The organism is Actinomadura sp. NPDC000600, from assembly GCF_040492135.1.
Taxonomy (GTDB): domain Bacteria; phylum Actinomycetota; class Actinomycetes; order Streptosporangiales; family Streptosporangiaceae; genus Spirillospora.
The window spans coordinates 164,573-278,093 of sequence record NZ_JBEUPD010000003.1 but is presented as its reverse complement, the minus strand read 5'-3'; the positions used below and the strand labels follow the sequence as shown (position 1 = coordinate 278,093).

The following is a 113,521-nucleotide window of genomic DNA, read 5'->3' as shown; positions in this document are numbered from 1 at the left end:
GCCGCACAAGTCCCTGACCGTACGTTGTGTCCCCGGCAGATCAAGACGTAGAGCCGGTGTTTGTGGGCTTTGTCACCTCACCTTTTGCTCTGCGAAGCTGATCAACTTCGCAGAGTGACCGCATTTCAAGATCGTCTTTACTCCACGTATACCGCTTATCTCGGACGGATAACAAAAGGTCCGGCACAACGGAACGGGGCGGTCCGGAGGGAGATAGTCCCCCTCCGGACCGCCCCGTGACCTGGGACGACGTGCCCCGCGATCAGCCCCGCCCGGACACCAGCGGAATGCCCGGCGCCTTCGTCAGCGACCCCACCTTCGGCAGGCCGAGCGCGGACGCGTCCGGCATGGACAGCGGACCGTCCGCCGTCCCGCCGGACCGCTCCCGCGCTTTCAGGACGTCCACCACGCTGCCTTCGGTCCGGCCGAGACCCCCGGCCTTGGCCACGGTGCCCTCGACCTGGCCGAGCAGGTCGCCGGAAGGCGTCCCGGTCGCGTGCCGGGCGTTCGGCGCGAGCACCTGGCGGGCCGGCAGGCCGCCGGGGCTCACGGAGCCGAGCAGGGACGGCAGGCTCAGCAGCCCCGGCAGCGTTCCCGGACCGGCCATGCTGATGGGCGCCTCGGCGGCCCGGGCGTTCGGCAGGACCGGTCCCGCGCCGTCGGCCGGCTTGCCGGTGCGCAGGAGCTTTCCGCCGGTCAGGCCCTTGCCGAGACCGCCGATGGGCAGGCCCTTGCCGAGGTCGCCGAGCAGCGTCCCCGTAAGGTCGCCCGTCCCCCCGGACGGGACGGGCAGCTCCGTCCCCGCGTGGCGGTCGCGAGCGGTGCGCAGCCCCTGGCCCGCCGGGGCGGCCCGGAGCACTCCGTCGGCGGCGCCGGTGCCGACCTCGGCGGCTCGGCCGGCCGCCCCGGCGACCGGGGCGGGGAGCGTCCGCATGACGCCGTTGCCCGCCGCGGCGGCCTCGTAGAGGAGCCGCGTGGACGGGCCGATCGCCGCGCTCGGCGCCGCCTTCGCGGGTACGGCGTCCGTGGGCGCGGCCGCCACCGCGAGCGCGGCGACGAACGAGCCGAGGACGGTTGCTCCGAGCAGGCTTCTGGCTGAGCGGTTCATTCTTTTCCCCCGGGGTTTTCGGATTGACCCTGCACATGCGGTGTGCGGCCGAGAAGGCGATGAATCCCGGCGCACCGTCGAGCGGGGAGGCTAGTACACCCCGGTGGCGCGCACGGCCGATTCGAAAATGACTTGGGGAAAACCGAAGGATCTCCATGGAGTGATCATCGACATCGCACGAATCAGCAAATGCCGATAATTCTCGACAAAACAGAACGGGGGCGCCCCGAAGGGCACCCCCGCCTGGCGGGCTCGCGGGCTACTCGACCGCGCCGAGGGAGATGGCCTCGTCGACCTCGTCCTTGCGGGCGGCGAGTTCCGCCGCGTAGCGCTCCTCGTCGACCTTCTCGGCGATCTCCTCGTCCTGCCTCATGAGGGCCTCCAGGTCGGCCTTGGCGTTGTCGAGGACGCCCATGTCCGCATAGGCGGCCTGCACCTTGTCGCCCCAGAGCCCCACGTCCCGGACGCACGGGACGATGCGGCTGAAGAGCAGGGACTGGTAAAGCGTGAACATGTCGGAGTTGTCGACGTACTCCATGCACCGTTCCACCGGCATGTCGAGCTGCTCGAAGACCTCGCGCCCCTTGAAGCGGTCGCGCATCAGGTAGCAGCCCTCGACGACGAACTCCTGCCGCTCGGCCCGCTCCTTGTCGGTGAGCTCGGCGTAGTAGTCCTTGAGCGCGAGCCGCCCGAAGGCGACGTGGCGTGCCTCGTCCTGCATGACGTACGCGAGGAGCTGCTTGACCAGCGGGTTGGTCGACATGTCGCGGTACAGCCCGAACGCGGCGAGGGCGAGGCCCTCGATGAGGACCTGCATGCCGAGGTAGGGCAGGTCCCAGCGGCTGTCCTCCAGCGACTCGGCGAGCAGCTTCGCCAGGTCCTGGTTGATCGGGTAGTACATGCCGATCTTCTCGTGCACGAACTTCCCGTACAGCTCGACGTGCCGCGCCTCGTCCATGGTCTGGGTGGCGGCGTAGAACTTCGAGTCCAGGTCCGGGACGGACTGGACGATGCGCGCCGACACGTTCAGCGCGCCCTGCTCGCCGTGCAGGAACTGGCTGAACAGCCAGGAGCCCTGGTGGCGGCCGAACTCGTCCCGCTCCTTCTGGGACATCTTCTCCCAGATGTCGGACCCGAACAGCGGGTTGAAGTTCTCCGGCAGGCCGGCGACGTTGATCGGATCGACCTCAAGGTCCCAGTCGATGCGCTTCTGCGCGTCCCACTGCTTGTCCTTGCCCTTCTGGTACAGGTTCAGCAGCCGGTCGCGGCCTTCGTCGTACTCCCAGGTGAAGCGGGTGTCGCCCGCCATCGGGACGTTCCACGTGTCCGTGGGGACAGGCGTGGCGTAGAGGTCGTAGGAACTCACGGGGGGATCCTCCTCCAGGGGTGACGCCGCACGATCGCGACGCGGGTGTGCACCGCCCATGGCTTTACATGACTTCGTAACATGTAAAGCGCGCGGAGGCCAGGGAGTCGCCGGAATCCGTCACGGAAGCGCCACCGAACACAGCCGCCCGCGACCCCCGTGGAGAGGGTGCGGGCGGAAGTGTCCCGGGTCAGCGGGACTGGAGGGCGTCCAGGCCGACGGCCTGGGCGATGACGAGCCGGCGGTCGATGCGCGGATCGTTGATCTCGATGACGTAGCGGTCGCGGAAGCCGAACTTCTTGTCGACGCTGAAGACCACCTGGTCGCCGGCGTAGAAGTCGAAGTGGTACGGCCAGGCGAACGGCAGGTTCTCCACGTACGGGATGAAGTTCCAGACCCGCCGCAGCACGGCCACGAACTTGTTGCGCTCGCTGCCGGTCGTCACGCCGAGGCCCGGCTGCTCGAGGTGCCAGGTGGAGGCGATCAGCGACTTCTTGAAGTCCTTGCGGAAGACCCCGATCGGCTGCCCGTGCGCGTCCGTGATGTCGTACGCCGACGCCAGGTCGATGCGCTTGCGCGCCTTGAACCCGAGGATCGGGCGCGTCTTGGAGTCGTCCGAGTACAGGGTGACCTGCTCCTTGAACGCCAGCCGCTTCTGCTGCGCGAAGGCGAGCAGCTCGCCCTCCTCGCCGCCGGGCCCCTCCGCGTGCACCTCGTACTGGTTCACCATCAGGCGCACCCGCTGCCGGATCAGCAGCCTGCGCTGCGCCTGGAGTCTTTCCTCGTCCAGCGAACTCACCCGTTCCGTGTCGGTTTGCGGAGGGGAGTCTGCCATAGCGAGTCCCTTTCAACCGACGTTTCCCGGATGCCTTCGCTGCCCGGTTCAGGACTCCTGGATGTGGGCGGCGAGGTAGCCGTGGATCAGCCGCTCGGCCTCGGCGACGATCTCCGGGTCGCCGTCCGGGCTGCGGCGGAACGCCATCTTCAGCACGGCGTCGCCCGCCTCGACCGAGATGGCGAGCGCGGTGGCGAGGCCGGGGGTGTCCTGGACGCCGAAGGTGTCCACGATCATCCTGCGGAGCCGGTCGGCGACCACCGCGTTGTTGTCGGCGTCGGAGTCGAGCAGGTTGACGTCGGCGACGTCGCCGAAGCGCAGCACCCGGAAGCCGGGCACGGTCCGGTGCATCTCCACGAAGATCTCGATGATCGCGCCGACCGTGTCGGACCAGTCGGCGAACCGCCCTCCGGCGAGCCGCGCGGAGATGCGGTCGCCGAACTCCTCCAGGTTGCGCAGCGCGAGCGCCTGCGCGACGGCGCGCTTGTCGGGGAAGAACTGGTACACCGAGCCGATCGCCACCTCGGCGCGCTGGGCGATGCGCGTGGTGGTCAGGCCGTCGTAGCCGTCCTCGTCCAGGATCTCGGCGCAGGCGTCCAGCATCCGCTGGACGCGTTCGGCGCTGCGGCGCTGGGCCGGGCGGCGGCGGAGCGGCGTTCGGATCTCGGTCACCTCGCCATTGTCCCCCGAACGGACCGGTGCAGAGCATGCGCAGCCTGCCGTACCTCCGGGGCCACAGGAGTCTTCCGTCCGCACCACCCCGCCACTAATATCCGAATACTATTCGCATTTCGGACAGACCGTCGGGGAGGGGAACGCGGATGGGTCTTCCAGAGGGCTTCCGCTGGGGCGTCGCCACCGCCGCCTACCAGATCGAAGGGGCGGTCGACGAGGACGGGCGGGGCCCGTCCACCTGGGACACGTTCTCCCACACGCCGGGGCGGACCCGCGACGGCCACACCGGCGACGTCGCCTGCGACCACTACCACCGGTGGCCCCAGGACGTCGCGCTGATGGCGGGCCTCGGCGTCGACAGCTACCGGTTCTCCATCGCGTGGCCGCGCGTGCAGCCCTCCGGGAGCGGCGCCGTCAACGCGAAGGGCCTCGACTTCTACGACCGGCTCGTGGACGGCCTGCTCGCCGCCGGCATCGCCCCCGCCGCCACCCTCTACCACTGGGACCTCCCGCAGCCGCTCGAGGACGCCGGCGGCTGGATGGTGCGCGACACCGCCTACCGGTTCGCCGAATTCTCCTACCTGGCGGCCGAGCGCCTCGCCGACCGCGTCGACATGTGGATAACCCTGAACGAGCCCGTGGTCGTCACCGCCTACGGCTACGCGTTCGGCGTCTACGCCCCCGGCCGGGCGCTCCTGCTCGACGCGCTGCCCACGGCGCACCACCAGCTCCTCGGCCACGGCCTCGCCGTCAACGCCCTGCGCAGCCGGGGCGCCCGCTCGGTCGGGCTGACCAACCACTACTCCCCGGCCTGGGCCGCCTCCCCCGCCGACCAGCCCGCGGCCGACGCCTTCGACGCCTTCATGAACCGGCTGTTCACCGACCCCGTCCTGCTCGGCGCCTACCCGGACCTGATGGGGGACGCGCCGTTCATCCGCTCCGAGGACATGTCGGTCATCGCCTCGCCCCTCGACTTCCTGGGCGTGAACTACTACCAACCGACGCGGCTCGCGACCCCGGCCGAGGGCCCGCTGCCGTTCGACATCGTGGACATCACCGAGTACCCGACGACGGGGATGGGCTGGCCGATCGTGCCGGACGCCTTCCTGTCGCTGCTGCGCACCCTCGACTCCCGCTACGACCTGCCGCCGCTCTACATCACCGAGAACGGATGCTCGTTCGCCGACGAGCCCGGCCCGGACGGCACCGTGGACGACGCGTCCCGCATCGAGTTCCTGGACGCCCACATCGCGGCCGTGCGGGCCGCCGTCGAGGAGGGTGTCGACATCCGCGGCTACTTCACCTGGTCGCTCCTGGACAACTTCGAATGGGCGGAGGGCTACCACCCGCGCTTCGGGCTCGTCCACGTCGACTACGAGACGCAGAAGCGCACGCCGAAGGCGTCCTACGGCTGGTACCGCGACCTCATCGCCTCGTCCAAGCGTCGCTGACGGGCCCGGCGGGCGACCGCTTCTACCCTTGAAGCATGCCCGTCGAAGTGCAGGAACTCGGAAGAGCGGTCAGGCAGGCCCACCACCGGCAGCACCGCGCGCTCGACGGCCGCCTCGCCGCGGCCGGCACGACGCCCGCCCAGTGGGACGCGCTGCGCGCGATCAGCCGTGCCCCGGGGGCGTCCGCGCGCGCCCTCGCGGCGGAGACGTTCCAGAGCGAGCAGGCGTTCGGGACGCTCGCCGGGCGCCTGGCCGCCCAGGGGCTGATCGACCGGCGCCCGGGCCGCCACCGCAGCGTGGAGCACCACCTCACCCCCGCCGGTGAGAAGCTCCTCGGCACCGGCCGGCGGATCGTCGACGAGGCCCTGGCCGAACTCTTCGCGCCTCTGCCGGAGGACGACCGCGCCACGCTCCTGGCCCTGCTGCTGCGCCTCTCCCCGTGACCGCTTTGCGGCATGCTGATGCGCATGGAGTCTCCTGAGAACCTCGCGGACGTGCGTGCGCGGATCGACGCCATCGACGGGCGCCTCGTCCGGCTGCTCGCCGAACGCGAGGAACTGGTGCGAGCGGCCGCCGCCTTCAAGCGCGACGAGCAGGCCGTCCGCGCGCCCGACCGGGTCGAGCAGGTCGTCCGGCTGGCGCGGGAACGGGCCGCGGACGCCGGGCTCTCGCCCGAGGTCGCGGAGGCGGTGTGGCGGGCGATGATCGGCGCCTTCGTCGACCTGGAGCTGACCGAGCACGCGAGCGGCCGCGGATAGGCTGCTCTCTCCGCTTCGTCGTGGAGGTTCTGAATGCCGGAGACCCGTCCGCTGCGCGCCACCGACCCCCGTGAGATCGGCGGGTTCCGGCTGACGGCCCGGGTCGGCGAGGGCGCCCAGGGCGTCGTCTTCCTGGGCGAGTCGGAGACCGGCGAGCGAGTCGCCGTGAAGCTCCTGCACGCGGACATCGGACGGGACGAGCGGGCCCGCACGCTCTTCGACCGGGAGCTGGCGGCGGCCCGCAGCGTCGCCCCCTTCTGCACCGCCCGCGTCCTCGCGGCGGAGGCCGACGGAGACACCCCCTACATCGTCAGCGAGTACATCGACGGGCCCTCGCTGCGCGACCGGGTCCTCGCGGAGGGCGTGGCGTCCCCGGAGGAGCTGGTCAGGCTCGCGGTCGGCACCGCCACCGCGCTCGCGGCCATCCACGAGGCCGGCGTCGTCCACCGCGACTTCAAGCCGGCCAACGTGCTGCTCGGCCCGGACGGCCCGAAGGTCATCGACTTCGGCGTCGCGCGCCCGCTGGAGGCGACCTCCGCCACCCTGACCGGTGCCGTCGGCACCCCCGCCTACATGGCGCCGGAGCAGGTCGCGGGGTCCGCGGGCGGCGCGCCGCTGGACATGTTCGCGTGGGGCTGCACGATGGCGTTCGCCGCGAACGGCGTCCCGCCGTTCGGCGGCGATTCGGTGCCGGTCATCATGCAGCGGATCCTGTACGGGCAGCCTGACCTGGGCGCGCTGACCGGCGACCTGCGGACGCTCGTCGCGTCCTGCCTGGAGAAGGAACCGGCGGCCCGCCCGACCGCGCTCCAGGTGCTCCAGCGGCTGCTCGGCCTCGGCCCGAACGCCGACCTCCTCGCGGAGGGCACCTCGGCCGCCGCCCGACCGGAAGCATCACCGCAGGCCGCGAACTGGACGCCACCGGCCGCCGCGCACCAGGCCCCGACGCACCCGCCCGCCCCGCAGCCGTCCTCGGTGCCGCCGGGCGCCGGAGGCTGGCCGCCGGCGGCCCCCGTGCCCCCGTTCCCGCCGCCGGGGAGCTACCCGCACCCGGGGAACCCGCGGCCGGCCGGACGGGGCGGCCGGGTGCTGCTCATCACCGGAGCGGCCGCCGCGGCCGTGATGCTGGCCGGCGGGCTCGTCGCCGCGACCCTCCTCGACGGCGACGACAAGGCCAAGGACAGCGGGAGCGGCGGCAGGACGCCGGTCGCCCAGTCGGCGCCGTCCAGTTCCTGCGAATACCGGACCGTGACCGGCACGAACAACAGGGACGTCGGGAAGCCGCCGGCCCGGCTCCCGGCAGCGGTCCTGTCGCGCGCCGCCATCCAGACCAACCTCGGCACGCTCCAGCTCTCACTGGACGCCGGGACGGCGCCTTGCACGGTGAACTCCCTCGCCCACCTCGCCGCCCAGAAGTTCTACGACGGCACCTCGTGCCACCGGCTGACGACGGACCCGACCCTCCAGGTCCTCCAGTGCGGCGACCCGACCGGGACGGGGCAGGGCGGTCCCGCCTACCAGTTCGACGACGAGAGCCTGAGCTCCGCGCGTTACACGCGCGGCACCGTGGCCATGGCCAACGCGGGCCCGAACACCAACGGCAGCCAGTTCTTCATCCTGTACGGCGACACCGCGAACCTCCCCGCGTCCTACACGGTCTTCGGCCGGGTCACCTCCGGCTTGGACATCGTGGACAAGGTCGCCAAGAAGGGCGTCGCGGGCGGCGGCACGGACGGCTCCCCGCTGCAGAAGGTCACGATCAAGGCGCTCCGCACGTCCTGACCGGGCGGTCATGGCACCCGGATTAGAACCGGCCCCGCAGCGCGTTGGAGATGGTGAAACAGGCCCCCGACCTAGGAGGACGCTCACCATGGCCCTCAAGCGACCGTCCTTCCTGCCGTCCCTGGACGAGCTCGAACAGCAGGCCGAGAGCAGGTCCTCCCAGCGCGGGCGCCCCGGCTCCCAGTTCGACCACCCCACGGCCAAGGCCCTGTTCGTGGCCGCCCTGGCGGTCACCGTCGTCGCCCACGTCGTCGCCGGCATCGTCTTCCTCGTCCTGGGCTTCTGACCCGCAGCTCAGGCCAGGAAGTCCGCGACGGTCCGCGTGAAGCGAGCGGGATCGTCCAGCCACGGGTAGTGCCCGGCTCCCGGCTGGACCACCGATTCCGCGTACGGGAACAGCTCCGCGGCCCGGGCGGCGACGCGAGGTGGCGGGGCGCCGTCGAGCTCGGCCGCGAGCACGAGGGCCGGGGCCGCCAGCCCGGCGATCGCGGCGCGCGCCGCGGCGGGATCGAAGGCCTCGGGCGACGCGTAGAGATCCGCCGCCTCGTCGTTGGTCTCTTCGGCCTCGGAAGCCGCGTGGCGCCGGGCGACCGCATCCCAGCGCCCGTGGAAGAAGGGCGCGGCGGCGTCCCAATCGGCGTCCGACGCCGTCCCCGCCAGAACGGCCTCGAAAGCGTCGCGGCCGGCGGCGAACCAGGGCTCCGCCCGGCGCTTCGCCGCCGCCTCGCGCCGGTGCTCGGCGGTGAAACCGATGCCCAGCGCACGAAAACGGGCCGTGACGAGGACCAGCCTCCGGACGCGCCGCGCGTACCGGGCGGCATGGAGCACGGCGATGTCCCCGCCCGCCGAATGCGCGAGGACGTCGACGCGCTCCAAGCCGAGATGCTCGCGCAGCGCCTCGACGTCGCCGACCTGCCGGTCGCACCGGTACGTCGCCCTGTCCCGGGGAACGGCCGAGGCGCCCGTCCCCCGCAGGTCCAGCAGGACGAGCCGGCGATGGCGCGCCAGGCCACCGAGGTCGCCCAGGTAGGAGGAGGCGCGCATCGGTCCGCCGGGCACGCACACCAGCGGCTCACCTGCTCCCACGAGGCGGTAGGCGAGTTCGGTTCCGTCGGGGGCCGCGAACGTCGGCATGCCCGCCGTCCTCGTGACCGAACGCCTTCCCCGCAATGACAAAAACAGGTGCCGGGAGGCGGCCGGAGGGGCCATGGTGAGGGGATGCTGGTCGATCATTTCCCGCCGCTCGGGCTGCGGCTGACGACGCCGCGGCTGGAGCTGCGCCTGCCTTCGCCCGAGGAACTCGCCGCGCTGGCCGACGTCGCCGCCGAGGGCATCCACGACCCGGAGACGATGCCGTTCCTCGTGCCGTGGACCGACCGTCCGCCCGCCGAGGTCGCACGCGGCGTCGTCCAGCACCACTGGAGGAACCTCGCGGAGTGGACACCCGAGAAATGGCAGCTCGACCTCACCGTGCTCCATGAGGGCGAAGTCGTCGGGCAGCAGTCCCTGTGGGCGCAGGACCTCGTCGTCCTCCGGCAGGTCGCGACCGGTTCGTGGCTCGGCCGCCGCCACCAGGGGCAGGGGATCGGCACCGAGATGAGGGCGGCCGTCCTGCACCTGGCCTTCGCGGGCCTGGACGCCGAGGAGGCCGTCTCCAGCGCCTTCGAGGGCAGCCACGCCTCGAACGCGGTGTCGCGCAAGCTCGGCTACCGCCCCAACGGCGTGGACCGCCATGTCGTCCGCGGGTCCATGACGATCGACCAGCGGTACCGGCTCACCCGGGAGGACTGGGAGCGGCACCGCGGCGTCCCGGTCACGATCGAGGGCCTCGCTCCCTGCCGGACGATGCTGGGGCTTCCGAAGTGACGGAGCGGACGTTCGAGGACCTGGTCGCCGAGGCCGGGACGGTCTCCGTGGCGGGCTGGGACTTCTCCTGGCTGGACGGCCGCGCGACGGAGCAGCGCCCGTCCTGGGGGTACCAGCGCCTGATGAGCGAGCGGCTGGGCCGCGCGCGGGCGGCGCTCGACATCGAGACCGGCGGCGGCGAGGTGCTCGCGGGAGCCGAGCGGTTCCCGCCGACGATGGCGGCGACCGAGTCGTGGCCGCCGAACATCGCCAAGGCCACCCGCCTCCTGCACCCCCGGGGCGCCGTCGTGGTCGCCGACTCCGGCGAGCCGCCGCTCCCGTTCGCCGACGAGGCGTTCGACCTGGTCGTCAGCCGCCATCCGGCCACGGTCCGGTGGGCCGAGATCGCGCGGGTCCTCGCCCCGGGCGGGACCTACTTCGCCCAGCACGTCGGCCCGGCGAGCGTCTTCGAGCTGACCGAGTTCTTCCTCGGACCCCAGCCCGAGGCACGCCGCGCGCGGGACCCGGAGGTCGAGAGCGCCGACGCCCGGGCGGCAGGGCTCGACATCGCGGACCTGCGTTCCGAGCGGCTCCGCATGGAGTTCTTCGACATCGGCGCGGTCGTCTACTTCCTGCGCAAGGTGATCTGGATCGTCCCCGGCTTCACCGTCGACGGCCACCGCGACCGCCTGCGCGAACTGGACGCGCGGATCCGGCGCGACGCCGTTTTCACCGCCCACTCGTCCCGCACCCTCATCGAGGCCCGCAAGCCGTCGTGAGGCGGGCGCGCTACGCCGCGGCGGTCAGCCGGTAGGCGGTGCCGCTGCTGCCCTGCACCCAGGCGTCGGGCAGGGCGGCGGCCAGGGCGTGCTGGGCACGCCAGCCCGTGCAGTGGCCCGGGACGACGAGTCCGGGGGCGAGGCCGGTGAGGGCGGCGACGGTGGGCGGGATGACCGGTTCGAAGGCCGGGCCGCCGAGGTGCAGCCCGCCGACGAGCGCGTACAGCCCGTCGACCCCCGTCAGGCGCTGCGCGTGCCGGACGATGTTGATCGCGCCCGCGTGGCCGCAGCCGGTCAGCACGACCAGCCCGCGGCCCCGGACGTGGACGACGAGCGCCTGGTCGTCGAGGACGAGCGGGTCGTGCACCCAGTCGGCGCCCGTCCAGGCCTGGTGCGGGGGCGGCATGCCGTGCTCGAACTCGGTGGTCCGGTCCACCTCGCCGGTGATCAGGACGCTGCCGTCCAGCAGCAGCGAGGGCTCGCGGCGCTCGATGACCTCGAAGCCCTCCCCGTTCAGCGCCCGCTTGCTCAGCGTCGGCAGTTCCTCGACCTCCCGGCCGGGGACGGCGAGGCGGCGCCTCGTCCACACCAGCGGATGCAGGACCATCGGCAGCGAGCGCACGCCGAGCAGGCCCGCCATCCCCGCCAGCCCGCCCGTGTGGTCGAAGTGGCCGTGGCTGAGCACGACGCCCTGGACGTCGCCGAGGTCGACGCCGAGCCTGTCGGCGTTGGTGACCATCGCGTCGGGCGTCCGGCCGGTGTCGAACAGCAGCGTGGTCGAGCGGCCGGCCCGGCGCACCGTGACCAGCGCGGCGAACCCGTGCTCGGCGATCATCCCCGCGGTGGTGCGGCCGCCCTCGAACTGCGGCGCGGCCACGACGCCCGCGCCGGCCCGTGCCCGGCGGGTGCGCTCGTCATCGCCCAGCAGAGCGTCGTAGACGTTGTCGACCAGGGTGAGGATCTCGACCTCGTCCACCGGCTCCAGCGCGATGGGATCGACCGCCGCCCCGCGCACCTCGCGCGGCATCGACGCCGCGGCCTCCCCCGTCCCGCCGGTGGTCTCGCACATACCGGCAGCCTAACCGCCGGTCCGCAGGCCGCTCCCGCGCGACACGGGCGGCGTAGACTGAATGATCATGATTTGGACCGCTTAGGGAAGGTCGTGGCGGCGGGATGGCGGATTCCGGAGAAGCCTCGTCCGTGCCCGGTGTCGACACCGGCACACCGAGCGTGGCCCGCATGTACGACTACTTCCTGGGCGGCAAGGACAACTACGCCTCGGACCGCGCGGCGGCGGAGGCGGTCGCGCAGGCGCTCCCCACGGTCGAGGGGGTCGCCCGCGCGAACCGCGCGTTCCTCCAGCGCGCCGTCCGCCACGTGGCCGGGCTCGGCATCGACCAGTTCCTGGACATCGGCACCGGCCTGCCCACGCAAGGCAACGTGCACGAGATCGCCCGGAAGGAGCGGCCCGGCGCGCGGGTCGTGTACGTCGACAACGATCCGATGGTGACCGTCCACGCGCGGGCTCTGGTCGCGACGGACGAGCTGACCGCGATCGTCCAGGCCGACATGCGCGAGCCGGACACGGTGCTGGACGATCCGCAGGTGCACACGCTGATCGATTTCCGGCGTCCGGTCTGTGTGCTGTTCGTCGCCGTCCTGCACTTCCTCCATGACGAGGAGAACCCGGCCGCGCTCGTACGGCGCTTCACCGACGCCCTGCCCGCGGGCAGCCACGTCATCCTGTCGCACGCGGCGCTGGAGGAGCAGCGCAACGTCCAGGTCGGGGAGACCTACCGGGCGCAGTCTGCGAGCGCGAGCCTGGTGGCCAGGACCCGCGACCAGGTGACGGCGCTCCTCGACGGCCTCACCATCCTGGACCCGGGCGTCGTCCGCCTGCACGAGTGGCGCCCCTACGGCGGCGAGTACATCACCGACGCCGGCTGGACGGCCGTGGCCCGCAAGGACCGCTGACATCACGCGGGCGACGACCGGCGCGTGATGCACGGGGATGCGCGACGAACGGCGGATGACCAGCGGGGGAGGCGGAGGCGAAGATCGTCGCATGGACCCCGAACTGGAAGCATTCGTCTCGATGGTGCCCCGGGTCGATCTGACCGACCCGGACGCCGCGCGGAAGAACTACGCCATGGCGGCCGCGGCGAGGCCGGCGCCGGACACCGCGACCATGGACGTCGAGGACCGCACGGTCCCCGCTGATCCGGAAGTGGCGGTGCGGATCTATCGCCCGCGCCCTGCCCAGGGGGCCGTCGTCTGGCTGCATGGCGGCGGATTCGTCATGGGCGACCTGGACACCGAGCATCTCTGGGCCACCCGGATCGCCGAGGGCTCAGGCGCTGTGGTGATCTCGGTGGACTACCGGCGCTCCCCCGAGAACCCGTTCCCGGCCGCCCTCGACGACATCTACGCCGTGCTCGCCTGGGCGGCCGGGAACGCGGCCGGACTCGGCATCGACCCGGAGCGGATCGCCGTCGGAGGCCACAGCGCCGGTGCGGGGCTGGCGGCCCAGGTGGCGTTGCGGGCGCGGGACCGGCACGGTCCGCCGGTTCGCTTCCAGCTGCTCAACGAGCCCGAGCTCGATGATCGGCAGCAGACCTGGTCGCAGCGGAACTTCACCGACACGCCCTGGATCGACCGCGACGTCGTCGCCGCGTCGTGGCGGCACTACTTGGGCTCCGCGCCCGGCACACCCGAAGCAGCCCCGGCCCGGGCGGCGGACCTGTCAGGACTCCCACCGGCCTATATCGCCACCGCGGAGTTCGACCCGAACCGCGATGAGGCCATCGAATACGGACTGCGCCTGCTCCAGGCAGGGGTGTCGGTCGAGTTGCACCAGTGGCCCGGTACCTTCCACGGGTCCCAGGCGATCCAGTCCGCCGAGGTGTCCCAACGGCAGGTGGCCGCTCTCGGCGCCGTCCTGCGGCGGGCCCTGGCCAGGTGAGTTCGCCGCCGCGAACGTAGGCGCGGAGCGCACTGGTCGCTCCACCCCCGGTCGGGACCACGGCGGCGCGCTACATCCCGGCGGTCCGGGCGTCAGCCGCGCAGGGCGGAGGCGAAGATCCTCGGCAGCGCGCGCCAGCGCGGTCGTGCCGTGAAACCGGTCAGCAGCCGTCCGGTGGCGGCGGCGGTGCGGTTGGTGACGAACCACGGGGGCTTCGGGGAGATGGACCGCTCCCCGTGCAGGATGGACCGTGGCGAAGGCCGGAACGGCCCGGTCAGGACGGTGCGCTCGGTGTGATCGAGGAGCAGGGCGTTGTGGACGACGCCGATGCCGCTCTGCACGTCCTCCAGGGTGTGTCCCGGGTAGGCCCCCCAGGTCGCCCGTGGGGTGAGGAAGCCGAGGCCGGTCCAGGCGTTCACCCCGATCGTGCCGTAGCGCAGGTCGGCGACGGCCGTGCGGAGACGGCCGCCGAGCGCCCTGATCGTCGCGGGATGGACGATGATGTTGGCGCCCAGGGTGCCGCGCAGCCGGTCGTTGGCGGCGGCCACCGCGGCGTCGAGGAACTCCGCGCCTGTCCCGGGCAGCTCGGCGACGCCGAGCACAGGGCCGAAGTACTCGGTGGAGAAGGCCGACTCCCCCGCGTCGGTGAGGTCCAGGCCGGTGAGCAGCGTGCGTTCCGGTGTCCCGCCGACGGCCTCGGCCGCCGGGTGGAGACGGCGGGCGGACCGGACGCGCGCGTCGCATCCCGGGTACCACGCCGGGCGGGCCGGTGCGGCCCTCAGCGCCCGGCGGAGGGCGGCGAGGAAGTCGTCCTTCTGCGCCCAGTCGGAGCTGAGGATCACGATCTGACCGGCGACGCAGTTGCACCCGCTGTTGTGCAGGCGCTGGGTGGCCACGTGCTCGGCCTGGAACCGCAGGTCCGCCGCGGACCACTCGCCCGGCACGACGATGACGGGGCAGACCCCGCCGAGCTCGCTGGTCATCGGCTTGTCCAGCCGCGGAGCGCCCGCCGCCTTCCCGGCCGCCGCCTCGTCGCCCACGCCCCACACGACGGCGTCGTGGGTCGCCTCGCTCCCGGTCATGTGGACCGCCGTGATCCCCGGGTGGTTCGCCAGGGTCGAGCCGACTTCGGCTCCCCCGCTGACGATCTCGACGAGGCCGCGGTCGATCAGCGGCAGGAAGATGGTGCGGAAGACCCCGAGGAGCGGGTCGGTGATGGGGTTCAGCTTGAGCACGACGGTTCGGTTGTCGGCGTACAGCTGGTAGAGCACGTCGAGCGGAGGGATGGAGAAGATGTTGCCCGCGCCCAGCACCAGTGCCACGCCGCCGGTCCGCTCCGGTGTCCGCTGCCCGAGTCCCGCACCGTCATGCAGCTGCTCCTCGGTGACGCCCGGCTTCGTCCAGACCTCGGCCTGGAAGCCGTTGAGCAGGAGCCTGTCGAAGACGTGGTGCGGCAGGATCCGGACGGCGAGCCGACCGCCCGGCGCCTCGCCGACGCCGTATCCCGCGAGCACCCGGCCGCCGCGGCCCAGGCGGTCCAGGGTCTCCTGCAGCGCCTGCGCGTAGCCGATCAGGGCGTACGGGCCACTGGTCCACTCCTCGCCGACGGACGGCGAGGCCGTGGGGAGTCGCTTGATGCGCGCCGCGATGCGGACCCACTCGGCCGCGTTCGCGTGGGCGGCCCGCATCACCTCCAGGAGCAGGTCGCGGCGCTCGGCCAGGGGGGTCGCGGCCCACGCCTTCTCGCCGGCGGCGAGGCGCTGGACGAGCGCGTCGGGGTCGAGGTGGGCGCCGGCCGGTTCTGTCAGCCTCATGATCTGTTCCTCGGGTGTGCGGAGGAGGGGTGTCGAGGAGCGAGGGCGCGAGAGGGGGCGGCGGGGTCACCGCCACCCCTCGGGCTCAGGAGTACTCGGCGAGGATCTCTCCGGCGGCGCGGCGGCCGGACCGGACCGCGCCGTCCATGTAGCCGTTCCAGACGTCGGAGGTCTCCGCGCCGGCCCAGTGGATGCGGCCGACCGGCGCGGTGAGGGCCCTGCCGTACTGGGTCCAGGCGCCGGCGCCGAGTCGTCCGCCGTAGCAGCCGCGGGTGAACTCCTCGGCGGTCCAGTCCTGCTCCACCACGTCGAACGGGCGTGCGGCCTTCTCCCCGAAGTACTTCACCAGGGCGGCGACGACCAGTTCACGGCGCTCCTCGGCGGTCGCCCGGCCGGCGGTGCGGGCGTGGGCGCCTTCGAGGAAGCCGACCAGGACGCCGCAGGAGCCGTCGGGCGGGGAGTTGTCCAGGACGACGTTGAACGAGTCGTCGAGGCTGAGCACGAAGCCGTTGAGCCCCTCCTCCCGCCAGAACGGCGTGTCATAGCCGACCTGGAACTTGATCACCGAGCCGGCCGGCATCTGCTGGGTCAGGCCGTCGCGCAGCGCGGGCAGGGCGGGGGTGTAGCGGATGCGGCCCGCGAGCGTCTGCGGGACCGCGACGATCACGTGCCCGGCGGTGACCTGGCCACCCTCGTAGGCGACGACGACCCCGGTGTCGTCCTGGACGATGGAGCGGACCACCGCGCCGAGCCGCACCCGGTCGCCGAGTTCCTCCGCCATCCGCTCGGAGATCCGGTGGGTGCCGCCGACCACGCGGGTCTCCTGGGCCCCACCGGTGGTCGCGACCAGGGTCTCGAGGCTGGTGCCGGACTTGACGTAGAAGAGGAAGTGCAGCAGCGAGAGCTCCGGAGACTCCGCCGAGAAGAGAGCGGGCACCAGCAGGCGGAAGAAGCGCAGGGCGATGGTGTCCTCGGTGCTGGCGACCAGCCACTGGTCGAGGGTGCGGCGGTCGAGGTCCTCGGCGCCTTCGGTCTCCCACGGCGCCCCGGTGGTGACGGTCGAGGCGAGCTCCTCGATCTCCTCCCAGAGCCGGCCGACCTCCATCGCGGAGTCCAGAGGGAGGCCGAAGGTCTCGTCGGCGTACCGCACCGCCTTACCGTCGTAGACGGTGAGGGACTCGCCGTCGTCGAAGGTCGAGAAGGTCTCCAGGCCGAGCTCCTCGATGAGGTCGAGGACGGCGTCCTGGGTCGGGCCGACCCACTGGCCGCCCATCTCCACCGGCACCCCGTTGCTGAGGACGCCGCCGAGCGTGCGACCCGCGACCCGGTCCCGGGCCTCCAGGACGGCCACGGTCCTTCCGGCGGCCACCAGCTCCCGGGCCGCACTGAGGCCGGCGAGACCGGCACCCACCACGACGACATCGACGTCAGGCATGGGACCTCCAAGTAGTACAGTCGTATGACTTACTTCATGGACCGTAGACGCCGACGTCAGTCGAGGCAAGACCTCAGACGGACAGATTCATGCAGCCGACCGGATCACGTGGCCATGCCCCGCGCTCAGGCGCCACCGGCGGTGCGGACCCGCCCGGCCGGCCGCACCCTGGCCAGCCCGATGAGCATCTCGATCACGGCGTCGAGGTCCTCGCGCGACCGGCCCGGACTGGGGTCGCACACGTGCTGCAGGATCAGCCCGTCGACACTGGCCACCACCACCCTCGCCAACTGGGCGAACGGGATCGCGCAGACCTCACCGGCCTTGCCGGCGGCCTCCTGGCACCACTGGGCCACGATGCCGGCATAGCGTTCGTACTGCCAGCGCGCCAGGTGCTCTTGCCCCGGGGTCCGCAGAGCGTAGGTGGTCAGTTCGTACTGCATGAGCTGCAGGTCGGACTGCTCGGCCACCAGTTGGGACCAGAACCTGGTGAGCCCCTGGCGGATCGCGTGCTCGAGGCCGTCCTCCACCTGCACCGACTCCTTGAGCACCCCGGCGATCTCGTCGACCACGTCCTCGATGACGGCCCGGAGCAGGAGTTCCTTGGAGGGGAAGACGTACTGCAGCGTCCCGAGCGAGACCCCGCCCTCCGCGGCGACGGCGCGCAACGAGGTGCGGGCGACGCCCTCCCTTGCCAGCACGCTGCGGGCGGCCGCCACGAGCTGCTTGCGACGGACCGAGGCCTCCATGTACGCCATTCACTCTCTCCCAGATGTGGTCGACTGACCGAATTATTGTCCCATCCATCTTGTCAACCGGCGTGGCACCTGCTTATCGTCACCTCCCAGTCGGTCAACTGACTGAATTCAGTGGCACGACCATCCCTCCTCCAGCGTCGCGGCAGGCGGCGGAAGGGGAGGCGCTCGCACGGCGCGCGTGGTCGTCTGAGAGGAAGGGAGACCGTCGGTGTCAACGGTGGACTCCACTCGCCCCCGCGAGGGGCGGTTCGACGGCGGTGCCATGGGGACCGCCGACATCGTGTTCTTCGTGCTCGCGGGCGTGGCCCCGATGGGCGTCGTGGTCGCCCTGCTGACCCTGTCGATCGCCCTGGGCGACGGCGCCGGCGCTCCGGGCACCTACCTCATCGCGGGCGTCGTGCTCGCGCTGTTCAGCACCGGGTACGTGAGGATGAGCCGGCGGATCACCAGCGTCGGGGGTTTCTACACCTTCGCCCGGCATGGACTGGGCCGGCACGCGGGCGGCGCCACCGCCTACGTCGCGCTGCTCGCCTACAACGTCGCCACCATCGGGATTTTCGGTGCTCTGGCGTACTTCGGCGGTGAGGTCATCAGCGAGATCGCCGGTGCGCGGGTGTCCTGGCAGGTCTGCGCCCTGGCCTTCTTCCTGCTCGTCTCGTTGCTGGCCTATTTCAAGGTCACCATGAGCGCGAAGGTGCTCGGCCTCGCGCTCGCCGCCGAGGTGCTGCTCCTGCTCGGCTTCGACGCGGCGGTCCTCATCGAGAAGGGCTTCCACGGCTTCTCCCTTGAGGTGTTCCAGCCCGCGGTGGTGTTCGGCGGCGGCTTCGGCGTCAGCCTCATGCTCGCCTTCGGCTCCTTCGTCGGTTTCGAGGCCACGGCCCTCTACGGTGAGGAGGCCCGTGCACCGCACCGCACGGTCCCACGCGCGACGTACGTCTCCCTGGCCGTCATCGCCGGCTTCTACCTGGTCACCACGTGGGCCGCGATTTCGGCGTACGGCGTCGACCATGCCCAGGCCGCGGCCAAGGACGACCCCGAGAACTTCATCTTCAACGCCAGCACCGACTACCTCGGGCAGTCCTTCACCGACATCATGGGCATCCTGGTGATGACCAGCCTGTTCGCCGCCTTCCTGGCGTTCCACTGCAACACCGCCCGCTACCAGGTGGCGCTCGCCCGCGACGGCCTGCTCCCGCGGGCGATGGCCCGGATCCATTCCCGACACGGCTCCCCCGTCGTGGCGAGCGGCTGGCAACTCGGGCTCGTCGCGGCGGCCACCTTCGGCTTCACCCTCGCCGGACAGGATCCCTACCTCGGCATGGGCATCAGTCTCTACGGCCTCGGAGTGCTCGGCATCGTCGCGCTCCAGGCCACCGCCGGCATCTCGATCGTCGGGTTCTTCCTCCGCCACCGCCGGGGCGAGTCGGTCTGGGGCGCCATCGTCGCGCCGGCCCTCGGCGGCCTCGGACTGGTCGTCGGGCTCATCCTGATGCTCGTCAACTACTCGACCCTGACCGGCAGCGACCTCGCCTGGGTGAACTCGCTTCCGTGGCTCCTGCCCGCGGCCGCGGTCGCCGGGGTCGTCGCGGCCGGCCGCCAGAAGGGCGTCGAGCCCTCCGACCGGGCGTACGCGACGATCCAGTCCGAGCTCGCCGCGGCCGAGAACGCCCGCCGACAGGGAGAGTGAGCCCGCCGTGCCCACCGCGATCTCTCCTGACTCCTCGATCGCCGACCTCAGCGCGGCCCTCGCCGCCGGGCTGGTCACGAGCGTCGAACTCGTGGCGATGTTCCTCCACCGCATCGCCGCCTACGACCGCGCGAACATCACCCTGAACAGCGTGCCCGTGCTGAACCCCGAATCGTTCGCCGAGGGGCGCCCTCGCGCGGCCCGATCTCCGTCCGGGGCAACTGGCCGCTGCTCCCCGTGCGGGAGGTCTCGCGACCGGTGAACAGCTGGGCGCCTTCGCCGAGTTCGACGAACCCGATCTGGTGTACGAACCCGCGGGGGGCTGCGGTGAGCACCGCAGGCCCCGCCAGGCTGCCGCCCCGCTTGGAGAATGCCCTCTCGAGGAACGGCCGGCGGCGCTAGCCGTTGCGTACCGTGAGGGAGGCCTCGATCCCGTAGTGGTCGGACAGGACGGTCGAGCGACCGCCGGGGAGCCTGGCCTTCTCCTTGAAGACCAGGCGCGTCTTCGCCTCCATCCCCGGCCTGACCAGGAGCTGGTCGATGGCGCCGATCTCCGCGTAGTCGGGGCGGAAGGTCGGTTCCGTGTCGCCGCCGAATGCGTCCCGCAGCCCGGTGGCCGAGACGAAGTCCGCGAAGTAGGGGGAGTCGCGGGGGACGTTGAAGTCGCCCATCGCCACCAGCGGCTCCGTCTTCGGGATCCGGTCGACGGCGGCCGCCAGCCGGCGCAGCTCCGCCTGCTCGACCCGCGTGTAGGCGTTGGACGGAGACCAGTCCATGTCGAGGTTCGCCGACAGGTGGGTGTTCACGACGGTCAGGTGGCCGCCGGGGAGCCGGATCCGGGTGAACAGGGCGCCCTTGCCCAGCAGCCATTCGGGACGGGCCGGACGGGCAGGAACATAGTGCACGAAGTGGCGGCGGGTCACCGGATGGCGGGAGAGCGTAACCAGCCCGCCGCGCACGAGCGGGAACAACGGCGCGTAAGCGACGTGGGGATACGAGGGCGCGGCACGGCGCAGCAGGCCCAGGACCCGCCACGAGATGACCTCCTGCAAGCAGACGACGTCGTAGTCCGACCGCTCGATCATCTCGGCCAGCACGCCCATCCGTGCCCGGGCCTCGCCCTTGAACAGGGTGTTGAACGTGAGGACACGCGCCAGCATGGCGGCCACTCTATGTCACCGCGTTGCCCGGCGAGGTGACGCCTTCGGATACTGGGCGCGACGACCGGACCGGTGACACCGGACACGCTGGACGGGAAAGGTTCTGCATGGGATTCCAACTCGGTTTGTTCTCCCCCAACACCGAATCGGGCCTCGCCATCACGACCGCACCAGAGCGATGGCATGCGACCTGGGGCGAGAACCTGCGGCTCGCGCGGATCGCGGACGAGGTGGGCATCGACTTCCTCCTCCCGGTCGCGCGCTGGACCGACTGGGGGCCGGACACCGACTTCCACCGCAGCGCCCTCGACCCGCTGGTGTGGGCGTCCGGGCTCCTCGCCCAGACGAGCCGGCTCCGCGTGTTCACCACCGTCCACACCGCGTTCCACCATCCCGTCGTCGCGGCCTAGCAGCTCGCGACCGCCGACCACCTCAGCAAGGGGCGGGTCGGGCTGAACATCGTGGCCGGTTGGCACGCTCCCGAGTACGAGATGTTCGGCCTCACGCTGCCCGGCGACCACGACACGCGGTACGCCCTAGCGCAGGAGTGGTGGGACGTCGTCAGGCGCATCTGGTCGAGCGACGAGCCGTTCGACCACGAAGGGCGGTTCTTCCAGCTCAAGCATGTGGTGGGCAGGCCCAAGCCGTACAACGGGCACAGCCTCCCGGTCATCAACGCCGGGTCGTCCGCGCAGGGGCGGTCGTTCGCCGCGCGCAACGCCGACCGGGCGTTCACGGTCGTCGGCGGCCCGGAGGACGGGGCCGGGATCGTGAAGGCCATCCGCGCCGAGGCCGCCTCCCACGGCCGGGAGGTGGGCGTCTTCACGCTCGGCCATGTCGTGTGCCGCCCGACGAGGGCGGAGGCCGAGGACTTCCTGCGCTACTACGCCGACGAGCACGCCGACTGGCCCGCCGTCGACGAGGTGATGCGGCTGCAGGGGCTGCACGCGCAGTCGTTCACACCGGAGATGCTCCAGGTGTACCGGGACAGGTTCGCGGCCGGGCACGGCAGTTGCCCGCTGGTCGGCGACCCCGACGACGTCGCGGACGGCCTCGCGGAGTTCGCTCGTGCGGGATTCGACGGTATCGCTCTGTCGTTCCTCAATTACGCTGACGAACTGGGCTACTTCGCCGCCGAGGTCATGCCGCGGCTGCGGGCCCGAGGTGTTCTGCCCGTCGCCCATCAGGAAACGGCTCCCCCACCAGGACGATGACATCAACCGCGACAAAGCCGCCCCTGTCCGCCCATCGGCGCGTCGTCAGCAAGGACATCGGAGTCCTGCACGACACGGTCGAACCGTTCGCCGTCGGCCACGACCTCCAGGCGCTCGAACCCGACGTGCCGATGGACGGCCTGGTCAACGCCCTCGGCGTGGGATCGGTGAACCTCGTCTGGGTGCGGTACGGGGGCGGCGGCGTCATCGTCGACACGCCGCCCACGGAAGGCCATTTCGCCATGTGCGCGCCGATCGCGCCCATGGGCGTCGAGTACCGGGCCTCCAGGCGCCGCGAGACCGCCGGGGGCAGCCTCGTCCTCTCGCACGACGAGGCGATGCGGATGACGCCGCATCCGACGGAGGGCTGCCTGGTGATCGCGACGAGCACCGGGCGGCTCGCCGACCATCTGGGCGCCCATCTCGGGCGCGACCACACCGCGCCGCTGCGCTTCCACGACGCCGGCGAGCAGGGCCTCGTGCCGTCCTCGATCGTCGAACGCACCTGGCGGTACGTGTGCGACGTCCTGGACGACGCGGCGGCGCAGGGCGGGCTCCATCCGCTGGCCGAGCGCAGCCTGGAGGAGTCGCTGCTCACGGCGATCCTCCTCGGCCTGCCGCACACGGGCACGCCGAGCCTCGCGGAGCCCGCCGGCCGGGTCCCCCACCATCTGGCCGGGATCATCCGGGAATGGGTCGAGGCGCACCACCACCGCCCGGTCGGGGTCACGGACATCGCGGCGGCCGTGGGGCTCGGCGTCCGGCAGCTCCAGGCCGTCTGCCAGACCGAGTGGGGCCTGACGCCGACGCAGCTCCTGCGCGGCGTGCGGCTCGACCGCGCCCGCGCCGCGCTCACCGTCGCCCCGCCCGGGCCCCGCACCATCACCGACGTCGCCGGGGCCGCCGGATACTTCCACATGAGCCGTTTCGCCGCCCACTACCGGCAGCGCTTCGGGGAGACGCCCTCGCAGACCCTGATGCGGACCTGAGTCAGTCCCGCTCGATGCCCGCCAGGATGCGGTCCCCGGCGCGGCGCCCGATGCGGGCCAGGGCCCTGTTCGCGGTGGGCGACACGCGGGAGAGCGCGCGGCCGAAGCGCGCCTCGGCGGTCACGTGCACCACCGGCCTGTCCTGCCGGACGGCCCGCAGGATGGCCCGCGCGACCTTCTCCGGCGCGAATCCCCGGCGCTCGGACGCCCGCCCCAGCCGCTCACGCAGCTCGGTCTCCGCGCCGCGCGGCAACCCGACGAAACGGGTCCTGCCGACGATGGGCGTATCGATCACCCCGGGGCAGATGGCCGAGACGCCGATCCCGTAGCGGTCGAGGTCGAGGCGGAGGCCCTCGGTCATCTGCAGGACGGCGGCCTTGGTGGCGCCGTAGGCGGGCATCTCCGGGCTGGGCAGGTAGGCGGCCATCGACGAGAGGTTGACGATGTGGCCCCACTCGCCGCGTTCCACCATCTGGCGGCCGAACAGGCGGGAGCCCCGGTACATGCCGTCCAGGTTGATGGAGCGGATGCGGTTCCACTCCTCCTCGGACGTGTCGAGCAAGGAGCCCGCGATGGCGATGCCCGCGTTGTTCACCACGATGTCGGGCACGCCGAACACGTCCCGGACGTAGTCGGCGAACCGCTCCATCGCCTCGGCGTCGGCCACGTCGACCCCGTAGACGTGCGCTTCGCCGCCGGCCGCCTGGATCTCATCGACCGTTCGCTTGGCGGCGCCTTCGTCGATGTCCGCCGCGACCACGCGGGCGCCTTCTGCGGCGAAGGCGTGGGCGGTGGCGCGTCCGATGCCGCTGCCCGCCCCCGTGACGACGACGAGATCGCCGCCGAAGTCCTTGCCGGGACGTCCTGCCGCGCGCGCGTGGGCGAGGCCAGGGGTCTCCGGCCCGCCCTCGATGTGCTCCACGAACTCGCCGATCCAGCGGGCGACGAGATCGGGATGGCTGCGCGCCACCCAGTGCCCGGCCGGTGCGCGCCGTACGTACAGGCGCTCCACGGGCCCGCGCGCGGACAGCAGGAGCGACTGCGAGCCGTAGCGGTCCTTGACGGGGACGATGAGCTGGACGGGGACGTCCGTCCGCCCGTCCCCGGACGCGCCCTCGCCCCGGCCCGCGCCGGCGCGGCCCATGTTGGCGCGGCCCATGTTGGCGCGGTATAGGCCGAGCCCGTTGCGGGCGTCCGCGGCCAGCGTGCCGGCCGGATGCCCGGGGCGCGGTTCGGTGCCCTCGCGCAGCCGCATCGTCCGGCCGAACCCGGCGGCGAGCACCCGGGCCGCGGCCTCGCCCGCCCGGGGCGCCATCAGGACCGGCATGTAGACGCTGCGCCGCGCCTGCCCGAGCACCTCCGCGACGCCCCGCGGCCCGGACCGGACGGCCTCCCGCGCCCAGCGGGCCATGTGCCGCCGGTCCGGCCCGGAGATCGAGGTGAAGGAGGCGATGCGGCCGCGCAGCCGGTCCCCGATGACGGCCTCCCAGCCCTGCACCGAACCCCAGTCGTGCCCCACCAGGTGGACGGGCTCGTCGGCGCCGACGCCGTCCAGGACGGCCTCCAGATCGCCCATGAGCGCGTCCAGCCGGTAGTCCAGCGGGTCGGCGGGAGCGCCGGACGCGCCGGCCCCTCGCACGTCGTAGGCGACGACGCGGAACCGCCCGGCGAGCCGCTCGGCGACCTCGTCCCACATCGCGCCGGTGTCCGGGTAGCCGTGGACGAGCACGACCGTCGGCCGGTTCTCCACGCCCCGCACCCGCACGGCCAGCTCGATCTCGCCCGACCTCACCCGCTGGTCACGCATCAGCCCGCCCGCCTGTCCCTAGGAGCCCGTTTCCCGTGAAACTACGCCCCTCAAGCGGCCTGTCCAGAGAGTTCCCTCAGGAAGGGCGCGCGCTAAGGCCGGTGCACGAACGCAGGCCGTTCCACCGCTGGACCTCCGCCTTGGCGGCGGCGCCCTTCATCGGGATGGGGATGCCGCCGGAGATGAGGGCGGGGCTCCACTTGTCCTTGGCGACCTTGCCGTTCACGACCTTGAGGAACAGCACGCCCGACTTCGCCGTCTGGCCCTGCGCCGAAGAGAACACGAAGTTGCCCATGCCGTAGTGGACGTAGGCGCCGTTCATGTAGCCGCCGCCCAGCGGGATGTGCGCGTGTCCACCGACCACCACGTCGGCGCCCGCCTCGACGAGCGCCTTGGCGAGTTCCTGCTGCCGGGGCAGCGGGCACCCCTTCAGCTCGGCGCCCCAGTGCAGGTGCACGATGACGACGTCCGATCCTTGGCGCGCCTCCTTCACCGCTTGCACCATGCGCGGGACGTCCTTGGCGGACGCGAGACCGCCCTTGGCGTCGGTGGCCGTCCAGGCCTGGATCAGGTTGTCGTCCAGCACCTGCGTGGCGCCGACGATGGCGATCCTGTTGCCCTTCACGGTGACGCGGTACGGGCGGTAGGCGGCATCCGCGTTCTTGCCGATGCCGACCACAGGGAACCGGCTGCGCTTGATGGCGGCCAGGGAGTCGCGCAGGCCGCCCTCCATGTAGTCCATGCCGTGGTTGTTGGCCATGGAGGCCACGTCCACGCCCGCCGCCTTCAGGGCCGTGAACGCGGTGGCGGGCGCTCGGAAGGTGAACTGCTTGCCGGGCGCGGGCGTACCACCCGTCGTGATCGCCGTTTCCAGGTTCACCATGGCGAGGTCCGCGGCGCGCAGCTGCTTGGCGACCGGCCCGAGCGCGGTGGACGGGTTGGCCAGCCGCCCCCGCAGCGACCCCTCGAAGTGCGTGTCGCCGCCGAAGGCGATCAGGATCGGCTGCTTGGCGGCCTTGGGCTGCTGCGACCCGTCCCCGCCCTGCCCCTGGCCTTTCGGCGACGCCGGGGGCGTGGCGCCCTCCGCCTTGGACTTGTCGGATCCGCCGCAAGCCGCCGCGGCCAGCGCCACCCCGGCCACGACCACGGCGGTCGTCCCCCGCAAGCCCGTCTTCCCCCGCATGGCCATCGCCTCGCCTCCGTCCGGCCCCCCATGGACCTCCGCGTCGGGTCGGCCCAGCATGCCACGAGCACGCTGCGCCCCGGCAAAGACGCACGAGTCTTTGTCTTGAGCCGTTCTTGTTTACGGGGATAGGTTGACCCGCATGACCGCATCCGAGACGCCGAGGCCCCGCACCCGATGACCGTGGCGAGCCCGGCCCGTCCGGAGGGCCGCGTGGGCGACACCCGGCGCCTGGTGTGCCGGAGCTGCGGAGCGGCCGAGGACGCCGACCGCGCCGCGGCGCACGCCCCCTGCCTGGAGCCGCCGGCCGGCACCGGCTTCCGGATCGAGGCGGCCGAGGTCACCTTCCGGGGCCTGTGCCCCGCGTGCCGTCCCGCCGCCGAGGGCGACTGACCACCACCGGAGGGGACGCCCGGCCTCGGGGCGCCCTCACCAGGGGGAGCGGCCGGACCACCTCCCACCGACCGCTCCCCCTCCGCCCTTTTTCGTCGGTAACGTGCACGCCCATGACCCTCCGCTTCGACGAGACCGGGTGGGAGCCGCTCCAGCCCGGCGCCTACCGCAACGCGGACGGCGACGTCGCCGCCCTCTACGGGTACGACATCCCGCCCGACCTGCCGGCCCCGCTGGAGCAACTCGACCTGCTGCGCCGCCGCATCGCCGAAAAGGCGGCCGAGGCCGGCGGCGGGCTGATCGAACTGGACGTGATCACGCTGGACGGGCTCCCGGCCGTCCGGCAGATCATCAAGCTGCCGCTCCCCGACCGTCCGGCCGGCGTGGCCTACGTCGCCTCCTTCACCGTGCCGCGCGCGGACCGCAGCCTCGTCCTGAAGATCCAGTGCCTGGAGCAGGGCGTCACCGGGATGCGTGACAGCACCGCGCTCAACCACTACCTGACCGAGTACGGGCAGGGCCGCGACCTCCAGGACATGATGCGCTGGTGGGCGCAGCACGCCTACGCCCCGGAGATCCAGGGCGGCCTGCCCCGCAACCTCTCCGAAGACCCCGGCTGGGACCCGCACTTCCCCCAGCACCCGCTGTCCCGGGCCCGCCGCACCCTGACCGCCCTGGCCCCCACGATCGAACTCCACCCCGACTTCAAATCCGCCCCGCCCTTCGCCCCCTGACCCCGCCAACGGCCCGCGCATCCAGGCTCTGGCCTGGCACTCGGCCGAGCAGAGGAGCCTGACGCATGCCCCTTCCGGTATGGGCGGCGAACCCCTCCTGCCTCCTGATCACCATCGAGGAGTACGAAGCGCTGCCAGTGGAGGCACGCCTAGGCATCGAGATCGTGGACGGCGGCGTCATCGGCTGCAAAGGGGCCAGCCCGCAGGAGCGCGACGTGTCGCGCAACCTGACGACGGCCCTGCGGGCCGCGCGCCCCGCACAGGCCGATCTCGAAGTTCTGGCAGGCGCTGATGTGCACTTCCGGGAGAGTGGCCGGGCTCCCCACAGGGGCGAGAAGCACTTCACCATGCGGCGGCCCGACATCAGTGTCGCGCGCCGGAAGGAGCCCGGGGCGAAGCTCTGCTCGGACGACGTCATGGCCGCCATCGAAATCACATCATCCGTCGACATCACCCACTTCTATGACAAGCGGGCCGAGTATGCGGGCCAGCGCATTCCCGTGTATCTCATCGTCCTCATGCATGGCCGGCGGATAGTGGACGTCCAAGAGCACCGACTTGACTGGAGCGGATGCGATTACGGGCTGGCAGCCGTGCATCGCGGTTCGCTCAGCACCGAACTGCCTGAGGGGATGAAGGTGAACGTGGCGTTCTCGGAGTTGGAAGGCGTCTGACGCCACGGGCGGCCTGCGGCTCCAGAGGATCACCGGACGCGGTGTGAGCGGCCCGGCGGTCCCGGGGCGGGCGAACCGGGGGCCCGCGGTTGGCAAATGGGGCTTTGTGGCAAAGTAACTCCGTTGTGCCTTTATGGGCCATGCCCGGCCATGGCGTCCGCGCGGACGGGCGGGTCATGATGGGGAGACGGTCCCGTTCACAAGGAGTGTCCCGATGGGCGACCGCACGGCCTTCCGCACCTGCCCCCTCTGCGAAGCCCTGTGCGGGCTCGAACTGACCCTCGACGAGGCGGGGACGGTCAAGCGCGTCCGCGGGGACGAGAAGGACCCGTTCAGCAAGGGCTTCATCTGCCCCAAGGGGGCCACGCTCGGGAGCCTCGACGGGGACCCCGACCGGCTGGCCGAGCCGCTCGTGGCGGGCGAGACCGCCGGGTGGGACGAGGCGTTCGAGGCCGTCAGGCGGGGGCTGTCGGAGGTCGTCGCGCGGCACGGACGCGACGCCGTCGCCGTCTACATCGGCAACCCGACCGCCCACTCGATCGCCGGGCCGCTGTACGGGAGCGCGGTCGTGAAGGCGCTCGGCACCCGCAACCTCTACACGGCGAGCACCGCCGACCAGATGCCGAAGCACGTGGCGTGCGGGCACATGTTCGGCGACCCCCTGGCGATCCCCGTGCCCGACCTCGACCGCACCGGGCACCTGCTCATGCTGGGCGCGAACCCGCTGGAGTCGAACGGCAGCCTCGCGTCCGCTCCCGACTTCCCGGGCCGGCTCAAGGCGATCCGGGCGCGCGGCGGCAAGATCACCGTGGTCGACCCGCGCCGGACGCGGACGGCCGCCCTCGCCGACGAGCACGTGTTCATCCGCCCGGGGACGGACGCGTTCTTCCTGATGGCGCTCGTCCACACCCTGTTCGCCGAGGACCTCGTCAAGACCGCCGAGCACCTGGCCGGGCGCGTCAACGGCCTGGACGACCTGCGCGCCCTCGCCGTCGACTTCGCCCCCGAGGACGTCGCGGACGCCACCGGCGTCCCGGCCGCGGTGATCCGCAGGACGGCGCGCGAGCTGGCCGCCGCCGAACGCGCCGCCGTCTACGGCCGCATCGGGACTTGCACGCAGGCGTACGGGACGCTGAACAGCTGGCTCGTGGACGTCCTGAACGTCCTCACCGGGAACCTCGACCGGCCGGGCGGCGCGATGTTCCCGCGGCCCGCCCACGCGCCGGTGTACCGGCGCAAGAAGCCGTTCACGACCGCGCGGTGGCGCAGCCGCGTGCGCGGGCTGCCCGAGGTCAACGGCGAGCTGCCCGTGGCGACGCTCGCGGACGAGATCGAGACGCCCGGCGAGGGGCAGGTCAGGGCGCTGATCACGATCGGCGGCAACCCGGCCCTGTCGGCGCCGAACGCGGCCCGGCTCGACCGCGCGCTCGCCGGCCTGGAGTTCATGGTCAGCGTCGACCCCTACCTGAACGAGACGACGCGGCACGCCCACGTGGTGCTGCCGCCGCCGCGCCCCGCGCAGACCCCGCACTACGACATCGCGCTGACCGGGCTCGCCGTCCGCGACTACGCGCGCTACTCGCCGCCGGTCGTCCCGCTGCCGGACGGGCGGCCCAGCGAGGCCGAACTCCTCGCGCGGCTCGCCGTGGCCGCCTCCGGGACGGACGGCGACCCCGCCCTGCTCGACGAGATGATCATCAAGTCGACGCTGGCGAAGGCCGTCGCGATCCCCGGTTCCCCGGTGCACGGCCGCGAGCCCGACGAGCTGCGCAAGATGCTCGACACCGGCACCCTCACCGAGCAGCGGCTCGACATGATGCTCCGCCTCGGCCCCTACGGCGACGGGTTCGGCGCCGAGCCCGCCGGCCTCACGCTCACGCGGCTGCGCACCGAGCACCCGCACGGCCTCGACCTCGGCGCGCTCAAGCCGCGCCTGGACGAGGTCCTGTGCACGACGTCCGGCCGGATCGAGCTGTGCCCGTCCACGTGCGCCGCCGACGTCGACCGCCTGCGCTCCGCCCTGCGCGATCCGGGGACGTCCGGCGGGACGGTCCTGATCGGGCGCCGCCACCTGCGGTCCAACAACAGCTGGCTGCACAACGTCCCCGAGCTGGTGCGCGGCTCCAACACCTGCACCCTCCAGCTCAACCCCGCCGACGCCGAGCGGATCGGCGTCGCAGCGGGCGACACCGTCCGCGTCACGTCCCGGGCGGGCGCGGTGGAGGCCGTCGCCGAGCCCACCGACACGATCATGGCCGGGGTGGTCAGCCTGCCGCACGGATGGGGCCACGACCGCCCCGGGACGAGGACGCGGGTGGCGAGCCGGCACGCGGGAGTGAACGTCAACGCGGTCACCGACGAGCAGGAGATCGACCCGCTCTCGGGCAACGCGGTCCTCAACGGAGTCCCCGTCACCCTGGAGGCGGCGCGCTGAGCCGTTGTTTAGCCCCTCCCGGCACCAGGTAGGTATGACTGGCCGCGGAGGAACGCGGGAGACTAGGGTCGCAACAGGCGTCCCATCAGGACCGCGGAGGAGGGGCATGAACCGACGGGTCAACATCTTCCGGCGCGGGACGAGCCCCCAGGCGACCGCGCGGCTGGCCGACGCGACCGAGGGGCTGGAGCACGCCCGCGCCCTGGACCGCCCCATCCGGACGATCTCCGGGGCCGTACGGCGCGTCCTGCGTCCAGGGCCGCTCAAGGACGCCCTCCACGGCGTCCCGGTCGGCCACCCCGCCCATCCGCCGCTCACCGACCTGCCCATCGGGCTGTGGATGTCGGCCGCCGTGCTGGACCTCATGCCCGGTACGCGGCGCGCCTCGCAGGTGCTGGTCGCCGCCGGGCTCGCCGGCGCGGTCCCGACCGTCCTCACCGGCATCGCCGACTGGTCCGCCCTGCACCGCGAGCAGCAGCGCGTCGGGCTCGTCCACGCCGCCGGGACGGCCACCGCGAGCATGCTGTACTCGGCATCGTTCGTGGCCCGCTACCAGGGCCGGGACGCCGCCGGGCGCGCGTTCGGCTTCGCGGGCCTCGGCGCCCTCGTCGCGGGCGCCTACCTCGGCGGGCACCTGGCGTTCCGGCAGGCCGCCGGCGCCAGCCACGCCGACCAGCTCGCCCACCTGGTCCCCCTCGGATGGCACGACCTGTGCGCCGTCGAGGACCTTCCCGACGGGTGGCCCGTCTCCCGGCGGCTCGGCTACATCGACCTGTTCGTGCTGCGTCGGGGCGAGGAGGTGCACGTCCTCGCCGACCGCTGCAGCCACCTCGCCGGACCGCTCCACCAGGGCCGCATCCTCACCGACGACGAGGCCGACGCCTGCGTCGTGTGCCCGTGGCACGGCAGCACGTTCCGCGTGGCGGACGGCTCCGTCGTCCACGGCCCGGCCACGGCCCGCCAGCCGTCCTTCGAGACCCGCGTGACCGAGGAGGGCACCCTCCAGGTCCGCCCGACCTGACCTCTCCCGCCCAAGGCGCTCGCGCAGGTGCGCGGGCGCCTTCGCGCATGCCCGCACGCGAGCCTCACACGGCCCCGCCGCCTTCCGGGCTTGCGGCTGCATGTCCGAACGCTGGGGAGATCATCCGGTTTTCCCATATTGACCCCTTAAGAGGGAGAATAGTTGTCCACTATGTGGCTTTCGCCAGCGGTATGAAGATTGCAATTGGCGGTTCTGCGACAAAGCCTTCACGGTGGGCACTGATCACTAAACCCAATGTTTGCGACCTGGACGACATGCGTGGAATTCCCCTCGGGAAGCGTGATCAAGGAAACCATGCCGGACACCTCCGGCATCGAAGATCATTTCGTGGGGGGAAGTATGAGGACGAGCACGCGAACCGGCATGGCACTCGCCGTGGCCGGTGCGGCGAGCGGACTGACGCTGCTGTCCGGCGGCGCGGTCGCCGGCGCGGCCACCGCGCACACCGCCGAGGCGGCGACCACCGTGAACCAGGCGGCCGCCCCGCTCCCGGCCTGCCGGTACGTGGTCACCGCCAAGCACGGCCTGGCGGTCCGCATGGGCCCGGGCGTGAAGTTCCACCAGGTCGGCACCCTGAAGTACGGCGCCCACATCACCGCCGACTGCAAGAACAGCGGCTGGACCCAGCTGCGCGGCGGCGTCCCGCAGGCCTGGATCGGCAAGTGGGTCTCCCGGACCTATCTCAAGCCGCTCGGCTGCGGGTACACCGCCGTCGCCAAGCACGGCCTGGCGGTCCGCACCGGCCCGGGCGTGAAGTACCCGCAGGTCGGCACCCTGAAGTACGGCACCCGCGTCAACGCCGACTGCAAGAGCAAGAACGGCTGGGTCCGGCTGTACGGCGGCGTCCCGCAGGCCTGGATCGGCAAGTGGGTCTCCAGCAAGTACCTCCGGTCGGGCCACCCGGTGGGCCGTGTCGACGCCGGTGGCGGCGGCACCTCGATGGCGGGCTTCCCGATGCTGGCCGGCGCCGGCGCCGGGGTCCTCGCCCTGGGCGGCGGCATCGCCGTCGTGACCCGTCGCCGCCAGGTGAAGGGCGTTTCCTGAGCCCATGGACAGGAGAAGGCGCGACGGCCGGCCGAGCCGAACCTCGTATCGGCTGGCCGCCGCGCTCATCGCGACGGGGACCGCGATGTTCGTCGTCGGACTGGTGCGCGACCACGCCGGTCCGCCGCCGCAACCGCCGTCCTCGGATCTCGTACTGCCCGGCCCCAGAAACGCGGAGCCGGCACCCGCCATCGCCTTTCCGCGGTCGATTCCGAAACGGATCAAAATACCGTCCATCAAGGTCGACGCGCCGATCCGTCCCGTCGCCACGGAACGGGACGGGACGCTCGGCGTGCCGCCGCTCAGCCGCGTCCGGGAGGTGGGCTGGTGGAAGGAGGGCCCGACGCCGGGCGAGGACGGCAACAGCGTGCTCGTCGGCCACGTCGACTCCAAGACCGGCCCCGGTGCCTTCTACAGCCTTGGAGCGCTCCGTCCGGGGCGCAGGATCGAGGTCGTCCGCGGGGACGGGACGTCGCCCGCCTTCCGCATCGACCGGATCCAGCGCGTCGACAAGGACGAGTTCCCTTCCGACAGCGTCTACGGACAGCAGGCCGGGCCCGAACTGCGCCTGATCACCTGCGGCGGGAAGTTCGACCGCAAGCGGGGCCACTACCTGGACAACATCATCGTCTACGCGACCCTGATCCCCGGCCCGCGGAACGCCGCTCCGGAGACCCGGCGCAACTCCTGACCGGGGTGCCGGCGGCGCCGGGACCGGGCAGTGCCCGGCGGCCGCCCGCCCGCGGTCAGCCGGGGGGCTCGGCGCCGTCGGTGGCCACGGGGTGCTCCACCAGGGCCAGCACCCGGCTCGCCATGAAGCGGGCCGTGCGGACGGGCGTGCCCGTCCGGGTGACCTCGCTGACCTCCACGACGCCGCGCCGCGTCGCGACCTCCACGCGGCGCCCCGCCCGGCTCGCCGCGACCTCGTACGTCCGCGTCCCCTCGCCCCCGGCGTCGATCACGATCTCGACCCTGTCGCCCTTCATCCGCGCGAACCTCCGGTAGTCGAACGTATATTCGACTTATACCCGGAACATCGGATCGGCAACCGTCACAAACGGGGCGAAACCCCTGGTCAGGCGAGAAGATTGACGATCGCGACGATGCCCACGACGACGATCACGGCGCGCAGCGCCAACGGCGGGATGCGGCGGCCGACCGAGGCCCCGATCATGCCTCCGCAGGTGGACCCGGCGGCGATGAGCAGGACGACCCACCAGTTGATCTCGGCGCGGCCGAGCAGCCACATGAGCGTGAACAGGATCGCGGCGGTGCCGTTCACGACGGCCGACAGGACGTTCTTGCCCGCGTTCAGGCGCTGGAGGTCGTCGTCCAGCATGATGCCGAGGAGGGCGATGAGGATGATGCCCTGCGCGGCGCCGAAGTAGCCGCCGTACATGCCCGCGAGGAGCACGCCGACCCACAGCGCCGGGCCCCCGTGGGGGCGGTGCTCACCCTCGCGGCGCCGCAGCATCCACTTCTGCAGGCGGGGCTGCACGACCACGAGGACCAGCGCGATGATGATCAGCGCGACGACGATGACGTTGAACGCCTCGGGAGGCAGGCCGAGCAGGAGCAGCCCGCCGATCACGGCCCCGATGAACGAGCCGGTGGCGAGCCGCGTCAGCCGGCCGCGCTGCCCCTTCAGCTCGTGGCGGTAGCCGTAGGCGCCCGTCACGCCGCCCGGGACGAGCCCGATGTTGTTGGAGATGTTCGCGACCACGGGCGGGTAGCCGAGCGCGACCAGGGTCGGAAAAGTGATCAGGGAGCCGGACCCGACGACGGTGTTGATGCCTCCGGCGGCCACACCGGCCGCGAAGACGGCGACCGCGTCCAGGAGATTCACGACCGCCCCATCCCTGTGCTCCGAGTTCCCGACAGTGCGCACATCGTAGGGAACCCGCCGCGGACCCCGGCCGGTCGGGGGGTGTTATGTGGCGTCCTGCCCCGATTCAGCGGGCCGAGCGGGCGTACCAGCGGCCGTTCTGGCGGTCGATGGCGAGCGGGAGCCCGAAGGTCTCCGACAGGTGCTCGGGGGTGAAGACCTCGTCCACCTTGCCCTGCGCGACGATCCCGCCGCCGCGCAGCAGCAGCGCGTGGGTGAAGCCCTCGGGGACCTCCTCCACGTGGTGGGTGACCATCGCCATGGCGGGCGCGGCAGGATCGTCGGCGAGGGCGGCGAGGCGGGCGACGAGGTCCTCGCGGCCGCCGAGGTCGAGACCGGCGGCGGGCTCGTCCAGCAGCAGCAGCTCGGGGTCGGGCATCAGCGCGCGGGCGATCTGGACCCGCTTGCGCTCGCCCTCCGACAGCGTGCTGAACGTGCGGCGGATCAGGTCGGCGCAGCCGAGGGCGTCCAGCAGCGCCACCGCCCGGTCGAGGTCGGTGGAGTCGTACTCCTCCCGCCAGCGGCCGAGGATCGCGTACGAGGCGGTCAGCACGAGGTCGAGGACGGTCTCACCGGCCGGGACCTTCTCCGCGAGGGAGGAGCTGGCGAGGCCGATGCGGGGACGGAGCTCGAACACGTCGGTGCGGCCGAGCTCCTCCTCCAGGATCTCGACGCTGCCCTCGGTGGGATGCAGCATCGCGGCGGCGACCTGCAGCAACGTGGTCTTGCCCGCGCCGTTCGGACCGACGATGACCCACCGGTCGCCCTCGTTCACCGTCCACGTGACGTCCTGCAGAAGGGCGGCCGCGCCGCGCCTGACCCCGACTCCGCGGAGTTGAAGTACCTCGCCTGCCATCGCGCGCCTTCGTCCCCAATCCGGTGGTCCGTGCTCCCGCTTGCAGGAAAGAACCTATGCGATTCGGGGCGTCCGTGGCCCCCCGGGACCGCACCCGGAGTCCGCCTCCGGTACCCGCCCGCAACGCGAGAGGTCCCTTACGTCCGGTGGCACCGGCGATCTGAGCGCTTATCGTGGATCGCATGCCCATTACGGAACGCACGAGACCGAGAATGAGCACGGACGTATGAGCAGGGCCGTCGCGATCGCCCTCGTCGCCTGGGGCAATGCCTGGCTGACGGGGCACGTCGGCCTGGACGAGGCGGTCGACGAGATCGAGAAGAGCGCGGGCCCGCAGATCGTCGGTGGCGAGCCCGCCGAGGTGACGCTGCGGCGCGGCCTCGGCGACCTGCGCGTCGGCGGGCTGGCGGCGCTGCGGCTGGCGCTGCCGGAACCGGGCGACCCGCTGGGGCTGACCGGCCCGCCGTCCTTCAACCGCGCGGCGATCGATGCGGGCGCCGCCGTCGTCGCCGTCCTCGACGGGCGGGCGATGGGGCTCGTCCCCTCGGTGGACCGGCGCGGCTCGTCCTACGTCGGCGTCCGCTGGACGACGCACGACGCGTCGGCGGCCCCGCCCGACGTCCCGTCCCTGGCGGAGGCCGACCACCGGCTCACCCTCGCCATGCGGGACGCCACCGAGGCGCTGCTGGCCGTCGACGACTTCGCCGGCGTGCCGCCCGAGATCGCGGACGCGCTCGTCGACCTGCGCGACCCCGACCGCGGCGACCATCCGCTGGCCCCCGGCTACCCGCCCCGCGCCCACCGCGTCGCCGCCCTCGCCGGCCGCCTCTCCCTCGTCGTCGACCTCGCCCGGCAGATGGACGACCGCGGCCTCAGCGCCGACCAGATGAGGCGCCGCGACGAGGCCCTCCGCCTGCTGGACGGCGCCGTCCGCCGCGCCCTGGTGGCGGCTTGTAATAGCGCATTCGATCCGGTTCCCGGAGCGGAGCGCTAGCGGAGGGCTTGCAACGCGAAGCGGGGCGTCCCGGGTGGGACGCCCCGCTCTCGTGGGTCGTGGGTCAGGCGCGGACCACGATGGTGTTGCAGATCTTGTCGGCGAAGGTCTGCTTGCGCTCGTCCCACAGCGGCCAGAGGAAGCCGATGTAGCACAGGAAGCTGTCGGCGATGTGCGCGAGCTTGCGCACGAACGCCATGCCGAAGCCGATGGGCTGGCCGGTCTGCGCGCTGACGAGGCGGATGCCCATCTGCCGCTTGCCGATGGACTGGCCGGTGGTGCCCTCCTGGTAGCAGATCCACAGGCCGCCCGCGATGGAGATGGCCGCGCCGATCAGCATGAGCAGGAGGCCGAACAGGGCCGCGCCGCTGCTGCCGGAGCTGCTGAGGACGATCATCAGGATGTACAGCACGAACACCGGACCGGCGAAGATCAGGTAGTCGATGATGTAGCCGCCGGCGCGCGAGCCCCACTCGGCGAGCTGGCCGGTCGAGCCGTAGTGGTGGTGGTGCACCTCGTAACCCGGCTGGGACGGCGCCGAGGGCGCACCGTAACCGGGCTGGGCCGAGGGCTGCTGGCCGTAGCCGGGCTGCGCCGGGGGCTGCTGGCCGTAGCCCGGCTGGGCCGGGGGCTGGCCGTAACCGGGCTGCGCCGGGGGCTGCTGGCCGTACCCGGGCTGCCCGCCGGGCTGGCCGTAGCCGGGCTGCGCCGGGGGCTGCTGGCCGTACCCGGGCTGTTGCTGCCCGTAGCCCGGCTGCTGACCGTACGGGTCGTAGGGGTTGCCCACACTTGCTCCTTATAGATTGACCCTGTGGTTATGTGACGCCCGCCGGACCCGGTGGGCTCCGCAAGTCTGACCGAGGACCGACCGCGGCTCAAACCCGCAGAACACCGAACCGGACGAGCTGCCACAGCTCCGACCCGACGAGGGCGGTGCCGAGCATCCAGGCACGGGTCTTCGGCTGGAGTGCCCACCACCGTTCACCCAGTCCCAGCGGTGCGGCGGCGACGGCGACGGCGCCGGTGAGCGCGACCGGGTTCGCGAGGACGGCGTGGCCGGGGCGGCCCGAGCCGAACTCGATGAACACGGTCGTGCCCCCGCACAGGGGACACGGGATTCCGGTGAGCGCCCGCAGGGGACAGAGCACGCCGGGGTCGTTCACGCGATGGATCCATGACGCGCCGACGGCCGCTACGGCCATCGCCGCGACGCGCAGCACCACACCCAGGTGTCTGTGCCGCGCTGCGGTGAGGGTCCGGCTGACGATCCCCCCGAGCGCACCTTGCGGTACACCGGCGGACGCCGCCCCGGGCGCTCCCCCCAACGAATCCTCCGCCTCGATGACATACAGGTGAGTGACCCGTATATCGGGTGCACCCTATGGTGGGTCAAGTCCTGGCAACGATCCGCTACGGGACCGTTACTCATCGCTAGGCGACACCACCTCTCGGGCAAGAGTAGGACAAATCGCCAGCTATATGGGCACTCTTTCGCGTTAGAGCATGAATGAATCGTCCGATTCCGGCACTCGGTGAACGCGGCGAGCCCGCGATCCGCAGGCGGCCGGGGATGTGCGGGGGCGGCGGGAAGCCGAGCACCCCGTGCGGCATCGCGGAGGGGGAAACGCTCGTCGACGCCGCCCTGTCCGGCCCGGGACATGACGAAGGCGTGCGGCGTCCGGGCCGGTCCGACCGTCCGGCCCGGGAGCAGGGGCCGGGGCGGGGTCAGGCCTGGGCGGCGGCGCCGACGACGACGGGGCCCTCGGTGCCGGAGAGGTGCTCGGCCTCGACGACGTCGGCGATGACGGCGGTGATGTTGTCGGGGCCGCCGTTCTCGCGGGCCTGCTCGATGAGCCGGTCGACGGCGCGCTGCGGGTCGGCCTCGGCGGACAGCACCTCGTAGATCTTCTGCGCGTCGACCGGGCCGCTCAGGCCGTCCGAGCACAGGAGGTAGCGGTCGCCCAGGCGGGCCTCGCGCAGGCGCAGGTCGGGCTCGCGGTCGTCGCGGCCGTCCAGCACCCGGTACAGCACGTGCGAGAGCCGGGACGTCTCGGCGGGGTCGGCCACCTGGCCGGCCTGCTCGGCCTCCGCCTTGAGCAGCTCGTCCATGGTGTGGTCCTGCGTCATCTGGAAGAGCTCGCCGTCGCGCAGCAGGTAGCCGCGCGAGTCTCCGACGTGCGCCAGCGCGACGGACTCGCCGGACCAGAGCATGGCGGTGAGCGTGGTGCCCATCCGGCTCAGGTCGGGGCGTTCCTCCCGGACGATGCGCAACTTCTCGTTGGCCTCGGCCACGGCGCGGCCCAGCATGTCGACAAGATCGTCTTTATGGGCATCGGTGTCCAGCGAGCGCAGGGAGCCGATGACGGTCGAGCTCGCGACCTCGCCGCCCGCATACCCGCCCATGCCGTCCGCGACCGCGATCAACCGCGCACCGGCGTACCCGGAGTCCTCGTTGTTCTCCCGGTTGCACCCGATGTCGCTGCCTGCTGCGTACCTGATTGCTACGTTCATACCAATTTCGATGACGATCCTGTCAGAGGAGTTGTATCAGCCGCGGGCGGTGGTCTTCCCGCTTTCACCGGCGGCACTCGTGTTTCCGACACCATGCCGGACAGCGTAGAGCGCCGCCTGCGTCCGATCCTGGACTCCCAGTTTCATGAGCAGATTACTGACGTGCGTCTTGACCGTCTTCTCGGACACCACGAGGGCGCGGGCGATCTCGCGGTTGGACCTGCCCCGCGCTATGTGCACGAGCACCTCCCGTTCCCGTTCGGTCAGCGCGGCGAGGCCGCGGTCGTCCCCTCCCGCACCACCCGCCGTCCCGTCCCGCAGCATCGCCTCGGCCGCGTCGGGCGCGAACAGGACGTGCCCGTCGTTGACCGCCCGGATCGCCTGGACGAGCGCCTGCGGGTCGACGTCCTTGTACAGGTACCCGGCCGCCCCGGCCTGGACCGCCGGCAGCACGTGCCCGCGTTCCGTCACGCTGGTCAGGACGAGGACCCGTGCCGTCACCCCGCGAGCCCGCAGCTCCGCCAGCGCGGTCAGGCCGTCGGCGCCCGGCATCTTGAGGTCCATGAGCACGATATCGGGCTCCAGGGATTCGGCCAGTGTCACGGCCGACGTGCCGTCCTCGGCCTCCCCGACGACCTCGATGTCGTCCTGGATGCCGAGGAAGGTGCGCAGGCCCTGCCGGACGACCGGATGGTCGTCGGCGATGAGGACCCTGATCTTTCCCCGTACGGCGCTCACAGCGGCACCTCCAGCCGGACGGTCGTGCCTCCGCCGGGCGTGGCGTCGATCGTGAGCTCGCCGCCGATCGAGTACGCCCTCTCGCGCATGGAGGTGAGACCCAGCCCGCCCTGGGGCTCCACCTCGGACGCGTCGAAACCCGTGCCGTCGTCGGAGACTTCAAGCACGGCCCGCTCCTCCTCCGTGCGGAGACGGACCTGCACGGTGCCCGCCCCGGCGTGGCGCAGCGCGTTGTAGAGCGCCTCCTGGGTGATGCGGTAGGCGACGGCCTCGTGCCCCTCCGGCAGGACGACGGCTTCGTCCGCGCAGAGGCGGACCGTGGCCTCGTGCGCCCGGTCGAGGACCTCGACGTGCTTGCGCAGCGACGCCACGAGGCCGTCCGCCAGATCGGCGGGACGCAGCTCGAAGATGACGGCGCGCAGCTCGGCGAGGGCCTCGGCGGCGAGCCGCTCCACCTGCTGGAGCTCCCGGACGGTCCGGACCGGGTCGCGCTCGGCCAGCGCGGACGCGGTGCGGGCCGTCAGCCGCAGCGAGAACAGCTTCTGCGCGACGGCGTCGTGCAGTTCGCGGGCGAGCCGGTTGCGTTCGGCGACGACCGTCAGCTCGCGGTTGTGCTCGTACAGGCGGGCGTTCGCCATCGCGATGGCGGCGTGCGCGGCGAAGAGGGTGAGCAGGTCCTCGTCGTCCTGGGTGAAGCCGCCCGGACGGCGCTTGTTGGCCAGGAAGATGATGCCGAGGATGTCCTCGCCGTCGCGGATCGGCACGCCGAGGAAGTCCTTCAGGACGGGGTGCGCCACCGGCCAGCCCTCGAACTCGGCCTCCTTGCGGATGTCGCTGAGGCGCTTCGGCGCGTCGGCCTTCAGCATCGCGGCGAGCATGCCGTGCTGGCGGGGCAGCGGGCCGATCCGCTCCCATTCCTCTTCCGAGACGCCCTCGACGACGAACTCGGCGAACGAGCCCTCGTCGTCGGGCACCCCGAGGGCCGCGTAGCGGGCGTCCAGCAGCTGCGCCGCCGCCCGGACGATCACCTGGAGGACCTCGTGCACGGACAGGTGCCGGGTCACCGCGAGCACGGCGGAGCTGACGGCGTGCAGGGTCGCGCCCTGGTCGCCGCGGCAGCCCTCGTCGGTCACCATCCCGGCCTCTCGTTCTCCCCCCGGCGGACGCCCTGCGGCGCCCGCATGTGAAGACCGTACTCTCTAGGCGGGTCTTCTCGAATCAGCCGCCGGGAGTACGTGCCGCCCCGGCCCTCCCATGCGCGGGGGACGCCGGTCCTAGGACCATCTGACGACCGTCCGAAGGGCCCGTCGGCCGATGCCTCCGGACGCGCCGGTTCCTAGCGTCGAGGGCATGAAGACGGCACTGATCACCGGGGCCTCGCGGGGCCTCGGCCGGGCTCTCGCCCGCACCCTCGCGGAGGACGGCTGGAACCTCGTCATCGACGCCCGCGATCCCGGCGACCTGCGGGCGGTCGCCGACGAGACCGGGGCGACGGCGATCCCCGGGGACGTCGCCGACCCCGCGCACCGGGCCGCCCTCGCCCGCGCGGTCGAAAGCGGGCTCGACCTGCTCGTCAACAACGCGAGCACGCTCGGCCCGACGCCGATGCCCCGGCTCGCCTCGCTTCCCGCGGACGACCTGGCGGACACCTTCGCGACGAACGTCCTTGCGCCGCTCGCCCTGATCCAGGCCGTCCTGCCCGGCCTGCGGGAGCGGCGCGGCGCGATCCTCAACATCACCTCGGACGCGGCCGTGGAGGGCTATGAGACGTGGGGCGGCTACGGGGCGTCCAAGGCCGCACTCGAGCAGCTGTCGAACGTCCTCGCGGCCGAGGAGCCCGACGTGGCCGTGTGGTGGGCGGACCCGGGCGAGATGAACACCGCCATGCTCCGCGCGGCCGGCGAGGACGCGGACGCGGCCCCGCCGCCCGAGGAGGCCGCCGCCGCGCTCCACCGGCTCGTCTCCGGCCGCCTCCCCAGCGGGCGCTACCGCGCGGCGGACCTGGCGGCGGCGCGATGACGGCCGTCCTTGATCATGATCGGGTGACAACAGAACAGGGCATATTGGGCGCGGGTCTCCGGGCCGCGACCTTCGGGATCGTCCTGGTCGTGACGCTGCTGGCGTTCGAGAGCATGGCCGTCGGCACCGTCATGCCGGTGGTCGCGAACGACCTGGACGGCCTGGCCCTGTACGCGTGGGGCTTCAGCGCGACCCTGATCACGAGCCTGCTGGCCACCGTGCTCGCGGGCGGCTGGGTCGACCGGTCGGGACCGACCCGGCCGTTCCTGGTCGGGCTCGGCGTGTTCGTCGCCGGGCTCCTGGTCGCGGGCGCGGCGCCGTCCATGTGGGTGTTCGTCGCCGGACGCGCCGTGCAGGGCCTCGGCACGGGCGTCCCGCTCGTCGCCCTGTACGTGGTGATCGCCCGCGTCTACCCGGAGGACCTGCGGTCCCGGGTGTTCGCCGCCCTGTCGGCCGCCTGGGTGCTGCCGTCGCTGATCGGCCCGGCGGCCGGGGGCGCCCTGGCCGAGCACGCCGGCTGGCGCTGGGTGTTCCTCGGCCTCGTTCCGCTGGTGATCCCGCCGGCGCTGCTGCTGCTCCCCGTGCTGCGCGGCATCGCGCCGTCCGGCGCCGCCCGCGCTCCGGGCCGGTCGCGGTACCCGGCCGCGCTCTGCGTCGCCGCCGGCACCGGCGTCCTCCTCTACGGCCTCGACGGCTCGGGCTGGACGATGCTGCCCGCGGCCCTCGCAGGCCTCGCCGGCCTGGCGTTCGGGCTGCCCCGGCTGGTGCCCGCCGGGACGCTCCGGCTCCGCCGCGGCCTGCCGAGCGTGATCCTCGTCCGGGGCCTGCTGTCGGGGGCCTTCTTCGGCACCGACGTCTTCATCCCGCTGGCGCTGACCCGGCTGCACGACTTCAGCGCCACGCAGGCGGGGATCGTCCTGACGGTCGGCGCCCTCGGCTGGTCGGCGGCGTCCCAGATCCAGGGCCGGTCCGAGCGCCCCCGCGAGTTCTACGCCCTCCTCGGCGCCGTGCTCGTGACGTCCGGGATCGTCCTCGCCACCGTCGCCCTCCAGTTCTCCGGCTGGCTCGCCGCCCCCGCGTGGGTCGTCGGCGGCGCCGGGATGGGCTTCTCGATCGGCAGCCTCTCGGTCCTGCTGCTCGACCTGTCGGCCGAGGACGAGCAGGGCGTCAACTCGTCCGCGCTGCAGATCAGCGACACCCTCGGCTCGTCCCTCGTGGTCGGCGTCGCGGGCGCGCTGGTCACCGGCTTCGGCGCCGCCCGGCTGGACGCCGGGCTCGCCGTCGCCGGGGCGCTGTTCGCCGCGATCGCCGCGTTCGGCGTGATCGCCGCTCTCCGTCTGGAGGTCCGGACATGACTGTCGACTTCACCCTCCCAGCCGCGCTGGAGGCCCACGAGCCGCCCGAGGCGCGCGGCCGGACCCGCGACGGCGTCCGGCTCCTGGTCTCCCGGCGCGCCGCCGGCGAGGTCTCCCACCACGCGTTCCGCGACCTGCCCGCGCTGCTCGACCCGGGCGACCTGCTCGTGGTCAACACCTCGGCCACGCTGCCCGCCGCCGTCCGGCTCGACCGGATCAGCGTGCACTTCTCCACCCCGGTGCCCGGCGCCGACGACCGGCTGTGGCTCGTCGAGCTGCGCCGCCTCACCGGCAAGGCCAGCCGCCCGTACACCGGGGGCAGCCCCGGCGAGTGGATCCCGATGCCCGGCGGCGCCACCCTCACCCTCGTCGGACGCCACCGGCACCCCTCCCGGGGCGAGTCCGACCGGCTCTGGCAGGCCCGGCTGAGCACCGACGTCGTCCCCTACCTGCGGCGCCACGGAGTACCGATCCGGTACGGGTACGTCCGCCGCGACTGGCCGGCCGCCGCCTACCAGACCGCCTTCGCCCACGACCGATCCGCCGGCGGCGCGGAGATGCCGAGCGCCGCCCGCCCGTTCACGCCCGAGCTCGTGACTCGGCTGGTGTCGCGCGGCGTCCTGATCGCCCCGATCACCCTCCACACGGGCGTCGCGTCCCCCGAGGCCCACGAACCGCCCTACGCCGAGCGCTACACCGTCCCCGAGCCGACGGCGGCGCTGGTCGGGCACGTCCGGGAGCACGGCCACCGGGTGATCGCCGTCGGCACCACCGCCGTGCGCGCCCTGGAGACGGCCGTGGACGCCGCCGGACGCGTCCAGGCGTCCTCCGGCTGGACGGAGCACGTCGTGACCCCAGAGGGCGGTGTCCAAGCCGTGGACGGCCTCCTCACGGGCCTGCACGAGCCCAAGTCGTCCCACCTGATGATGCTGACCGCCATCGCGGGCCGCGCCCTGCTCACCGCCACCTACGAGGCCGCCCTCGCCGAGAGCTACCTCTGGCACGAGTTCGGCGACCTGAACCTCATCCTGCCCGGATAGCGTCTCGCATGCCGGACCTCACGGGCGGGGCTCCCGGCGCGGCCGGTACCGTTGGTATCAGTTATGGACGGGTCAGCAGAGCGCACGCTGCTCATCACACTCACCGGACGCGACCGCCCCGGCGTCACGTCCCGCCTCTTCCGCACACTCTCGGAGTTCCCGCTGACGGTGGCGGACGTCGAGCAGGTCGTGATCCGCGGCCGGCTCGTCCTCGGCGTCCTGCTCGCCTACTCCGAGGGCGCCGACATCGGACGGGTCTGGAACGCCGCCGAACGCGTCGCGAACGACCTCGACATGGAGATCGAGCTGTCCACCGGGCGCAACAAGCGGATGCCGAAGCGCAGCGGGCGCCTGCACGTCACCGTCCTCGGCAACCCGCTGATGCCCGCCGCCATGGCCGGCATCTCCGGGCGGATCTCCGCGCACGGCGCCAACATCGACCGCATCGAGCGCCTCGCCCAGAACCCCGTCACCTGCATCGAGATGGACGTCTCCGGCGCCGACCCCGACGCGCTGCGCGCCGCCCTCACCGCCGAGGCCGTCGAGCAGCGGGTCGACGTCGCCGTCCAGCACAGCGGCCTGCACCGGCGCGCCAAGCGGCTCATCGTCATGGACGTCGACTCCACCCTCATCCAGGGCGAGGTCATCGAGCTGCTCGCCGAGCACGCCGGCTGCCTCGACGAGGTCGCCAAGGTCACCGAGGCCGCCATGCGCGGCGAACTCGACTTCGAGGGCTCCCTGCGCGAGCGGGTCGCGCTCCTCGCCGGCCTGGACGCCTCCGCCATCGACGCCGTCCGCGACAAGCTCCGCCTCGCCGCCGGGGCCCGCACCATGGTCCGCACCCTCAAGCGCCTCGACTACAAGTTCGCGATCGTCAGCGGCGGCTTCACCCAGGTCACCGACGCCCTCGTCGAGGACCTCGGCATCGACTACTCCGCCGCCAACACCCTGGAGATCCAGAACGGCAAGCTCACCGGCCGCGTCACCGGCCAGGTCATCGACCGCGCCGGCAAGGCCGCCGCCCTGGAGCGCTTCGCCCGCGAGGCCCGCATCCCGATCAGCCAGACCGTGGCGATCGGCGACGGCGCCAACGACCTCGACATGCTCCAGGCCGCCGGCCTGGGCATCGCCTACAACGCCAAACCGGTCGTCCGCGAGGCCGCCGACACAGCCGTGAACGTCCCCTACCTGGACACGATCGTCTTCCTACTGGGCATCTCCCGCGAAGAGGTAGAGGCCGCCGACGCTCTTGACTCCCAGGGGGGCGACCCCCTGGAACCCCCGTCACGAGCCGGGCAATCCTCACGCCACGGCTGAGGTCTTCGTGCCCGTGCGGGTTTGTGGCGTGGCGCTCCGGTCGCCCGGCTCGGCGGGCACGCGCGTTGCGCTCGCTGCACTCGCTCCACGCACCTGCCCGCACTGTGTTTGCCCAGGGGGGCGACCCCCTGGAACCCCCGTCACGACGCAGGCGATCCTCACGCCGCCGTTGCGGTAGCTGTGCCCGTGACGGCCAGCGTGGCGTCGCTGCGGTCGCCCGCGTCGGCGGGCACGCGCGCTGCGCTCGCTGCACTCGCTCCACGCGCCTGCCCGCACTGTGTTTGCCCAGGGGGCGACCCCCTGGAACCCCCGTCACGACGCAGGCGATCCTCACGCCGCCGTTGCGGCCTGTCGTGCCTGTGACGGCCAGCGTGACGTCGCTGCGGTCGCCCGCGTCGGCGGGCATGCGCGTTGCGCTCGCTGCACTCGCTCCACGCGCCTGCCCGCGCCCCGGCGAAGGCCCCAGTCCAAGAGGGTGTGAACCGTCCACGCCCAACGCTCTTGGACGTGCCACCCCATCACGCTCTTGGAGTGGACCTGAGCGACGGCGCGGGTCGGGCGGCCGGAAGGCGCTCTAAGCGCCTGGAGGTCGCCCGACCCGCCGAGCCGGGCGACCGCAGCGCCACGCAACAAACCCGCACGGGCACAGAAACCCGCACCGTGGCGTGAGGATCGCCCGGCTCGTAACGGGGGGTTCCAGGGGGGTCGCTACCCCTGGGCAGCGCAGCGTGAGGATCGCCCGGCTCGCAACGGGGGTTCCAGGGGGTCGCCCCCCTGGGAAGACACAGCGGGTTCCAGGGGGTCGCCCCCCTGGGTAAACACCTCCCATGCTTCGGCGGGCTCGGGGGGCTTATGCCCAAGTTCATGGGCGGGCCGCGCCGTTCTATGGGTTGGCCTCCGCGATCGCGGTGGCCGTGCCGCTGCTCGCGGGGGCGCTGACCGGGCATGCCGCGCAGGGGTCGGTGATCGCGCTCGGGGCCTACCTGGTCGCGCAGCGGGCGCCGGAGGGGCCCTACGGGGCGCGGGCGCGCGATCTCACGGTGGGCGTGCTGATCGTCGCGGTCGGGGCCGGGGTGGGCGGGCTGCTCAGCGGGCATCCGTGGCCGGCCGTGATCGTGGTGCCGCCGCTGGTCGCGCTCGGCGTGGCGGTGCCGCGGATCGGGTCGACCGCCGGGCTCGCGGTGCTGTTGAGCGCCATCCGGCCGCCGTCCGCGGACGTGCTGGGCATCGGGCTGCTGGAGCTGGTGGGCGGGCTCCTCACCGCCGGGCTGCTGCTGGCGCCGTGGCCCGCGCGGCGGCTGCGTCCGCTGCGGGAGGCGCTGAGCGAGTCCGCGGACGCGGTCGCCGAGGCGCTGGACGCCGTGGCGCAGGACGTGGGCGCCCATGACGCCGGGCCCCTCGACTCCGTCGAGATGACGAATCCCGACCTGCTGGCGGTGACCCGGATCCCGGACTGGGAGGCCAAGCGGCGGGCGGCCTCGGAGTCGCTGACGGCGGTGCGCGCCACCTACGCGCTGTACCGGACGGGGCGGCCGGGGAACGAACCAACAAGGCCCGAGCGGCTCATCGACGCGCTGGGGCGCGTGCTCCACGAGACGGTGACGCTCCAGGCCGTCCTGGAGGCGGCGAAGAACTATCCGCCGGACCGCGAGTGGCAGTTGGAGACGCAGACGGCGATCTCGGCGCTGGCGGCGCGGCTGCGGCTGCTGGCCGGGGCGGTCGCGACGGCGGGGGAGGCGCCGCTCGGCCGCGAGGAGTCCGCCGCCGTCCGGCGGATGGGCCGCGCCGCCGAGCAGATCAGGCGCGCCGGGCTCGCCGGCGACGAGGACCTCGTCGCGGTCGCGCTGATCGGCCAGGTGCGCCGCTCCATCGACCGCATCGCCGGCGAGGTCGCCTCCACGCGCCGGCTCGTCGCGGGCGGCCTGCGCATCGGGTTCGCGGTGCCGCGGATCCCCGGCACGCTCGACCCGATGCCGCTCTGGGACCGGGTGCGCCGCGCCGTCCGCACGCGGTCCCCGAGGTTCCGGCAGGTGTCGCGGGTGTACGTGACGGCGGCCGTGTCGATGGCTCTCACCACCGTGCTGGGGATCCGGTACGGGCACTGGCTCACGATCACCGCGATGCTGAGCCTGCGCGCCACCTACGGCGAGACCGTGGACCGGCTCGTCCAGCGCGTCGGGGGCACCGCGGCCGGGGCCGCCGTCGCCGCGGTCATCCTGACGCTCGCCCCCGGGCAGCCGACGGTCGTGGGGTTCGCGTTCTGCTTCGCGGTGGCCGGGTTCGCGATGGAGTCGGTGAACTTCGCCTACTGGGCGCTGTTCGGGACGCCGCTGGCGATGATGCTGCTGGACTTCTCCACCCCCGCCGACTGGCGCACCGCCGGCGCGCGGATCGCGCTGACGCTCGCCGGGTCGCTCCTGGCGTACTTCGCCGCCTTGACGCTGTGGCCCGCCGGGCACCTCGAACTGCTGCCCGGCCAGCTCGAACGGCTCATGCGCACGCACGCGGGGCTCGTCCGGGCGACGGCGGACGTCCTCTCCGGGGAGAAGGTCCGGCTGCCGCACGACACGATCGTCACCGCGGAGCGGGCGGCCGAGGCGGTCGCCGAGACCCGGACGCGGCTCGGCCACGAGCGGGTGCCCGACACCGGGTTGACGGACCGGCTGCGCAGGGCCGCGGCCGCCGCGCACCGCGCCCGCGACCACCTCATCGCGGTCGCGAAGATGTCCCGCGAGCAGGCCGTGGACACCGGGCCGATCCCCGAGATCCTCGACCGCCTGGCCGACCAGCTGGAGGAGGCGGCCGGCCTGCTGGAGGAGCCGGGGGAGCGCGACCCGGAGGCGGGCGCGCCCGTCGAGGAGCTCGCCGATGAACTCGCCGAACTCGACTCCTACCTGTCCACGCTCACCCGGCGGCGCCGCGCGGAGCTCAAGGAGGGCGTCGGCCCGGACGAGCTCACGCCGCTCCGGCACGCCCTGCTGCAGGTCTCCGGGACGCGCTACACGATCAGGGAGCTGCGCCGGGACGTGAACCAGGTCATCGAGTCGTCGCTGGAGGCCGCCGCGCCGCGCCGGTGAACCGTCAGTCCTTCGGAGTGCGGACGGTGCGGAGTTCGCCGAGGCCGGGCCGGACGTCCACCCAGTCTCCGGACGGAAGGTCGATCACGGCGAGGGCGCAGGTGGGGAAGGCGTCGGGAGCCTGGCCGGTCAGATCGTGGACGAGTTGGTGCACCGACGGGTTGTGCCCGACCAGCAGGAGCCGTTCGGACTCGTCCGGCGTCTCGCGGATGAGGGCGAGGAGCCCCTCGGGGTCGTTGTCGTAGATGCCGGGCTCGAAGCCGGCCTCCGCGTCGAGCGCCAGCCGGGCGAGCGTCTCCCGGGTGCGGACGGCGGGCGAGCACAGCACGCGGTCGGGGGCGAGCCCGCCCGCGCGGAGCCACTCCCCGGTCGCGGTCGCGTCGCGGCGTCCGCGGTCGGTCAGGGCGCGATCGATGTCGGGTTTGCCGAAGCCGGCCTCGGCCTTGGCGTGGCGGAGCACGATGAGCGTGGGCATGGCCGCCACATTAGGGGGCCACGAGGGCCGCCAGGGTCCAGAGCACGAGCATGATGCCGAGCATTCCGCCGAGCACGATGGCGAAGCCCTTGGGCCCCGACATCGTCGGCTTGCCGCCGCTCGCCACGGCCGCCTCCCGAGTTCGATACGCGCTGCATCGAGGACGGACGTCCCCGCTCTCCCGTACAGCGTACGACCGGTCCCGCGCGCTCGGGACGGGACCCCCGGAGACGCGGAAGGGGGCCGGTGGCGTGTCGCCACCGGCCCCCTTGCGTTCAGGCGGTCAGGACTTCCCGGCGGACGACTCCTCGGTGCCCGACTCGGCCTTGGTCCCGGCCGAGTCGGCGCCGACCGCGGCCTCCCGGCCCTTCTCGAGGGACGCCGCGCCGTCGCCGTTCCGCACGGCGCCGGGCTCCGGCTTGCCGCCCTCGACGGCCGGGTCGCCGGACTGCCCGCCGATCGGGTCGGCGCGCCGCTTGGAGATCACGATCGCCGCGACGACGACCGCGACGGACAGCACGGTGACCCCGACGCGCAGCGGCGTGTTGCCCGCATAGGTCACCACCGCGTCCGCGATCAGCAGCGCGACCAGGTTCATCACCTTGATCAGCGGGTTGATCGCGGGACCGGCGGTGTCCTTGAAGGGGTCGCCGACCGTGTCGCCGATGATCGTGGCCTCGTGCGCCTCGCTGCCCTTGCCGCCGAGGTGGCCCTCCTCGACGAGCTTCTTGGCGTTGTCCCAGGCGCCGCCGGAGTTGGCGAGGAACACCGCCATCAGCACGCCCGCCGCGATGGCGCCGCCGAGGTAGGCGCCGAGGGGCGCGTACCCGAGGGCGAAGCCGACCGCGATCGGCGTCATGATCGCCAGCAGGCCCGGGGTGGCGAGCTCGCGCTGCGCGTCCCGGGTGCAGATGTCCACGACCCGGTCGTAGTCGGGCTTCTCGGTGTAGTCCATGATCCCGGGCTTGGTGCGGAACTGCTCGCGCACCTCGACCACGACCCGGCCCGCCGCGCGGCCCACCGCCATGATCGCCAGGCCGGAGAACATGAACACCACGGCCGCGCCGATGATCAGCCCGATCAGCACGTTCGGGCTCGCGATCGACAGGTTGAAGTTCAGGAAGTCCGCGCCGATCGCGTCCCTGGCGCTCTTCGAGGCGCCGTCGAGCGCCGCGATCACCGTCGTCCGGAACGAGCCGAACAGCGCGGTCGCGGCGAGCACCGCCGTCGCGATCGCGATGCCCTTGGTGATGGCCTTGGTGGTGTTGCCCACCGCGTCCAGCCGCTCCAGCACCGCGGCGGCCTCGCCCTGGACGTCCCCGGACATCTCGGCGATGCCCTGGGCGTTGTCGGAGACGGGCCCGAAGGTGTCCATCGAGACGATCACGCCGACGGTGGTGAGCAGCCCGGTGCCGGCCATCGCCACCGCGAACAGCGCGACGGTGGTGTTGCCGAAGCCGAGCAGGAACGCCCCGTAGACGGCGGCACCGATCACCAGCGCGGTGTAGACGGCCGACTCCAGGCCGAGCGAGATGCCCGACAGGATGACGGTCGCGGGGCCGGTCCTGGCGCTGTCGGTGACCTCCTTGACCGGCTTGCGGTTGGTCTCGGTGAAGTAGCCGGTGAGCAGCTGGATCGCGCTGGCGAGCACGATGCCGATCAGGACGGAGCCGAGCGCGACCCAGCGCGGGTCGGCGTCCAGTCCGGCGATGGCCTTGTCGCGGACGCCGTCCAGCTCCGCGAAGGACGAGGGCAGGTACACGAACGCGGCGACCGCGACGAGGATCGCCGAGATCGCCGCGGAGATGAAGAAGCCCCGGTTGATCGCGGTCATCCCGGAGCGGTCGCCGGCGCGGGGCGCCACCGCGAAGATGCCGATCACCGCGGTGATCACGCCGATCATCGGCACGATCAGCGGGAACACCAGGCCCTGGTTGCCGAACGCCGCGGTGCCGAGGATCAGCGCCGCGACGAGCATGACCGCGTACGACTCGAACAGGTCGGCGGCCATGCCGGCGCAGTCGCCGACGTTGTCGCCCACGTTGTCGGCGATCGTCGCCGCGTTGCGCGGGTCGTCCTCGGGGATGCCCTGCTCGACCTTGCCGACCAGGTCGGCGCCGACGTCGGCGGCCTTGGTGAAGATGCCGCCGCCGACTCGCATGAACATGGCGAGCAGCGCGGCGCCGAACCCGAAGCCCTCCAGCACCTTCGGCGCGTCGCCCTGGTAGGCGAGGACGACGACGGCGGCGCCGAACAGGCCGAGGCCGACGGTGAACATGCCCGCGACGCCGCCGGTGCGGAAGGCGATCCGCATCGCGGTCTTCTCGCCGCCCTCCTCGCGGGCGGCCGCGGCGACCCGGACGTTGCCCCGGACGGCCAGCCACATGCCGGTGAACCCGGTGACGGCGGAGAAGATCGCGCCGATGACGAAGAAGACGGACCGGCCGATCCGCTCGCCGGTGGAGTCGGCGGGCAGGAGCAGCAGGACGAGCGGGATCAGGACCACGAAGATCGCGACCGTGCGGAACTGGCGTTTCAGGTAGGCGCCTGCGCCCACCTGAACGGCGCGCGCGATCTCTTGCATCTTGGCGGTGCCCTGGCCGGCGGCCAGGACATCGCGTACGAGACCCGCGGCGACGGCCAGTGCGAGCAGTGCGATCACGGCGACGACGACGACCAGGGAAAGGTCGCCGCCGCCGAGATCCACTTCAGCGCTGGCCGGGCTTGACAGGGAAAACCCGGGCATCCGTCCTCCTCGACAGGGGCGTTGCGATCGCGACCGACATAAAAGCGATCTTTACCGCGTACCCCACGAGTCATGATTTCGAACGCCTCGCACGGCAACGCGGGTGCCGGGAGTCTACGCACGCGTAAGTCGAATGTTAAGGCCGCGACGCCCTTCATGAAGATGTCGCCGAAATGAAACACGCGATACGCCGGAAATTGACCCATTGGCCTGATCGGACAGCGTCCTCCCAGGTCAGACCGGGCCAGGCGCTTATTACCCCGCCGATACCCTGACGGGCGCGGGGCATGACCGGCACATCGGCACGACCACCGGCGTCCGCATTCAAGCTAGGCATTAACACGGAATATGTCCAGACCCAAATCGGGTCGAACCTCCGACGATCACAAGAGAATCTCACACCCCCCGCACCACCAGCCCCACAAGCCCCACCCGCGCCCCCCGCGGCCCCACCCGCCCGGACCCGCACACCCCGCCTCCACGCCCCCGTACCCGACTCCAGAAGGAGGGGCGAGGCGCAGCGACATGCGAGCCGCGATCAGACCAGGCAAGACGCCTCATACGCCCGTGGGGCAGCCCTGCGCCTCCGGGGGGCGCAGCGGCGCAGTGTGCCTGTGGCTCGGTTTACTCGCGCTCTGTGGCGTATTCGTGCCGAGAGCTTGCCTAGGAGGCCAGCGCCCAAAGGCGCGGCGTTGGCGCAGGGGCGTTGGCGCAGGGGCGTTGGCGCTCGGCGCCGCGGACGCTCGTCACGAGGGCGGTAGTGGTACCTGCGCCGTAGGGGTCCGCGCGACGACCTCAGCCATCACAGCAACCACGCAACGACCTCAATGGTTGCGATCGCGTCCGAAGGCAGGTTCAAGCGGAGCGAGAACCTGATCGCGCAGCGAGCCGCCAGGCGAGACGGAGCGATGCCAGCGATCGCCCGCAGTGCTCTCCTTCTTCGGGCCCCCAGGCCCGAAGAAGGAGAGCACTGCCAATAAACACAGCTAGATGGTCGCCTCGGCTTCGGCCGGCCAGCTCATCCGTATCTGGACCCCCTTCGGCGTGGTCGCGATCTCCACGTCGTCGGCGAGCCCGGCGATGACGGCCAGACCCAGTTCAGCGGTGCCCTCACCCAGGCCGTACTCGAACTCGTCCACTCCCTCGTCCAGGGCGGCGGCGGGGAGCCCCTCCGGGGGAAGGTCGCCGGGGACGGTGTCGCTGACGGTCACCTCGAAGCGGCCTTTCTCGCCGCGCAGCTCGAGGCTGACGGGTTCGTCCGGGCAGTGCCGGCGATGCGCTTCCACGGCACGGGAGCACGCCTCGCCGACCGCGAGCCGCACCTCGTCCAGCAGAGGTTCGGCGACCCCGCTGCGGCGGGCGACGGCGGTCACGATCAGCCGGGCGGTCCGAACGTGGACGGGCAGCGCGCTGAAGGACAGTTCAACAGTCGACATTTCAGCCGCGGGCCGCCTACTTGGCGCCCTTGCGCTTCTCCTCGGCCTCGGCGATCGAGTTGTGAATGCCGAAGACCTTGGTCAGCCCCGTGATCCGGAAGATCTTGAGGATGCGCTCCTGGGTGCACACGAGCTCCAGGGAGCCGTCGTGGGCGCGCACCCGCTTCAGCCCGCCCACGAGCACGCCGAGCCCGGTCGAGTCGAGGAACTCCACCTTCTCCATGTCCACGAGCAGGTGGAACTTGCCCTTGTTCACCAGGTCGATGAGCTTCTCGCGAAGCTTCGGCGCCGTGTAGACGTCGATCTCGCCCTCCACGTTGATGACGGTGAGGCCATCGTCGGTGGTGTAGTCGTTAACCTTCAGATCCACAGATCCTCCACGCGCCGTGCAGCACTATCCGATCCCGCCACCCGGCCCCTCGGAGGGCGGCCGGACGCCGAGACTTCGCCGTGATTCAACCACGCTCCGGCGTCGTGTACGCACGTAATCGCCCACACGGGCGAAAGTTCGCGCCATCCCGCCTGACCTGCTGATCTCAGGTTCAGAGCAGGGGGAACAGGCCCTCCGGCGCCGGGGCGTTCCCGTTGTTTTGCCCCGGCTGGCACACTGAAAACCTGATGGGCGCCCAAAGATCCTCAACTCCCCTGGACCGGCTGCTCGCCGATCCCGCGCGGCGCGAACGCATCACCCATGTGGAGAGCGTTCCCGCACGTCGCGGCCGCCGGGCGGCGTGGCCCGACTGGTCACCCCCGCTGCTGGTGGAGCGGCTGGCCGCCGCCGGCATCGAAGCGCCGTGGGAGCACCAGGCCGCGGCGGCCGAGCACGCCCGCGCCGGCCGGTCTGTGATCATCGCCACAGGCACGGCCTCCGGCAAGTCCCTCGCCTACCTGCTGCCCTGCGTCGAGGCGATCTACGCGGGCGACGAGAACCCCCGCCACGAAGGGACCGTCCTCTACCTGTCGCCGACCAAGGCGCTGGCCGCCGACCAGCTCCGCGCTCTGCGCGCGCTGCGGCTCACGCGCGTGCGCGCCGCGACCTACGACGGCGACACGCCGCAGGACGAGCGGACGTGGGTCCGCCAACACGCCAACTACGTGATGACCAACCCCGACATGCTGCACCGGTCGATCCTGCCCGGGCACGCCCGATGGTCGTCCTTCCTGCGCCGTCTGAAGTACGTCGTCATCGATGAGGCCCATGGGTACCGCGGCGTCTTCGGCTCGCACGTCGCACAGGTTCTGCGCCGCCTCCGCCGGGTGTGCGCGCGATACCACTCGTCCCCCACGTTCATCCTCGCTTCGGCCACCGCGTCGGAGCCCGCCGCCGCCGCATCCCGTCTCACCGGTCTCGACGTGGTGGCCGTGGACGACGACGCCTCTCCGCGTGGGCCCGCCACCTTCGCCCTGTGGGAGCCGCCCCTGACGGACCTGCGGGGTGAGCAGGGCGCTCCCGTTCGCCGCACGGCCACCGCTGAGGCCGGCGACCTCCTGGCCGACCTTGTCGTCGAGGGCGTGCAGACGCTCGCCTTCGTCCGCTCCCGGCGCGGCGCGGAGTCGGTGGCGCTCAGCGCCAAGCGCGCTCTGCACGAGGTGGCCCCCGGCTTGGCCGAGCAGGTCGCCGCCTACCGCGCCGGCTATCTGCCCGAGGAACGGCGCGCGCTGGAGGCCGCCCTGCGCTCCCGCTCGATCATCGGCCTGGCGAGCACGAACGCCCTGGAGCTCGGTGTGGACGTCTCCGGGCTCGACGCGGTCCTGGTGTGCGGCTGGCCGGGCACCCGCGCGTCCCTGTGGCAGCAGGCGGGACGTGCCGGACGTTCCGGGCAGGCCGCCCTGTCCGTCCTGGTGGCCCGCGACGACCCGCTCGACACGTTCCTCGTCCACCATCCCGAGGCGATCTTCGGGACGCCGGTCGAGGCCACCGTGCTCGACCCCGACAACCCCTACGTCCTCGAACCGCACCTGTGCGCGGCGGCGTCCGAGCTGCCGCTCACCGAGGACGATCTCCCCCTCTTCGGTCCCGCGACCGCCGACCTGCTGCCGGACCTGGTGCGCCGCGGCCTCCTGCGCCGCCGCCCAGCCGGCTGGTACTGGACGCGCCGTGACAGGGCCTGCGACCTGGCCGACATCCGCGGCGCGGGCGGCGCGCCCATCCAGGTCGTCGAGGCGTCCACCGGGCGGCTCCTCGGCACCGTGGACGAGCCGTCCGCGCACACCACCGTCCACGAGGGGGCCGTCTACATCCACCAGGGCGAGTCCTTCATCGTGCAGACCCTCGACCTGGACGACTCCGTCGCACTCGTCGAGGCGGCCGACCCCGACTACTCGACCACCGCCCGCGACGTCACCGACATCAGCATCGTGGAACGGCTCCGCTCCGTCTCCTGGGGCGAGGCCACACTCAGCTTCGGAACCGTCGAAGTCACCCGGCAGGTGGTCGCGTACCAGATGCGCCGCATGCAGACGGGGGAGATGCTCGGCGAGAAGCCCCTGGACCTACCGCCCCGGACCCTCCGCACGCGCGCCGTATGGTGGACCCTCTCCGAAGCCCAGATCTCGCGTCTGGACGACCTCGACCTGGCAGGCGCCGCCCATGCCGCCGAACACGCCTCGATCGGCCTGCTCCCCTTGTTCGCCACGTGCGACCGCTGGGACATCGGCGGCGTCTCTACGGCCGTCCACCCCGATACCGGGCTTCTCACCGTCTTCGTCTACGACGGCCATGAGGGCGGCGCCGGATTCGCCGAACGAGGCTACGGCGACGCCGCCGCCTGGCTACGCGCGACCCGCGACGCCATCGCCTCCTGCGAATGCGACTCGGGCTGCCCGTCCTGCATCCAGTCCCCCAAGTGCGGCAACGGCAACGACCCCTTGGACAAACAAGGCGCCCTAGATCTCCTAGCCGTCCTCCTGGCCGAAGCTCCCGAGTAACCCGGCCGGGTCAGTTGGGAGCGACCCGCTGGGCCGGGACGGAGGCCTGGTCGTCCATCCCGCGCCGGGCCTGGGCCAGCGCCTGCTGGAGCTTGCGCCGCTCCATCTCGAGCGTGTGCAGGGACTCCTCGTGCTCGTCCCGCAGGTCCCGCAGCTCCCGCCGCATGTTCATCGCGCGCCGGAAGCCCAGCGACGCGAGCATCATCCCCGCCATGAACACGATGGCGAGCACGGCGCCGGCCATGAAGACCTGCCACTGCGACGTGATCCCCGGAACCTCGTCGCCGAACAGGGTCAGCCGGGCCGGGCCCGGGTTGTCCAGCACCACGGCGACGCCGGCCGCACCGGCGGCGAGCGCGATGAGCACTCCCAGGAAGATCATGCGGAGGGTCTCCTCTCCATCGGGCCTTGCCGCCCCGGTGCGGGACGAGGCCGAGGTCTCGGACGACAGAACGCATCGCCGGACAAGCCAGACGATCCGATTGGCAAGGCAGCCTAGACCGTGCTCAGACCCCTCGCCAGCCCCACAACCACCCCCCACCCCCAGCGGACCAAGCACCCGCCCTCCGCAAGCATCCATACCGAGGACCGATCCACCGCCCCCGGGTCGGCCCCGACAGGCCCGTTGCGGCTGACCTGCGCCTCCACCCGGTCGCGAGGCGACTCCCAGAAGATCCCGTAAGGACGGCACAGCACCGTCGGGACCATCAGCCTCGTCAGGCATCGGGGCCATCAGCCACGTCACCGACCACCGCGCCCAGTGCTCACTTGGGGCCCGGCCCCTCAGCCATGTCGCCGAGCACCGCACCCGGTCGTCAAGTTGTAGCGACGACTCGCGCGGTGGCCTCGACCTTCATGCCGGATGTCGCGGCCACTCAGCCATGTCACCGAGCGGCGCACCCAGTGTTCACTTGCGGCGCGGACCAGGCGTTGACCCCGACCTTCATGTGGGCTTCGCGGTCCCTCGGCCACGACGCCGGGAACCGCGCCCGGTGGTCACTTGCGGCGGCGGCCGCGCTTGGGCTTCGTGTTCGTGCCGGGCTTGGCGAGGCGGACGTTCACTCCGCCGGAGGGCTTGCCGAAGGTCGCGGGACGGCGGCCGGCCTTCGGCTTCGAGTCGCTGACGGCCGTGCCCGCGGTGCGCTTGGTCGAGCGGGCGCCCTTGGCTCCGGCCGCGACGACCGGGGCGGTCTTGGCACGCGCCTCGGCGCGCGCGATCTGCTCGCGGGCCTTGCTCACGCGCCTGCGGCCGGTGCCGCTGCGTGCGATGCGGGCCGCCATGCCGTTGCTGCTCGTGCCGGCCTGGGCGACGCGGAGGCGCCGCGTCCAGGTCCCGAGGTGCGCGGCGACGATCAGCAGGACCAGCGCGATGCCGACGCTCTTGCCCCACTGGAGCCGGTCGGTCGCCGCGACGTTCTGGGCCTTCGGCGAGTCGGTGGCGATCTGCGGCGCGGGGTAGGTGAGCCCGGGCGTCGCACCGTCCGGCTGGACGGACGGGAGGGTGACCGGCGACTCGTTGTTGAACGGGGTCAGGGGCGTCCCAGTACCGGGGACCGAGGAGCCTCCGGACGGGAGGGACGGCGCCGAACTGCCGGGGACGGAACCCCCTCCACCGCCGAGCGAGGCGGTCGCCGAGGCGGTGCTCGAGTCGAGCGATCCGCCCGTGCCGGTGGAGCGCCTGGCTCGGACGCCCACGGACACCGCGCCGCTGGACCTGGTGAGCGACAGGGTGGTGGAGCAGCTCGTCCCCTGGCAGAGGGAGCCCACCGAGCCCGCCTTGGACTTCACACCCGAGCCGGCGAGCGTGTAGCCGATGAGGTCGTCTTCGAGGCCGCGGTTCCACTTCACGACGACCTTGCCGCCGGACGCGCTGGCGGACACGCCGGTGGGGGCCGCCGGCGCGATGCGAACCGTGAAGGTGTTGGAGTCGTAGACGTTGCTGGTCTGCTTGCCCTTCAGGTAGACCTTGTAGCGGCCATTCCTGCTGATCGAGAAGGTTCCGGACATATCCCCGGAGAAGCCCTTCTCCTGGAGGAACGTGTCGCCGATCCCGGGACCGTCCACTCGCAGCTGCATCGTGATCGCGAAGTCGAAGTGCGCCTTGGCGGTGACCTGGGACCCGCTGGTGATGACGGCGCCGTCCGCCGGGGTGATGACGCTTGTCGTGGCCGCCTGCGCAGGCAGGGCGGCGAGTACCGGGAAGCTCATCGCAAGGGGTGCCGCGAGTGCGATCGCACCGAGCCTGCGAATGATGGTCACGGCCTCAATCCCTTCGACAGCTCGCGCCGATCTCGTTCCGCCGGGCGCACCGCACCTGGCGATGACTATGGGCTTACGGCAGCGTAACGTACCACCGGGTAGCAAAAGTCACAGGAGGATGACAAAGAGGAACGTGTTTTCACTCCCTGCAACCTCCCACCCTCTATTGACACTCAGTGCAACGAGGCATGTGGCGCTAGGGTACGCCGTCCTGCCCCACAGGACCAGCCCTCGCCCGGGAAACGATCCTGCGCCCCTTCAGTCCCATGGGCATCGTGACATCGACGACCACCGAGACATCGATGATCTCGCCTCGCACCTGGCACCTCACCACGCGAGCCCGTGACTCGATCGCGATTGCCTTCGCTCTCGCACAGGCGGCTCCGCCTCCATCGGAGACCCGCGCCGCGCCCGCCAGCGCCGCCATGTCGGCCGCCGCCTCCCCTCGATGCCGCGCGCTCCGGACCCCGCCGACCAGGACCGCCGCCACTCCCACCACCCAGACGAGGACGGCGAACGCCAGCACCCAGACCGTCCCCGACCCCCGATCTCCCGGCCGTGGATCCGGCTCGTTCCTCGTCCTCCCTCCACACCTGGGGAGCCGGCGAGCCGTATCGGACGCGGGGGCGCCGCCTTGCATGACCTCTCCAATCCGTTGACGTGGTGGACTGCTGCAACGAGTCGTCCTGGCAGGCCTCGATCAGCCCGGAACGCGCTGCCCTCCGTGGCGGCTTCTCCCACCTCGACCTCCCGGTTCGACCTCCCGGTTCGACCTCCCGGTTCGCCAGTCGAGGCGTCACGGGCTGGTGGCGGGCGGGAGGCCGGGTTCTGTCTCGGCGGCCGCGTGGGCGTGGACGACGAGGGCCGGTAGGCCGATCGCGGCGGCAGTGTCGACGGAGGCGGAGATGTCCACGCGGACGGTCGCCTCGTCACGGTGGACCTGGACGGTCGCGCCCTTCGGGACGGCCCTCACCACCAGGTCGCGCACGGCGGTGAGGGACTCGCCTCTGGCCGCCGCCCGGGCGCCGCTCCGGGCCGCGTCAGTACAGGCGAGCTGCACGGACGCCGCCCTCACGCCCCACAGCACGATCGCAGTGACCAGCACCAGGGAGGGAAGGGCCACAGCGATCTCCGCCGTGGCCGTCCCGCGATCCCTCAGCCGGCCAGATTGAGGGCCTTCTCGATGATCTGTAAGAGCATCGTCTTCACCTGCGAGCTGGTCACGATCTTGAACAGCAGGCCGGCGAAGGCCGCCGCGGCGATGGTGCCGACCGCGTACTCGGCGGTGGACATCCCGCGGTCCCTGCATGCTCCGGACCATCGCCGCACCACCGTTTTCCACGCCCTCATCGGGGCTCCTTTCGCTCGTTGTCGGTTCAAGGCTGCCGAGGCGGGACGCAGAGTGACGAGCGAACCGCATTCTGTGGATAACCCGCTCACCAGGGCAGGAGGAGCGTCGAGGCGATCCCGGCGATGGCCGGGACGACGCCGAGCAGGACGAAGGCGGGCAGGAAGCACAGGCCGAGCGGGGCGAGCGCCCGGATGCCCGCCGCCCGAGCCCTGGCGGCGGCGGCCGAACGGGCCACCCTGCGCTGGTCGCGAGCGAGACGGCTCAGGGAGGGGGCAAGCGCCGCTCCTGTGGACGCCGCCCGGACGGCCGCCCGCGCCAAAGGCGCGAGCATCGGCTCCTCCGCCAGTGCCAGCCAGGCCTCTGCCGGGTCCGCCCCGAGCCGGATCTGGACGGACACGGCGCGCAACTCGTCGCCGAGCGGACCTCCCACCGCGTCCGCGACCGCCTCGACCGCCTCGTGCCAGGGCGCGCCGCCGCGCAGGCAGGCGGCGAGGAGATCGACCGCGACGGGGAGGTCCGCGACGAGCCGTGCCCGCCTGCGGCGGCGTTCCCCACTGCCGAGACGGCTGAAGGACAGCCAGACGGCCACGGCGACGAGGACACCGAGCACACAACCGGCCGGACCGCCCAACGTCAGCGCGCACAGCACCCCCGCCACGCCCGCAGCCACCCGCCGAAGGATCACGTCACGGCGCCCGGTCTCCTCTGCGGGCCCCTCCCGCTCCTTCAACTCCGCGGCTGGGGCGGCCGTCTCTGCGGGGCCCACACGTGGCACCGGAACCAACCGCCGTTTGGGAGCCGCGTGCCTCGGCGAAGGCCCTCCAAACTGACCGGCCAACCTCCGCGTGGCGACGCTTGTCCCCCGGGGCACAAGAAAACCCGATGCCGCCGCACACAGCACGACCATCAGCGCCGTCATCACTTCACCTACTCCCTGCTCGTCTCGACCGCGCAAACCACCCGCCGGCAAGGCCCCCTTCATTCACGACGGGCGCTCCTGCGACGCGTGGACGACCGGCTCTCCGGGCCACCAGCCGACTGGCTCTTCCGGCTACCCACCGACTGGCTTCCCGGGCCACCCAGCGACTGGCTCCCCGGGCTACCCGCCGACTAGCTCCCCGGGGGGCGCCGAGTGGATCTCCGGGCTGCCGCCGACTGGGTCTCCCGGCTGCCCGCCGGCTCGTTCACCGACCGCCCGCAATTCCCACGGCCCGCCGCGCACGTCCTTGCAGTGACGCCTCTGCCGTGGCCCGGGCCCTCCCCGCCCCGATCGCCCGGGTCAACGCCCCCACCAGCACCCCCGCCGGGATGCGGAACCCTCCTCCGCCCCGATCACGTGGATCAACACCCCACCCAGCGCCTCCGCCGCGGCCCGCGCCCCCCGCCCCGATCACCGGATCAACGCCTCGACCAGCGCCTCTGCCGGGACTCGGGGTCGTCCGCCAACCGGTGGCCGGGCACTCGCGTCTGCTGGACTGCGCGAGCGCTTCGGTTGGCGGGGCAGGTTCGATCCCTGCTTGGGAGACGCGCGGCACCGCCGCGAGCGGCGGCACCTTCAGGCCCGGGGTCGCGGGTCAGCGGGGGGCTTCGGCGGACTTGGCGAGGTGGCGGGTCCAGTAGAGGCCGGTGGCGTTGAGGGCGGTGCCCGTGATCAGGCAGGCGAGGCCGGGGAGGGTGGTGCAGAGGAACGGGATGGGGTGCGCACCCAGCGCGGCGGCCATGGCCAGGCCCAAGAGGGGCAGCGCGGCCAGGAGGCGCGCCGTCGCTCGGGGGCCGGCGAGTTGGACGGATACGTCCTGGCGTTGGGCCTCTTCGTCACGGAGGGCGCTTGCCAGGCCGTCCAGGACGGTGGCCAGTGTGCCGCCGCGTTCGGAGCCGACCCGCCAGCAGGCCGCCAGGAGCCGCAGGCCCTCGGCGCCCGGCAGCGTGGCCCGTTCGTCCAGGTGGTCAGGGGGTGGACGAGGCAGGCTGAGCAGTTCCCTGGACACGTGGGGGTCGAGGACGGCGGCGGCCGCAGTGAACGCCTCGTCGGGGGTCCGGCCCGCGGACAGCTCGGCCGCCATGGCATCGCAGAGTTCGATGATCGAGGTTCGGCGGCGTTGCGGAAGCGTCCGGCGCTCCTTCAGGGTCTCCAATCTGGTGCGTAGTGGGCGTATCGGGTCGGAGGGCGGAGGGGCGAGCAGGCGGTCTAGACGGTGGGTCGCCGGGGCGGGCAGCAGGTAGGTCCACACGGCGGCAGCTGCACAGAGGACCGCCAAGGCAATCAACACAAGGCGCCTCCCAAGCGGTCTGGACGGCGGCTCGCTGACGCGAATGCCGGGCAGGTCCACGTAGCCGCGGCTGGGCAGTGGACAGCTACAGACGTCACGAGGCAGCTCGCAGATGGCCTAGATGGTGGATCGCTGAGGCCGGGGCCAGGCAAGCCCACAGGGCAGCGGCTGCGCAGAGGAGGGCGCCAGCCGTCACGAGACGCCTCACAGAGACCCAGGCAGTGGAGCGTTGACGTGAAGGTCCGGCAGTTCCGCCGGGCGGGGGCTGGGCGGAGGCGGTTGCGATCGTCATGGGGTGCCTCGCAGGCGGGTTTTGAGTGCGTCTGTGCCTGCGGCGGGGATTACTTCGCCGGAGGCGGTGAACGAGACCGCGGGGACGACGCCGACCAGGCCGTCTGGGCCTCGCTGCAGGAGGCAGATCTCGGCTACCCGGCGGCGTCCTCCGCCTGGGTCGCGGACCAGGTGGACCACCACGTCCAGGGCGGCGGCCAGTTGGCTGTGGACGGCTTCCCGGGTGAGGCCCGCCGCGCAGGCGAGGGCTTCGAGCCGCGCGGGGACGTCTGCTGCCGTGTTCGCATGGAGGGTGCCGCAGCCCCCTTCGTGGCCGGTGTTCAGCGCTTGCAGCAAGACCACGACCTCGCGGCCCCTTACCTCGCCCACTACCAAGCGGTCGGGGCGCATGCGGAGGGCTTGGCGGACCAGGTCGTTCAGGGTCACGCCTCCGGCGCCTTCGGTGTTGGGGGGACGCGCCTCCAGCCGGACGACGTGGGGGTGGTCGGGCTTGAGCTCGGCCGAGTCCTCGACCAGGAGGAGTCGCTCCAGAGGGTTGACCTGTGAAAGCAGGCTGCTCAGAAGCGTGGTCTTGCCAGTCCCGGTTCCGCCGCTGATCAGGAAGGCCGCTCGGGACTCGATCAGGGCGGCCAGCAGGTCGGCACCCTCGGGTGGGACGGTGCGGGCCGCGACCAGCTCGTCCAACGTGAAGGCGCGACGGCGCGGGAGGCGCAGGGACAGGCAGGTTCCGGTCGCGGCGACCGGTGGAAGGACGGCGTGCAGGCGCACGCCGCCCGGGAGGCGGGCGTCGGCGTAGGGGGAGGCGTCGTCGAGGCGGCGGCCCGCGGCGGCGGTGAGGCGCTGGGCGAGGCGGCGGAGGGTCGCCTCGTCGGGGAAGCGCACCGCGGTGCGGACGAGGCCGGAGCCGGTGTCGATCCAGACCTCGTCGGGGCCGTTGACCAGGACGTCGGTGACGTCTGGCGAGCGCAGTAGCGGTTCGAGGGGGCCCGCGCCGACGAACTCGGCGCGTAACTCGTCGGCCAGGGCCAGTACCTCGCGGTCGCCGAGGAGCCGCTCCTCCGCGCGCAGCGCTGCGGCGACACGGCCGGTCGTGGCTTCGCCGCCGGTGTGGGCGAGACGGTCGCGGACGGCGCTGGAGAGCCCGGTCATGCGGCCTCCCTGTAGGCGTAGGGCTGGAGGGCGAGGTCGGCCAGGACGGTGGTGCAGAAGTCGGCCAGGGGGCCGCGGCGGCAGGCGCGTTCGAGGTCGCCGCCGTCGACGGCGGCGGGGAGTCGGCGGTCGCGGTCGAAGGAGCCGGCGGACGGGATGCCGAGGACGCTCGCGATCGCGTCGGGGGTGAGGCCGCCCGGCGCCGGGCCCTGGATGACGAGGCGCAGGTCGGGGGTGTCGCGGCGGAGGGCGGCGGCGAGGCCGTCGGCCGCCACGGTGGCGCGGACCTCGGCCGGGACGAGCAGGAGCGTGACGGCGGCGGCGCGCAGGGCCGCGCGGCCGATGTCGCCCGGATGGCGGGGAACGTCCACGACGACCAGGTCGAACCCGCGGGCCGCCGCGTCGAACAGGGAGCGGACCGCCTCCTCGGAGACCGGGACGGGCTCGCCGCGCCGCCAGGACAGCACGGACAGGTCACCCGAACTGGGCAGGGTCTCGCGGAGTGTCGCGGCGCTCAGGCGGCCGCGGCGTTCGGCGAGGTCGTGCCAGCGGACGCCCTCATGCGACTCCAGCCCGAGGACGAGGTCGATGCCGCCGCCGAACGGGTCGGCGTCGACGAGGAGGGTGCGGAGGCCCTGGGCCGCCGAGGAGAGGCCGAGCGCGGTCGCGAGGACGCTGGCCCCTGCTCCGCCTCGGGCGCCGACGACGCAGAGCGTGGTGGCCCAGCCGCCCTCGGGTTCGCAGGCGGCGGCGAAGGCGTCGATCAGCCAGTTCTCATGCTCGGGGAGGGCGACGACGTCCTGCGCCCCTGCCTCCACGGCCATGCGGTACGCGTCGGGGGCGGCGCCGCCGGTGACGAGGACGACGCCCGGACGGCGTTGGAGGCCGGCGGAGGCGAGGTCCTCGGCGAGGTCGGCGCCCACGAGGATGAGGGCGGGCCAAGTCCAGGCGGGTCTCGCCTCATCGGTGCTGTAGGCGACCTCGGCGTGGGCGTCCGCGGCTGCGGCGAGGCGGAGGAGGTCGTCGGCGAGCGCGGGGTCGCCGGTGACGATCAATGCCGCGAGGTTCATCGGATGCTCCTTCGACGTTCGGAGACATCCACCTTGCGGGCCACGTCGAAGACGGCGAGCAGGATCCACCAACTGTGGATAACTTCGCCCCGCGCGACACTCGAACGATGCCGCCCGGGGAGGGGGTGTGAGGGGCGGGCGGGCGGTGGCGTGGGGATGGTGCCTGTGGCCACCGCCCGGCCGCCTCACGACAAGGCGACCCCCGCCGGGGGGGAGAGCGGGGGTCGCCGGCGGTCCGGCTCCGGGGGGGTAGAGCCGGCCCGCTTTCCCAGAAAAGTCTCAGGGAGTTCGGGCTAAGCCGCGGGTAAGTCCGCCCTATGGAAGAGGCAAACTCACCGACTCCAGTCTAGGCGGATACAACATATGCTGCCCGATCGTCGAGAGTTCCGTCGAGCGGCAAACTCGCCCGGCACATGGCGATTTTTCGCACCTGACGACGACGATCCGCCGGAGCGGTCGGCGCAGGGCGCCGCCCGGGCCCGGCAACGGCCCCCGTTCCGGCGCACACGAAGTGCATCGGGACGGGAGTGGGAGCGTACAGGAGAACTAAAGATCTTTCCTGCGCCCCGCACGATCGGCGGTCAAATGGCGACGATTACCCTGAGTGATCAATTTCGCGATCCGAACGACGATTACGGAAGTCCGGAATATCCCTTCTTGCCCGCAGCCGGCGCGGGAGTCCCGTCCGGCGCCGCCCCTCCCGCCCCGGCGGACATTCCGAAAGGGGGGTTGTCATCTGGGCAAATAAGGCGTAGACAGGTCATACGGACCCAGTGTCCGGGCACGGCAGCCGGGTACCCACGCGCGACCAGCCGCGGGAGGCGCGTCGAGACGGGCTTGACCCGATCCGACGGATATGAGGTGCACGCTTGGTAACCCGGTGTGACGTGCTTTTTGCGGCGGCGTCCCGGCGCGGGGCGCCGTTCGCTTTGCGCCGCCCCCGCCCGCCCTACTCGCGGACGTCCAGCCCCAGCGCCGTCGCGAGGACGATCGCCTGGTAGGGATCGATCACCGCGCGCCTCAGTTCGACGGTGAACGGGTCCAACGACGACAGGTCGCTGCCGCGCAGGTCGCAGCGGGAGAAGTCGGCCTTGTGCAGTGCCGCCCCCGACAAATCGACCCCGCGCAGTTCGGCTCCGGCGCACTGGGCGCCCGTGAGATCGGCCTCGCGCATGCGCACGTCCGTGAACGACGCCCGCCGCAGGTCGGCCCCGGGCAGGCCGGTGAACGACCAGTCGCCGCCCTTGACCTTCATCAGGTCGTAGGTGCAGCCGTCGAACATGCTCCCGACGAACTTGCACCCCGTGAAGGCCGCGTCGAAGAAGCCGCACCGGACGAACGTGCAGTTGAGGAACGCCCCGTCCTTGTGGCTGGACGCGTTGAAGCGCACGCCCCGGAACGTGCAGTCGGTGAAGACGGCTCCGGTGCCCTCGGCTTCGGTCATGTCCACGTCCACGAACAGGACGCTGTCGTGCCGTTCACCGGTCAGGTCACGCGAATCCCAGTTCGCCGACGAGATCGTGGTGTCCGTCGGCGCCGCGGGGCGCCCGTACATGCGATCGGCCATGTGACCAGCATGGACCCACCGGGTGACAGTCTCAGCCGCGCATGAACGCTTCGCAGATGGCCTGCGAGTCGCGCGCGGCGGCGGCGATGGCCGAGGCGCAGTGGGCGATCCACCGCGCGACGCCCTCCGACGTACCGGACGTGTAGGCGCGAAGGGCCTCGGCGTACTCGTCGGAGAGTTCGAGGTGCCCGACCTCGGGCGCGACCAGGGACTTGGGGTCGAGCCCACGGGCGACGAGGGTGATCCGCTGAGCGGCGCGGGCGACGATGCCGTCCCCCCAGCCGAACGGGCGCAGCGCCAGGAGTTCGCCGTGCACGATCGATGAGACCACCAGTGCCGGCGCCTTGGTGGGCTCGGTCAGCAGCCCGCTGAGCGCGTCAAGGCGCGCCGCCACCTCGGAAGGCGACGGCGGTTCCCCGAGCCCGAGTACGTCCTTCACGACGCCGTCGTCGGAGCGGGGACGTCCGAGATCGGCGCTGTCGACCGCGTCCGCCGCAGCGAGGACGTGCAGGCGCGCCAATGCCTGCCGCGGCGCCTTGCGCCAGACCTCGGTCAGCGTCCCGAGCTCGGCCGACACGCGCAGCGCCCCTTGCACGACGGGGTCGGACGGGGTGTCCGTGGTACGCAGCTCGTCCAGGGTGACCGAGGCGCCGTCGAGGACGGCGGAGGCCCGGGCGCCGCGCAGCGCCGACTCCGTGGACACCTCGGCGCTGCGCCGCCGCAGGATGCGGTGGCCGAGCAGCCGGTCCACGGCCCTGCGCGCCTCGTCGACGGCGTCGGCGACGCCGGGAAGGTTCGCAACATCAGCTAGAGCATCGGTCACGGCCCGACCCTATGCCGTCGTCCGGAGCGCTCGCGCAACGGCCCGCCAGGGCGTGGAACGGAAACGATTTCCTCCCCCCGGACGTGGGAAGGCCCGTTGTGTCGGGTATCACACAGCAGGATCCGGAGCCGTGAGCGCCGGTCGCGCTCGTCCTCGACACCCGGGATCGCGGCCTTGTGGGGACCGGGACCTACCTGGTGGAGTGGGGATACCGGGCGACCCCCGCTTCAGCTAGCAAGGAGTTCGCGTTGAGCCAGAGCCAAGAAACACTGTCGAACCTTCTGCAGGAGACGCGCCGCTTCCCCCCGCCCGCGGAGCTCGCCGCCTCTGCGAACGTCAAGGCCGACGCCTACGAGCGGGCCGCCGAGGACCGCCTCGGCTACTGGGCGGAGCAGGCGGACCGGCTCACCTGGTCGAAGCGCTGGGACGACGTCCTGGACTGGAGCAACCCGCCGTTCGCGAAGTGGTTCGTGGGCGGGGAGCTGAACGTCGCCTACAACTGCGTCGACCGGCATGTGGAGGCCGGACGCGGCGACAAGGTCGCCTACCACTGGGAGGGGGAACCGGGCGACTCCCGCACCCTCACCTACGCCGACCTCCAGCGCGAGGTGAACAGGGCCGCGAACGCCCTCCTCGAGCTGGGCGTCCGCAAGGGCGACCGGGTCGCGATCTACCTCCCGATGATCCCCGAGCTGCCGATCTCGATGCTGGCGTGCGCCCGCATCGGCGCGACCCACTCGGTGGTGTTCGGCGGCTTCTCCGCGGAGGCGCTCCGGACGCGCATCGACGACGCGCAGGCCAAGCTCGTCATCACCGCGGACGGAGGCTTCCGGCGCGGCAAGCCGTCCGACCTCAAGGGGATCGTGGACGAGGCCGTCGCGCAGACGCCGTCGATCGAGCACGTCCTCGTGGTGCGCCGCACCGGCGAGGAGGTGGCCGAGCACGACCGCGACGTGTGGTGGCACGACGTCGTGGAGCGGCAAAGCGACCAGCACACCGCCGAACCCATGGACTCGGAGCACCCGCTGTACATCCTGTACACGTCCGGGACGACGGGTAAGCCGAAAGGCATCCTGCACACCAGCGGCGGCTACCTGACCCAGTGCGCGTACACGCACTGGGCGGTGTTCGACCTGAAGCCGGAGACGGACGTCTACTGGTGCTCGGCCGACATCGGCTGGGTGACGGGCCACTCCTACATCGTGTACGGGCCGCTCGCCAACGGCTCGACCAGCGTCATCTACGAGGGGACGCCCGACACCCCCAACAAGGGCCGCTGGTGGGACATCATCCAGAAGTACAAGGTGTCCATCTTCTACACGGCGCCCACGGCGATCCGCACGTTCATGAAGTGGGGCGACGACATCCCGGCCCAGTACGACCTGTCGTCCCTGCGCGTGCTGGGGTCGGTCGGCGAGCCGATCAACCCCGAGGCCTACGTCTGGTACCGCAAGAACATCGGCGCCGACCGGACCCCGGTGGTCGACACGTGGTGGCAGACCGAGACCGGCGCCATCATGATCAGCCCGCTGCCCGGGGTCACGGAGGGCAAGCCCGGCGCGGCGATGCGCCCGCTGCCCGGTATCGCCGCGGACGTCGTGGACGACCAGGGACAGTCGGTCCCGGACGGCGGCGGCGGGTTCATGGTGATCCGGGAGCCTTGGCCCGGCATGCTCCGCACGATCTGGGGCGACGACGAGCGGTACGTCAAGACGTACTGGTCGCGTTTCGAGGGCCTCTACTTCGCCGGTGACGGCGCCAAGAAGGACGCGGACGGCGACATGTGGCTGCTCGGCCGCGTGGACGACGTCATGCTCGTGTCCGGCCACAACATCTCCACGACGGAGGTGGAGTCGGCGCTGGTCTCGCACCCGAAGGTCGCCGAGTCGGCGGTGGTCGGCGCGACGGACCCGGTCACCGGGCAGGCCATCGTGGCGTTCGTGATCCCGCGCGGCGACGCCGGCGGCGACGTCGAGGGCGAGGACTTCCTGCGGGAGCTTCGCGACCATGTCGCCAAGACCCTCGGCCCGATCGCCAAGCCCCGGCAGATCATGATCGTTCCGGAGCTGCCGAAGACCCGCTCCGGCAAGATCATGCGGCGGCTGCTGCGGGACGTCGCCGAGAACCGCAGCATCGGCGACGTCACGACCCTCGCGGACAGCACGGTGATGGACCTCATCTCCGAGAAGCTGCCCAGCACCAAGTCGGACGAGTGACCCCGCCGCACTCCTAGGGGACCGCTACGGCCCGCGCCTGGCACACCGCCGGGCGCGGGCCGCTTTCGTGCCCGAGGCGGGGCCGCTTCGTGCCCGAGACAGCGCCGCTCTGTGCCGGAGGCAGGGGCCGCTTTCGTGCCCCAGGCAGGGCCGCTCTCGTGGCCGACGCAGGGGCCGCCAGGCCGCCTCACCAAGCGGACCAGGTAAAATATCCCCAGGTGCGCCGGGAAGTCTGGTCGGCAGGGGACGTCCCGTGATGACGCGGGCCGTGGCCTTGTCCAGACCGCCCGCAACATCCCCAGGGGTTTCCTTATGGCGCGCCCGCCCGTGAAGCGCCGCGTTGCAGCAACGTGGCCGTTCCGTCCGACCGTCTACTACGGCACCCAGGTCGCCAGTGCGCTCCGCACCGAGACGATCGGCGGCGTGGTGATGCTGCTCGCGGCGGTCGCCGCGCTGGTGTGGGCCAACACTCCCTGGGCCGACGCCTACAAGAGCCTCCAGACGTTCGAGATCAGTCCGCACTGGCTGCACATCGGCCACATGGACGTGCAGCACTGGGCGTCCAGCGGGCTGCTGGCGGTCTTCTTCTTCATCGCCGGGCTGGAGCTGCGCGAGGAGCTGACCCACGGCGAGCTGCGCAATCCGCGGGACGCGGCGCTGCCGATGATCGCCGCGGCGGCCGGGGTCGCGGTACCGGCGCTGATCTTCCTCGCGGTGAGCGCGGGCGAGCCGGGCGCGTTCGACGGGTGGGCCGTGCCGACGGCGACGGACATCGCGTTCGCCCTCGCGGTGCTCGCCGTGACGTTCACCTCGTGTCCGGCGCCGCTGCGCGCGTTCCTGCTCACGCTGGCGGTGGTGGACGACCTGATCGCCATCACCATCATCGCGCTCTTCTACACCCATGCCCTGCACTGGGTGCCGCTGCTTCTCGCCGTGGCGCTGATCGCCGGGTACGGCCTGCTCCAGTTCCGGGGCGTCCGTTCGCCCTGGGTGTACGTGCCCCTCGCCGTGCTGGCCTGGTACTGCCTCCAGCGGAGCGGGATCCACGCGACCGTCGCCGGCGTCGCGCTGGGAATGCTCACCAGCTCGAAGCGGTCGGCGGACGGACGGCCGACGAACGCCGAGCGCGCCGACCACGCCCTGCGCCCCTTCTCGGCGGGCGTGGCGGTGCCGGTGTTCGCCTTCGTGTCGGCCGGCGTCGGGCTCGGCGCGGCGCAACTGGGCGCCGTGTTCACCGACCGGGTGGCCCTCGGCGTGATCGCCGGGCTCGTGGTCGGTAAGTTCGTGGGCGTCTTCGGCGGGGCGTGGGCGGCGGTGCGGCTCGGCCTGGCGACGCTGGGGGAGGATCTGCACTGGAATGAGATCGCGGGTGTCGCGCTCCTGGCCGGGGTGGGTTTCACCGTTTCGCTGCTGATCGGCGGTTTGGCCTATACCGACCCGTCACAATTCGAGAGAGTGACGACTGCGGTCCTGATCGCGAGCGTTCTCGCCTCGGCGGCCGCGGCCGTCGTCTTCCGCAGAAGGGTGCGCGTGCGCGCGCGCCCGGACTAAGGAGAAAAATGTCCGAGGCAGTACCGGGCGAGCGCGTCGAGGACAAGTCCCTCGGCGAGCTGGTCGCGCTGGCGTCGAGCAGCGTCTCCGACCTGATCAGGGCCGAGATGGACCTGGCCAAGCTGGAGCTGAAGGCCGACGCCAAGAAGGCCGCGGTGAGCAGCGTGATGTTCACCGTCGCCGCGGTGATGATCGGGTTGATCGTCCTGCAGTTGTCGTTCGCCTTCGCCTACGGTCTGATCGCCATGGGCATCTGGCGCTGGGCAGCGTTCGGCATCGTGGCCGCCGCGTGCTTCGTCCTCGCCGTGATCCTGATCTTGATCGGAGTCCTCCGCATCCGCAAGATCGAGAAGGCGCAGCGGACCCGCAAGACGCTGAAGGACGACTTCAACGCGCTGCGCCGCCGCGGCGGCTCCGATGATCCCGAGCTGACGGCCTGACCGGCGCCGTGTCCGGGCACGAGTCGTCCCTGATCGAGGTCGAGGGGCCGTGGACGCACCGGCAGGTCAGCGCCGGCGGGACGCGCTTCCACGTCGCCGAGGCCGGCGAGGGGCCGCTCGTCCTGCTGCTGCACGGGTTCCCCGAGTTCTGGTGGTCGTGGCACCACCAGCTGGTCTCGCTTCCCGCTGCGGGCTACCGGGCCGCGGCCGTCGACCTGCGCGGCTACGGCGGCAGCGACAAGCCGCCGCGCGGGTACGACCTGGTCACGCTGGCCGGTGACGCCGCCGGGCTCGTCCGCGCGCTGGGCGAGGCGAACGCGACCGTCGTCGGGCACGACTGGGGCGGGCTGCTCGCCTGGACGATGGCCGTCTACCACCCGAAGATCGTCCAGCGGCTGGCGGTGGTGAGCGCCCCGCATCCGCTGCGGCTGCGGCAGGCCGTCGCCGGCGACCCGCGCGGGCAGGGCTGGGCGGCGCGCCACACGTTCGGCTTCCAGGTGCCGCTGTGGCCCGAACGGCGCCTGGTCCGCGACGACGCGGCGCTGGTCGGGAAGCTCCTGCACGACTGGTCAGGGCCGGGCTGGCCGGACGAGCGCACTGAGCGGCTAGTACGGAAGGCCGTGCAGATCCCTGGGGTCGCCCACAGCGCGCTGGAGTACTACCGCTGGCTCATCCGCTCCCAGGCCCGCCCGGATGGGATCCGCTACGCGCACCGTATGCGCACCTCTATCCACGCCCCCACGCTCCAGCTGCACGGCGCGCTCGACACCTGCACCCTCCCGGCCAGCGCGCAGGGTTCCGGACGCTACGTGCAGGGCCCCTACCGTTGGTCGCTCCTAGAGGACGCGGGGCACTTCCCTCACCAGGAACGTCCGCAGGCGTTCGACGCGCAACTCCTCGACTGGCTGGCCGACCCGGGGGCCGATCGCTGACCCCGCGTACCGTAGAGGGATGCGGGATCGGGACGAGTCGGGACGCCCACGCAACGCACGCCCACGCGACGCCTACGGCCGTCCACTGCCACACGGCGCCACCGGCATACCCACGATGCCGGACGACATCGACATGCCCCCACAGGAGGCCCTGGCGGAGGCCCAGCGCCTCCTGGACGCCGATCGCCCCTTCCATGCCCACGAGGTACTGGAAGCGGTCTGGAAGGCCGCCTCAGAGCCCGAACGGGAGCTGTGGCGGGGCCTCGCCCAGGTCGCCGTTGGGGTAACCCATCTCCGCCGCGGCAACGCACGCGGCGCCGAAGCCCTTCTGAACCGCGCCGCCGAACGGATCGTCCCGTACCAGGACGCCCCTCCGTACGGCATCGACGTCCGGGGAATCGTCCAGCGGGCACGGGGTCTGGCCAAGGAGCCCCAGGACGGCCCCATCGCCCTACGCCTCACGAGCCCCGATACAGAGCAGCGCGGCTAGTCAGAGCAGCTCTGCGTGGAAACCGGCGTCGTGGCGGTGGCGCCCGCGCGGGCGTCGGGCGCGACCTCCGCCGCGGTGAGCGCGTAGCCGGTGGACGGCGTGTCCAGCGCCGCGGCGAAGATGACGCCGTAGACGCGGCCGTCGGTGGACAGCAGCGGTCCGCCCGAGTTGCCCGGCTCGACCTTGCCGCGGATGGCGTAGATCTCGCGGCTGACCTGGCCGGAGTGGTAGATGTCGGGCCCGCGCGCCGTCTGCCGGGCGCGGATCCGCGCCGCCTCGGGCCGGAACGGCTGGTTCTTCGGGAACCCGGCGATGATCGCGTTGTCCCGGACGCGGGCCTCCTTGGCGAACTCCAGCACCGGCGCCCGCAGCCCCGGCACGTACAGGACGGCGATGTCGCGCTTCGGGTCGTACAGCACGACCCGCCCGCGGCTGGTGTCGCCGTCCTTCGTCGCGACCACCGAGGAGCCGCGCGCGCCCGCGACGACGTGCGCGTTGGTCATGATGTGCTGGGGCGCGAACACGAACCCGGTGCCCTCGATGCGGCGCTGGCACTGCGGCGCCGTGCTGACCACCTTCACGATGCTCTTCTTCGCGGCCTGGAGGCCCCGGGTGTTGAGGACGGACTCGTCCGGCGGCGGCACCTGCACCACCGACTCGCCGCCGAGTCCGTTGAAGACCTGCGGGAACTCGCTGCTCTTCACGAACCCCTGGAACGAGGTGAACCACGTCTGCGCCTGCGAGGGCATCACGTCGTTGATGCCCTTGATGATCGAGGAGCCCTTGACCTGCGTCCGGACGGGCTGGAACTCGGAGTTGGCGACCAGGCTGCCGAAGAACCAGGCGACGATCAGCAGCGACAGCGCGCTCACGAACGTGCCGCCGACGGCGTCGGCGGTGCGGGCGTTCATCCCGGTCACCCGGTTGCGCAGCACGGCGCCGAGGGACGAGGCGACGAGCTGCCCGAGCGTGGCGGCCAGGAACGCGACCACGATGGCGAGCAGCGCCTGCTGCGCGGCGCCGTCCACGGCGGCCTCGGCGATCGGCGGCGCGATCAGGACCCCGATGACCCCGCCGCCGACGAAGCCGACGAAGCTCAGCAGGCTCACGATGAAGCCCTGCCGGTAGCCCGAGACTCCGAACAGCACGACGAGCACGAGCAGGATCAGATCGAGAACGTGGTCGTCCAGCACCGCTTCACCGTATAGGGCCGCGCCGCCGGTTCACGTCCCCTCGATGGACCAGTTTGGAGCGCGCCGGATAGCCGCGGGGGGTGACACGCGGCCGTCACCGTGCCCCTGCGCACCGCGAACGGGCATCTGACCTGCGGCCGAACCGGCGCAGGGCGGGCGGGGCGATTTCGTGGGAAACGACGAGGCGCTCACTCGCGCGCGGCGAGGTCCAGAACCTCCCGCGGAAGATCTTCGACTCTGGAGGTGTCCCAGGGCCTGTTCCAGCCGCCCGCGTCCAGCACCCGGGTCAGCAGCGCGGCCGTGAACCCCCAGACGAGCATGTCGCGGACGTGGAACGCCGGGCCGTCCGTGAGCCCGGACGGGTGCCGGACCATCACCCGGTTCCCGGGGTCGACCAGCTCGCTGATCGGGACCCGCGCGACCATCGCGACCTCCCCGGGATGGCCGGGCGCGACCTCCGACGGCTCGCGCCACCAGCCGGCGACGGGCGTGACCCGGTGCCGGCTGTGCGACAGGTAGAGCTCGGGCAGCGTGCACAGCACGTCCACGCCGGACGGTTCGACGCCGGTCTCCTCCCACGCCTCCCGCAGCGCCGCGGCGACCGGGCCGTCGTCCTCGGGGTCGATGCGGCCGCCGGGGAAGGCGGGCTGCCCCGCGTGCTTGTTGAGGGTGGCGGCGCGCTCGGTGAGCAGGACGTCCGGGCCGCTCGGCCCTTCGCCGAACAGGATGAGGACGGCGGCGGCGCGGGCGGTGGGGACGGGCCGGAACACGGGCGGCACCGGAAGCCTCGGCGCCTCGGCGCAGAAGCGGTCGAGCCAGGCGGGCCGGCCGGGGGCGGTGTCGGTCACGATCGTCCCAACCCCGCGGCGGCCGCGTTCCTTCCCGGCGCGGGCGGCGGAACGGGCTCGGTCACGACAACGGGCTCGGTCACGAGAACGGTCCGGGCTTGACGAGCTTGCGCGCCGTCTCCTCGTCCGTCGGCCCCTCGCCGAAGGAGGGGCACAGCCGCGCCAGCGGGCACGCTCCGCAGGCGGGGCGGCGCGCGTGGCAGATCCGGCGGCCGTGCCAGATCAGCCGGTGGGACAGCATGGTCCAGTCCTTGCGCGGGATCAGGGTGCCGATCTCCTCTTCGACCTTCACGGGGTCGTCCTCGGTCGTCCAGCCGAAGCGCCGGGCCAGCCGGCCGAAGTGGGTGTCGACGGTGATGCCGGGGACGTCGAACGCGTTCCCCAGGACGACGTTGGCCGTCTTGCGCCCGACGCCGGGCAGCTTGACGAGGTCTTCGAGGCGCCCGGGGACCTCGCCGCCGAACTGGTCGCGCAGCGCGGCCGACAGCCCCATGACCGACTTGGTCTTGGCGCGGAAGAAGCCGGTGGGCTTCAGGATCGCCTCGACGTCCTCGGGGTCGGCGGCGGCCAGGTCCTCCGGGGTGGGGTACTTGGCGAACAGCGCCGGGGTGGTCAGGTTCACCCGCATGTCGGTGGTCTGCGCCGACAGCACGGTGGCGACCAGGAGCTGGAAGGGGGTGCCGAAGTTCAGCTCGCAGTGCGCGTCCGGATAGGTCTCGGCCAGGATCCGGTTCATCCGGCGCGCCCGGCGCACCAGCCCCAGCCGCGTCTCGTCCTTCCATTTACGGGCCCGCGCCTTCGGGGTCGCCTCCGTCGCCATACCGGCCAGCCTAGAGCCTCGCGCCCCGGTTCCGGCCGAGGGAAAGTCGCGCCGAACCCCGTAATGGGCAAGGGGGCGCGCCGTCTCCAACGGGCACGACGTCCCCCGAAGGAGATCTCATGTCCGACCTCAGCCAGGTGGTCCGCCTTCCGGTGCGCCGGATCGAGCTCGACCTGTCGTTCGAGGGCGCCGCCCGGATCGCGGGTGATCTTCGCGAGCACGTTCCGGACATCGCCGCGGAGGCGGTGTGCCGGATCGAGCGGCGGCTGCCGGAGTTCTTCCGGCCGCACGATCCCCGCTACTCCAAGGCGACGCAGCGGTGCGTGGAGCGCGCCGTCGACCACTTCCTGGAGCTGATGGCCGACCCCGCCGCCCCGTCGGCGGAGGTGGCGGAGTTCTGGCGGCAGGTCGGGGTCGGCGAGGCCAGTGAGGGGCGGACGCTGGACTCCTGGCAGGCGGCGACGCGGATCGGGACGGGCCTGGCCGTCGAGCGGCTCGCCGATCGCGCGGAGCGGGTCGGCCACCGGATGAGCCCGGCAACCGTCGCGGCCATCGCCAACGCGGCGCTCGACTACGTGAACCAGGTGGCGGCGATCGTCGCGGAGGGCCACGCGGACGCCGCCGCGCGGGCCGCGGGCGCCCGCCAGGAGCACCGCCGGCACCTGCTCGACCTGCTGCTGAACGGGGCCTCCTCCGCGGAGCTGAAGGAGGCCGCGCGCGAGGCGGACTGGGCGCCGCCGCGCACGCTGGCGGTCGTCGCCCTCCGCGAGAACGGCCCGGACGCGCGGCATCCGGCGCTGCCCCCGGACGTCCTGCCTGGCCTGCACCTGGGGGAGCCGTGCCTGGTCGTCCCCGACCCGGAGGGCCCCGGCCGCACCCGGATGCTGGAGCGGCAGCTGCACGGCTGGACGGCCGCGATCGGCCCGGCGGTCGGGGTCGACGAGGTCGGCACGTCCCTGCGGCTGGCGCGCGAGACCCTGGAGCTGGCCTGCCAGGGCCTGATCAGCGGTTCCTCGCCCATCCCGGCCGAGCGGCACATGCCGATCCTGGTGATGATGCGGGAGCGGGCGCTCGTGGAGAAGGTGATCGCCCGGCGGCTGGCGCCGCTGCTGCGCGCCCGCCCTGCGCAGCGCTACCGGCTGGCCGAGACGCTGCTGGCCTGCCTGGAGCACGGGTTCAACGCCACGGAGGTGGCAGGCCACCTGCACCTGCATCCGCAGACCGTCCGGTACCGGCTGCGGCAGCTCGACGACCTGTTCGGGGACGCCGTGGAGGCGGCGTCGGACCGGCTGGAGCTCCACATGGCCCTGCGCGCTTGGCTGGCCCTCGACCCCGAGCCGGCCGCAGCGCGCGACGACCTGGGCTACGGGTGACCCGGATGCGGTCAGCCGGCGGCCTCGACGGCCCAGCCCTGGGCCGCCATGCCCGCGTAGGAGGACGGTTTCAGCGTCACCGGTTTCAGGCCCGACCAGCTCGCCTGGAGGTAGTAGCCGTCGCCGTTGGCGAGGCGATAGACCGTGGGTGCGAACCGCACGAGCTTCCAGACCTGGTGCGCGCCCCCGCAGGGGGCCATGACCACCGAGTATTCGCTGCCGCCCTCCCAGGGCACGCCCGGGGCGGGCGCGCCGCGGGCCATGCATCCGCGGGTGGAGTTGCTCACCAGGGTGAAGCCGCCGGAGGTGTTCCTGCGCTTCCACCCGGTCGCAGGGTCGGAGCAGGGGCGCTGCACGACCGACGTGCCGCTGGGCGCCAGGCACGATTGCAGGGTCGTGTTCCGCACGCGGAAGGGCCCTGCGCCGGCCCCAGCACCGGCGCCGCCCGAGCCCCGGCCGCCGTCGGTGGACCGCTTGCCGACGGTGTAGTCGGGCCGGGGGACGCGATCCGGGGCCGAGCTCGACGGGACGGCCGTCGCGGGAGGCGGCGCGGCGTGCGGGCTCTCCCCCGGACCTCCGCCGACCACGGTGAACAGGATGATCGCGCTGCCCGTGGCGACGCCCCCGGCCACCGCGGCCGGAAGGGCCCAGCCGGGCAGGGACGCCGCCGGGGCCAGGGAACCGAGCGGGCCGAGCGACGCCGACGGAGCCCCCAGCAGGACGGCGCCGATCGGCAGGGCGCGCCGCAGCCGCCCGTTGAGGTCGGCCATCTCCCGGGACGCCCGCCTGCACTCCTCGCAGGACTCCAGGTGCTGCCGCAGGGCCCGGCTGCGGCGGCGGCCGGGACGGCGGACGCTCGCGGCGAGCTGGGCGGTGAACTCGGCGCATTCGGGACGCCCTCCGGAGCCGGCCGCGAGGAACGCCTGCCGGAGCCCCTCACGCGCGCGGAACGCGAGCTGGGAGACGGCGCCCTTCTCCATCCCGAGCAGCTCCGCGACCTGCCCGACGGGCTCGTCCTCGATGACCGTGTACCAGAGGACGGTCTGCCATCGTTCGGGCAGCGACCGGAAGGCGCGGACGAGCGCGTCCAGCTCGTCGAGGTCCGGCGGCTCGTCCTCGGGGGCCGACGCCCATTCGGCGACCTCGTCGGTCACGACGGTGCGGCGGGCGCCGCGGGCCCAGTCGACGGCCGTGTTCCGCACGACCGTGTAGAGGTAGGGACGGCAGGCCTCCCGGGGACCGCCGCCCTGGCGCATCGCCGCGAACGTGCGGGTGAACGCCTCGCTGGTCAGGTCCTCCGCGAGGTGCTGGTCGCGGACCAGCCCGCGCGCGTACCGCAGGACCGCCGTGTGGTGCCGCCGGAAAAGCTCGTCCGACGCCGCCTCGTCACCCTCTCCGGCGGCCGCCAGAAGGTCGGCGTCCGGCCGCGTTCCCACGCCCGCTACCACCGCGCCATCCAACCTAAGGCTCGCATCTCACCACAACCTTCAGAGGTCACTTGCTCACCACACGTGGAGACATTTACCTTTCGCGTGCATTACGGCATTTTGTAGGCAATCTTAAAAAGACATGACTGTTCCTCAGTGTTAGGGTCACCGCATGATGCTCGACTCCTCGCGCTGGACGGCGACCCTCGCCGGACGGCGCGTGCTGATCACCGGCGCCGCGCGGGGCATCGGCGCCGCGCTCGCCGCCCGCCTGCACGAACGCGGCGCGCGCGTGGCGCTCGCCGGCCTGGAGCCCGAGCTCCTCTCCGCCGTCGCCGCCGAGTGCGGGGAGGCCCCCTGGTGGACGTGCGACGTGACCGACCGCGGCACGGTCGAGGACGTCGTGAACAGCGCCGTCCAGGAACTGGGCGGCCTTGACGTGGTCGTCGCCAACGCGGGCGTGGCCGCGCAGATGCCGGTCATAGGCGGCGACCCGTCCGTCATGGAGCAGAGCCTGCGGGTGAACGTGCTGGGCGTCTACAACACGGTCCGCGCGGCCGGGCCTCACGTCAGCCACGAGCGCGGCTACGCCCTGGTCGTGTCGTCCCTGGCCGCGGCCGTCAACGCGCCTCTCCTCGGCGCCTACAGCGCGTCCAAGGCCGCCGCGGAGGCGCTGGGCAACACGCTGCGGGCCGAACTGCGTCCGTGGGGCGGGAAGGCCGGCGTGGCGTACTTCGCCGAACTGGACACCGACATGACGCGCCGGGGGTTCGGGACCGAGGCCGCGTCCGCCCTCATGGAGGCGACGCCGAAGAGCAGCATGGTCTTCGGCGTCGCGCCGCTGAAGGTCGGGATCGACGCGCTGGAACGCGGGATCGCCCGCCGGTCCAGGCGGATCGTCGCCCCCTGGTGGGTGGGCGGCGTCCTGCCGGTCCGGATGGCCGTGCAGCCGGTCGCCGACCGCGTCGTGCAGCGCGGGCTCCGCGACATCCTGGAGGTCGCGAGGCGCGAGCGGGTCGAGTTGACCACGCCGCAGCCGGAGCCCGAGCGGTGACGGCGCCCCGCGCCACTCCCGGCGGCCTCCGCGAGGTGGGAGTGGTCAACTGGCTCGCCTGCCGCGTCGCGGGCAGGGCCGCCGGGACCGGGCCGCCGAACCTGTTCCTGACCCTTGCGCGCCGCCGCGGGCTGTTCCGCGGCTGGCTGTGGTTCGCCGGACGGCTCATGCCCGGCGGCACCCTGCCGCGCCGGGACACCGAACTCGTGATCCTCCGCGTCGCCCACCTGCGCGACTGCCGCTACGAGTTCGACCACCACGTCCGGCTCGCGCGCCGCGCGGGCGTGCGCGAGCCGGACGTGGAACGCGTCCGGTCCGGCCCGGACGCCGACGGCTGGACGCCCCGCGAGCGGGCGGTCCTCGCCGCCGCCGACCGCCTCCACACCGAGCAGGACCTCGACGACGAGACCTGGACGCGGCTCCGCGCCCACCTCACCGAGGGCGAGTGCGTGGAGCTGACCATGCTGGCCGCCCACTACGAGATGCTCGCGACCGTGATCACCGCGCTGCGCGTCCAGCCCGACCGGCCCCGCCGCCCCGCCGGAGGCCGCTGACCGGAACGTCCGACCGGCACGTCCAGGAGGTCCCCCCATGCGCACCCGAGCCCTCGTGATCACACTGACCCTGGCGGCGACCTCCACCGGACTCGCCGTGCCCGCCCGCGCGGCCGGGCCGGCGGTCCGCTTCAGCGACTCCGGCGGCATCCACGTCGTGAGCGTGCGACGCATGGACGACCGCCAGTACGCGCTGCGCGTCAGCACGGCCGCGCTGGGCCGGGCCGTGGACGTCCGCGTCCTGCTGCCGACCGGCTACGACCGGCGACCCGACGCGCGCTTCCCCGTCCTCTACCTGTTCCACGGGACGGGCGGACGCGCCTCCGACTGGGTCGACCGCGGCGACGCCGAGAAGACGACCGCCGGACGGCCGCTGATCACCGTGATGCCGGACGCGGGCTTCGACGGCGACGGCGGCGGCTGGTTCACCGACTGGGCCGACCCGCGCACCGCACTCGGACCGTCAAAGTGGGAGACCTTCCACGTCGACCAGCTCATCCCCTGGATCGACCGCAACCTGCGCACCGTGCCCCGGCGGGAGGGCAGGGCCGTCGCGGGGCTGTCGCAGGGCGGGTTCGGCGCGATGAGCTACGCCGCCCGGCACCCCTCCCTGTTCGTGTCCGCCGCGTCCTTCTCGGGCGCGCCCGACATCGCCTACGACCCGGTCGTCTCCGTCGGCGCGGCCGGCGTCGTGTCCTACATCGCGGCCGTCGAGGACGGCGTGCACCCGGACGCGATCTTCGGCTCCCGGCTCGCCAACGCGGTCAACTGGCGCGGCCACGACCCGGCGACCCTCGCGCCGAACCTGCGCGGGATGCGGCTGGAACTCCGCACCGCCACCGGCGTCCCGGGGCCGTTCGACCCGCCCGTCCCGGACCCGGCCGCGATCGGCATCGAGGCCCTGACGCACGCCTCGACCGTCAGCTTCCACCGGCGGCTGGAGTCGCTGGAGATCCCGAGCCGCTACGACGACTACGTGCTCGGCACCCACACCTTCCCGTACTGGGCCCGCGACCTGCGGCGGCACATGGGCCCGCTGATGCGCACGTTCGCCGCCCCGCCGCGCCCGCCCGCGACGGTCTCCTACCGGTCGATCGACCCGACCTGGTCGCAGTGGGGCTGGACGGTCTCGCTCAGGCGGCCGAAGGCCCAGCAGTTCAGCGTGCTGGCGGACGCCTCCCCGAGCGGGTTCGCCCTGCGCGCCGCCGGGACCGCCACCGTCACGACGCCCGCGTCCTACCGTCCCGGCGCACGCCTCGTCATCGGCGTGACGCGGGGGAGGACGCACAAGACCATCACGACCAGCGCCGGGCCGTCCGGGCGGCTCACCTTCACGCTCCCGTCCGCGCGCGGCACCGCGACCACGCTGGTGCGGATCAGCCGTCCAACACGCCCGAGCGCAGCAGGAGCCGCACGTGCTCGATGACCGGACCCCTGATCGCGCGCAGCGCCTCCATGTCGCCCGCCGCCACGGCCGGGGTCACCATCGAGCTCACCGCCGCCACGATGACCTCGCACGCGAACCGGCCGGCGTCGCTCGTCACGCCCATGAGGTCGGCGAGGCTCCCCGCCAGGTCGCGCTGGATGCGCGTACGCCGCCGGACGGCCTCCGGACCGGCCGCATAGACCTCTACCAGGAAGAGCCGCGCGTACGCGGGCTCGGACGCCAGCGCCTCCAGGTAGGCGGTGAAGACGCGCTCGAACAGTTCGGCCACGTCGCCATCGCCCTGCGCCGCCCCCCGTTCGGCCGCGTCGCCCTCCTCCTCCTCCTGCATCGCCGTCTCCAACCGGCGGAACAGCAGCACGCCCGCCTGGTCGAACGCGGTCATGAAGCAGTCGAGCTTGGAAGAGAACAGCGCATAGAAGCTCTGCCGGGACACCCGGGCCCGCTTCAGGACGTCTTCGACCGACGTCCCTACGAACCCCTTCTCCGCCATCGCCGCCGCCATGGCGCCGCACAACCGGTCGCGGTGCACCCGCTCGACCTCCGAGCGCGACAGCGCGTGACGGCCCCTGGGCAGGCGGCGCGGGGTTGGCCGGGGCTCGGACGACTGCATCGACTCAGGTTAAGGCACGGCCGCTACCCTGCCCGGGACATCCCATAACAGGTGATGAGACCGGTGTGACGGCATTCACCCGGTGGTCCGTACACTGGGCGAACGGGACCGCGGCCGCCCCGCGGGGCGGATCACCCCGGTCCCCGTTTCGGCGCGCCGTGACCCTGCCTTCACGTCCGCGGTGGGACGTGCGTCACACTAGGAGTAGGTGTTCGAGGAGGAATAGCGTGACCGATCGCGACGTGGACGTTCTGAGCAGAGCCCCGCTCTTCGAGGCGCTCGACGAGCAGGGCGCCAAGGCGCTGCGCGCCAACGTGACCGAGGTCCGCCTCGCCCGCGGGCAGACGCTGTTCAACGAGGGCGAGACCGGGGACCGGCTCTACGTCGTCCTCGAAGGCAAGATCAAGCTGACCAGGACGGCGCCGGACGGCCGGGAGAACCTGCTGAGCGTGCTCGGCCCGAGCGAGATGTTCGGCGAGCTGTCGCTGTTCGACCCGCGCCCCCGCACCGCGAGCGCCATCGCGGTCACCGAGTGCCGCCTCGCCGGCCTCGGCCACGACGACCTGCGCCCCTGGCTCACCGGCCACCCCGAGGTCGCCGTCCAGCTGCTCCGCGCGCTCGCGCAGCGGCTCCGCAAGACCAACGACGTGATGGCCGACCTCGTCTTCACCGACGTGCCCGGCCGCGTCGCCAAGGCGCTGCTCGACCTCGCCGAGCGGTTCGGCCAGCCGTCCGAGGCGGGCCTGCACGTCCACCACGACCTCACCCAGGAGGAGCTGGCGCAGCTCGTCGGCGCGTCCCGCGAGACGGTCAACAAGGCCCTCGCCGACTTCGCCCAGCGCAACTGGCTGCGCATCGAGGCCCGCGCCGTCGTGATCCTCGACATCGAGCGCCTGCGCAAGCGCTCCAAGTAGCGGACCGGTCAGACAGCCCCACGCTCGGCGAGGTAGTCGAGCTGGGACTGGACCGACCACTCGGCCGCGGGCCAGAGCGACCTGTCCACGTCGGCGTAGACGCGCTCGACGACCTCCCGCGCGGTGCGCGCGCCCGCGGCGACGGCGGCCTCGACCTGGGCGAGGCGCTCGCGGCGGTGGTCGATGTAGCGGTCGAGGACGGCGATGGGGTCGTCCAGCTTGGGCCCGTGACCCGGGAGGATCGTCGCGGCCTCCATGTCGGCGGAGAACCGGCGGAGCCGGTCCAGCGAGCCGAGGTAGTCGCCGAGCCTCCCCTCCAGCACGGTCGTCCCGTACCCGAGGACGGTGTCGCCGGTGAGGACGGCGCCGTCGGCCGGGAGCCAGAACGTCAGCGAGTCGTGGCTGTGCCCCGGCGTCTCCATGATCCGCAACTCCAGGCCGCCCGCGGTGACCACGTCGCCCTCGGCGAGGCCCTCCTCGCCGAGCCGGTGCCGGGGGTCGAGCGCCCGCACCTTCACCCCGCCCCCCGCCAGCTTCGCGAACTTCCCCGCGCCCGCCGAATGGTCGGGGTGCCCGTGCGTGAGCAGGACGAGACCGACCCGCCGCCCCTGGGCCTCCACCGTGCCGAGGACGCGCCGGAGGTGCTCGCCGTCCTTCGGACCGGGGTCGACGACGACGGCCTCGTCCGCCCCGGGCTCGGCGATGATCCAGGTGTTGGTGCCGTCCAGGGTCATGGCGGACGGGTTCGGGGCGAGCACGCAGGTCGCCCGTTCGGTACCCATCCCGTCGATCTCCGTCATATCCCCCATCCTGCCCGAGGCCCGATCGGGGTGGCGGGCCGGGTTCCAGCCGAGCCGCTCCAGCCGCCGGAGCGCGGAGGTGCCCGCCAGCCGCCACAGGACGGCCTGGCTCAGCGGCACCCGGCGGGACACCTCGTCACCCCTGCGGGTAGTGCCGCGCGACGTCCTCGGGCAGCACCAGGTACGCGTCGCCGTCGACGATCTCCGCGGCCGGCTCGTACACGACGATCTCGCGCTGCGCGGCCAGCACGTCGGCCACCGTCTCGAACTCGGCCAGCTCCGCCAGCGTCGCCACGGTGGGCGGGAGCATCATCCACTCGCCCCGCGCGGCCCGCTCGGCCGCCTCCGCCGGGCGCACCCAGGCGACCTGGTCGGCCTCGGTGCTGACGTCCCGCGCCCGCTGCCCCGCCGGCATCGCGGCGACGAAGAAGCGGGTGTCGTAGCGCTTCGGCTCGATCTTCGGGGTGATCCAGTGCGCCCACGGGCGGAGCAGGTCCGAGCGGAGCACGAGCCCTCGCCGGTCGAGGAACCCGCCGAACGACTGGGAGCGGTCCAGCAGCGCCTGCCGGTCGGCCTCCCAGTCGTCGCCGCGCGTGTCGTCCACCACCGTCTCGGCGGTCGGCCCGGCGAGCAGCACGAGCGTCTCCTCGAACGTCTCCCGGACCGCCGCGCAGACCAGCTCGCGGGCCAGCGTCTCGTCGGCGTCGAACGCCTTGCCCCACTCGGCGGGGGACGGCCCGGACCAGCCCAGCGCCGCCTCCCCGTCGCGCGGGTCGACCGAACCGCCGGGGAACACGTAGGCGCCGGGCGCGAACGCCATCGACCGGACGCGGCGCAGCATGAACGCCTGCAGCCCGTGCTCGTCGTGGTCGCGCAGCACGACCACGGTCGCCGCGTCCCTGGCGGGCGCCGGCTCGGTCCGGCCTGCCAGGATGTCCTCGACCCGGCCCAGGAACGATTCGGGCAGCTTGAGTCCGTTGGTGATCCCCATGGCGAGTCATTCGGACATACCGAATGGCGTTCCGTCAAGCCCGGGGTCTCACTCGACCTCGGCGATCAGCTCCACCTCGACCGGCACGTCCCGCGGCAGGACGGCGACGCCGACGGCGCTGCGCGCGTGCCTGCCCGCGTCCCCGAACACCTCGGCCAGCAGGTCGCTCGCCCCGTTGATCACCTGCGGCTGGCCGGTGAAGTCCGGCGCGCTGGCGACGAACCCGACGACCTTCACGATCCGCACGACCCGCGACAGCTCGCCGACCTCGGCCTTCAGCGCCGCGATCGCGTTCAGCGCGCAGATCCGCGCCTGGCGGGCCGCCTCCTCGGCGCTCACCTCGGCGCCCACCTTCCCGGTGGCGCCCAGCTCGCCCTTGACCAGGGGGATCTGGCCGGCGGTGTAGACGAGCGACCCCGTCCGCGCCGTCGGCACGTAGGACGCGACCGGCGGGACGACCTCCGGCAGCTCGATCCCGAGCTCGCGGATCCGCTCTTCAGGCGTGCTCATGCTGCTCCTCTTCGTTGAGGGTTGCGTCGGGGGCTGCTACTGGACTTCGCGCTTGAAGTAAGCCACGAGGTTCTCCGGGTTCGGGCCCGGCAGGACGGTGACGAGCTCCCACCCGTCCTGGCCCCAGTTGTCGAGGATCTGCTTGGTCGCGTGCACCAGCAGCGGAACGGTCGCGTACTCCCACTTCTTCATGGCCCTCACCCTAGCGATCGCCATTTCCGAACCCCGCTCGAACCCGCTGTTCACAGGACGGCCCCGGCGCGGCGGCCGGTCGCCCGGAGACGGCCGCGCGGTCCCCGCTGACAGGCCGGGCCGGGGACGGTCAGCCGGTGGTGCGAGGTCGGTCAGGGCGCGCCGCGAATCTCCTGTCCGACGACAGCGACGAACGGAGAGAACGATGAGCAAGAGCGTGCTGATCTCGGGTGCGAGCATCGCGGGCCCGTCCCTGGCCTACTGGCTGGCGCGGTACGGGTACGACGTCACCGTCGTGGAGAAGGCGGAGGTGATCCGGCCGGGCGGGCAGGCCGTCGACTTCCGCGGCGAGGTGCACATGCGGGTGCTGGAGGAGATGGGCGTGCTGGACGAGATCCGGCGGCGGCAGACCGATGCCGGCCCGCTCGACCTCATCGACGCCGCGGGACGGACGCAGGTCAGCCTCCCCGACTCGTTCACCGGCGGGGACGTGGAGATCCACCGGGGCGACCTCGCCGAACTCCTGTACGAGCTGACCCGGCACTCCGCCAGGTACGTCTTCGGCGACTCGATCGCGTCCATGACCGAGACGGCGGACGGCGTGCACGTCACCTTCGAGCGCGGGGCTCCGCGCACGTTCGATCTGGTCGTCGGAGCCGACGGGCTGCACTCCAACGTCCGGCGCCTCGCGTTCGGCGACGAGTCGCGATTCGTGAAGGACTCGGGCTACCACGTCGCGATCTTCGAGGCGCCGAACCGGCTCGGCGTCGACACCGGCAAGCTCTACAGCGAGGTGGGGCGCGGCGTGTCGGTGTACCCGACCCGCGGCGGTGCCGGCGCGAACGTCATGTGCGTCTTCGCCGACGCCGACCTGGAGCCGCACCGCCGCGACCAGGACGCCCAGAAGCGGGCGGTGGCCGAGAGGCTCTCCGGCATGGGCTGGCACGCCGGAGCCCTCATGCGCGACATGTGGGACGCCCCGTACTTCTACTGCGACTCGATCAGCATCGTCCGGATGGACGCCTGGACGAAGGGGCGGGTCGCCCTGCTCGGCGACGCCGGCTACGGCGCCACCTGCGGCGGGATGGGGACCGGCCTCGCGGTCGTGTGCGCGTACGTCCTCGCGGGCGAGCTGGCCGCGGCGGGCGGCGACCACCGCGCCGCGTTCGCCGCCTACGAGAAGAGCATCAAGAAGTTCACCACCGCGTGCCAGCGGGTCGCGGGCGGGGTCGGGCCGTTCTTCGCCCCGAAGAACGAGCGCGCGCTGCGCCGCCGCAAGACGGTCTACCGGGTGCTGACCGCGGGCCCGTTCATCAAGCTCCTCAACAAGCTGACCACGCAGGCCGCCACGTCGATCAAGCTTCGGGAGTACCCGGAGCCGGCCCGTCCGGCCGCGTGATCGGGCTACCCGCCGCCTCCCCCGGGCGCCACGGCGGGCGCTGCGTCGTAGCGCTCGCGCGCCGCGTGGATCTCCTCGATGTGGCGGCCGGCCCACTCCTGGATCGAGGAGAGCAGGGGCACGATCCGCTCGCCCAGCAGCGTCAGCGTGTACTCGACCTGGACGGGCACGGACGGGGTCACGCTCCGCGCGACGAAGCCGTCCCGCTCCAGGGAGCGAAGCGTCTGGGTGAGCATCTTGGCGCTCACGCCCGGGAGGGCCCTGCCGAGCTCGGCGTACCTGCGTGCGCCGTTCGCCAGGTCGGAGAGGACGAGCATGCTCCATTTGTTGCCGATGATCCCCATCAGCTGATGGGTGGGGCATCCGTCCATGTAGGCCTCGAACGCCGCCTTCTCCTGCTCGCGCCGCTCCGCCGCCGTCATCGTGGCCATGCCGCTGGATCACCTCCGGGTACCGAACGCACTCCGAAGTAACTTCTTCCGGCCCGCGGCTGTTCCGGCGAAAGTGGTCGGTGCGGGGCTCTCCCCTGACCCACATCCCTTAAGGAGTTGTCGTCATGCGCGCGATCATTGTGAGGACCCCTGGCGGGCCCGACGCGTTGGAGCTCACCGACGTCCCGGAGCCCGTCCCCGGACCCGGTCAGGTGCGGATCCGGGTGGCGGCCGCGGCGGTCAACCCGGTCGACGCCGCGACCCGCTCGGGGGTGCTGGCCGACGCGGGACTGATGCCGCCGTTCGGCGCGCGGCCCTCGGTTGGCATCGGCTGGGACGTCGCCGGAACCGTCGACGCGGTCGGGCCCGGCGTGGCGCGGATCGCCGCCGGCGACGAGGTCATCGGCCTCAAGGACCGGCTCGACCTCCCGACGGGCGCCTACGCTGACGCGATCGTCCTGGACGCGGACGCCGTCGCCCCCGCCCCGCGGTCCGTGCCCGCGGTGGAGGCGGCCACGATCCCGCTGAACGCCCTGACCGCGCTGCAGGCCCTCGACCTGCTCGACCTGCCCGCGGGCGGCACGCTGCTCGTCACGGGCGCCGCGGGCGCCGTCGGCGGATACGCCGTGGAACTGGCCGCCCACCGCGGGCTCCGCGTCGTCGCCGCGGCCTCCGCCTCCGACGAGGCCCTGGTGCGCGGATTCGGCGCGGAGATGTTCGTCCCGCGCGGCGAGCACCTGGGCGACGCCGTCCGCGCCCTCGTCCCGGGCGGCGTGGACGGCGCGCTGGACGCCGCCCTCCTCTCGGTCGCGGCCCTGGACGCCGTCCGCAACGGCGGGGCGTTCGCGGCGGTGAACGCCGGCCCGGCCACCCCGCTCCCGCTACGCGGCATCACCGTCCACAACGTGTGGATACGCGCGAACGGAGCCCAGCTCACCCACCTCGCAGCACTCGCAGACCTGGGCCGCCTCACCCCCCGCGTAGCCGACGTGCTCCCACTATCCGAAGCGTCCAAGGCCCACGAACGCCTGCAAGCAGGCGCCCTACGCGGCCGCCTGGTCCTCACCCCGTAGTCCCGCCAGCCACCCATGGTGGTGGGGGCCTGTGCGGCCGCCCGGTCCTCAGCTGTCAGGGCCGCCGGGGCGGTTGGTCTCCTCTTCGGCTCGGAGCATTACTCGGCGGAGGAGGTCGGAGAGAGTGCGGCGCTCGCCGGGGTCGAGGGCGCCGAGCAGGCGGTGCTCCTCTACGCCTAGGCCGTCCATGGCGTCGCGCCAGGCGGAGCGTCCGGCGGGGGTGAGTTCGACGACGACCCGGCGGCGGTCGGTGGCCGAGGGGGAGCGGCGGACGAACCCGCGGCGCTCCAGCGCGTCCAGCCGCCCGGTGACCGAGTTCGGCGGCATGGCGAGGTCGGCGGCGAGCTGCGAGGGCGCGGCGGTGCCGTGCCGCCCGGCGAGCGCGTGGAGCGTGTCGAACTCGTGCGGTTGCAGGCCCGAGGCGGCGAGGAACTCCTCGCGGACCTGCCGGATGTGCTTCACGAAGAAGACCATCCGGGTCACGGCGCCTTCGATGTCGGGATCGAGGTCGGACACGATCGGCGCCCACCGCGCCACATGGTCGTCCGTCCGGTCCCTCTCGCCCATGCAGGGATCGTAGTCCTCTCGGTGATTCGGTGAGGAATAATTCGTTGCCGATTAGTTCGTCAGCGAACTACATTGTCGGACCATGAGCCACCCCCTGCGCGGCCGGGACTTCCGGTTGCTGTTCGCCGCCCGCGTCCTGTCCCTGACCGGGGACGCCGCCGTCCCCGCCGCGCTCGCGCTCGCCGTCCTGCGCGCGACGGGCTCCACGTCCGCGCTCGCCCTCGTGCTCGGCTGCGCGATGGTGCCCCGCCTGCTCCTGCTGCCCCTCGGCGGCGTGCTCGCGGACCGCCTCAACGCGCGCGGCGTCGCCCTCGCGACCGACCTCGTCGGCGCCGCGGCGCAACTGTTCGCCGCGCTGGAACTCCTGAGCGGCGAGCCGCGACTGTGGCATCTCGCCGCGGCCCAGGCGGTCGGCGGCGCCGCCTCGGCCTTCCAGGTGCCGACCGTCTCGCCCCTGGTCGCCGGCACCGTCGAGCCGTCCGGGCTCCAGCGGGCCAACGCGCTGATGGGCGTCGCCAACGGGGCCACCCGGCTCGCCGGCCCCGCCCTGGCCGGGACGTTCGTGCTGACCGTCGGCCCAGGCTGGACGTTCCTGCTGGACTCGGCGTCGTTCGCCGCGAGCGCGGCGCTCCTCGCCGTGACCCGCGTCCGGCACGTCCCGATCCCGCGGCGCTCGCTGCGGGCGGACCTGGCGGAGGGCTGGTCGGAGGTCCGCTCGCGCGACTGGTACTGGACGAGCCTGATCGCGCACGGCGTCTGGAACGGCACGTCCGCCGTGCTGCTCACCCTCGGGCCCGCCCTCGCCGTCGAGCGGCTCGGCGGCGAGGGGGTCTGGATCGCGACCGTCCAGGTGGGCGCGGCCGGGCTGGTCGTCGGAGCGCTGCTGGCCGCCCGCGTCCGCCCGCGCCGTCCCGTCCTCGTGGCGAACGCGGGCCTCGCCGCCCTGGCGCTGCCCCTCGCCCTGTTCGCGGCCGCCGCGCCCGCGCCGCTGCTCGTCGCGGCGTACGGGGTGGCGCTCACCGGCCTCGGCGTCCTCAACCCGACCTGGGAGACCGTGGTGCAGATGACCATCCCGCCGCAGGCGCTGGCGCGGGTGACGTCCTACGACTGGCTGCTGTCGCTGGCCGCGGCGCCCCTCGGCTACGCGCTCGCCCCGTGGGCCGCGTCCGCCTGGGGCGCCTCGGTCCCGCTGTGGACGGCGGCCGTCCTGGTGGGCGCGACCTGCCTGGGCACGGTCGCGGTGCCGGGCGTCCGGCGCCTGACCATGCCCGAGGCCGTGCCGGACGCCGCGGCCGCGGCGTCCGGGCCGCGATGACTCCGGCGGGTCAGCGGGGAGGCTGCGGGCCCTCCCCGCCGTGGCCTTCCGGGGTCTCGGACGGGCCGCGGCCTTCCCGGACCTCGGGCATGCCAGGGGTTTCGGGGGTGCCGGGCGTGCCGCCGCCGATGCCGCGCCGCTGCTCCTCCTGCGGCGCGGACACCGCGGACTCGCCGCGCTTGGGCTCGTCCAGCCCGATGACCGGCGGGACGTCCTCGGCCGACTCCAGCGTCGACGGCTGCTCCGCCGCCTTGGCCAGCTCCTCCTCGGCCCGCGCGAGCCGCTCGCCGAGGTCGGGCTTGCCCTCGCCGCCGTCCTCGGAGCGGCCCGGGCCGCCCGCGGCGCGCTCGAAGAACCGCAGGATCTCCACCGGCAGCGGCATGACCAGCGTGCTGTTCTTCTCGGCGGAGACCTCCACGACCGTCTGCAGCAGGCGCAGCTGGAGGGCCGCCGGGTCCTGCGACATGATCTCCGCGGCGGCGGCGAGGCGCTTGGACGCCTGGAACTCGCCGTCCGCGGTGATGATGCGGGCCCGGCGCTCCCGCTCCGCCTCCGCCTGCCGGGCCATCGACCGCTTCATGCCCTCCGGCAGCGAGACGTCCTTGATCTCGACCCGCTCGATCAGGATGCCCCACGGGCCCTCGGTGATCTCGTCGATGATCGCCCGCAGCCGCATGTTGATCTTCTCGCGCTCGCCGAGCAGCTCCTGCATGTCGGCCTGCCCGATCACCGACCGCAGGGACGTCTGCGCCACCTGCGAGACCGCGTACCCGTAGTTGTGCACGTTCACGATCGCCTTCACCGGGTCGATCACCCGGAAGTAGACGACCGCGTCGACGCGGACGCTCACGTTGTCCTGGGTGATGCCGTCCTGGCCGGGCACCCCCATCGTGATCGTCTGCCGGCTGACCTTCTGCATGCGCTCGACGATCGGCACGATCACGGTCAGGCCGGGCGTGCGCACCGCGCCGGGGCGCAGCTGCCCGTTCCGCTGGACCTGCCCGAACCGGAACACGATCCCGTGCTCGTACTGCTGGACGATCCGGATCGACGACGACAGGAGGATCAGGCCGACGACGATGACGACGAGCAGGACGACCAGGGCCACCGCTTCCATCACGGCACCTCTTTTCCCATGGGAGCCCGGGCCCCGGGGAACCGCCCCCGGAGCTCCGGCGGGCGTCTGGACCCGTCAGGGTTCAGACGGAACCGTCCACAGCACGGTTCACGTTTTCCAGCTAACCGCGCGGGCAGGCCGAATGACAACGTCCGGGCGGCGGAACCGTGTCAGGGATCACTTGCATGAGGGCGACCGCCCCCTCAAGTGTTCGACGAGTGAGCGATATGGTCGATCGGGTGAGCGCGAGAGACACCGACTGGGACGGCGTACGCCTCCATGTGGTCACCGGCAAGGGCGGGACGGGCAAGACGACCGTCGCCGCCGCCCTCGCCCTTGCCCTGGCGGCCGGCGGCCGCAAGGTCCTGCTCGTCGAGGTCGAGGGGCGCCAGGGCATCGCCCAGCTGTTCGACTGCCCGCCGCTTCCCTACGAGGAGCGCCGCGTCGCCGTCGCCCCGGACGGCGGGGACGTCTACGCGCTCGCCATCGACACCGAAGAGGCGCTCATCGAGTACCTCGAGATGTTCTACAACCTCAAGCGCGCCGGGAAGGCGATGACCAAGCTCGGCATCGTCGACTTCGTCACCACCATCGCCCCCGGCCTGCGCGACGTCATCCTCACCGGCAAGACGTCCGAGTCGGTGCGCCGCAAGAAGAAGGACGGCTCGTTCGTCTACGACGCCGTCGTGATGGACGCCCCGCCCACCGGCCGCATCACGAAGTTCCTGAACGTCAACGACGAGGTCTCCGGCCTCGCCAAGGTCGGCCCCGTCCGCAACCACGCCGACACCGTGATGAAGGTCGTGCGCAGCCCCGAGACCGCCGTGCACTTCGTCACGCTCCTGGAGGAGATGCCCGTCCAGGAGACGATGGACGGCATCCGCGACCTCACCGCGGTCGGGCTCCCGGTCGGCGGCGTGATCGTCAACATGGAGCACCAGCCCGTCCTCGCCGAGGACGACCTCGCCGCGGCCGCCGCCGGAGCCCTGGATCCGGGCGACATCGTCCGCGGCGTCAAGGCCGCCGGCCTGGAGCACGACGCCGAGGCGATCGCCGCCCTCCTCGCCGAGGAGGCCGCCGACCACGCCCGCCGCACCGCCCTCCAGCGCCGCGAGAAGGAGCGCCTGGACTCGGTCGACCGGCCCCGCTACACCCTCCCCCTGCTCTCCGACGGCATGGACCTGGCCGGCCTCTACGACCTGGCCGCCGCCCTCCGCAGCCAAGGTGCCGCATGAACGCGCCCGTCCCCGCCGCCGCCCACGGGCCCCGCCGCGGCGTCTCCTGGGTAAGCCTGACCGCCCGCGAGGGCGGGACCGACCGGCAGAGGTGAACCGATGAGCCAGACCAGCAAGACCCCTCCGGTCCTCGACGTCGACGGGCTGCTCGACGACCCGCGCACGAAGATCATCGTGTGCTGCGGGTCGGGCGGGGTCGGCAAGACCACCACGGCCGCGGCGCTCGGCGTCCGGGCCGCCGAGCGAGGCCGGGACGTGGTCGTCCTCACCGTGGACCCGGCGCGCCGGCTCGCCCAGTCCATGGGCCTGTCGGAACTGGACAACAGCCCGCGCCGGATCGACATCGACGGCGACGGCGAGCTGCACGCCATGATGCTCGACATGAAGCGGACCTTCGACGAGATCGTCGAGGCGCACGCCGACCCGGACCGGGCCAAGCAGATCCTCGCCAACCCCTTCTACCAGTCGCTGTCGTCCAGCCTGTCGGGGACGCAGGAGTACATGGCGATGGAGAAGCTCGGGCAGCTGCACCGCTCCGGCGCCTGGGACCTGATCATCGTCGACACCCCGCCGTCCCGGAACGCGCTGGACTTCCTGGACGCCCCCGAGCGGATGGGCCGCTTCCTCGACGGCCGGTTCATGAAGATCCTCGCCGCGCCGGCCAAGACCGGCGGCCGCTTCGGCGTCAAGGTGATCAGCGCCGGGTTCGGCATGTTCACCGGCGTCATCAACAAGGTCCTCGGCGTCCAGCTGCTGCGCGACGTGCAGACGTTCGTCGCCGCGTTCGACACCATGTTCGGCGGGTTCCGGGAGCGCGCCGAGAAGACGTTCAAGCTGCTCCAGACCCCCGGCACCGCGTTCCTCGTCGTCGCCGCGCCGGAGCCCGACGCCCTGCGCGAGGCGTCCTACTTCGTCGAGCGCCTCGCCGAGGAGCGGATGCCGCTCGCCGGCCTCGTGGTCAACCGCGTCCACGAGTCGGCCGCCGACACGCTGTCGGCGGCCCGCAGCCAGGCCGCCGCCGAGACGCTGGAGGAGCGCGGCGAGCACACGCTGACCGCGGCCCTGCTGCGCCTGCACACCGACCGCATGCAGCTCGCCGCCCGCGAGGAGCGCCTGCGCGACCACTTCGCGTCGACGCACCCGACCGTGCCGGTCACGGCCGTTCCGGCGCAGGCGGAGGACGTCCACGACCTCGAAGGCCTGCGCCAGGTGGGCGAGGACCTGGCCGCCCCCACCGCGTCCCCCACCGCCGCCTGAGCCCCGCCCGGGCCAACGACGGCAAGCCCTGTCCGGACGGTCCACGCGCCAGGAGAAGCGCACTCTCCCGATTCAGCACCACGGGAACTGTACGCATGCGACCGGCCTCGGCCGTTCGGCCGCCCCCGCGCTCTGATCAGCGGAAACGGCCATGCGCGCGGCGACTGGCCCGTACCGGAAAGGTGGTACGGGCCTGTCGGCCACGCTTTATTGGACCGTGCCGGTCCTTGAACCGCTGCATGGACGGGCCGTGCGGCCCGTCGAACTCAGCTGGCGACGAGCTCTTCCTCGTCGACCTCCGCCGACCGCTCGTACTCTTCCTTCGCGGTCTCCAGCAGGTCGCGCCACGAGCGCACATCCGGCCGCCGCCGAAGCAGAGCACGGCGCTCCCGCTCCGTCATACCGCCCCACACACCGAACTCGATCCGGTTGTCCAGAGCGTCGGCGAGGCACTCCGTGCGCACCGGGCAGCCGCGGCAGATGAGCTTGGCTCGGTTCTGCGCCGCACCCTGCACGAACAGAGCGTCCGGATCCGCGTTACGGCAGGCGGCGCGGGCGGTCCAATCCGTGATCCACATCTTGGCCCCACTCCCCTAGGGTCTGTGTCGATTTGCGCTCCTTGGCCGGACGGGCGCGGACGTCAGGCCGCCAAACGAAAGCCGTGGGGAAGAACTTACGGAAGCGAGGGACGTTTCAACAGCCCCCGTTGGGCCCATTCTCGATATAGCCCACCGGGGCCATACCGCCGGAACGGACTAGTTACCTGTAGTTGACGCGCCGGGGACGGCGCCGGTTGTCACGATGGGGGCATAACGGGCGGGGATCCTGATCAGTCGGCCCGGAAAGCACGAAGCCTGGGGGACCTGTCCCGAATGCACTGCTCGTCCCGCGTACCCTAGACCCCGTGCGCGTAGCGAATAACGATCGGGCCCAGGCCGCGTCCACGCTGTTCAGGCTGCTCGGAGCCGGGGTGGTGGCAGGCCTCATCGTCGCGCTCATCGCGCTGCCCGCCGTCGGCAGCGCCGGGCTGACGGCCCGTGACGCGGCCAACAACTTCGAGGACATGGACAGCCAGCTCAAGACGACACCACCGTCCGAGAAGACGGTGATGTACGACGCGCATGGCAAGCAGATCGCCACGTTCTTCGACAAGTACCGCGAATCCGTCCGGCTCGACCAGGTCGCCCCCATCATGCGGCAGGCGATGATCGACATCGAGGACTCGCGCTTCTACGAGCACGGCGCGCTCGACCTCAAGGGCACCATCCGCGCGCTGGCGACCAACGTCGAGTCCGAGCAGACGCAGGGCGGCTCCACCCTCACCCAGCAGTACGTCAAGAACCTCCTGGTCGACAGCGCCAAGACCGAGGAGGAGTACCGCGAGGTCACGGCTCCCACGGTCGGACGCAAGCTGCGCGAGCTCCGCTACGCGCTCGACATCGAGCAGCGCCTCACCAAGGACCAGATCCTTGAGGGCTACATGAACGTCGCCTACTTCAGCGCCGGCGCGTACGGGGTCCAGGCCGCGGCCAAGCGGTACTTCAGCATCCCCGCGTCCAAGCTGGACCTCGGCCAGGCCGCGCTGCTCGCGGGCATCACCCAGAACCCCACGGCCTACGACCCCATCCGCAACCCCAACGACGCGCGCAAGCGGCGCGACGTCGTCCTCTACCGGATGGCCCAGCTCGGCCACATCAGCAAGGCGCAGGCCGACGCGGAGGCCGCCAAGCCGATCCAGCTGAACCGCACCGACCCGGTGGGCGGCTGCGAGACCAGCAAGGCGCCGTACTTCTGCGAGTACGTGAAGTACGACATGCTCAACATCCTGTCGGACGGCAAGTACCGGCAGCTCAAGCCGAAGCAGCAGCAGAACGTCGTCAAGAAGCTGAACAGCGGCGGCTACACCATCCGCACCACCCTCGACATGCAGGACCAGCACGCCGTCGACAAGGCCCTGCGCGGCACCGTCGCCCCCGGCGGCAACCGCGTCGGCGCCGAGGCGATGGTCGAGCCCGGCACCGGCAAGGTCCGGGCCATCGGGCTGAGCAAGCGGTTCGGCGCCGGCAAGGGCAGGACGACCCTCAACCTCCCGGCCGACGGGGCGCACGGCGGCGGAAGCGGCGTCTCGGCGGGCTCGACGTTCAAGATCTTCACGCTCGCCGCCGCCATCGACCAGGGCATCCCGGTCAGCACGACGATCAACTCGCCGCAGACCACCACGGTCAGCGGGTTCCAGCCGTGCCGCTACACCGGGTTGTTCGACGGCAAGAGGGTCAAGAACGCCATGGTCGGCGGCGGTTCCTGGACGCTGTCGAACGCGGGCGACAGCGAGAAGGGCAACTTCGACCTGAAGACCGGCACCTGGCACTCGGTCAACACCTTCTACGCCGTCCTGGAGAAGCGCGTCGGCGTCTGCAACGCCGTGAAGATGGCCGAGAAGTTCGGGATGAAGCAGGCCAGCGGCGACCCCCTGCAGCCGATCGCGGCCCAGGTCCTCGGAGTCAACGACATCGACATGGTGCACCTCGCCGCCGCCTACGCCGGCTTCGCGGCCCGCGGCAAGTACTGCGCGCCCATCTCGGTCACCGAGGTCGTCGACCCCCAGGGCAAGAAGCTCAAGCTGCCCAAGCAGGACTGCCACCAGGCCCTCGACCAGGACGTCGCCGACAAGGTGAACTCGATCCTGCAGGGCGTCCTCACCAAGGGCACCGCGGCCGGACGCGGCATCGGACGTCCCGCCGCCGGCAAGACCGGCACCTGTGAAGAGTTCACCTGCGCCGTGTTCGCCGGGTTCACCCCGAACCTCGCCGCCGCCACCGCCTACTGGGACTTCCGCGGCCCCTGGCAGTACAAGGTCTACGGCGTCTACGGCGCCGACATCCCCGGCGGCATGTGGCAGCAGTCCATGCAGAACGCCCTGGCCGGCGAGCCCGCACCCGGCTTCCAGACCCCGTCCCGCGACTTCGGCGACAGCGCCACCGTCCCGCAGGTGAAGGGCCTCACGGTCGGCGCCGCCACCGCGAGGCTCCAGGGCGCCGACCTGAAGGTCCAGGTCGCGTCCGGTTCCGTCGACTCCGACCAGCCGAAGGGCACGGTCGTGTCCACCTCGCCGGACGCGGGCAGCTCCGTCCCGCCCGGCACGACCGTCATCCTCTACGTGAGCAACGGAAAGAAGAAGGACGGGGCCCAGAGACGCCCCAACAACGCGCGGCCCCCCTCGGGCCACTGACGCGAAAAGGGCCCGGCGCCATGCCGGGCCCTTTCTCGTTCCGCTCCGCTACTGCGCGAGCTGCCGCTTCACCTCCGCCGCGACGCGCCCGCCCTCGGCACGCCCGGCCACCTTCGGATTCACCGACTTCATGACCTGCCCCATCGCGCGGGGCCCCGACGCGCCCGTCTCGGCGATCGCGTCCGCCACCAGCGCGGTCAGCTCCTCGTCGGTCAGCTGCGCGGGCAGGTACCCCTCCAGCACCCCGCCCTCGTCCCGCTCCGCCTGCGCCTGCTCCTCGCGCCCGGCATCGCCGAACGCCGTCGCGGCCTCCCGGCGCTTCTTCGCCTCCCGCGTGAGCACCTTCACGACGTCGTCGTCGGAAAGCGTGCGCGACTGCTTGCCGGCGACCTCCTCGTTCTTCACCGCCGTGAGCGCCATGCGCAGCGTGCGCGTGCGCAACTCGTCGCGCGCCTTCATCGCGGACGCCAGATCGGACTCCAGCTTCTCCTTCAAGGTCATGCCCCACATCATGCCCGTCCGCGAGCTTCCGGCTCATCAGGATTACCGAGCGGCGCCCATGTCTGAAAGCATGGGACCCGGAGAAGGGAGAGCCGTGCGAAAGATCCACGCCGTGCCGCTGGGAGTGCTGGGCGCGGGCGCCGCGACCTTCGGGTACGCCTCGTTGATCGAGCGGAACTGGTTCCGCCTGCGCCGCTTCGACGTGCCCGTGCTGCCCCCTGGCCGCCCCTCGGTGAAGATCCTGCACATCTCCGACGCGCACCTCACCCCCGGCCGCTCCCGCCTGATCCACTGGGTCCGCTCGCTGGACGCCCTGGAGCCCGACCTCGTCGTCAACACCGGCGACACCCTCTCCCACCGCGACGCGATCGGCCCCTTCCTGGACGCCCTCGGCCCCCTCCTCGACCGCCCCGGCGTCTTCGTCTACGGCTCCAACGACCTGTACTCCCCGGTCCTGAAGAACCCCCTGCGCTACATCTGGCGCACGAGCAAGACCGACTACGAACGCCGCCGCCGCGAGCCCGACCTCCCCTACCGCGAGCTGGGCTCCTCCCTCCAGGCGGCCGGCTGGCTCGACCTCAACAACCGCATCGGCCGCCTCAAGGTGGGCGAACTTGACGTCGAGTTCGGCGGCATCGACGACTCCCACATCAACCGGGACCGCTACGACAAGATCGCCGGCCCCGTCGACCCCCAGGCCGACGTCCACCTCGGCGTCATGCACTCCCCGGAACCGCGCAACCTCGACCGCTTCACCGCCGACGGCTACGACCTCCTCCTCGCCGGCCACACCCACGGCGGCCAGGTCTGCGTCCCCTTCTACGGCGCCCTCGCCACCAACTGCGGCATCGACCGCCCCCGCGTGAAGGGCCTCCACAAGCACCGCGGCTCCTGGCTCCACGTCTCCGCCGGCCTGGGCACGTCCCCGAAGGCCCCCATGCGCTTCTGCTGCCCGCCCGAGGCCTCCCTGCTCACCCTCGTCCCCCGACGGTGAACTGGAAGACCGCCCCGCTCCTGGCCTCCCTGTACGACTACGCCGTCCAGAACCGCGCCCTCTCCCGCCTGGGAGCCCGCGCCCTCTGGAACTACGACATAGCCCACCTGCACACCCTGATCACATCCCAGTACCCCTCAGCCCTGACCCTGGACATCCCCTGCGGCGGCGGCCTGGCCATACGCTCAAACCCCCGCCACGTAGCCGCCGACATCTCCCCCACAATGCTCAAGAGGGCCCGCCGCAAGACGACAACCCTCGTCCAGGCGGACATCTACAACCTCCCCTTCCCCACCTCCACCTTCGACGCCTGCCTCACCTACAACGGCCTCCACTGCCTAGAAGACCCACGCGCGGCCCTACACGAACTGACCCGCGTCCTACGCCCAGGCGGCACCCTCCAAGGCACCACCCTCGTAAAAGCCGCCGGCCGAGACCCCCTGATCAAGCTCCTCCAACACCAGGGCGTCTTCGGCAACCCAGGCACCAAGGCAGACCTCCACACCTGGCTGGAGACCACCGCCCTAACCGACATCACCCTCACCACCTACGGCGCCGTGACCGCCTTCACAGCCCGAAAATCAGGGACGCACCACTCCCCAGCATCCGCTAAGGTGGACTAGGCGCCGGGAGGACGTACAACTCCCGGGCAGCCGCCACCGGGGTGTAGCGCAGCTTGGCAGCGCGCTTCGTTCGGGACGAAGAGGTCGTGGGTTCAAATCCCGCCACCCCGACAGAAAACGCCAGGTCAGAGGCCGGTTCTCCACACAGGAGACCGGCCTCAAGATCTTTTGTCCGTCATTCGTCCGCGAACTCCACCGCCCCCCACGGACACCGTCCGCCCCGGACCAGCACCAACCGGACCACCTCCACCCGCCGCAGGTTCAGATCCCCAGCCCATCCGCCCGCCGTCTGCCCCCACTCACCCAGACGCCCCTCCACTGCCATGCCACGCGGGCGTCCTCGCTGTGGGCCTTGGGCAGACGCAACCGTTGCTGCGCTCTCCTACCTTCGGCCCCGACGAGGCCTGCACTTAGCAGCGTGCAGGTTCCCCCAAGGACGCCGTGGGCCATCACGAAGCGACGCGGGCCATCGCGGCCAGCCGCGGTGCCACGCGACGGCCAGAGCACACCGTCAGCACCCAAGCAGGCTTAAGTAAAACTTCAGAGTGCTGCGGGCAACTCTACTTCAAGTTTTTATGGACAGTTTTCCGTGCCACTTTACGGACAGAAGTCCTATTGCCATCAAATTTGAAGCACGAGAATGGCGATTTTAGTAATGACTTGACCCTACCAGTCGCATTCCTCAATCGTCAACCCAACGTGCCCGACCCCGAGTCCATTTTGATACCCATCATGTCTGGATTCGACTTGACGAGAACTTTTCTTCTCCGATGACCGAAATTCATCTTCCTTCCGTCCATAATTTCAGGCACCCCTCCCTCGCCCTCTCACTTCGCCCTTGAGATGTGAGAGCATGACCAATGCGCCCCCCGCCGAGGCCAAAATTACGGAGAGTAATCGTCGTGCTAAATGATCTAACACGAATGACGCGAGAGTCCGAATTCGGATTCAAGGCGTTCCAGTTGGGAGAGGTGGGACTCGCATACGCCAGAGACAAGGGGATTTCTCAAAGGAAGGTAACGCGGCGCCTAGTCTCGAGCATCAGAGAGGCACTGAGCCAAGTCGGCTTCGATCTCATTCCAGAGGAGATAAACAGTCCACGTTTCGATCAAAACGTCTATCTAGTCGATAGGGATAGTCCATTCGCGCGTATAAAACATGCAATGGACAGGCCGCCAAGTCTCACTAACGCACTGGAGATCGAATCCATATTCCGAGAATCCGGTAGACGTACCGGAGAATCGAACAATAACTGAGAACGGTAACGCCTGAGTGCGCGCTGCCAGTACCGCCCCGGCCGATTCCATGTCTTGTCGGGCAGGGTTTCGGGGTAGGTCAGGCGGGAGTGGTCGTCGATGGCGGTGTGCAGGTAGCAGTAGACCAGCACGCGTTTGCCGCCGCTGCGGTGGGCGCCGGTGTCGGTGCGCTGGCTGTCTCGTCCGCCCGGGATCTTGCCCAGTTTCTTGATGTCGACGTGAATCAGGTCGCCGGGGCCGCATCGTGTTCTTAGCGGCGGAAGGTGGTGACGGATGGCATGGCCTGTTGCCCGGTCCAGGTGTGTTGGAGCGGGCAGCCGTACTGGTGCAAGACGTGGTGGACGGTAGAGGGGCACAGGCCCAGCCAGGAGGCGGATCCGGGCTGGGCCCGTCCGGCCCAAGACGCGCGGGCCGTTGATGCGGCGTTCGGTGCGCCGGGCTGGGCGGCGGGGGCTGTAGTGCGAGCACCTGGAGCGGTCCCTGATCGCGGTAGCGGCGGGCCCAGCGGGCGGCGGTGGTGGGCGACCTTATGACTGCTGGGCGCCAACTTGCGGCGGGTGGACAAGCTGCTGGAGCAGATGGGGATCAAGGGGATCTTCAAAACTCAAGTCTCGAAGATGTCCAAGGTGCCTGAAGGCCCAGGTGGCCGAGTTCCGCAACCGGCCGCTGGAGGGCGGCCCTTTGCGTTCGTGGGGGTGGACGCACAGCCCCAGAAGGTGCGGAAAGGCGGCCGGATCGTCAGCGTTCACACGCTGGTGGCCACCGGTGTCAACACTGACGGGCACTGCGAGATCCTCGGTCTCGAGGTTCTCGGCCGAAGACGGAGCCGGGTGGTTGGTCTGTCTGCGCAGGCTGGTCGCCCGCGGCCTCACCGGCGTCCAACTGATGCTCTCCGACGCCCACGCCGGCCTGGTCAACGCGGTCGGATTACCCCTGGCCGGGGCGGGCTGGCAACCGGGCCGCACCCACTACCTACGCAACCACTCACCCCCATCCTCAAATCGGCGCAGCCGTGGGTGGCCACGCTGCTGCGTACCATTTTCGATCAGCCCGCCGCTGAAGAAGTCCACGCCCAGCACGCCCGCGCTATCACCTCACTGAGGCGGCACCCCAACCGCCGCCGAACACCTGCTCGCTGCCCGCGATGACCTGCCCGACCTTCCCCGGTTTCTCCCGCCACCTGTGGCGGCAGATCTGGTCCAACAGCCCCCCGGAAGCGCCTCAACAAGGAGATCCTGCGGCAAACGACGTGGTCGGGATCTTCCCCGACCGGGCCGCGATCCTCCGCCTCGTCGGCGCCGTGCAGATGGAGCAGACAGACGAGTGGACCAAGGCCCGCCGCTACATGGGCCTCGAGCGCCTGGCTAGGGTCCGCCTGCGCGTCGTCGGCAGCACCCCACCAGGCCCCCACATCGACCGGCGAGACCTCACCGCTAACCTGCAGGAACTGGCTCGCGCGGAGATTGCTCCGCCGGACATGGTCTAGCACCGTCGCCCTTAAGTGCTCTCGGACCGCCTACAGCTGCATTGCAGTTTCAGTGAGTCGCCGCGTCGCTACCTTCCGGCCTCCCTGCGGCGGTCACCCGCAGGGCCTCGTACGTGAGCGGCATGTGAGACCTCTAACGCATGACGAATTGCGGGCGTCCCGCGCACGTAACTACACTCGACCGGTTGGCTATGAGGCTGCAGTTTCCGCGCAGTGCGCAGGATGGGGGAGCGACAGGTGAGCACGGACAAGCGCAGGGCAGTGGTCCTGCTGAGTGGTGGCCTCGATTCGACCACCGTGCTGGCGATCGCCCGGGATGAGGGATACGAGACATACGCCCTCAGCTTCCGGTATGGACAGCGGCACACCGAGGAGCTCGACGCAGCGAAGAAGGTGGCTCGCGAGCTGGGCGCGACCGACCACGTGATCGCTGACATCAATCTTGCCGTCTTCGGTGGCTCGGCACTCACTGATGAATCCCTGGATGTCCCTCACCACGCCAATGCGGACGAGTTGGGCGAGGAGATCCCGATCACCTACGTGCCTGCGCGTAACACCGTCTTCCTGTCGTTCGCGCTCGCCTGGGCCGAGACCCTGGGCTCATCGGATGTGTTCATCGGTGTCAACGCCATGGACTACAGCGGCTACCCCGACTGCCGACCGGAGTACATCGAGGCGTACGAACGCATGGCGAACCTCGCCACCAAGGCCGGCGTCGAAGGCACTCAGAAGCTCAAGATCCACACCCCGCTGATCGATCTGACCAAAGCTCAGACCATCGAGCGAGGTCTGTCCCTCGGTGTGGACTATGGCTGGACGCACAGCTGCTACGACCCCGTCGACGGCCGCGCCTGCGAGACGTGCGACTCGTGCCTGCTTCGCAGTCGGGGCTTCGCCGAACTCGGCCTTGCGGACCCCTCCTTCACGTCAGCAAAGGCTTGACGGGCCCTATGTACCGAGTCAAAGAGATCTTCTACACGCTTCAGGGCGAAGGGAGCCACGCGGGGCGTCCTTCCGTGTTCTGCCGATTTACCAGCTGCAATCTGTGGACCGGCCGCGAGAAGGACCGCCATCGGGCAATATGCCAGTTCTGTGACACTGACTTCGTCGGAACCGACGGCCCAGGCGGCGGCCGGTTCCAGACAGCCGCCGACCTCGCAGCGGCCGTCGCCAAGACCTGGCAGGGACGCGCACACCCGCGCAGTCGCCCTTATGTGGTCTGCACAGGCGGCGAACCACTCCTGCAGTTGGACCGCGAGGCTGTGGACGCCCTGCACACCGAAGGGTTCGAGGTCGCAATCGAGACCAACGGAACACGCCCCGCCCCGGAGGGTCTCGACTGGATCTGTGTCAGCCCCAAAGCCGGCACTGAGATCGTACTGACCTCGGGAAATGATCTGAAGCTGGTCTATCCCCAGGTCGGGGCCGAGCCCGAACGCTTTGAACACCTTGCTTTCGACCGGCTGCTCCTGCAGCCGATGGACGGTCCTGACCTCGTCGTCAACACACAGGCGGCGATCGACTACTGCCTCGCCAATCCGCAGTGGCAGTTGAGCGTCCAGACCCACAAGACCCTGGGAATACGTTGATGGAGATCTTCCGCGAGTTCACGTTCGAGGCTGCCCACCGGCTGCCGAACGTGCCCGACGGCCACAAGTGCGCTCGACTGCATGGCCACAGCTACCGCTTCGAGGTGCACGTAAGCGGCGAAGTCGACCCGGCCATGGGGTGGCTGATGGACTTCGCGGAGATCAAGGCCGCCGTCAAGCCACTGGTCGCACGACTCGACCACTACTACCTTAACGAGGTGCCAGGGCTGGAGAACCCGACCAGTGAGGTGCTTGCTAAGTGGATCTGGGACGGGCTGGTCGACAAGTTGCCGCTCTCGGCCGTCATAGTGCGTGAGACCTGCACTTCCGGCTGTGTCTACCGGGGGGAAGAGTGATTCTGCAGGACGTTCAGGCCACGCCGGACACGCGTGGTGTCCCACTTGACGAGGTCGGCGTAGAAGGGCTTCGTTATCCCGTCCTGGTCGCCGACGGCCAGGGCGCCAAGCGTGAGACCGTCGGCACCGCCGCCATGTCGGTCAGCCTCGGCCCAGAAGTCAAAGGAGCGCACCTTAGCCGCTTCATTGAGGTGCTGCACGAGGCTCGTGAGCAACTCAGCCTCGGCAGCATCGGCACCCTCGCCGAGGACCTGCGGCAACGTATGTCCAGTCCCACAGCGCGTGTCAGCCTTGACTTCCCCTACTTCCTTGAGCGGTCTGCCCCGGTGACCGGGGCGCGCGGCTTTGTTGACTATGCGTGCTCACTGGCCGCCTTCAGCGCCCCCGCGGAAAGCCGGGTCACGATGGCCGTCACGGTACCTGTGACCAGTGTCTGCCCATGCAGCAAGGCCATCAGTGATCGGGGCGCTCACAACCAGCGTGGCCACATCACGATCGTGGTTGAGCCGACCGATCCACAAGGCGGGCTCTGGTTTGACGACCTGATCGACATCGCGGAGAAGGCCGCGTCCTCGCCCGTCTACGCCGTCCTCAAGCGGCCGGACGAGCGCCATGTGACCATGGCGGCCTATGACCATCCTGTCTTCGTCGAGGACATGGTCCGCAACGTGGCCCAGGTTCTGAGGACGCTGGACACCATCGCCGCGTACCGGATTCGGGCACTCAACGACGAGAGCATCCACAACCATGCCGCCTACGCAGCGGTGTCCTGGACCCGCCGGGCCGGCGAAGCATAGGCGATGGGCGACAACACGAGCACTCCAGGCGAACAGTCTGTCCACCTGGTCGTCACCTGCGCTAACCGCAAGCGAGGCTCGCTTTCCTCCACTCTCCGGGCACGCGAACTTCCCCAGAACCACGACACACAAGCGCGTTGTCACGACTGGATCAGCCGCCTCGCGGCCGGAGCAGCGACCACCCGCGCAGCCGACTTGTACGCCGGCGAGTATTGGCAGGTGGCGAAACAACTTGGAGCAGTGGTTGGCCCCTCTGCTTCGATGTGGGTTTGCTCCGCCGGATACGGGCTGATGCCGGAGGACGCGTCCATCGCCGCCTATGCGGCCACCTTCGCCTTCGGACAGAAGGACTCTGTCGCCTCCACAACCGACGATGCCCGCAGGTGGTGGGGGGCCTTGGCCGAGTGGCCCGGCCCCGCCCCCGGTGCTCCTCGGACGTTCACCGACCTCGCCGCCAGCAGCCCGGACGCTGCCGTCATTGCCGTCATGTCGGACGCCTATCTGAGGCCGTGCGCTCCCGATCTTCAGCGGGCGGCCGAGAAGCTAGTCGATCCGGACAACTTTGTCATCATCGGGCCTGGCCACCGGTACCCGGGCCTGGAGAACTTCATCGTCCCTGTCTCTGCGGCGGTCCAGCCTGCAGTGGGCGGGAGCCTGCTCTCCTTGCATGCACGGGCCGCCCGCCATGTGTTGGAGATGGCCAGAAAGCAGCAAAAGCCGTTCACGCGGCCGACGCTTGCCGCCCTTATGAAGGAGCTGAGGGAGTCGGCTCCCCCAGCAATCTCCCGGGCTCCGGGTGCCAGGCTTAGCGACGATGAGGTGTTCGCCTTCATTCGCGCAGCCATGGCAGAGGAAGCAGGACCCGTCTCTGCGACCAAGCTGCTGCGCCGGCTACGCAGTTCTGGGCGCTCTTGCGAACAGGCCCGCTTCAAGGGGCTGTTTCAGAAGATCATGCAGGAAGACGCGCTCAAGGACTGGTCCTGATGTCCATGCCCAGAAGCGAGCCGTCCATCGAGGTGCGAGCACTTCGGATCATCCAGGTCAAGGACTACCCGCTCTACATCTTCATGTTGAAGGCCGAGCAGGTCCTAGAGTTCGCCGACATCTCCCGCGTGAGCCGCGATGAGGCAGGCAAGCTGATCGGCTATCAGCGCCCCCAGGTACGCAAGCACATCCAGGAGATCGTCGAGTATCTGGACAGCCCGTTGCCGATCTTCCCTAACCCGATCATCATGGCGCTCTCGCCTGACGTCCGTTTCAAAGCCACCCGCGGCGGCAACCGGCTCCCAGATGATGGCGCCTCCGACACTGGCCGGTTGTTCCTTCCCCTGCCGAGGGAGGGCAAGCCGAAGCCCGCCTGGATCGTCGATGGACAGCAACGCGCGTTGGCCTTGGCGCGAGCTAAACGCAGAGACTTGCCGGTCCCAGTCACGGCATTTGTCGCCGATACAGTGAGTTTGCAGCGCGATCAGTTTGTGCGCATCAATAATACGCGCCCACTTCCTCGCGGCTTGGTCACCGAATTGCTACCCGAGGTGGACAGCCCCCTACCGGCTCGCCTGGCGGTACGCAAGGCTCCATCGAGCCTATGCGATGTGCTGAACACCGACAAAAAATCTCCTTTTCAAGGGATGATCAAACGAGCCTCCAGTGCCGGGAGTCGCCAGCCAGGTGCGGTAGTTACCGACACTGGCGTCGTCGACATGATCCAAGAAAGCCTCACCTCCTCTTCCGGCTGTCTGTTTCCATATCGCGACATCGGCCGCGGCGAAACGGATTACGACGGAATCATTCAGGCTTTGATCATCTACTGGACGGCAGTCCGGGACACTTTCCCTGAAGCATGGGGCAAACCACCGGAAAAAAGCCGGTTGATGCATGGTGCTGGAATCAAGGCAATGGGGCGCCTCATGGATCGCATCCTCGGTACTATTGACCCTCAGCGTGATGATGCATACGAGCAGATTCGCCAACACCTCGAACTCATCGCGCCGCACTGTCACTGGACCACTGGGACCTGGGAGGGTCTTGGGCATCGCTGGAACGAGATTGAGAATGTGGGGAAGCATGTCCAAGAGCTCTCCAACTACCTGATCCGTCTGTACCAGAGCGCACGCAGGGAACTCCTTTGAAGTTTTTCTTCCCAGATAGCCAAGACCAGGTCAGCCCGACCTTCGACTTCCGCAATGAAGAATACTCTCCGTACCGTGTACGGCAGCGCGACGACCGCTACGCGCATGAGGTTCTAGCAAAGCGCCCTTACCACGGGATCCTGGTCAGCAAAGCTATCGTGGACGGCTCGGTGAGGGGATCCGGGAAGTACACGATGCCGCAGCGAGAACGGCTTCACAGGCTGGGCGTACAGAAATACTTCAGGCTCCCGGATGGCGTCACCACGCTGGGCGATTGTGGCGCCTTCAACTATATTGACGAAATCGAACCGCCGTACAGCGTGCCCGATGTGGTGGATTTCTATGAACGCTGCGGATTTGATGAAGGCGTTAGCGTTGACCACGTGATCTTTCACTACGACCGGAACGCCACAGAATCCACCGTCGCATCGAAGTGGGCTGAACGCCGCAGGATCACGCTTAAGTACGCGCGCGATTTTCTCGATGAGGTGGAGAAGCGAAAGCATCCCATCGTCCCGGTGGGCGCTGCCCAGGGATGGAGTCCCGCCAGTTACGCTGACAGCGTCCACCAACTCGAAGAGATGGGCTACCGGCGTATAGCGCTCGGGGGAATGGTGCCCTTGCGGACCGAGGACATCTTGGACTGCCTCTACGAGATAGACAAGGTGCGACAGAACGCAGAGTTGCATCTGCTGGGGATCACTCGGGTCGGTACCATCGAAAAGTTCGCCACTCTCGGGGTCACCAGCTTCGACAGCACATCGCCGTTTCGCCAGTCGTTCATGGACGACAAGAACAACTACCACACCGCTGATGGCGCTTACATGGCGATCCGGGTGCCTCAGGTGGATGGAAACCCGTCCTTGAAGCGAAAAGTGCTAGCTGGCGAGGTGTCTCAAGCCGAAGCCAAGCGCCTCGAGCGCGAGACACTTCGCCTACTGCGAGCCTACGACGAGGGTGACACTACGGCCTCCCTGGAGAAGGTACTGAACGTCCTCCGCGAGTATGAGCAACTGGTTGAAGGCGACAAGCTGGATCCTAAGAAGGGCGCCAAGAAGTCTCGTATCCCCAAGTATGAGATCCTCCTTCAAGAGAAACCATGGAAGACATGCAACTGTGGACTGTGCAGCAAGCTTGGCATTGAGATAGCCGTATTCCGAGGCACGGAACGGAACAAGAGCCGCGGCTTCCACAACCTTGCGGTCTTCGCCGCTAAGATTCAGCACATCGGCCGTGCGCCTAGTCAGGAGAACCAATGACCGACCAGCACACGCTTCGTCTTCCGGCGCTGGAGGTCCGGCAGGGGGATCGCCGCATCTACTGCTTCGCGGTTGACGGCAAGCGCCTGCATGAGTTTGCGGCTGTGTCTCGAATCCGACGTGATGACGAGGAGGAGCTCCACGGCTACCAGCGTCCGGAGGTTGCCAACCACATCAAAGCGATCAAGCGCTATCTTGAGTCACCCTCGGCGATGTTGCCGAACGCGATCGTGCTGGCATTCGACAGCAGGGTGAAGTTCGAGGCCGGGACAACCCCTGAGACAGGGGAGGGCTACTCGGTGCCCGGAGAACTCGTCATACCTGTGGACGAGAACCTTCCCGAGGACCAGAAACCCGCTTGGCTGGTGGACGGCCAGCAGCGCAGTGCTGCCATCAGGGAAGCAGAGATCGACACGTTTCCCGTCGCGGCCGTAGGCTTCATCGCCGACAACGAGGCTGAGCAGCGAGCCCAGTTCATCCTGGTCAACAACACCAAGCCGCTGCCCAAGGGCCTGATCCACGAACTGCTCCCCAACACCAGAGGCCACCTGCCGCCGGCATACGCCCGCCGCCAGTTGCCGGCGGTGCTCATGACCCGCCTCAACGGGACCGGCGCCGGCCCGTTCTACAAGGCGATCGCGACCCCCACCTCGCCGGACGGCTACATCAAGGACAACAGCGTCCTGAAGATGATCGAGAACAGCATGTACGAGGGGGCGCTCTACCAGTACCGCGACGAGCAAGGCGGCGGAGACGTCGAACGCATGCTGCTCCACCTCAACACGTTCTGGGGCCTGGTCAGGGACGTCTTCCCGGACGCTTGGAGCAAGCCGCCCCGCACGTCGCGGCTAACTCACGGCGTCGGCATCCAGGCCATGGGTTACGTGATGGACAAGCTCACCGAGGACGAGCCGGCCGAAGAGCTCGACCGCCACCACATCCTTGAGAAGCTGAGGAACATCAAGGTCGTAGCGGCCTGGACCGAAGGAAGCTGGCACTTCGGCAGGGACGATGAACGCAAGTGGAACGGCCTGCAGAACACTCCCAACGACGTGAAGTGGCTGACCAAAGGCCTCCTCGTCATCGTCGACCAGGACCCGCTCTTCTGATCCTTTATTGAGTGCTTCAACGCGCGGCGGTTTCGCGAAATGGCAGGGGGCAGAAGTTTTCGGCAAGGTTGCTGGAGCAGCGAGAGTAGCAGAAGAGTATTCGCAGGGTTTCCTAGGACTTAAAACACAATCCTTGAATGGGCGCGATTTCGGATTCACCGGAGCTGTGCTGGGCCTTAGCGCCGTCGCCGTGACGAAAGGTTCTGCTGCCGGATTGCCAAGTCGTCCAGAGCGCTGATGGCTGCGTGAGTTACGGATGCAGATCCTGCACCCCGGGGATACACGACTTTCTTGGCATACTGTCCAATACAGTGGGTCGCCGCATGTGCGGCGCACTGAGTAATCATTACACTGAAGTCTGAATTGCGTGCCGCCTCTTTGAGGCGCCGAGACGCGACCTTCTCCGCCGAGAGCACCACCTCGACCTGGGGGAACCGTTGGACAATGCGCTTCTGGACGCGCTGAAGTACACCTTCGTCCAGGCCATAAATGAGGATCTGCGCCGCTCCTACAATGGGCTTGTCGTCGGCGCTCTCCGATGAGGTCCGCTCTGGCCATTCCAAGCTCAGGCCGAGTTCATCACTGAGGGAATGGGCAGTGCAGAGGTATGCTTCATCGAGGCGCCGCGCATGGGCGCGCAGAGGAGCTAGCAGCATCTGTGCCGTCTGAGTACGGACCTCTGGCGCAGGGGAAGCGAAGGCCGCCAGTCGGTCGACAAAGTCGAGGGCTTGTCCGGCAGTCTCCGGTGCCACCCATTGGTCGAATCCGATGCTCATTTGTTCCAGGAACTCGGTATACTCCTGAGTGTTCGGGGCGGTACGGAGAAACAGCTCCAGAAGCAGGTCGAGGACGGCGAGGTTCGCAGGGTCGCAGCGCTGATTCACAATGCTTCGCATTACTGTGGTCAGCGCCTGCGGATAGAAGGTCTCTGAGCGGGTGATTTCCTGCAGAAACGGCCCGAGTGCATACTGCCACACGGCTTCGTACTCGGGATCGGTGAGGTCGGCGAAGACGTCTGCCATTTCCGTGTCAGACACTGCCTCCAACTGGATCGAGATGTCGCTTCGGCGGACGTCCATTCCGCGACAAAGTTCGAAGGCAGTCTTGTCGCCCTGAGCGACCGCCTTGACTATGTCTGCCCATGTGTTGAGCGGTAGCTTGCCCGGCGTCTCTTCGGGCTCGGGCTCCGTCGTGACTACCGACTCGAGGTCAGCCAACTCCGCTGTCACGGTGTCTGCATGCACCGACTGGTGGCGATACGAGGCCAGCGTCTCAGGGATGGTATCCCCGCGGCCCTCGGCGTCGAGCAGCGCGATGCTTCGGGATAGTTCTGCCCCATCGCCTCGTCCGTGCATGCCGACGAGCAACACCGTGACGGCCTGCTCGCTGAGAGCCAGTAGGTCTCCGTCTGCCAGCAACGAGAATTGACTGTCGGGCGCCTGCAGCGCGTCTACGGCACGAAACAGGTCACCTTCAGCAAGCGCGGGTTCAACGTACGCAGTGTAGAGAGCCGACAGCACCATATCCTTCACCGGAACCGGCGGGTCCTGAAGCAGCACTTCGCGCAGCCCGCGCAGTGCCAAGACTTCGTTTGCTCTTCCCTGGGCAGTTAGAAGTCTGATCTCCAGATGTTTGACATTGGTCGGCGAGAGGCCGCCCTGGCGGTCGATCTGCTGAAGAAGAGCCTTGGCGGTCTGTGGTGCACCACTGAGGAGAGCTGCCTCGAAATCCGCCAGAAGACGCCCCAAAGGCTTGGGTGGGGACCACGACCGCGCGGGACTCCGCTCCACCATCTTCACCATGCGTTCCAGAGCAGTCCGCAGGCGCTTCCTCTCAGCGATGTCGGTGGTCGCCTGGACGACGAAGGTGCTTCCTGCCCCATAGCGCTCAAGGATCGCAGTCTCGTGCGGCCTGTCGAGCGCGGCTGGCGTGTCGTAGCCGTACTTCGCAAACGAGGGGCCGACAAACGCAACGAGAAGGTCGCGCACAGAGTTCAGGTGTTCGCGTCGGCGAGGAATCACATAGTAGGCCATGCGCTGAGTCTTATTATTCAACCAGGGCAGCACCATCGGCGACTTACGGTAATGAACGGCCGCATTCCGAAACAGCATGATGGTATCTGGGTAATTACCAACGTCGTTCCGGTCCGGGTGAAGAAAGTAGTCCACGAACTCCTGAGTGCCGCTCGCCTGTTCCGCTACTTCTTCCTCAGACGCCACGTGTCATCCATTCATGCCGATAGTCCACTATTGCCTGCGCCGCAGCTGATTCATCCAACCAATAGGTGATCTTTTCTTTGTTTCGAGCAAGGCCGTTGCGCGTGAAGTTCATGGAACCCTCGAACATCCACCCCGGGCCCACCAGGCTCTTTTCGTGAATTACCTGATCCAGAAACACCTCCAGGTCGGTACTCTCCTCACGGCCCAAGGCGAGGCGTTCGAGGAAGGGTGCGTTCGCAGGAGTGTCCTGCGTCACCACGCGAACAGCGGTGCCACTGTTCGCCAGCATTAGCAGCAACTCGGACAGTCGGCACTCCAGTGGAGGGTCTTCGCCCAGGAGGTAGTCGAAGGCGCCGTCAGCGTTGTCAAGCAGGTCCACATCACTAACCCATGCAGATACCAGCCAGACTTCACCGCCGGGCGCCGACAGTTGGGCTAGCAGTGCCGTCCGAATTAGCGAGTCCGCACGCAGGGCGCTGCGCGCATTGGTGCGGAGTGTACGGGCCGGGACAGTCACTGCTCGGCCTCCCTGATAATGGCCTTCACGACGACATCACGACGGTCTCTGTACACCTGGGTCACCTCGCCGTACAACGTGAGATTTCCGCGGTCCACACGCATGGCGGGGATGTTCAGCAGCACATGGCGCAGCAGATCAGGTTGGTCGAGGGGAACGACCACTTCGACTGCAGGATGCGACGACAGTGCCTGGGCATACCTGGTTTGCCAATCCGACGATGTGGCATCCAGGCGCGGCCATGCCTTCGTGTGCACGGCAGCTGCCAGAAGCCGATCCAAGATCTGCGGACTGTCTACCGCACGGTATGGCTGGTAGGAGTCCAGATGGTAGTTCCGTGCCTGGTCCCCCCGAGGCCAGAGGATGCTGAAGGCCTGGTCCGGGCTGATCTTGCGAGGCAATTGGATCTTGGACGCGCCCACGGCGTAGGCGATGACCCGGGAGTCGACCTCGATCCCGGTTGTTTCTTCCAACTGATCCCATGCCTGCACCAGGGCAAGGGCCGTCGCATCGGTCAGGCTGTCGGAGCCGCGGCGAAGCAAGCGCATCGCTAGGGAGGCGACATCACCGTGCCGCGGCGCACCGTCCAGTTCGTTCCAGGCGGAACGTATGCGCTGCAGTGCATCCCGACTGTCCTGAGCCGACGTCGCAGCCCGCATCTCGTTCATCGCCTGTGCCAACTCGCCGTTTGGTGCGGCCTCCACCACATGACGCAGCAGATTCGTGAGCCGCATATCGGTCTGCTCGAAACTGTTGGGACGCAGAGCCGCGCTCACCAGGCTCCAGAAGCGGGCAGGATCACGCCCGTAGGTCTCTGCCAACTTCTCGACCACGCCGAGGCCGCCCTCGGACGTCTCGCTGATCCAGATGTGATCTGGCGTCGAGCCGGAACCCGGTACCACGTCGAGCATCAGGTCCTGTTCGCGTGCGTCGGGACAGGCTCGGGTCACCGCCTCAAGGATTGCGGCAGCCAAGGTGTCCCGGTAGGCGCGGCGTGCGAGACCAGCCGTGCGGTCCTGGAGGTTCTCGCCGAACAGCAATGAGCCAGCGTCGTCCAGTACGGCTACGACATCGGGGTTCTTGCTGAGTTCCTGCAGATTGCTGATGACGCGGTCGCTAGTACTGCCGGCATCCGTTGGCGAGGCAGAGGGATCCTGCCTGTACAGCAGCGGGATAACCTTCGTGATGCTAGCCCGCCACGCGCCCTGCGACAGTCCCGCGTGGATTGTCTCGGGCTTGGTGCCCTCCAGTCCCTCGAGCGCGAACGCGGAGAGGTAAACCAAGGACAACCATCCGCGCTGGAACGAGTTAGTTGCATCGGCGATCCGCTGGTCCTCCAGGACGGTGTTCATAAAGGCCTTCGAACGCCACTGGGGAGAGTTCAGATGCTCCACCACGCCCGGCTCCGAGGTCTCCAGGGCCTTGACCTGAATCCGGAGAGCGTCGACGGATGAGGTAAAGCCCATAGCCGCCCTCATTCCTTCGAGGGCGTAACTGACTTTTACCTTGTGCCGCTTAGCAGGCCTGCCCGTGATCACTTCAGCCACAGCGCCATAGGTCATGCGGCGCACTTCGATGGGGTTGCCTGAAGCGTGAGTAGCGAACCCGACTGACAAAACTCGATCACGCCACTCAGGCACCTTGGGTACGTCCGCTGCTACCGGAGCACCCGCAGGGTTGTCCATGAATTGGGTTGCCCACAAGGGTTTTCCTTGCGAGGAAGTCGCAATCGCTTTGTCTGGTTGTGCAAGATTGATGCGGCGCGGGCGAGTGACCTCGACCGTCTTCACGTCGGCGCGGCCGGTGTGCCAACGGCCCTGCCGGTCCGCCGCGTCGAGAATCTTACTCAAATCGATCACTGCATCATCGACCCCGGTGGGAACATCGAGCCAGGTACGGTGGCGATCATCCCGAAACCCGAAGCGGCGGCTGACACGGCCAGGCACAGCTTCACGCAGCGCCCGGCCGACGGGGAGTGTCTCCTCGTCGTCGGACGTGGCGAAGGGAAGCGCAAAGCTCACCTCCGGAAGATTCAGCGGAGCAAAGAGGGAAGTCGTGACAAACTCAGGGAGAAAAGCCCGCCGGTCGTCCGTGCCAGGATCCTGATGGATTGGCGATTTGCCGACACTAAGGCGCCGCAAGAGGGTCGGAGCGACTGCCAACAGCAAGGACCGGGGCTGCTCCCACAACAGGGCCTGCACTTCGTCGGGGCTCAGGCGCAGCGCCCCTCGTAGATGTTCGGCCAGTGCACGAAGGAGAGTTTCGTCCCCCTCGAGGAGTCTCTCCAGGTCCCCAATGATCGCGCTGCGGGCGTCGGGCAACTGCTCATCGGCATAGTCGGGGCAGGTGTCCCCTGTAGCCAGCGTTCGGGCGCTCACCCAGAGCCGTCGGCTACGCAGTCGGCTGCCGAGCCAATCAATGAAGGCTTGAGCACCTTGGATCTTGATGATGTGGCGGTTGTGCACGGGCAGGGTCCGAGGAGTTACCTCGGGAGCAAAGAGGGACACGTAGGCCTGGTAGGCCAGCCGGTCTCGCCCGAAGTCGGACAGTGCGACGATCGTGAGCGGTCGCGTGCCCCTCTCACGACCGGCCCGGCCCCGGCGCTGCAGGAA

105 protein-coding genes, 1 tRNA gene and 2 pseudogenes (1 of these 108 only partly in view) are annotated in these 113,521 nt (G+C 71.0%); 56 read left to right on the top strand and 52 right to left on the bottom strand.

Features of this window, described 5'->3' with window-relative positions; genetic code table 11:
• Positions 1 to 262: 262 nt before the first annotated feature.
• The 4 genes from ABWI07_RS06480 to ABWI07_RS06465 all read right to left on the bottom strand — a co-directional run bounded on the left by ABWI07_RS06480 (position 263) and on the right by ABWI07_RS06465 (position 3,981).
• Entirely contained in the window at positions 263 to 1,108 is an 846-nt protein-coding gene (locus tag ABWI07_RS06480; protein ID WP_353817913.1) for a hypothetical protein, read from the bottom strand.
• A 259-nt stretch (positions 1,109 to 1,367) separates the two neighbouring features.
• On the bottom strand, positions 1,368 to 2,474 hold the full coding sequence (locus ABWI07_RS06475; protein ID WP_149260078.1) for a ferritin-like domain-containing protein: 1,107 nt from the start codon (positions 2,472 to 2,474) through the stop codon (positions 1,368 to 1,370).
• Positions 2,475 to 2,664: 190 nt separating this feature from the next.
• The gene (locus ABWI07_RS06470; protein ID WP_235036882.1) at positions 2,665 to 3,309 is read right to left on the bottom strand and encodes an LURP-one-related family protein; all 645 of its coding nucleotides are present in this window, start codon (positions 3,307 to 3,309) and stop codon (positions 2,665 to 2,667) included.
• 48 nt (positions 3,310 to 3,357) lie between these two features.
• The gene (locus ABWI07_RS06465) at positions 3,358 to 3,981 is read right to left on the bottom strand and encodes a TetR/AcrR family transcriptional regulator (protein WP_149260079.1); all 624 of its coding nucleotides are present in this window, start codon (positions 3,979 to 3,981) and stop codon (positions 3,358 to 3,360) included.
• A 149-nt stretch (positions 3,982 to 4,130) separates the two neighbouring features.
• On the opposite strand from ABWI07_RS06465, the gene ABWI07_RS06460 reads away from it, so the two are divergent.
• From ABWI07_RS06460 to ABWI07_RS06440, 5 genes are all read left to right on the top strand, one after another.
• Positions 4,131 to 5,435, top strand: a complete 1,305-nt coding sequence (locus ABWI07_RS06460) for a GH1 family beta-glucosidase (RefSeq protein WP_353817912.1) — start codon at positions 4,131 to 4,133, stop codon at positions 5,433 to 5,435.
• A gap of 35 nt (positions 5,436 to 5,470) precedes the next feature.
• The gene (locus tag ABWI07_RS06455) at positions 5,471 to 5,878 is read left to right on the top strand and encodes a MarR family winged helix-turn-helix transcriptional regulator (protein WP_353817911.1); all 408 of its coding nucleotides are present in this window, start codon (positions 5,471 to 5,473) and stop codon (positions 5,876 to 5,878) included.
• Positions 5,879 to 5,902: 24 nt separating this feature from the next.
• The gene (locus ABWI07_RS06450; RefSeq protein WP_200841936.1) at positions 5,903 to 6,193 is read left to right on the top strand and encodes a chorismate mutase; all 291 of its coding nucleotides are present in this window, start codon (positions 5,903 to 5,905) and stop codon (positions 6,191 to 6,193) included.
• Between the two features lie 33 nt (positions 6,194 to 6,226).
• Positions 6,227 to 7,975 carry a protein kinase domain-containing protein gene (locus ABWI07_RS06445; RefSeq protein ID WP_353817910.1) on the top strand — a complete coding sequence of 583 codons (1,749 nt, stop codon included), beginning with the start codon at positions 6,227 to 6,229 and terminating at the stop codon, positions 7,973 to 7,975.
• An 88-nt stretch (positions 7,976 to 8,063) separates the two neighbouring features.
• The gene (locus ABWI07_RS06440) at positions 8,064 to 8,261 is read left to right on the top strand and encodes a hypothetical protein (protein WP_149260084.1); all 198 of its coding nucleotides are present in this window, start codon (positions 8,064 to 8,066) and stop codon (positions 8,259 to 8,261) included.
• A gap of 8 nt (positions 8,262 to 8,269) precedes the next feature.
• Here ABWI07_RS06440 and ABWI07_RS06435 read toward each other — a convergent pair whose 3' ends face one another.
• The gene (locus ABWI07_RS06435) at positions 8,270 to 9,109 is read right to left on the bottom strand and encodes an alpha/beta fold hydrolase (protein ID WP_353817909.1); all 840 of its coding nucleotides are present in this window, start codon (positions 9,107 to 9,109) and stop codon (positions 8,270 to 8,272) included.
• A gap of 84 nt (positions 9,110 to 9,193) precedes the next feature.
• Here ABWI07_RS06435 and ABWI07_RS06430 point away from each other — a divergent pair, with 84 nt between their 5' ends.
• Positions 9,194 to 9,841 (top strand): GNAT family N-acetyltransferase, encoded by a 648-nt coding sequence (locus ABWI07_RS06430; RefSeq protein WP_353817908.1) that lies wholly within the window; start codon positions 9,194 to 9,196, stop codon positions 9,839 to 9,841.
• On the top strand, positions 9,838 to 10,599 hold the full coding sequence (locus tag ABWI07_RS06425; RefSeq protein ID WP_149260087.1) for a class I SAM-dependent methyltransferase: 762 nt from the start codon (positions 9,838 to 9,840) through the stop codon (positions 10,597 to 10,599). Before ABWI07_RS06430 ends, ABWI07_RS06425 begins: the two co-directional genes overlap by 4 nt.
• Positions 10,600 to 10,609: 10 nt before the next feature.
• Here the strand turns inward: ABWI07_RS06425 and ABWI07_RS06420 are convergent, their stop codons facing one another.
• Positions 10,610 to 11,668 (bottom strand): MBL fold metallo-hydrolase, encoded by a 1,059-nt coding sequence (locus tag ABWI07_RS06420; RefSeq protein ID WP_149260088.1) that lies wholly within the window; start codon positions 11,666 to 11,668, stop codon positions 10,610 to 10,612.
• 131 nt (positions 11,669 to 11,799) lie between these two features.
• Between ABWI07_RS06420 and ABWI07_RS06415 the strand changes: the two genes are divergently transcribed.
• Positions 11,800 to 12,573, top strand: a complete 774-nt coding sequence (locus ABWI07_RS06415; protein ID WP_235036883.1) for an SAM-dependent methyltransferase — start codon at positions 11,800 to 11,802, stop codon at positions 12,571 to 12,573.
• A 91-nt stretch (positions 12,574 to 12,664) separates the two neighbouring features.
• Positions 12,665 to 13,561: an alpha/beta hydrolase gene (locus ABWI07_RS06410; protein ID WP_353817907.1), complete on the top strand. Its 897-nt coding sequence runs from the start codon at positions 12,665 to 12,667 to the stop codon at positions 13,559 to 13,561.
• 92 nt (positions 13,562 to 13,653) lie between these two features.
• On the opposite strand, the gene ABWI07_RS06405 is transcribed toward ABWI07_RS06410, so the two are convergent.
• The 3 genes from ABWI07_RS06405 to ABWI07_RS06395 all read right to left on the bottom strand — a co-directional run bounded on the left by ABWI07_RS06405 (position 13,654) and on the right by ABWI07_RS06395 (position 17,568).
• Positions 13,654 to 15,375, bottom strand: a complete 1,722-nt coding sequence (locus ABWI07_RS06405; protein WP_353817906.1) for an aldehyde dehydrogenase family protein — start codon at positions 15,373 to 15,375, stop codon at positions 13,654 to 13,656.
• An 85-nt stretch (positions 15,376 to 15,460) separates the two neighbouring features.
• Positions 15,461 to 16,810: a flavin monoamine oxidase family protein gene (locus ABWI07_RS06400; protein WP_353817905.1), complete on the bottom strand. Its 1,350-nt coding sequence runs from the start codon at positions 16,808 to 16,810 to the stop codon at positions 15,461 to 15,463.
• 125 nt (positions 16,811 to 16,935) lie between these two features.
• Entirely contained in the window at positions 16,936 to 17,568 is a 633-nt protein-coding gene (locus tag ABWI07_RS06395) for a TetR/AcrR family transcriptional regulator (RefSeq protein ID WP_353817904.1), read from the bottom strand.
• Between the two features lie 208 nt (positions 17,569 to 17,776).
• On the opposite strand from ABWI07_RS06395, the gene ABWI07_RS06390 reads away from it, so the two are divergent.
• Positions 17,777 to 19,255, top strand: coding sequence for an APC family permease (locus tag ABWI07_RS06390; protein ID WP_353817903.1), 1,479 nt, complete (start codon positions 17,777 to 17,779; stop codon positions 19,253 to 19,255).
• A 7-nt stretch (positions 19,256 to 19,262) separates the two neighbouring features.
• Entirely contained in the window at positions 19,263 to 19,517 is a 255-nt protein-coding gene (locus ABWI07_RS06385; protein WP_353817902.1) for a hypothetical protein, read from the top strand.
• A gap of 136 nt (positions 19,518 to 19,653) precedes the next feature.
• Here ABWI07_RS06385 and ABWI07_RS06380 read toward each other — a convergent pair whose 3' ends face one another.
• Positions 19,654 to 20,415, bottom strand: coding sequence for an endonuclease/exonuclease/phosphatase family protein (locus ABWI07_RS06380; protein ID WP_353817901.1), 762 nt, complete (start codon positions 20,413 to 20,415; stop codon positions 19,654 to 19,656).
• A gap of 107 nt (positions 20,416 to 20,522) precedes the next feature.
• Between ABWI07_RS06380 and ABWI07_RS06375 the strand changes: the two are divergent.
• Together ABWI07_RS06375 and ABWI07_RS06370 are read left to right on the top strand one after the other, a co-directional pair.
• Positions 20,523 to 21,629: pseudogene (locus ABWI07_RS06375) on the top strand (LLM class flavin-dependent oxidoreductase).
• Positions 21,626 to 22,618, top strand: a complete 993-nt coding sequence (locus ABWI07_RS06370) for an AraC family transcriptional regulator (RefSeq protein ID WP_353817900.1) — start codon at positions 21,626 to 21,628, stop codon at positions 22,616 to 22,618. The pseudogene ABWI07_RS06375 and the gene ABWI07_RS06370 overlap by 4 nt, the downstream one beginning before the upstream one ends.
• A gap of 1 nt (position 22,619) precedes the next feature.
• Here ABWI07_RS06370 and ABWI07_RS06365 read toward each other — a convergent pair whose 3' ends face one another.
• Entirely contained in the window at positions 22,620 to 24,425 is a 1,806-nt protein-coding gene (locus ABWI07_RS06365; protein ID WP_353817899.1) for an SDR family oxidoreductase, read from the bottom strand.
• 76 nt (positions 24,426 to 24,501) lie between these two features.
• On the bottom strand, positions 24,502 to 25,608 hold the full coding sequence (locus ABWI07_RS06360) for a CapA family protein (RefSeq protein ID WP_149260199.1): 1,107 nt from the start codon (positions 25,606 to 25,608) through the stop codon (positions 24,502 to 24,504).
• 213 nt (positions 25,609 to 25,821) lie between these two features.
• Between ABWI07_RS06360 and ABWI07_RS06355 the strand changes: the two genes are divergently transcribed.
• From ABWI07_RS06355 to ABWI07_RS06325, 7 genes are all read left to right on the top strand, one after another.
• A complete protein-coding gene (locus ABWI07_RS06355; RefSeq protein WP_149260100.1) occupies positions 25,822 to 26,001 on the top strand; it encodes a hypothetical protein in 180 nt (59 codons plus the stop codon).
• Positions 26,002 to 26,114: 113 nt separating this feature from the next.
• Positions 26,115 to 26,735, top strand: coding sequence for a hypothetical protein (locus ABWI07_RS06350; RefSeq protein ID WP_149260101.1), 621 nt, complete (start codon positions 26,115 to 26,117; stop codon positions 26,733 to 26,735).
• Between the two features lie 65 nt (positions 26,736 to 26,800).
• Complete coding sequence (locus ABWI07_RS06345) at positions 26,801 to 27,409, top strand: Uma2 family endonuclease (protein WP_149260102.1); 609 nt, start codon at positions 26,801 to 26,803, stop codon at positions 27,407 to 27,409.
• A 214-nt stretch (positions 27,410 to 27,623) separates the two neighbouring features.
• Positions 27,624 to 29,843 carry a molybdopterin oxidoreductase family protein gene (locus ABWI07_RS06340; RefSeq protein ID WP_353817898.1) on the top strand — a complete coding sequence of 740 codons (2,220 nt, stop codon included), beginning with the start codon at positions 27,624 to 27,626 and terminating at the stop codon, positions 29,841 to 29,843.
• 106 nt (positions 29,844 to 29,949) lie between these two features.
• Complete coding sequence (locus ABWI07_RS06335) at positions 29,950 to 30,864, top strand: Rieske (2Fe-2S) protein (RefSeq protein ID WP_149260104.1); 915 nt, start codon at positions 29,950 to 29,952, stop codon at positions 30,862 to 30,864.
• A 384-nt stretch (positions 30,865 to 31,248) separates the two neighbouring features.
• A complete protein-coding gene (locus ABWI07_RS06330) occupies positions 31,249 to 31,929 on the top strand; it encodes an SH3 domain-containing protein (RefSeq protein WP_353817897.1) in 681 nt (226 codons plus the stop codon).
• Positions 31,930 to 31,933: 4 nt separating this feature from the next.
• Positions 31,934 to 32,620: a class F sortase gene (locus ABWI07_RS06325; RefSeq protein WP_353817896.1), complete on the top strand. Its 687-nt coding sequence runs from the start codon at positions 31,934 to 31,936 to the stop codon at positions 32,618 to 32,620.
• A gap of 55 nt (positions 32,621 to 32,675) precedes the next feature.
• On the opposite strand, the gene ABWI07_RS06320 is transcribed toward ABWI07_RS06325, so the two are convergent.
• The 3 genes from ABWI07_RS06320 to ABWI07_RS06310 form a co-directional block, all read right to left on the bottom strand.
• Positions 32,676 to 32,915, bottom strand: coding sequence for a DUF8836 family protein (locus ABWI07_RS06320; RefSeq protein ID WP_149260107.1), 240 nt, complete (start codon positions 32,913 to 32,915; stop codon positions 32,676 to 32,678).
• A gap of 89 nt (positions 32,916 to 33,004) precedes the next feature.
• Entirely contained in the window at positions 33,005 to 33,775 is a 771-nt protein-coding gene (locus tag ABWI07_RS06315; RefSeq protein WP_149260108.1) for a sulfite exporter TauE/SafE family protein, read from the bottom strand.
• 106 nt (positions 33,776 to 33,881) lie between these two features.
• Positions 33,882 to 34,670 carry an ABC transporter ATP-binding protein gene (locus tag ABWI07_RS06310; protein WP_149260109.1) on the bottom strand — a complete coding sequence of 263 codons (789 nt, stop codon included), beginning with the start codon at positions 34,668 to 34,670 and terminating at the stop codon, positions 33,882 to 33,884.
• 226 nt (positions 34,671 to 34,896) lie between these two features.
• On the opposite strand from ABWI07_RS06310, the gene ABWI07_RS06305 reads away from it, so the two are divergent.
• Positions 34,897 to 35,664: an Rv1486c family protein gene (locus ABWI07_RS06305; RefSeq protein ID WP_353817895.1), complete on the top strand. Its 768-nt coding sequence runs from the start codon at positions 34,897 to 34,899 to the stop codon at positions 35,662 to 35,664.
• A 64-nt stretch (positions 35,665 to 35,728) separates the two neighbouring features.
• Here the strand turns inward: ABWI07_RS06305 and ABWI07_RS06300 are convergent, their stop codons facing one another.
• From ABWI07_RS06300 to ABWI07_RS06280, 5 genes are all read right to left on the bottom strand, one after another.
• Positions 35,729 to 36,451, bottom strand: coding sequence for an RDD family protein (locus ABWI07_RS06300; RefSeq protein WP_149260111.1), 723 nt, complete (start codon positions 36,449 to 36,451; stop codon positions 35,729 to 35,731).
• Positions 36,452 to 36,539: 88 nt separating this feature from the next.
• Positions 36,540 to 36,827, bottom strand: a complete 288-nt coding sequence (locus ABWI07_RS06295) for a DUF2752 domain-containing protein (RefSeq protein WP_235036885.1) — start codon at positions 36,825 to 36,827, stop codon at positions 36,540 to 36,542.
• A gap of 562 nt (positions 36,828 to 37,389) precedes the next feature.
• Positions 37,390 to 38,175 (bottom strand): PP2C family protein-serine/threonine phosphatase, encoded by a 786-nt coding sequence (locus ABWI07_RS06290; RefSeq protein WP_149260112.1) that lies wholly within the window; start codon positions 38,173 to 38,175, stop codon positions 37,390 to 37,392.
• 36 nt (positions 38,176 to 38,211) lie between these two features.
• A complete protein-coding gene (locus ABWI07_RS06285) occupies positions 38,212 to 38,913 on the bottom strand; it encodes a response regulator (protein ID WP_149260113.1) in 702 nt (233 codons plus the stop codon).
• Positions 38,910 to 40,049, bottom strand: a complete 1,140-nt coding sequence (locus ABWI07_RS06280) for a GAF domain-containing sensor histidine kinase (protein ID WP_149260114.1) — start codon at positions 40,047 to 40,049, stop codon at positions 38,910 to 38,912. The genes ABWI07_RS06285 and ABWI07_RS06280 overlap by 4 nt, the downstream gene beginning before the upstream one ends.
• 214 nt (positions 40,050 to 40,263) lie before the next feature.
• Here ABWI07_RS06280 and ABWI07_RS06275 point away from each other — a divergent pair, with 214 nt between their 5' ends.
• The 5 genes from ABWI07_RS06275 (at position 40,264) to ABWI07_RS06255 (ending at position 47,721) form a co-directional block, all read left to right on the top strand.
• The gene (locus ABWI07_RS06275; protein WP_149260115.1) at positions 40,264 to 40,932 is read left to right on the top strand and encodes an SDR family NAD(P)-dependent oxidoreductase; all 669 of its coding nucleotides are present in this window, start codon (positions 40,264 to 40,266) and stop codon (positions 40,930 to 40,932) included.
• A 23-nt stretch (positions 40,933 to 40,955) separates the two neighbouring features.
• Positions 40,956 to 42,287, top strand: coding sequence for an MFS transporter (locus tag ABWI07_RS06270; protein ID WP_353817893.1), 1,332 nt, complete (start codon positions 40,956 to 40,958; stop codon positions 42,285 to 42,287).
• A complete protein-coding gene (locus ABWI07_RS06265; protein WP_149260117.1) occupies positions 42,284 to 43,327 on the top strand; it encodes an S-adenosylmethionine:tRNA ribosyltransferase-isomerase in 1,044 nt (347 codons plus the stop codon). The genes ABWI07_RS06270 and ABWI07_RS06265 overlap by 4 nt, the downstream gene beginning before the upstream one ends.
• A gap of 63 nt (positions 43,328 to 43,390) precedes the next feature.
• Positions 43,391 to 44,644, top strand: a complete 1,254-nt coding sequence (gene serB, locus ABWI07_RS06260; protein WP_353817892.1) for a phosphoserine phosphatase SerB — start codon at positions 43,391 to 43,393, stop codon at positions 44,642 to 44,644.
• An 890-nt stretch (positions 44,645 to 45,534) separates the two neighbouring features.
• Positions 45,535 to 47,721 carry an FUSC family protein gene (locus ABWI07_RS06255; RefSeq protein ID WP_149260119.1) on the top strand — a complete coding sequence of 729 codons (2,187 nt, stop codon included), beginning with the start codon at positions 45,535 to 45,537 and terminating at the stop codon, positions 47,719 to 47,721.
• Between the two features lie 4 nt (positions 47,722 to 47,725).
• Here ABWI07_RS06255 and ABWI07_RS06250 read toward each other — a convergent pair whose 3' ends face one another.
• The 4 genes from ABWI07_RS06250 to ABWI07_RS06235 form a co-directional block, all read right to left on the bottom strand.
• Entirely contained in the window at positions 47,726 to 48,196 is a 471-nt protein-coding gene (locus ABWI07_RS06250; protein WP_149260120.1) for a SixA phosphatase family protein, read from the bottom strand.
• Positions 48,197 to 48,479: 283 nt separating this feature from the next.
• Positions 48,480 to 50,942, bottom strand: a complete 2,463-nt coding sequence (locus tag ABWI07_RS06245) for a sodium-translocating pyrophosphatase (RefSeq protein WP_149260121.1) — start codon at positions 50,940 to 50,942, stop codon at positions 48,480 to 48,482.
• Positions 50,943 to 51,928: 986 nt separating this feature from the next.
• Positions 51,929 to 52,378 (bottom strand): ATP-binding protein, encoded by a 450-nt coding sequence (locus ABWI07_RS06240; protein ID WP_353817891.1) that lies wholly within the window; start codon positions 52,376 to 52,378, stop codon positions 51,929 to 51,931.
• A gap of 16 nt (positions 52,379 to 52,394) precedes the next feature.
• Positions 52,395 to 52,748 carry an STAS domain-containing protein gene (locus tag ABWI07_RS06235; protein ID WP_149260123.1) on the bottom strand — a complete coding sequence of 118 codons (354 nt, stop codon included), beginning with the start codon at positions 52,746 to 52,748 and terminating at the stop codon, positions 52,395 to 52,397.
• Positions 52,749 to 52,996: 248 nt separating this feature from the next.
• Between ABWI07_RS06235 and ABWI07_RS06230 the strand changes: the two genes are divergently transcribed.
• Complete coding sequence (locus tag ABWI07_RS06230; protein ID WP_353817890.1) at positions 52,997 to 55,306, top strand: DEAD/DEAH box helicase; 2,310 nt, start codon at positions 52,997 to 52,999, stop codon at positions 55,304 to 55,306.
• A 10-nt stretch (positions 55,307 to 55,316) separates the two neighbouring features.
• Here the strand turns inward: ABWI07_RS06230 and ABWI07_RS06225 are convergent, their stop codons facing one another.
• The 11 genes from ABWI07_RS06225 to ABWI07_RS06175 form a co-directional block, all read right to left on the bottom strand.
• Entirely contained in the window at positions 55,317 to 55,688 is a 372-nt protein-coding gene (locus tag ABWI07_RS06225; RefSeq protein ID WP_149260125.1) for a hypothetical protein, read from the bottom strand.
• A 614-nt stretch (positions 55,689 to 56,302) separates the two neighbouring features.
• Positions 56,303 to 57,565, bottom strand: coding sequence for a hypothetical protein (locus ABWI07_RS06220; RefSeq protein ID WP_353817889.1), 1,263 nt, complete (start codon positions 57,563 to 57,565; stop codon positions 56,303 to 56,305).
• 196 nt (positions 57,566 to 57,761) lie between these two features.
• Positions 57,762 to 58,205 carry an Rv3654c family TadE-like protein gene (locus ABWI07_RS06215; RefSeq protein ID WP_353817888.1) on the bottom strand — a complete coding sequence of 148 codons (444 nt, stop codon included), beginning with the start codon at positions 58,203 to 58,205 and terminating at the stop codon, positions 57,762 to 57,764.
• 156 nt (positions 58,206 to 58,361) lie between these two features.
• On the bottom strand, positions 58,362 to 58,724 hold the full coding sequence (locus ABWI07_RS06210; RefSeq protein WP_353817995.1) for a TadE family type IV pilus minor pilin: 363 nt from the start codon (positions 58,722 to 58,724) through the stop codon (positions 58,362 to 58,364).
• Positions 58,721 to 58,915 (bottom strand): DUF4244 domain-containing protein, encoded by a 195-nt coding sequence (locus ABWI07_RS06205; RefSeq protein WP_353817887.1) that lies wholly within the window; start codon positions 58,913 to 58,915, stop codon positions 58,721 to 58,723. The genes ABWI07_RS06210 and ABWI07_RS06205 overlap by 4 nt, the downstream gene beginning before the upstream one ends.
• Positions 58,916 to 59,001: 86 nt before the next feature.
• Positions 59,002 to 59,586, bottom strand: coding sequence for a type II secretion system F family protein (locus tag ABWI07_RS06200; protein WP_353817886.1), 585 nt, complete (start codon positions 59,584 to 59,586; stop codon positions 59,002 to 59,004).
• 904 nt (positions 59,587 to 60,490) lie between these two features.
• On the bottom strand, positions 60,491 to 61,051 hold the full coding sequence (locus ABWI07_RS06195; protein ID WP_353817885.1) for a type II secretion system F family protein: 561 nt from the start codon (positions 61,049 to 61,051) through the stop codon (positions 60,491 to 60,493).
• Between the two features lie 423 nt (positions 61,052 to 61,474).
• The gene (locus ABWI07_RS06190) at positions 61,475 to 62,626 is read right to left on the bottom strand and encodes a TadA family conjugal transfer-associated ATPase (protein ID WP_353817884.1); all 1,152 of its coding nucleotides are present in this window, start codon (positions 62,624 to 62,626) and stop codon (positions 61,475 to 61,477) included.
• A complete protein-coding gene (ssd, locus tag ABWI07_RS06185; protein WP_353817883.1) occupies positions 62,623 to 63,696 on the bottom strand; it encodes a septum site-determining protein Ssd in 1,074 nt (357 codons plus the stop codon). The genes ABWI07_RS06190 and ssd overlap by 4 nt, the downstream gene beginning before the upstream one ends.
• A gap of 949 nt (positions 63,697 to 64,645) precedes the next feature.
• The gene (locus ABWI07_RS06180; protein WP_149264366.1) at positions 64,646 to 65,263 is read right to left on the bottom strand and encodes a pentapeptide repeat-containing protein; all 618 of its coding nucleotides are present in this window, start codon (positions 65,261 to 65,263) and stop codon (positions 64,646 to 64,648) included.
• Positions 65,264 to 65,294: 31 nt separating this feature from the next.
• Positions 65,295 to 66,086, bottom strand: a complete 792-nt coding sequence (locus ABWI07_RS06175; RefSeq protein ID WP_353817882.1) for a Fic family protein — start codon at positions 66,084 to 66,086, stop codon at positions 65,295 to 65,297.
• Between the two features lie 248 nt (positions 66,087 to 66,334).
• On the opposite strand from ABWI07_RS06175, the gene acs reads away from it, so the two are divergent.
• The 5 genes from acs (at position 66,335) to ABWI07_RS06150 (ending at position 71,715) form a co-directional block, all read left to right on the top strand.
• Complete coding sequence (gene acs, locus ABWI07_RS06170) at positions 66,335 to 68,302, top strand: acetate--CoA ligase (RefSeq protein ID WP_149264364.1); 1,968 nt, start codon at positions 66,335 to 66,337, stop codon at positions 68,300 to 68,302.
• Positions 68,303 to 68,629: 327 nt separating this feature from the next.
• Complete coding sequence (gene nhaA / locus ABWI07_RS06165; RefSeq protein WP_149264363.1) at positions 68,630 to 69,853, top strand: Na+/H+ antiporter NhaA; 1,224 nt, start codon at positions 68,630 to 68,632, stop codon at positions 69,851 to 69,853.
• 8 nt (positions 69,854 to 69,861) lie between these two features.
• Complete coding sequence (locus tag ABWI07_RS06160; RefSeq protein WP_149264362.1) at positions 69,862 to 70,293, top strand: phage holin family protein; 432 nt, start codon at positions 69,862 to 69,864, stop codon at positions 70,291 to 70,293.
• Positions 70,294 to 70,301: 8 nt separating this feature from the next.
• Positions 70,302 to 71,225 (top strand): alpha/beta fold hydrolase, encoded by a 924-nt coding sequence (locus ABWI07_RS06155; protein ID WP_149264361.1) that lies wholly within the window; start codon positions 70,302 to 70,304, stop codon positions 71,223 to 71,225.
• A gap of 115 nt (positions 71,226 to 71,340) precedes the next feature.
• On the top strand, positions 71,341 to 71,715 hold the full coding sequence (locus ABWI07_RS06150) for a DUF309 domain-containing protein (RefSeq protein ID WP_353817881.1): 375 nt from the start codon (positions 71,341 to 71,343) through the stop codon (positions 71,713 to 71,715).
• On the opposite strand, the gene ABWI07_RS06145 is transcribed toward ABWI07_RS06150, so the two are convergent.
• The 3 genes from ABWI07_RS06145 to nth all read right to left on the bottom strand — a co-directional run bounded on the left by ABWI07_RS06145 (position 71,712) and on the right by nth (position 74,576).
• Entirely contained in the window at positions 71,712 to 72,908 is a 1,197-nt protein-coding gene (locus ABWI07_RS06145) for a MarP family serine protease (protein ID WP_353817880.1), read from the bottom strand. The genes ABWI07_RS06150 and ABWI07_RS06145 overlap by 4 nt on opposite strands.
• Positions 72,909 to 73,096: 188 nt before the next feature.
• Positions 73,097 to 73,756, bottom strand: coding sequence for an NUDIX hydrolase (locus tag ABWI07_RS06140; RefSeq protein WP_149264359.1), 660 nt, complete (start codon positions 73,754 to 73,756; stop codon positions 73,097 to 73,099).
• Between the two features lie 79 nt (positions 73,757 to 73,835).
• The gene (gene nth / locus ABWI07_RS06135; protein WP_149264358.1) at positions 73,836 to 74,576 is read right to left on the bottom strand and encodes an endonuclease III; all 741 of its coding nucleotides are present in this window, start codon (positions 74,574 to 74,576) and stop codon (positions 73,836 to 73,838) included.
• A 119-nt stretch (positions 74,577 to 74,695) separates the two neighbouring features.
• On the opposite strand from nth, the gene ABWI07_RS06130 reads away from it, so the two are divergent.
• Positions 74,696 to 75,949, top strand: a complete 1,254-nt coding sequence (locus ABWI07_RS06130) for a PucR family transcriptional regulator (protein ID WP_149264357.1) — start codon at positions 74,696 to 74,698, stop codon at positions 75,947 to 75,949.
• An 11-nt stretch (positions 75,950 to 75,960) separates the two neighbouring features.
• Here the strand turns inward: ABWI07_RS06130 and ABWI07_RS06125 are convergent, their stop codons facing one another.
• Positions 75,961 to 77,385 (bottom strand): sigma-70 family RNA polymerase sigma factor, encoded by a 1,425-nt coding sequence (locus ABWI07_RS06125; RefSeq protein WP_353817879.1) that lies wholly within the window; start codon positions 77,383 to 77,385, stop codon positions 75,961 to 75,963.
• Between the two features lie 163 nt (positions 77,386 to 77,548).
• Between ABWI07_RS06125 and ABWI07_RS06120 the strand changes: the two genes are divergently transcribed.
• Genes ABWI07_RS06120 through ABWI07_RS06110 form a run of 3 tightly spaced genes read left to right on the top strand, consistent with a single transcriptional unit; the run spans position 77,549 to position 80,410 of the window.
• On the top strand, positions 77,549 to 78,430 hold the full coding sequence (locus ABWI07_RS06120) for an SDR family NAD(P)-dependent oxidoreductase (RefSeq protein ID WP_353817878.1): 882 nt from the start codon (positions 77,549 to 77,551) through the stop codon (positions 78,428 to 78,430).
• A complete protein-coding gene (locus ABWI07_RS06115; protein ID WP_149264355.1) occupies positions 78,427 to 78,984 on the top strand; it encodes a carboxymuconolactone decarboxylase family protein in 558 nt (185 codons plus the stop codon). Before ABWI07_RS06120 ends, ABWI07_RS06115 begins: the two co-directional genes overlap by 4 nt.
• Positions 78,985 to 79,021: 37 nt before the next feature.
• Positions 79,022 to 80,410: an alpha/beta hydrolase gene (locus ABWI07_RS06110; protein ID WP_149264354.1), complete on the top strand. Its 1,389-nt coding sequence runs from the start codon at positions 79,022 to 79,024 to the stop codon at positions 80,408 to 80,410.
• On the opposite strand, the gene ABWI07_RS06105 is transcribed toward ABWI07_RS06110, so the two are convergent.
• Positions 80,361 to 81,041, bottom strand: coding sequence for a TetR/AcrR family transcriptional regulator (locus tag ABWI07_RS06105; protein WP_353817877.1), 681 nt, complete (start codon positions 81,039 to 81,041; stop codon positions 80,361 to 80,363). The two genes, ABWI07_RS06110 and ABWI07_RS06105, sit on opposite strands and share 50 nt — an antisense overlap.
• A gap of 227 nt (positions 81,042 to 81,268) precedes the next feature.
• Between ABWI07_RS06105 and ABWI07_RS06100 the strand changes: the two genes are divergently transcribed.
• Positions 81,269 to 81,955, top strand: coding sequence for a Crp/Fnr family transcriptional regulator (locus ABWI07_RS06100; RefSeq protein ID WP_067483689.1), 687 nt, complete (start codon positions 81,269 to 81,271; stop codon positions 81,953 to 81,955).
• An 8-nt stretch (positions 81,956 to 81,963) separates the two neighbouring features.
• Here ABWI07_RS06100 and ABWI07_RS06095 read toward each other — a convergent pair whose 3' ends face one another.
• The 4 genes from ABWI07_RS06095 to sp36 are packed head-to-tail and all read right to left on the bottom strand — an operon-like array spanning position 81,964 to position 84,448.
• Complete coding sequence (locus ABWI07_RS06095) at positions 81,964 to 82,887, bottom strand: MBL fold metallo-hydrolase (protein WP_235037383.1); 924 nt, start codon at positions 82,885 to 82,887, stop codon at positions 81,964 to 81,966.
• A 4-nt stretch (positions 82,888 to 82,891) separates the two neighbouring features.
• Complete coding sequence (locus tag ABWI07_RS06090) at positions 82,892 to 83,746, bottom strand: NUDIX hydrolase (RefSeq protein ID WP_149264352.1); 855 nt, start codon at positions 83,744 to 83,746, stop codon at positions 82,892 to 82,894.
• Positions 83,747 to 83,794: 48 nt separating this feature from the next.
• Positions 83,795 to 84,256: a RidA family protein gene (locus tag ABWI07_RS06085; protein WP_149264351.1), complete on the bottom strand. Its 462-nt coding sequence runs from the start codon at positions 84,254 to 84,256 to the stop codon at positions 83,795 to 83,797.
• A gap of 36 nt (positions 84,257 to 84,292) precedes the next feature.
• Positions 84,293 to 84,448, bottom strand: a complete 156-nt coding sequence (gene sp36 / locus ABWI07_RS06080; protein ID WP_149264350.1) for a Sp36 family protein — start codon at positions 84,446 to 84,448, stop codon at positions 84,293 to 84,295.
• A 205-nt stretch (positions 84,449 to 84,653) separates the two neighbouring features.
• Between sp36 and ABWI07_RS06075 the strand changes: the two genes are divergently transcribed.
• Entirely contained in the window at positions 84,654 to 85,847 is a 1,194-nt protein-coding gene (locus ABWI07_RS06075; RefSeq protein ID WP_149264349.1) for an FAD-dependent monooxygenase, read from the top strand.
• Between the two features lie 5 nt (positions 85,848 to 85,852).
• Here the strand turns inward: ABWI07_RS06075 and ABWI07_RS06070 are convergent, their stop codons facing one another.
• Positions 85,853 to 86,278: a winged helix-turn-helix transcriptional regulator gene (locus ABWI07_RS06070; RefSeq protein ID WP_149264348.1), complete on the bottom strand. Its 426-nt coding sequence runs from the start codon at positions 86,276 to 86,278 to the stop codon at positions 85,853 to 85,855.
• A 125-nt stretch (positions 86,279 to 86,403) separates the two neighbouring features.
• Between ABWI07_RS06070 and ABWI07_RS06065 the strand changes: the two genes are divergently transcribed.
• On the top strand, positions 86,404 to 87,351 hold the full coding sequence (locus tag ABWI07_RS06065) for an NADP-dependent oxidoreductase (protein ID WP_353817876.1): 948 nt from the start codon (positions 86,404 to 86,406) through the stop codon (positions 87,349 to 87,351).
• Between the two features lie 48 nt (positions 87,352 to 87,399).
• On the opposite strand, the gene ABWI07_RS06060 is transcribed toward ABWI07_RS06065, so the two are convergent.
• Complete coding sequence (locus ABWI07_RS06060) at positions 87,400 to 87,918, bottom strand: MarR family winged helix-turn-helix transcriptional regulator (protein WP_353817875.1); 519 nt, start codon at positions 87,916 to 87,918, stop codon at positions 87,400 to 87,402.
• Between the two features lie 82 nt (positions 87,919 to 88,000).
• Between ABWI07_RS06060 and ABWI07_RS06055 the strand changes: the two genes are divergently transcribed.
• The gene (locus ABWI07_RS06055; protein ID WP_353817874.1) at positions 88,001 to 89,233 is read left to right on the top strand and encodes an MFS transporter; all 1,233 of its coding nucleotides are present in this window, start codon (positions 88,001 to 88,003) and stop codon (positions 89,231 to 89,233) included.
• A 10-nt stretch (positions 89,234 to 89,243) separates the two neighbouring features.
• Here the strand turns inward: ABWI07_RS06055 and ABWI07_RS06050 are convergent, their stop codons facing one another.
• A complete protein-coding gene (locus ABWI07_RS06050) occupies positions 89,244 to 90,350 on the bottom strand; it encodes a slipin family protein (RefSeq protein WP_149264344.1) in 1,107 nt (368 codons plus the stop codon).
• A gap of 239 nt (positions 90,351 to 90,589) precedes the next feature.
• On the opposite strand from ABWI07_RS06050, the gene bagA reads away from it, so the two are divergent.
• Together bagA and bagB are read left to right on the top strand one after the other, a co-directional pair.
• A complete protein-coding gene (gene bagA, locus ABWI07_RS06045; RefSeq protein ID WP_353817873.1) occupies positions 90,590 to 91,585 on the top strand; it encodes an ATPase BagA in 996 nt (331 codons plus the stop codon).
• A gap of 99 nt (positions 91,586 to 91,684) precedes the next feature.
• Positions 91,685 to 92,842 carry an ATPase BagB gene (gene bagB, locus ABWI07_RS06040; RefSeq protein WP_149264342.1) on the top strand — a complete coding sequence of 386 codons (1,158 nt, stop codon included), beginning with the start codon at positions 91,685 to 91,687 and terminating at the stop codon, positions 92,840 to 92,842.
• Positions 92,843 to 93,108: 266 nt separating this feature from the next.
• Here the strand turns inward: bagB and ABWI07_RS06035 are convergent, their stop codons facing one another.
• The gene (locus ABWI07_RS06035) at positions 93,109 to 93,420 is read right to left on the bottom strand and encodes a WhiB family transcriptional regulator (protein WP_141579858.1); all 312 of its coding nucleotides are present in this window, start codon (positions 93,418 to 93,420) and stop codon (positions 93,109 to 93,111) included.
• A 326-nt stretch (positions 93,421 to 93,746) separates the two neighbouring features.
• Here ABWI07_RS06035 and ABWI07_RS06030 point away from each other — a divergent pair, with 326 nt between their 5' ends.
• Positions 93,747 to 96,071 (top strand): penicillin-binding protein, encoded by a 2,325-nt coding sequence (locus ABWI07_RS06030; protein WP_149264341.1) that lies wholly within the window; start codon positions 93,747 to 93,749, stop codon positions 96,069 to 96,071.
• 48 nt (positions 96,072 to 96,119) lie between these two features.
• Here ABWI07_RS06030 and ABWI07_RS06025 read toward each other — a convergent pair whose 3' ends face one another.
• Positions 96,120 to 96,572, bottom strand: coding sequence for a GatB/YqeY domain-containing protein (locus ABWI07_RS06025; protein WP_200842387.1), 453 nt, complete (start codon positions 96,570 to 96,572; stop codon positions 96,120 to 96,122).
• A gap of 70 nt (positions 96,573 to 96,642) precedes the next feature.
• Here ABWI07_RS06025 and ABWI07_RS06020 point away from each other — a divergent pair, with 70 nt between their 5' ends.
• The 13 genes and pseudogenes from ABWI07_RS06020 to dbpB (ABWI07_RS05960) all read left to right on the top strand — a co-directional run bounded on the left by ABWI07_RS06020 (position 96,643) and on the right by dbpB (ABWI07_RS05960) (position 108,173).
• Positions 96,643 to 97,566, top strand: a complete 924-nt coding sequence (locus ABWI07_RS06020) for a metallophosphoesterase (protein WP_149264339.1) — start codon at positions 96,643 to 96,645, stop codon at positions 97,564 to 97,566.
• Positions 97,563 to 98,189, top strand: coding sequence for a class I SAM-dependent methyltransferase (locus ABWI07_RS06015; protein ID WP_353817872.1), 627 nt, complete (start codon positions 97,563 to 97,565; stop codon positions 98,187 to 98,189). Before ABWI07_RS06020 ends, ABWI07_RS06015 begins: the two co-directional genes overlap by 4 nt.
• A gap of 37 nt (positions 98,190 to 98,226) precedes the next feature.
• A tRNA-Pro gene (locus tag ABWI07_RS06010) sits at positions 98,227 to 98,300 on the top strand.
• Between the two features lie 1,723 nt (positions 98,301 to 100,023).
• Positions 100,024 to 100,546 (top strand): annotated as a pseudogene (locus ABWI07_RS06005) (transposase).
• A gap of 43 nt (positions 100,547 to 100,589) precedes the next feature.
• A complete protein-coding gene (locus ABWI07_RS06000) occupies positions 100,590 to 100,931 on the top strand; it encodes a transposase (RefSeq protein WP_502912788.1) in 342 nt (113 codons plus the stop codon).
• 237 nt (positions 100,932 to 101,168) lie between these two features.
• Positions 101,169 to 101,873, top strand: coding sequence for a 7-cyano-7-deazaguanine synthase QueC (queC, locus tag ABWI07_RS05995; RefSeq protein WP_240809590.1), 705 nt, complete (start codon positions 101,169 to 101,171; stop codon positions 101,871 to 101,873).
• Between the two features lie 8 nt (positions 101,874 to 101,881).
• Complete coding sequence (queE, locus tag ABWI07_RS05990; protein ID WP_353817871.1) at positions 101,882 to 102,520, top strand: 7-carboxy-7-deazaguanine synthase; 639 nt, start codon at positions 101,882 to 101,884, stop codon at positions 102,518 to 102,520.
• Positions 102,520 to 102,876 (top strand): 6-carboxytetrahydropterin synthase QueD, encoded by a 357-nt coding sequence (queD, locus tag ABWI07_RS05985; protein WP_353817870.1) that lies wholly within the window; start codon positions 102,520 to 102,522, stop codon positions 102,874 to 102,876. The genes queE and queD overlap by 1 nt, the downstream gene beginning before the upstream one ends.
• A complete protein-coding gene (folE2, locus tag ABWI07_RS05980; protein WP_353817869.1) occupies positions 102,873 to 103,673 on the top strand; it encodes a GTP cyclohydrolase FolE2 in 801 nt (266 codons plus the stop codon). Before queD ends, folE2 begins: the two co-directional genes overlap by 4 nt.
• Before the next feature lie 3 nt (positions 103,674 to 103,676).
• Positions 103,677 to 104,657: a hypothetical protein gene (locus ABWI07_RS05975; RefSeq protein ID WP_353817868.1), complete on the top strand. Its 981-nt coding sequence runs from the start codon at positions 103,677 to 103,679 to the stop codon at positions 104,655 to 104,657.
• On the top strand, positions 104,657 to 105,805 hold the full coding sequence (gene dbpB, locus ABWI07_RS05970; RefSeq protein WP_353817867.1) for a DGQHR domain-containing protein DpdB: 1,149 nt from the start codon (positions 104,657 to 104,659) through the stop codon (positions 105,803 to 105,805). Before ABWI07_RS05975 ends, dbpB (ABWI07_RS05970) begins: the two co-directional genes overlap by 1 nt.
• Positions 105,802 to 107,064, top strand: coding sequence for a tRNA-guanine transglycosylase DpdA (gene dpdA / locus ABWI07_RS05965; RefSeq protein ID WP_353817866.1), 1,263 nt, complete (start codon positions 105,802 to 105,804; stop codon positions 107,062 to 107,064). Before dbpB (ABWI07_RS05970) ends, dpdA begins: the two co-directional genes overlap by 4 nt.
• Positions 107,061 to 108,173, top strand: a complete 1,113-nt coding sequence (gene dbpB / locus ABWI07_RS05960; RefSeq protein ID WP_353817865.1) for a DGQHR domain-containing protein DpdB — start codon at positions 107,061 to 107,063, stop codon at positions 108,171 to 108,173. Before dpdA ends, dbpB (ABWI07_RS05960) begins: the two co-directional genes overlap by 4 nt.
• A gap of 176 nt (positions 108,174 to 108,349) precedes the next feature.
• Here dbpB (ABWI07_RS05960) and dpdD read toward each other — a convergent pair whose 3' ends face one another.
• The 3 genes in view from dpdD to dpdJ are tightly spaced (each overlapping or abutting the next) and all read right to left on the bottom strand, a layout consistent with a single transcriptional unit that may run on beyond the window.
• A complete protein-coding gene (dpdD, locus tag ABWI07_RS05955; RefSeq protein ID WP_353817864.1) occupies positions 108,350 to 110,392 on the bottom strand; it encodes a protein DpdD in 2,043 nt (680 codons plus the stop codon).
• Complete coding sequence (gene dpdK / locus ABWI07_RS05950; RefSeq protein WP_353817863.1) at positions 110,382 to 110,909, bottom strand: phospholipase D-like domain-containing protein DpdK; 528 nt, start codon at positions 110,907 to 110,909, stop codon at positions 110,382 to 110,384. Before dpdK ends, dpdD begins: the two co-directional genes overlap by 11 nt.
• Positions 110,906 to 113,521, bottom strand: partial view of a protein DpdJ gene (gene dpdJ / locus ABWI07_RS05945; RefSeq protein ID WP_353817862.1) — the 3' portion only. The gene runs 1,863 nt beyond the window's last position; only the last 2,616 of its 4,479 coding nucleotides appear in the window; its start codon lies off the right edge, out of view; the stop codon is at positions 110,906 to 110,908. The genes dpdK and dpdJ overlap by 4 nt, the downstream gene beginning before the upstream one ends.

Coding starts and splice junctions, on each gene's coding strand:
- ABWI07_RS06245 (WP_149260121.1), bottom strand. CDS start 50,942: ATGCCCGGGTTTTCCCTGTCAAGCCCGGCCAGCGCTGAAGTGGATCTC.
- ABWI07_RS06380 (WP_353817901.1), bottom strand. CDS start 20,415: ATGCTGGCGCGTGTCCTCACGTTCAACACCCTGTTCAAGGGCGAGGCC.
- ABWI07_RS06410 (WP_353817907.1), top strand. CDS start 12,665: ATGGACCCCGAACTGGAAGCATTCGTCTCGATGGTGCCCCGGGTCGAT.
- ABWI07_RS06320 (WP_149260107.1), bottom strand. CDS start 32,915: ATGAAGGGCGACAGGGTCGAGATCGTGATCGACGCCGGGGGCGAGGGG.
- sp36 (WP_149264350.1), bottom strand. CDS start 84,448: ATGAAGAAGTGGGAGTACGCGACCGTTCCGCTGCTGGTGCACGCGACC.
- serB (WP_353817892.1), top strand. CDS start 43,391: ATGGACGGGTCAGCAGAGCGCACGCTGCTCATCACACTCACCGGACGC.
- ABWI07_RS06160 (WP_149264362.1), top strand. CDS start 69,862: ATGTCCGAGGCAGTACCGGGCGAGCGCGTCGAGGACAAGTCCCTCGGC.
- ABWI07_RS06450 (WP_200841936.1), top strand. CDS start 5,903: ATGGAGTCTCCTGAGAACCTCGCGGACGTGCGTGCGCGGATCGACGCC.
- ABWI07_RS06405 (WP_353817906.1), bottom strand. CDS start 15,375: ATGAGGCTGACAGAACCGGCCGGCGCCCACCTCGACCCCGACGCGCTC.
- ABWI07_RS06325 (WP_353817896.1), top strand. CDS start 31,934: ATGGACAGGAGAAGGCGCGACGGCCGGCCGAGCCGAACCTCGTATCGG.
- ABWI07_RS06085 (WP_149264351.1), bottom strand. CDS start 84,256: ATGAGCACGCCTGAAGAGCGGATCCGCGAGCTCGGGATCGAGCTGCCG.
- ABWI07_RS06350 (WP_149260101.1), top strand. CDS start 26,115: ATGACCCTCCGCTTCGACGAGACCGGGTGGGAGCCGCTCCAGCCCGGC.
- ABWI07_RS06480 (WP_353817913.1), bottom strand. CDS start 1,108: ATGAACCGCTCAGCCAGAAGCCTGCTCGGAGCAACCGTCCTCGGCTCG.
- ABWI07_RS05975 (WP_353817868.1), top strand. CDS start 103,677: ATGGGCGACAACACGAGCACTCCAGGCGAACAGTCTGTCCACCTGGTC.
- ABWI07_RS06120 (WP_353817878.1), top strand. CDS start 77,549: ATGATGCTCGACTCCTCGCGCTGGACGGCGACCCTCGCCGGACGGCGC.
- dbpB (WP_353817867.1), top strand. CDS start 104,657: ATGTCCATGCCCAGAAGCGAGCCGTCCATCGAGGTGCGAGCACTTCGG.
- ABWI07_RS06020 (WP_149264339.1), top strand. CDS start 96,643: ATGGGACCCGGAGAAGGGAGAGCCGTGCGAAAGATCCACGCCGTGCCG.
- ABWI07_RS06025 (WP_200842387.1), bottom strand. CDS start 96,572: ATGACCTTGAAGGAGAAGCTGGAGTCCGATCTGGCGTCCGCGATGAAG.
- ABWI07_RS06330 (WP_353817897.1), top strand. CDS start 31,249: ATGGCACTCGCCGTGGCCGGTGCGGCGAGCGGACTGACGCTGCTGTCC.
- ABWI07_RS06340 (WP_353817898.1), top strand. CDS start 27,624: ATGGGCGACCGCACGGCCTTCCGCACCTGCCCCCTCTGCGAAGCCCTG.
- ABWI07_RS06365 (WP_353817899.1), bottom strand. CDS start 24,425: ATGCGTGACCAGCGGGTGAGGTCGGGCGAGATCGAGCTGGCCGTGCGG.
- ABWI07_RS06055 (WP_353817874.1), top strand. CDS start 88,001: ATGAGCCACCCCCTGCGCGGCCGGGACTTCCGGTTGCTGTTCGCCGCC.
- ABWI07_RS06435 (WP_353817909.1), bottom strand. CDS start 9,109: ATGCCGACGTTCGCGGCCCCCGACGGAACCGAACTCGCCTACCGCCTC.
- ABWI07_RS06275 (WP_149260115.1), top strand. CDS start 40,264: ATGAAGACGGCACTGATCACCGGGGCCTCGCGGGGCCTCGGCCGGGCT.
- ABWI07_RS06130 (WP_149264357.1), top strand. CDS start 74,696: ATGTCCGACCTCAGCCAGGTGGTCCGCCTTCCGGTGCGCCGGATCGAG.
- ABWI07_RS06455 (WP_353817911.1), top strand. CDS start 5,471: ATGCCCGTCGAAGTGCAGGAACTCGGAAGAGCGGTCAGGCAGGCCCAC.
- ABWI07_RS06090 (WP_149264352.1), bottom strand. CDS start 83,746: ATGGGGATCACCAACGGACTCAAGCTGCCCGAATCGTTCCTGGGCCGG.
- ABWI07_RS06370 (WP_353817900.1), top strand. CDS start 21,626: ATGACATCAACCGCGACAAAGCCGCCCCTGTCCGCCCATCGGCGCGTC.
- ABWI07_RS06190 (WP_353817884.1), bottom strand. CDS start 62,626: ATGACCGGGCTCTCCAGCGCCGTCCGCGACCGTCTCGCCCACACCGGC.
- ABWI07_RS06230 (WP_353817890.1), top strand. CDS start 52,997: ATGGGCGCCCAAAGATCCTCAACTCCCCTGGACCGGCTGCTCGCCGAT.
- ABWI07_RS06110 (WP_149264354.1), top strand. CDS start 79,022: ATGCGCACCCGAGCCCTCGTGATCACACTGACCCTGGCGGCGACCTCC.
- bagB (WP_149264342.1), top strand. CDS start 91,685: ATGAGCCAGACCAGCAAGACCCCTCCGGTCCTCGACGTCGACGGGCTG.
- ABWI07_RS06470 (WP_235036882.1), bottom strand. CDS start 3,309: ATGGCAGACTCCCCTCCGCAAACCGACACGGAACGGGTGAGTTCGCTG.
- ABWI07_RS06240 (WP_353817891.1), bottom strand. CDS start 52,378: ATGTCGACTGTTGAACTGTCCTTCAGCGCGCTGCCCGTCCACGTTCGG.
- ABWI07_RS06065 (WP_353817876.1), top strand. CDS start 86,404: ATGCGCGCGATCATTGTGAGGACCCCTGGCGGGCCCGACGCGTTGGAG.
- ABWI07_RS06205 (WP_353817887.1), bottom strand. CDS start 58,915: ATGAGGGCGTGGAAAACGGTGGTGCGGCGATGGTCCGGAGCATGCAGG.
- ABWI07_RS06460 (WP_353817912.1), top strand. CDS start 4,131: ATGGGTCTTCCAGAGGGCTTCCGCTGGGGCGTCGCCACCGCCGCCTAC.
- ABWI07_RS06430 (WP_353817908.1), top strand. CDS start 9,194: ATGCTGGTCGATCATTTCCCGCCGCTCGGGCTGCGGCTGACGACGCCG.
- ABWI07_RS06290 (WP_149260112.1), bottom strand. CDS start 38,175: ATGAACGTAGCAATCAGGTACGCAGCAGGCAGCGACATCGGGTGCAAC.
- ABWI07_RS06305 (WP_353817895.1), top strand. CDS start 34,897: ATGAGCAGGGCCGTCGCGATCGCCCTCGTCGCCTGGGGCAATGCCTGG.
- dbpB (WP_353817865.1), top strand. CDS start 107,061: ATGACCGACCAGCACACGCTTCGTCTTCCGGCGCTGGAGGTCCGGCAG.
- nth (WP_149264358.1), bottom strand. CDS start 74,576: ATGGCGACGGAGGCGACCCCGAAGGCGCGGGCCCGTAAATGGAAGGAC.
- ABWI07_RS06310 (WP_149260109.1), bottom strand. CDS start 34,670: ATGGCAGGCGAGGTACTTCAACTCCGCGGAGTCGGGGTCAGGCGCGGC.
- ABWI07_RS06180 (WP_149264366.1), bottom strand. CDS start 65,263: ATGGCCGATCGCATGTACGGGCGCCCCGCGGCGCCGACGGACACCACG.
- ABWI07_RS06150 (WP_353817881.1), top strand. CDS start 71,341: ATGCCGGACGACATCGACATGCCCCCACAGGAGGCCCTGGCGGAGGCC.
- ABWI07_RS06215 (WP_353817888.1), bottom strand. CDS start 58,205: ATGCAAGGCGGCGCCCCCGCGTCCGATACGGCTCGCCGGCTCCCCAGG.
- ABWI07_RS06070 (WP_149264348.1), bottom strand. CDS start 86,278: ATGGCCACGATGACGGCGGCGGAGCGGCGCGAGCAGGAGAAGGCGGCG.
- ABWI07_RS06075 (WP_149264349.1), top strand. CDS start 84,654: ATGAGCAAGAGCGTGCTGATCTCGGGTGCGAGCATCGCGGGCCCGTCC.
- ABWI07_RS06060 (WP_353817875.1), bottom strand. CDS start 87,918: ATGGGCGAGAGGGACCGGACGGACGACCATGTGGCGCGGTGGGCGCCG.
- ABWI07_RS06445 (WP_353817910.1), top strand. CDS start 6,227: ATGCCGGAGACCCGTCCGCTGCGCGCCACCGACCCCCGTGAGATCGGC.
- ABWI07_RS06420 (WP_149260088.1), bottom strand. CDS start 11,668: ATGTGCGAGACCACCGGCGGGACGGGGGAGGCCGCGGCGTCGATGCCG.
- ABWI07_RS06360 (WP_149260199.1), bottom strand. CDS start 25,608: ATGCGGGGGAAGACGGGCTTGCGGGGGACGACCGCCGTGGTCGTGGCC.
- ABWI07_RS06225 (WP_149260125.1), bottom strand. CDS start 55,688: ATGATCTTCCTGGGAGTGCTCATCGCGCTCGCCGCCGGTGCGGCCGGC.
- ABWI07_RS06050 (WP_149264344.1), bottom strand. CDS start 90,350: ATGGAAGCGGTGGCCCTGGTCGTCCTGCTCGTCGTCATCGTCGTCGGC.
- ABWI07_RS06000 (WP_502912788.1), top strand. CDS start 100,590: ATGACCTGCCCGACCTTCCCCGGTTTCTCCCGCCACCTGTGGCGGCAG.
- ABWI07_RS06440 (WP_149260084.1), top strand. CDS start 8,064: ATGGCCCTCAAGCGACCGTCCTTCCTGCCGTCCCTGGACGAGCTCGAA.
- ssd (WP_353817883.1), bottom strand. CDS start 63,696: ATGAACCTCGCGGCATTGATCGTCACCGGCGACCCCGCGCTCGCCGAC.
- ABWI07_RS06250 (WP_149260120.1), bottom strand. CDS start 48,196: ATGCCCACGCTCATCGTGCTCCGCCACGCCAAGGCCGAGGCCGGCTTC.
- ABWI07_RS06335 (WP_149260104.1), top strand. CDS start 29,950: ATGAACCGACGGGTCAACATCTTCCGGCGCGGGACGAGCCCCCAGGCG.
- ABWI07_RS06105 (WP_353817877.1), bottom strand. CDS start 81,041: ATGCAGTCGTCCGAGCCCCGGCCAACCCCGCGCCGCCTGCCCAGGGGC.
- ABWI07_RS06035 (WP_141579858.1), bottom strand. CDS start 93,420: ATGTGGATCACGGATTGGACCGCCCGCGCCGCCTGCCGTAACGCGGAT.
- ABWI07_RS06395 (WP_353817904.1), bottom strand. CDS start 17,568: ATGGCGTACATGGAGGCCTCGGTCCGTCGCAAGCAGCTCGTGGCGGCC.
- queE (WP_353817871.1), top strand. CDS start 101,882: ATGTACCGAGTCAAAGAGATCTTCTACACGCTTCAGGGCGAAGGGAGC.
- ABWI07_RS06265 (WP_149260117.1), top strand. CDS start 42,284: ATGACTGTCGACTTCACCCTCCCAGCCGCGCTGGAGGCCCACGAGCCG.
- ABWI07_RS06345 (WP_149260102.1), top strand. CDS start 26,801: ATGCCCCTTCCGGTATGGGCGGCGAACCCCTCCTGCCTCCTGATCACC.
- ABWI07_RS06400 (WP_353817905.1), bottom strand. CDS start 16,810: ATGCCTGACGTCGATGTCGTCGTGGTGGGTGCCGGTCTCGCCGGCCTC.
- queD (WP_353817870.1), top strand. CDS start 102,520: ATGGAGATCTTCCGCGAGTTCACGTTCGAGGCTGCCCACCGGCTGCCG.
- ABWI07_RS06280 (WP_149260114.1), bottom strand. CDS start 40,049: ATGGTGACCGACGAGGGCTGCCGCGGCGACCAGGGCGCGACCCTGCAC.